This window comes from Treponema pedis (assembly GCF_017161325.1).
GTDB lineage: Bacteria > Spirochaetota > Spirochaetia > Treponematales > Treponemataceae > Treponema_B > Treponema_B pedis.
On sequence record NZ_CP045670.1, the window covers coordinates 2479871 to 2595213 of the forward strand.

Consider the following 115343-nt stretch of genomic DNA (forward strand, 5'->3'; position numbering starts at 1 on the left):
ATAGAAAACAATATCCGCTTTGCAAATCCCGATGCAAGTCGCGAAGAGGTGGTTGAAGCCGCTAAAAAGGCGCGCTGCCATAATTTTATTATGGAACTTCCCGACGGCTATAACACTCCGGTCGGCGAGGGAGGCAGTTCCCTTTCAGGCGGAGAAAAGCAGCGAATTTCCATTGCCAGAGCATTACTTAAAAATGCGCCGATTATTCTTTTGGATGAAGCGACCAGCTCGGTTGACCCTGAAAATGAATACGAGATTTTAGCGGCGATTGAGGAGCTGTCCAAAGGGCATACGGTGATTTCCATAGCTCACAGACTTTCTACCGTAAAAAAAGCCGACCAAATCTTAGTAATTGATGACGGCAAACTGGTTCAAGAAGGCAAGCATAACGATTTGATAAATAAGGAAGGTATTTACTCGGCATTTATCAAGGCGAGAGAGCGGGCCGCTAACTGGAGATTATAAAAATGATACAAAGCAATATCGGGGGTGCTTTGCCGATGTCCTTATAAGGGGGAGAGGCGAACCGTGTTGTAAGGGGAAGGTTCCTCTTAGACCCCTTCGGTTTTGTAGGGGGAAAGAGAGACACTTGTCAGACGCAAGTTTCCCTCTTTCCCCCTACGACCCCCTATCTCCTTTTCAACGCTGCCAAAGGGGTGTCCCCTTTGGAATCCCCGGCGGGTTTTTCAGGCAAATGCGCTTCGCTGTTTGCTTGTGTGCGAGGGGGTGTGTTGCCAATCGGCAAGGCGTTTTGCTTTGCCGATGTCCTCCGGTACGCCCTATTGAAGGGTCTTCACTCGCCGTATTGAAACCTCTTCACTCGCTCTATTGAAGGGTGTCCACTCGCCGTATTGAAGGGTCTTCAAAAAACGCTTCAATTTATGACTTCGCCTTATGTCTTCGCCTCGCACGGGTACCCGTATACGATTTCGCGGACGGTTTTAAGCGGGCTTGTTCCGCCTGACTACTTTGTGCGCACGATGAGCGTTACCGCGCCGGCAGGCACTTCTTTGGGTACGCGGGCGATGATTTGGCTCGGGTTGTTTACCGAGAGGCGGCGCGTCGTTTTGTATTCGGTGCCGCCGGCGGCTTTGAAGAAGACACCTTGCGCGCTGTCGGTTTCGTCGATTTTCAGTTTCTCGCCGTCGATGATGATGTCGTCCCCGATGGTGAGCGTGCCGTCTTTTAAGCCGGTTGCGGTGTCGGTTACGGCGGTTATGCGGGCGCTTTGTTCTTTTGCGCCGAGTACTTTTACGCCGATTGCGTCAAGGGCGGTGCGTAAGTCGGCGGTGGGAATGAGGTCTACGGTGCGCTTGTGTACTTTTTCGTCGTAGGCGGTGTTTTCGGTTTCCCATACGCCTGAGACGCGCGGGCTTATTTGCACTAAGCCGTCCATAAAGCTCAAGCCCTCTTGAATAAGGTCTTTAACCGCCTTGTCGCGCATTGCGAGAATGTTCAAGATGGTTTCCTTGCGGAATTCGGTGCGCTCTTTGGTGATAATGTCGGCGATGTCGCTGTTGTGCTGTGTGTCTGCATGTGCGTGTACGTCGGCGATGCAGTCGCGGTCATTTTCTTTTGTCAATGTGTTGGGTCGTAGGTATACTTCCCACACGTACTTTTTTTTGGACATAGTTATTCTCCTTTAAGGGGGAGAGAGAGAACCCCGTTCCGAGCAGGGTTTTCTCTCTCCCCCTTAGACCCCCTCTCTCTTTCCCGCACGGTGAGTAAGAATTGTACGTCCTGTACAATTCTTACTCCGAGTTTTGTTTGCACAAAACTCGCGCCGGGGCTGTTCCGGCGGACGTCCTGTCCGCTCCCGCTTAGGTTTGCGGCAAAGGCGCTGACGCGCTTTGCTTGTGTACGAGGGGGTGGTTTGCGAATCGGTAGTCGAGTAATCAATTGATTGTACGGCTGCCGATGTCCGTTTTTTCTTAACCGCTTAAGAGCGCAGAGGGCGCTAAGATTTTCGGGGTGCTTGTGTTTTGCACGTCCTCTATTGTCTCTTTGCGTGCTCTGCGAGCTTTGCGGTTTGTTTTGTTAATCGACAAGGCGTTTGCTTTGCCGATGTCCTTATGTTCCACCCGTTACGGGGCGATTGCCGCAAACTTTTCCTTTGCGGTGCCCATATCGCCGGCGCCGGCTTTATATTTGTCAAGCTGGTCTTGCGGTACTTTTATGCTGCCGTCTGCCAGATTGCCGCAGTTTGTAAAGGCACTGTCGAACTTGCCGGCACTGTAATTGCAGTTGAGCGTTACGCCGGTTAGCTTTGTGCAGGCGTAAAAGCAGTATCCCATATCGGTAACGCTTGCGGGGATGTCCGGCACTGTAGTAAGGCTTGTGCAGCCGTAAAAGCAGTATCCCATATTGGTAAGGCCTACGGGAATGTTTTGTACGGTAGTAAGGCCGGTGCAGTCTTGAAAGCAGCGTTCCATATCGGTAACGTCTTTGGGGATAGCCGGTGCTCTAGTAAGGTTTTTGCAGCCTGCAAAGCAGTTTGACATATCGGTAACACTTTCGGGAATAGCAGGTGCTGTTGTAAGGTTTTTGCAGTCTGAAAAGCAGCCGGACATAACGGTAACGCCTGCGGGGATGTCCGGTGCTGTTGTAAGGTTTTTGCAGCCATAAAAACACCAGCCCATATCGGTAACGCCTTCGGGGATAGCCGGTGCCGTTGTAAGACCGGTGCAGTCTGCAAAGCAGTTTTCCATACTGGTAAGACCTGCGGGGTAGGCTGCGATTTTAAGGGCTACTTTTTTATCCGAATGGTCTTTAAGTTTTTGTCCCAACTCTCCCGGATTGTCGTCGCTTCCCTTAAAAGCTTCTTTCGGTATGGGGCCGGTTACTTCGATGTAGTTTAGCTTTTCGATTGAGGCGGTGTCCCTCAAGTAGGTTTCAAGGTCGGCATAGGGGACTTTTACGTAGGGGCCGGGCGTAGGCGGGACGGTGCCGCCTCCTGTGCCTCCTCCGGTACCTGAGTTTCCGCTGTCTGTGGGCTTTACTCCTGAGACGTTGGGGCAGCCTATGGAAAGGACTGTCATTGCCAATAGCACTATCAGTGCTAATCCTGTTGTTTTAAATGTTTTCATAAAAAATCTCCTTTCCGCTTGTGCGGATATATAGTGTTTGATCGTTGATGTGCCGATTGTTAATTGTTCATGGGGAGGAGAGCGGTTGTGGGCGGAAATATGAGTGTTTTTTATCTTTACGTTTTGTCTGAGCAAAATGTGAAAAAGTATGGCGGTGCGGATATCCGTGTCGGATATTGCGGTTTTTTGGGTATGATTTATGCTAGTGTCGAGTGTCGAGTGTCGAGTGTCGAGTGTCGAGTGTCGAGTGTCGAGTGTCGAGTGTCGAGTGTCGAGTGTCGAGTGTCGAGTGTCGAGTGTCGAGTGTCGAGTGTCGAGTGTCGAGTGTCGAGTGTCGAGTGTCGAGTGTCGAGTAAATTATGGGGCGCGTTTTGAGTTTGTCAAGTACCCAGCCGCTTTTTTTCATGCGGAAGCCCGGCGTTTTGTTGAGTATGTTTTAGGCGGTGTGTACTGTCTATATTTTTCACTGTTTTCATCATTGTACATTATAGCACGCTTTTGCGGAAAAAACAAAGGAAAAGAGGGAAAAAAATGGTTTTTTTAAGGGGGAGAGAGAGAACCCCGTTCCGAGCATGGTTTTCTCTCTCCCCCTTAGACCCCCTCTCTCTTTCCCGCACGGCTTAGGGGCTGATTTTGGGGAGGGAAGGCACCCCGGCAGAACGGGTTTTCTTCCCTCCCCAAACCCCTCCTATCTTTTCCGTCTGCTTAGAGGCTCCGCCCCTAAGAACCCCGCTTACGGATAGGTTTGGGATTTACACTTTTACGAGCAGGGTTTTGGAACTGATACGGATGAGGGAACCGAGATATTTTTAACCCCGGCAGCAAGGATACCTTTCAACACAAGCTGCTAAAGGCGGTACACTCCGAACAAACAGAATTAAGAATAATCAGGCTGTTTTGCTTCCGCCTTTTCCGTTCTTTTCCCTCCCTATGCCGACTAAAGATTTGAGGGTAAGCGGAAAATCCGACGGTAGAAAAATCGGCTTAAAAACGGTATAATAAACGGTAAATATTTTTAATTAGAATAAAAGAAAGCCGGGGGATAATGATGAGTATAGAAATTATATATGGATACGACAAGCCCGAAGAAGTAAGAGTTCTATTTTCAGAATACATTCAGATGTTAATTTCAAATGATAAGTCATTCAAAAAATACCTTGATATTCAAAATTATGATGAAGAAATAAGTGATTTGGAAAAAAAGTATGGCATACCTAACGGTAGGCTATATTTACTTTATTATGATGAAGAGTTGGCGGGTTGTATTGGATTAAGAAAGATTGACAATAAAAACTGTGAAATGAAGCGTCTTTATATAAGACAAAAATTCAGAGGTAAAAATTTAGGAAACATTTTAGTTGAAAAGATTATTAAGGAAGCAAGAGATATAGGATATTCTTATATGCTATTAGACACTCTTCCATTTTTAAAAACTGCAATAAGATTGTATGAAAAATATGGTTTTTACAGGATAGAAAGTTATAATAACAGTCCAATGGACAATTCTATTTTTATGAAACTTGATTTGTAATACTCCATAATAATATGAGGCTTGAAGAAACGGTAAATCAAAAGCGGTTTACTGTTTTTTGTTATTTAAAATCAAAAAGAAAGAATAAGAGAGAAGAAAAAATCTTAACGGAAAAGAATAGCCTTTTGTGTTTGTTCTTCCTTTCCGTTCTTTTCCTTCCCTATGCCGACTAAAAACTTGAGGCTAAGCGGAAATTCAACAGTAGAAAAAAATGCCTTAAAAATGGTATAATTCTATAATAAAAATTTGATTGAGAGGTGAATATTATTATTGTAAATGATGATTATGCTTTATGGCGTCTATATGTGCCGATAATTATGGTAATTCTTCTAACGGTAATGATATATTTCCACAGGCATCATGCCCTTAGGTACCTATACGTTATCAATATATTTTGCTATTTTGCAGCTATATTTTCTTATTTTATTTTTATAAATCATCTTGCAGAAAAAGATGTTTCAACACAATTGATAAATGCCGTTCCATTCATTTGGCTAATCGGAATATTTGCGGGTTATTTTCTTTCTATTGTGTCCGTAAGTGCTTTTGTTATTGAATACGCACAAAGACATACATGGGCAAATGTGATACTTGGAATTGCCGTATTTACATTTATAGTTTTGTGCATAATAGGCGTGTATCTTTTTGTCCGTGGGATTTTATCATTGAAAAGCGGTTAATGTTACGAATCGGATAAATTAAAAATTGTAGAAGGATGATATAAGCGGATAAAACAAAAATGAAAAAATTTGAATTTACAGCGGGAACATCAAAAGATGATATGATTATGGGATTATGCTTTCCGGTAAGTATTATATTTCCTGTGTTGACAACGTATTTGCTGCTATTTTATTTGGAAATGTACGCTTCTTTTAAAACCTTACCGTTACTCTTTAAATTTTTTGTATTTATACCGGCACTTTATCTGACGTATTTTTTAATTAAGAAAGTTAGGAAAAATGCAGCAAATAAATTTATTGTAACTTTAGATAATCTCAGTATAAGAATCCGGAAAAATGAAAAAGAGGTTATGTCGGGAAAAATCCTGTCATGTAAAATAAAAGTTGTAAACGATAAGCTGGTATATCTGGATATAAAAACTAAAGAAGATAGTATATCATTTAAAGCAAGACCAAAAGAATATAAAACTATTACAGGGAACACATCGCTCAATCCTTTCGGAACAGGTACGGTATCCGATATGAAAACGGTATTGGCTTTGGGGAGACAAATAAAAAATACTATCAAAAATACTATCATTGAAGAAATGCCTTAAAAACGATATACTATTAGTAATTATTTAACAGAGGTAAATTTGAATTGAGGAGGTAACGATGAACAAGATTACTTGTATTTGTTTAGGTGTTAAAGATATGGAAAGGTCAATCAAGTTTTATAGAGACGGTTTAGGATATAAGACTGATTGCAGAGAAAATAATCCGCCGGTATGCTTTTTTGATACTCCGGGAACAAAGTTCGAACTGTTTCCTTTGGAACAATTAGCAAAAGATATTGATAAAAATAATCCGCCAAAAGGAAACGGATTTTCAGGAATTACATTAGCTTACAATGTTGAACATAAAGAAGATGTAGATACTGTAATTGAATTAGTAAGAAAAGCAGGCGGAAAAATTGTAAAAGAGCCGCAGGAAGTTTTCTGGGGTGGATATCACGCGTATTTTTCGGATTTAGACGGATACTATTGGGAAGTTCCATGGGGACCGAATTTTCAATTTGATGAAAATGGATTGCTGAAATTTTGATGATAAATCAGGAGAGTAATATGGCATCAAGCAAGGAGTATTTAAATTTCATATTAGAGCAATTATCCGAATTGAAAGAAATAACATACAAAGCGATGATGGGCGGATATATCATCTACTATCGTGGCAAAATCGTAGGTGGAATTTATGATGATAGATTTTTAGTTAAACCTGTTAAATCTGCAATAGCATATATGCCGAATGCAGAGTATGAGTTACCATATGATGGAGCAAAGGAAATGCTTTTGGTAGATGAGGTAGATAACAAAGAATTTTTAACCGGATTATTCAATTCAATGTATGATGAGTTACCGGCACCAAAACCGAAGAAAAAGAAATAAATCTCAGTTTTTAAAGATAGGTAAATCAAAAGTTATAAGAGAGGTGAGTTTGATTGAATGACTAATCACGACAAAGGAGATAAAAAATTGCAAAATATATTATGGCTGTTCCCTGTTATTTTTATGTTTCATGAGATGGAAGAAATAATAGGATTTAGGATATGGTTAGACAAAAATACGGATATTATTAAAAAATACAACAAACTTTCAATGCTGTGCGAAAATTTCAGTAATGAAGGTTTTTCGGTAGCCGTTTTAGAGGAATATTTGTTATGCATAACCGTAACCGGTGTAAGTATTTATTTTCGTATATATATTGTGTGGATTGGAGCGTTTATTGCCTTTTCTTTACATTTACTTATTCATATAATTCAAAGCATTATAATTAAAAGGTATATTCCCGCATTAGTAACAAGTATAATGCTTTTACCGATAAACATATTTTTAATAAATAAAGCGGCCCATACGTGTGGATATTCACTTATTGATATAGTAATTTCATCTATACTATGCGTTATTGCAATGTTGCTTAATCTAATGTTTGTACATAAATTGATGAAAAAGGTAACGGAAAGAGTTAAAAATAACAAATAAAAAATATAGAGAGTAAAACTTCAAAAAAATTGTGGAAAATGCTCTTGCAAGTATAGTTGATAAGGCACCGTAGGTAGAAAAAAATGCTTTAACATGGTATAATTATATAAATTGATTTAAGAAATAACATTAGGGTACCTCTAAAAACTCTGTTAGATTTTTAGAGGTACCCGACGAGTTTTTATTTAAGTCTTTACAATATAATGACTTAAATAAAAACATCGCAAATAAGCTTAAGGAAAACCTCTAAAAACTGAGGTTTTTAGAGGTTCCTATTAGTATTTTTTTGAGGTAATACAAATGGGAATGATAGCAAATTATCAGCTAATCAGTGACGAGCAATTAAAATCACTTAAAAATTTCAATGCGGAAGACGATGAGGTCTTCGAAGCAGTGGAAGATTGGAATGAAGAAGCGGAGATATTATGTGATTTAGACAAAATGTGGGACGTACTTCATTTTGTTTTAACCGGACATGCCAGTGATGATTCGATTAAAGGAAATCCGTTAAGTGAAGCTGTTGTAGGTGTGTCTTCGCTTGATGATGTAGAAGAGTTTATCGCTTATACGGAAAAATCAAAGATAGCGGACATCGTGTCAGCTCTTGATGGTTTTGATATAGAAAAAGCTATGGAAAATTTCAGCATGAAAGAATGTAAAAAAGCAAAACTATATCCTGATATTTGGGATTATGAAGAAGAAACCGATGACATAAAAGATGATTTAATGAATTGTTTTCAAAATATGAAGGCATTTTATAAAGAAGTGTTAGAAGCTACTGGAAATGTAATGGTTACGATTTATTAAAAATGGAATATATAGAATTATATTTAAAAAACAAATCTGATGAGATAAAAAATAAAGTGTGAAGGCGGAGGATTTTATATGAAGAAATTTATTAACAATTACGGACACAAGTTGCTCGTTATCATAACCGTAGCATTGATATTTGTCGGTTTTCGTGATTATTTCAGCCAGTTTGCGGAGAAGGACAAGGCCGCAGCATTATTTCCGGCGTTTTTGACTGCTTCAGGTACGGTGCTGTTGTATGCCGTGCCGATTGCATTCTTTATACGTTATTCGGTAAATAGATTAAAAGTATCCGGTAATGTGGTTTTGCTCAGCTTTATACTCGGATTTACATTGCCGTTGTATCTGGGCGGCGAAGGGAACTCGCTTATTTCATACTTTTTATTTTGCATAAAGGTGCCGCAGGAAATACTTGACAGCTGGGGAGCGGCTTTGACGGCACCGTTTACAGAGGAGATTGCAAAGGGAGCGGTCGTACTTTTGGTATACTTGTTATGTAGAGGGATTTCATTAAAAGAAGCTTTTGTGTCCGGAATGATTTCCGGCTTCGGATTTCAGGTTTTGGAGGATTGGGCTTATATTTTTCAGAGTACTTTCGGCGAGACGAACAGCGGATTTTCGATAGCCTTCGAAAGGGTGTCCAATGCTCTCGGCAGTCATACTGCTTTCGGCGTAGTGTTCGCAGTAGGCCTTATCGCTCTCATTAAAAAAAGTACTGCAATTTCCGGACTTAAAGCATTTGGCTTCATTTTAACTCCGGTTATAATACATTTTGTCTGGAATTCTCCGCTTGAAGGAGATTGGGTGTTTCCTCTGTTCGGAAGCATCAACTTAAATCTTGCGTATTATGCGTTTACGATTGTGGACCGTTTAGATGAAAATGACAACATACTAATAGCAAGATAATTTAATGGAGTTGCCGGTTTTACTTAATTTGAAACTTGCAGGATATAATTAAATTGATTTGATTACCGTTTTAGAATATTTAAAAGAATAAGGAAAAATAGACGGCTTTTGTATCTGTTCTTTTCCTTATCTATTTCTATCTAAAGATTTTAGAGTGAGTAAGAAATCCGGCGATAGAAAAATCGGCTTAAAAACGATATAATATTACTAACTATGTAGAGAGATAAATTAGAAGTTGTGTGGGGTGTGAGGAGAGAGAGGAGCGAGATGATAACTAAATTAAGATATGGAAATACAAACACTTTTTTAATTAAGGGAGATACCGGTAATTTACTTTTTGATACTGATTATGCGGGCACAATGCAGGCTTTTTATAAGGAAATAAAGAAGCATAAAATTAATCTTAGTGATATCACATATGTATTGGCATCCCACTATCATCCTGACCATATAGGTTTAGTAAGTGAACTGATGAAGCAAGGTGTAAAACTTCTATTGATGGACACACAATATCCCCATATTCATTTTTCGGATTATATTTTTAATAGAGAAAAAAAATTGAAATATGAACCGATAGATGCGGATAAGGCTATTATTTTCAGCGAGAAAAATAGCAGAGACATTCTTAAAGGTATAGGAATAGAGGGAGAAATTATATCTACAACAAGTCATAGTCCGGATAGTATTTCCTTGATTTTAGATGATGGTTCATGTTTTGTAGGAGACTTAGAACCCATTGAATATCTTGATGCGTATGATGAAAATATTAAGCTGAAAGAAGATTGGGAACTTATAATGAGCTACAATCCGAAAATGATTTATTATGCCCATACAAACGAAAAAGCAAGGAAATAGACAACTTTCGGTTTGTCGAACTCAAACAATTAAATAAAAGCAATAACATAGCGACTTACGAAACAGTAAATTAAATCGGCTTACTGTTTTTTCTTTTCTCGCAATTAAAAAGAAAGAATGAAAACGAATTAAAAAATTATATTGAAAGTTATCAGTACTTAAAAAAAACATCACTTCCTGATCTGAACTGAAAGAAAGTATATCAGCATTAAGAGGTAAGAACTACAATACAACAAGAGCCTTGAAAGATACCGAGAAGAAAATCAATGACAAAGTACAGCTTATCAACCAAGCAGAAAAATATTTGAAGCATAAAGACACCTACAAAGCCTATATCAAGCTGAAGAAAAGTAAACAGGATAATTTCTACAATGAGCATACCGCCGAGATTATTTTATTTGAAAGTGCAAGGAAGTATTTGAAAGAACATTTAGGAGAAAGCAAAACTTTAAATATATCTAAGTGGAAATTGGAAGTAGGCACTTTGAAGAAAGAGAAAAAGAACCTATACAACCAAATCTTAGAAATGCAAAAAGAAGTAGAGCGAGCAGAAAGTGTTAGAAACTGTATAAAGCAGTTACAGGAACATTCAAAGGAACTAACACAGGTAAAACGGAATGAGTTAGACCTATAAAACTGGGCTAAAATATGGTATAATATTATAAATATTGAGTGAAACAAATTAGAATTTGGGGAGGTGATTTAATTGAGCGATAAAGTAAAGGAATTTTGGAATAAATTTTGTGATGAAAAGAAGTTATCCAAAGATGTAAAATATGAAGCTTGGTGGTTTGGAAATACTAAAGAAATGGCTGATGAATTAGCTAAATTAGTTAATAGCAATGTTAAGACAGCTACAACTTCAGCATATGAACTATATGAAAGCGGAGAACATGTACCACAAGTAGGAGAATATAATATTATTTTAGATGGTTCTGGAGATCCAGTATGTATTACGCAAACAAAGGTAGTATATATAATGCCTTATTACTTAATTACACCGAAACATGCATGGCATGAAGGAGAAGGTGATAGAAGTTATGAATATTGGAGAAAGGTTCATGATGATTTCTTTTATCATGAGTATAAGAGCATAGGGAAAAAGTTTTATGAACAAGCACCTATGGTATGTGAAGTGTTTGAAAAAATATTTTAGCTAACTTCCAGTTTATAGAATTTTGGAAAATAGAATTTAAGGAGGTGGTAATTTATGAAAAAAACTGCAGTTCTAATATATGATCAGTTTTGTAATTTTGAAATAAGTGTAGCATTGGAGATTTTAGCATTAGAAAAAAGAATATTGATATTTTTGCAAAAACTAAAGATATAGTAAAAAGTGAAGAAGGATTAGATGTTTTACCAAATAAGATAATTAATGAACTGAATTTATATGAATATGACAGTCTTTTATTACCAGGAGCTCGTGATATTCGTTCAGCTCTAGAAGATAAAGATATCATAAACTTTATAAGTGAATTTAAAAATAAAATAATTGGCGCAATATCAATAGCTCCTATTCTATTTTTAAAAGAGGGTTCACTTATTGGTAAACCGTTTATGATAGGAGCTAATAAAATTGATTTATTAGAAGAAAATTTTACGTTAGAATAAATGAAAGAATGGAATGAATGCATAAATCAACCCGTTGAAGATGGATATATAGTGTCAGAGAACATTGTAACATCAGTTTCTTTTAATTTTGTGAAATTTGGACTAAAATTCTGGGAAATGATAGGTTTAAAAGTATCCCATAAAACTTTTGGTATTGGTTTTTAAAATATAATATATTCTAGACAACTTCCGGTTTATCCAATTCAAACAATTAAATAAAAGCTATAACATAGCAATTCAAAAAACAGTAAATCAAAAGCGCTTTACTGTTTTTTTTGTTACTCGCAATTAAACAAAAAGAATGACCTACGAAAAGAAGTAGAACAAGCTGAAACTGTTAGAGGCTGCATAGAGAAATTACTGCAAGAAAACAGAGAGCTAACACAGGTAAAGAGGAATGAGTTAGACCTGTAAAACTAATTGAAAATATGGTATAATATTAAATAAGCATTTGATTTTGGAGGTGTTTAAAATTATGAATGAAAAAGAGAAAATCATTCGTTTATGGTTTGATATGTGGCTTACACAACAAGACTTAGGAATAGATGATATTTTTTCGGATGATGTAATTTATATTGAGAGTTGGTGTCCTAAGTATGAAAATCGGCAAATCGTAAAGCATTGGTTTAATGAGTGGAATACAAGAGGAAAAGTATTTGAATGGGATATAAAGCAATTTTTTCATAAGGATAATCAAACTATTGTAGAATGGCACTTCAAAAGCAAAATGAATGAGGGGAAAGTTGAAGAGTTTGACGGTATCTCGTTGATTGTTTGGACAGCCGATAATAAGATAAAAGCATTAAAAGAGTTTGGTTGTAATTGCAATAACTACAATCCTTACAAAGAGAGTGAAACGCCTTTATTTAGAGAAGAAAAAGTAAATTGGTTTTGAGGTGATTACCATGGATATAGATAGATTTTTCAAAACGGTTTTATCACAAAATGCGGAAGAACTTAGGAATTTTTTCAAAAAAAATGTCGTTATAAAATGGCATTACACAAATGAGTTTTTTACCTTAGATGAGTATATAAGGGCAAATTGTGAATATCCGGGGAATTGGAACGGAAAAATAGAGAGAGTTGAAGAAAATGAAGATATCATTATTTTAGCTTGTCGAGTTTTTCCGACAGATAATAGCGAGTCTTTTCATGTAGTAAGTTTTATCCATCTTGAGGATAATTTGATTATTGATATGGATGAATATTGGTCTGATGATGGATTGGCACCGGAATGGCGTAAGAAAATGAAAATTGGGAAACGCATTAGGTAAATGATAATTTGTGGAGGTGATAGCATGAAAAGAATTAACAGGACCGGTTTGTTGTCATTATTTATACTGCTTATTTCGTTTATCATTATCAGATATGCATTATTTGAAATACACGGGATGAAGCAAATTCCTCTTATATTGTTTTTGCCCATTTTTTTAGCAATGATTATTTTTTGCTTCACGAAATTGAAAATAATACCATTTGTATTTGCCGTTTCATATCCAATCGGATTTGTATTGGGAAATATGTTTCAAACCTATGGTATTGATGCCGGTGGCGGAGCAACAAGTAATATGTGGATAATATGGACGAGTGTCATCATTGCAATGATAATTATTTCCGTGATAACAGAATTGATAAATAGAAATAAGTCAAAAAATTAGAACACAAATCTAAGTCCGTAGAGATAGGTAAATTGGAATTTATGGAGGAATTTATGAACGGAATAATCCTATATCAATCAAAATATGGAGCTACAAAGAAATATGCAAATTGGATTTCAGAAGAAACAGGTTTTTCTTGTGTTGAAACGAAAAAAGCAGTAATTAACGATATCCTAAACTATGATATAATTATTTTCGGCGGCGGATTATATGCTTCTGGAATTGCCGGTTTGTCATTTCTGAAAAAGAATATAAAGCAGTTATCAAATAAGAAGTTAATTGTATTTTGTTGTGGTGCTTCCCCGTATGAAGAAAATGCATTTCAACAAATCAGATCGCATAACATGAAAGGTACATTATCTGATATTCCTGTCTTTTACTGTCGGGGGGCGTGGGATATGGATACAATGTCATTCAGGGATAGAACATTGTGTAATTTACTTAGGAAGGCTGTTGCAAAGAAAGCTCCTGCTGATTACGAAATATGGGAAAGGGCATTAATGGCAGCCGAAGATAAAAAATGTGACTGGACTGATAAGAAATATATCGAACCAATAATTGAGTGTATTAATCAATAACTCCCAGTTTACAGGTATGTACTATGCAAAAAATAGATAATGACGCTTTCTATGAATTTATAAAACAATATGATTCGGATACCGAATATCATTTAGTCGGTGAGGTTGACTATCATTTATTATGTGATGATAAGCCTTATGAGGAGATGAAATCTCATAGGGAAGCATTGCGTGTTGTCTTTGACCGGCTGGTTGAAAAAAGCATAGAGAATAAAGAAAACGCACGAATAATGTTTGGTGATAACCTTGCTGATAAATTGCACCCTTTGGTTTATGACATTGATAAGGCGCAACCGACGCCGCTGAATCCACATGATTTTTTCTACTGTCCGAATATTGTAAAGATTGATTATTATGGCAACGTTTTTTATGATGCTGAGTGGAAACCAAACGACGAGAACTTTGGAACTACGGTTCCTTACCGGTATGCATTGATGGAACCGGTGCACGGCAGAAGAAACAAGCCGGAAGATTTTAAAAAAGTGAATGAAGCTTTGTTTCCAAACGGTACCGATGCACTTGATATCTATGAATGGACAACAGACTGGTCTGATTTTTTTGATGCCGGGCATGAATGGTATGGAGCATGCTGCTGGAGTGTCTATGATAAGACTCTAAACAGATATGTAGTAATGCTCGTATCGGCAACAGACTGACAAATTACAGCTTGTCTAAATGAATGTAGTAATTTAAGAAACGGTAAATTAAAAGCGGTTTACTGTTTTTTCTTTGCTCGCGATTAAACAGAAAGAATGACCTGCGAAAAGAAGTGGCACAAGCTGAAAGTGTCAGAAGCTGTATAGAAAAATTATTGCAAGAAAACAGGGAACTAACACAGGTAAAGAAGCAAGAGTTAGGGTTGTAAAACTAAGTAAAATATGATATAATACCAAAAGTTTCTAGTGAAACAAATTAGAACTTGTTGAGGAGATATTTATGGATAAGAATAAAACAATAGCAATATGCTTTTTTGTAGGTGCTATATGCTTTTTTATAGGTGCAATAAGCTTTTTTGCGGCTACGGTTATAACAAATAGAAATATTATGGCTACAATTTTTCTATGTTTAGGGTCATCATTTATAGCTATTGGAGGATCTTTTTTAAATAAAGATAAGAATAAAGATGACGATAATTCTTCTAATCAAGAAAAATAAATTGATAAATCTCAGTTTGTCTAATTGAATAGAACAATTTTAGAAACAGTAAATCACAAAGGTTTGCTGTTTTTTCTTATTTATTTTTTCAAAATAAAAGCGTCAATAAATCAAAAAAGGTACTTGACAAAACGCTCTCTGGGGAACGAAGAAGGATATTGAGCCGTATATGGATGAAAAGTTTCAAAACAATATCCTGCTTACGCAAACAGAACGATTAACCATGAATGGCAGACCGGCTAATCCTAAATATGCTCGTAACAAAAATGTATTGGTTATCGGTGGCTCAGGTTCCGGCAAGACGAGATTTTATGTAAAGCCGAACCTAATGCAAATGCACTCGTCATATTGTGTTACAGATCCTAAAGGATTAACCTCTTAGGGACAGAGAAAATAATAAAAACTTGGAAAGGAGGTAATTCTCATGTCAAATACGAAAAGAACAGGACAAACAGCCCTTTATGAGCGTTTAAGTCGTGATGATGAAATGCAAGGAGAAAGTAATTCCATCACCAATCAAAAGCAACTACTTGAAAGCTATCCCAAAGCTATATGAAGACCATGTACTTGATAAAATTCCTGTAAAAAACTTTGATAGATTATTTAATACCTATGATACGGAGCAACAAAACTTAGAAAAGCAAATACGGTATTTTGAACAAGAAATGGAAAACTCATCAGAGAAAAGTTGACACCGATAAATTCCTAAAAATGATAGAAAAATATACCGATATTGAAGAACTGACAGTACCGATGATAAATGAATATATAGAAAAAGTTGTAGTTCATGAAGCAACAGGAGGAAGAAAAGGCAAAGACCGAAAACAACAAGTTGATGTTTACTTTAACTTTATAGGAAACTGTCAAGTACCACAGAAAGTTGATATAGAAAAAATGGCTTAAAAATGGTATAATATAACAAATTTGTAACTGAAATTTTTTGTATTTTACGAAGGGAGAATATTGATTTATGTTTTCAATATTAGGTGCAGTATTATTTGGAGTTATAGCAACTATGACAGTTCTTGTTGCTTGCGGTTTGCCTTTGGGCGAATTTACAATGGGCGGGCAACATAAAATCTTACCTAAGAAATTTAGAGTTGTGGCAGTCATTTCGGTGGCTATCCAAATTTTTGCAATGATAATTATTTTGCAAGCCGGAGGTTTTATTTCCTTGTGGTTGTCTTTTAAGGTTACTAAATATATTTGTTTTTTCTTTGCCGCTTACCTATCTTTGAATACTATTATGAACATGATTTCAAAAAGTAGGAAAGAAAAATATGTTATGACTCCGCTTTCACTTATAGCCGGAATATGTTTTTGGATAACGGCATTTCAAATGTAGTATGTAAAATGAGAATAATCTACAGTGCGTTAAATTAGAATTTTTGGAGATAGATTATATGGAATTTAGAGATGCAAAACCACAAGATTATGAGGGGATTGTTCATTGTATTTATCATGGGTTCGAACATCATTTTAAGCATTTTAATACAAGCGAAACCTCAATAAAAAAGTTGCTGTTGAATATACTAAGGTTGAATCAGTTTAAAGTTGTTTTAGACAATGGACAAGTGATAGCGTGTTGTGGTATTGGAGAAGGCGGAATTCGACTTTATAAGAAAGACAAAAGTATTTTTCGTCAAGAATTTGGATTTATCAAGGGGACAATTATGGGGATAACACTTTATCAAATTTTAGGAAAACCATATAAAGTGGATCCTAATTGTGGATACTTTGAGTTTGTAACGATATTGAATAGTTATCGTGGTCGAGGTATTATGAAACAGTTTTTAAACTGGATTATGGAAAAAAAAGAACACCCTTGTTTTATGCTTGATGTAGCAAATAACAATATTGTAGCAATTGAACTTTACAAAAGTTTAGGATTTGTAGAAACTCATCGAGTAAAAGAGAAATTTTCTAAACAAGCAGGATTTGAATATACGATATTTATGAAATCAAAGGGATATATTTCGAGTAACTCGATAACTCCCAGTTTGTCGAAATGAAATAATTAAATAAAAACTATACCATATCAACTTCCGAAATAGTAAATTAAAAAGGAGATGTATTAAAGATGAAAAAATATGTAGTTATATTAAGTGGAAAAAAGAAAAACACTCTTACGGATAAATTGTTGAACGACCATGTGGCACATCTAAAGGAAATAAATAGAAGGGGACAATTGTTATTATGCGGACCTTTAGTAGATAGTGATAAAGCTATTAAAATAATAAATGCAAATTCAATGGAAGAAGCATTAAAAATTGCAAATAGCGACCCGTTCATTATTCATTCTTATTATCCAAACATTGAGGTCTTAGAACTTGAAGAAGCTAATGAAGAAAACGAATACTTGCTTAAAATTTAATAATTACATTTTCGCATAAGGTATCACAAAACTTATGAAACAGTAAATCAAAGCAGTTTACTGTTTTTTTTGCTCAAAATTAAAAAGAAAGTGCAAGTACAATGAAAAATATGGAAGGAAAAAATCTTAACGGCAAAGAATATCCTTTTTTGTGCGCACTCTTCTTTTCCGTTCTTTCCCTCACCTATTTCTATTTAAAGATTTAAGAGTGAGTAAGAAATCAAACGGTAGAAAAAATGCCTTAAAAACGGTATAATATTATCAAGTGCTTATAGAAATAAATTTGAAGATTATGGGAGAGAAAATAATGAACGGTTTAGTTAGATTTTTAAAAGATAAAACAAGTGATAAAATACTTCCGTAAAATATTATTAATGTATTTAAGCCGATGTGCAGCGCGCCGCTTGAAAAAAATATGATTTTATTTAAAACATAAATATTTAAAAGTAAAAATATATTATGACAAAACATAAATTGATAAATTATAATTTGTATTAGAAAGAAGGAAAACAAATGCTCATAAATCAACCGCTTGAGATTAACCGTAAAATACTAAGAAATAGAATTGTTATGCCGCCTATGGCAACCGGAAAAGCCGTTTATGGAATGCCGTCTGAAACGCAAATTGATTATTACAAAGAACGGGCAAAGGCTACCGCGATGATTATAGTTGAGCATGAGTATGTTTCACCGGAAGGAATGGCATCAAAAGGACAGCTTTCCATGGCTGACGATTCGGTTATCAAAGGATATAAAAAACTTACGGAGACCGTTCATGAGGAGGGAGCCATGATTTTAGCACAAATAAGTCACGCAGGCGGTATCGCAAGAGATACGGAAGATATACCTATCGCACCGAGTCAAATAGTGGTAAGAGCTAATATGCCGACACCGAAAGAAATGACAAAGGAGGATATAAACAGACTAATTTATGCTTTTACAGATGCTGCTGTAAGAGCACAAAAAGCAGGTTTCGACGGCGTTGAAATTCATGCGGCACACGGCTATCTATTGAACCAGTTTTATTCTCCTCTTACCAATCACAGAACAGATGAATATACGGGAAGCACTATGGAAGGGCGAACCAGATTTCATATAGAAATTATCAAGTCTATGCGAAAAGCAGTCGGTAACAACTTTATTGTGGCACTTCGCTTTGGTGCATGTGATTATATGAAAGGCGGAAGTGAGATAAAAGATATTCCTGCGGCAGCACATATTTTTGAACGGAATGGCATTGATTTTCTTGATATTTCAGGCGGTCATTGCGTTTATACCGTCAAAGGAAAGACGGAACCGGGATGGTTTGCTGAGTTAAGTAAGCCTGCAAAACAAGCAGTCAAGATACCGGTTATGCTCACAGGCGGTATCAAGACAGGCGAAGATGCTGAAAATTTATTGAAAGAGCATGCAGCGGATTTAATAGGAGTCGGAAGAAGTATGATGCAAGATGCAAAATGGACACAGAAAGCGCTTGCCGAACTTCACTGGATATCGGATATTTTAACTTGAGGAGAGATGTTATTGGATATTAAAATAATATTGATAGAGATTATTATTTGGTCGGGGCTTTGGATGATTATGGTATCTATATCGGTTAGAGTATTTCCTTTTACGATTGAACACGATTATCCGAAAGATGTAAGAGAAGTTGCAAATATTCCCAAACCGTCAAAAAAGCACAAAATGCAAGGATTGATATTTGCGAGTGTCAGCTTTATAATACTTTTTAGTTTATTGGTTGCATTTGCAATCTTAGCATATAAAGGACAAGAGTTATCATTTCGGAAAATATTTGTTCACTTGTGGATAATCTGCATGACCTGGAATATAGTTGATTTATTAATTATTGATTGGCTATTTATTTGTCTTTTATCACTGAAATACTTTGTGTTGCCCAAAACAGAGAATTACAAGGGAAATAAAAATTATAAATTTCATTTCATCGGATTTATAAAAGGGTTTGTTGCAATAATTTTTACGACTATTTCATTTTTCGTTTTGAAACTGCTGAAGTAAAGCAAGTGTTAAAAATCATATTGAAAAATTAGTATAAAATAGCATAACTGAATTTATGGAAGTAATAATGAGAAGCGGTCATATCATATACAAAGTAAATAATTTACAATCGGCAGTTGAAGAATGGCGAAGCAAAGGATTTGAGGTCGAATATGGAAGAAAAGAAAATCCTATCAATGCGTTAATATATTTTAGCGAGGGAGCTTATATTGAGTTATTGCAAAACACGGGAATGCCAAAAATAGTAAAGCTATTAAGCAAATTATTCGGCAAAAATAAAAAAATGGAAAGATTTAATTATTGGGACACTTGCGATGAAGGCTTATGCGGATTTTGTATAGAAAAAGATTTCGGCAGCTTAGATGAAGAGGTTGCATTTCTAAAAAGTAACGGAATTAAAGGAGTTTTATTTAATAATCTCAAAAGAATTGACACAAAGAACAGAGTTTTACAGTACAAGTGTTTTTTCCCGGAGGGGATAGATTTTCCGTTTTTAATGAGTTATTTCAGTATTGACCCAAAACCTGTAAATTTTGTACATCCAAATGGCGTAAAAAAAATAAAGAAAATTATTTTTAAAATTGATGAAAGAAATGCAAATATCCTAAAACAACTAATTCAAGATGATGTACTGGAAATTATAGCCGATGACAAGGAAAAAGGCATAGTTCATATTGAGTATGACGGTTCGGATTCCATATAATGAAAATTGACATCAACAATAAGCACGTATTATTTATCAATTATCAAAACTCGGTATTTTTTAAGACTATAGTATTTTTGTCTTCCTTAAATACAGGTACTTGCTTGATTTTTTTAAGTGGAGGTGATTAAAATGGGATTTTTTATGGGAGCTCTGATTTTTTTTATTGCAATGATTCTTACCTTAGCTTTTACAATATTTTTATATATTCATCTTGTAATTGCGGTGAAAAATAACAGAGATGTACCTAAGTGGATGTATAAAATAGGACATGCTCTAAAGGGAAGAGGAACGGACATATATAAAGATTTCACGGATAAATCCGCATTAAATGAAGTAAATTCTTACATAATAGGAGTAGTAATAGCCAGTATAGCAGCATATTTTATTTTTTACGGTAAATACTTTGTAAATAACAAGATAGCATTTTGGCTGTGGACAGAATTTTTAATCGTTATTGTTATGAGCATCGTCATCAGTTTTGGGAAATGTCTCTTAAGTTTTATATTCCCTGCAATAAAAAAAACAAACTATAACTGTGATTTTTCAGCCGCCGCAAATGCCGTCATGGGTATGATTCTAATGTCAATATTTGCCTGTGCATTAACACTTACCGTGACAGGGCTGCCTGTAAAAGCACCTGTTGTGCAAGTTGGAAAATATAAGATTATTGTCGGACATACCAAAGCGAATGATTTACTTTCAAACGGATTCAGTTTTTCGGGAAAGGCTCCAAACGACATTATTGAAAATAAAAGAGAAAGCCATTTTGTCTTTGGCGAAACGGTAGAGCTTGTCAAAGACGGAAAAGGATATGGATATGTGAACTTGACACCAAGATATCAAGACAAGGCAAGAATTAAAGATTGTATTATTACATACTTCGGCATAACCTCAAAGAGCAGGATGATTGATGATGTCAAAATATGCGATAAAAGTATTTCCGAATTATCCCTTGATTATTTTGAAAAAGAGAATGTGCGAGATGTTTTTTCACTTTCTCCGATTAGTTATCAGGAAAACAAAGTAAAAGGACATTATTCTCTTGTAATGCAGACCTATCCGTACATGCTTTGGAAAAGCTATACGATAGAAGTTATTTTTTTCGGTGATGATAGACCAAATCAATTTGAAGTATATGCACGACATACACTTTGGGAATAGGTTAATTCGGAATTTCAGAGTTGGCAATCAAAAATGGAATGAATGAATGAATGAATGAATGAAGAAGTATTTAAAAGAAAAATAAACGAATTGTCCGAAATTTAAGAAAAGTTTTATTGAAATTTGATTTTTAACAGTTAAGCAAATTTGAACTTACGGAAGAGGTAAAGAGATGACATATACACAGGAAGATTTTCAGGAATGGATATTTTGTATATCAGATAAAATGGAGCGATTTACAAATGAATTTGCCGGGAAAAATCGTTTGATTCTTGATTATACACTGGCTTCATTGAATGATTTGGAAAGATGGATTCTTAATCGGTATTCCGATGCCCGCGACTTGATTGCAGACAGCAGTACATTGGATTGCATTACTATTTATATCGGGGAAACTTTCAGACAATACATCGGCGGCAAGTGGTTTATAGATTTAAAGAACAAAAAAAATGCGTATTACTCCATGCCGATTCTGACAGACCCTTCTTACCGAGGCGTTACATCCGTTGCCCCGATGACTTATGCGACTGCCTGTATCGGCAGAAATAAAGGGAATTATATCGGCGGAATCTTAATGAATCGTATTGCACCTCAAATAAAAACGATTGATAAGCTGGTAGAGTTTATGGAAAGAGAGTGCTATTACTCCTTTTCCATTGGGAAATATAAGGCATTGGAAGGACAGTTTTTAGAGCGGGACGGATATGACTATGTCTATGGATATTCCGAGAGGGGACATAAGGATATAGAAAAGCATTTTGATAACGAAGAAGAAGCCGTTCAGTATGTACTTAAACAAATTTCCGAAGGGAACGTCGATAATTCCCACTTGGCAGCTTTTACATGGGATAGCAAAGAGATTTTGAACGCCGAAAAGGAGTTGAATGAAATGTTTATACCTTTCATGCGAAATGATGTTCCCTGCTTTGGACAAGACGAGCGCACTGCCTACAGAATCTTTGTTTATGGAAAGAACATAAGGTACTTGGATGATTTTAAAAAGAAATATTGGAAGAAAATAAATTAAAAGTTGCGGCGATAACGAATATGTTATATGTTTACAATGATAAGAATAACGCGCTAAAAGTATGTGAACATACCAATATTGATATCCCGATAAAAATCAACTATAATGTATGGGATTTCATTCTTTTTATTTGAGGTTTGGAGAAATATTATGAAATTAAAAGCGGGACAATCCTATCGCATTAAAAAAGATATTTTAACTTTCAAAACTGGAGAAGTATGGTTGTTGGCAAATGAGGGTTATCAGATTTACTACGGCGAACATAACTTTGTTTTCATTAATGCGGAAAAAAACAGCCGATTCATGGTATTACGTGATTCTGAAGATAAGGATATGGAAATATACTGTCATTTGGACGAATATTTTGAAGAAATAAATGAGCGACATATTGATTATGTTACACGAATATGAGGGCTTTAATGAAAATTGATATACGAAAATCCGTTCAATATAAATACATACTATATAGATTTAATAAAAAGTTTTTAAAAAATGAAACTTTGAAAAAGCTGAGTCAAGAGGAGAAAGACAAAATCTGCATTGAAGTTGCAAAAAAGACAAGAAATATAACTCTTATTTTCGGAATTATATATATATTTGTTATGTTATTTTTATTTTACATCTTGGTTATAAATCCGCAATATCAAAATAATACTTTTGTAAAATGGTATCGTAACATATTAGATTCAGTATACCCGCTCATCAATGGAAATTGGGGAAGCGGTATAAACAAAAAAAGAGGAACCGTTTTATTGATTTGTATTAAATTGCTGCCTATTTTTATAATCAATGCCGTTCCGCTACTTATATTTATACCGGTAACGGCAAATATACTCTTAAAACGAAGGTATAACTTCGGCAGCCAAACAGGACTGCCTCGTTAACCGTCGAGTTTGCCTTTCGGCAAACATCGCTTATTAAACATGTGCGCTTTTCGCGCACTAATTGAACACCTTCCAAAGTTCATACTTTGTTCAGTTGTTCAATTTTAAGGAAGATTAAACGATAAATACACAAAAAAAGGATAAACCGATGGGAGCATTTAAAACGACAAATGTTATGATACGCGATTTTAATAATTCGATTACGGAAAAAGATATTTTAGAACTTCTTAAAGAAGATGACATTAAGCTCATTAGACCGTACGGCGGATATACTCCGGGAAAACAGGATTTGTATTTACTCAACGGTTTTTTTAAGTTACGCCCCGAGGTCGAATTTCGTGTTACTGCCGCCGGAATGTTAAAGTTATTGCCCGACGTACAAGCGGTTTCGGAAGTCGTTGAAGGTTGTTTCGGAGAGAACCTTGAGGATTTAAAATACTTAAAATGCGTGCAGTCCCTTAGGTTGGTGGAAAAAGATATAACACCGCTTATCTCATATCGGGATACGCTGAAAAAACTCACTCTTGAAGGCGGACTGAAAAAAGACGCCGATAACGTACTGGCCAACATGTTTTATCTAAATACTCTTAATTTGGAAAGTACGACATTGAAATCTTTTGAGCGTATAACAAAACTTCCGCTTCAAAATCTCTATATATACGGCAATAAACCGAGCGAGCCGATTCCGATTAAAGAGCTGTCCGAACTGAAAAACATTCGTATTAAGAATAATTCCTCTTGGAATGATTTCGGATTTCTTTCAAATCTGAAAAAATTGGAATCTATAAGAATTGAATATTGCTCAAAAATTGAAAAAGTACCGCCGATTTACGGACTTCATAATCTAAAATATGTAGAATTCAGTAATTGCAACAGACTTAAAGACATTACGGCCTTATGGAATTTATCTAATGATTGCGAAGTTTTAGCGACCGGCACTCAGCTTTCTAAAGAAAAAATAACTTATTGCTATGAGCCTGAATTGGGATTACAAGCTTGGTGTAAAGAACATTCGACAAATCTTCCGCCGAAAATATCGGAGAAATAAATTAGGTTTCGTTAGGAGAAAATATAATGAATTTGCTTGAATATATGCGGGAACAAAACAAAATGACGCAGGAAGTATGGGAAAATACTTTTGAAAAACGTGAACATGAAATTTTGGTTCTCAGACATGAAGGCGGCGGAGCACGTAAGAAAAACGGCTTTTGGGATGCCGCAGTTTACTTTTTGGCGTATCTGGATTGCACAACAGGATTATTGCATAAAGAAGAAGGGCGTCTGGTATATCCCGTCAGTGATAATGAACATGAAAAAGGGAGAATTTGGGAACGCTTTGAGGATAATACAATTTACCGTTTAAAGGTGCGCACAAAAATATCGGAGAATGTTTCCGAAAGTATTTTAAAATCTTCCCAAAACCGATTTCTTGTTGTGGAAATTATTGAAAAAAATCCGCCCTGCCCCGAACTGGAAGAAATACTTACAGAATATAAAAAACCCGTCATTTTACAGGATAACACATTGGGAGAATTGACACTTAATAAAAAATTGAACTGTTTTGAAGGCACTGTTTATTGGCAAGGCAAAACGGCGAATATTTCATTGGAAGTAAATAAGGATAATAAAAGCGGTTGGTCAAAGGCAAAAACAGCCATGAAAACTATGTTGACGGAACAGGAAAAATGGGACAGGGAGATGCGCGATTTTGCGGCAAAAAAACTCACCCCGCTTGCAGGTAAATGGCGCGAATCGGCGGAACCGACCGCCCCGGAAATAACGGAACAAAGTTTTGCACGGCGGATTGAACTTAAAACAATCTCAATTACGGCGGGCGGCTCCTTTTCAGCTTATTTTGATGATGACGATATGTTTTTCGGTCATTGTGTTACAGTGCAAGGAAGTTTAAAAAAAGGCGTTATATCGGCAAATATGGAAGGTTAATTGCTCTACGGTAGACCTAAATTTAAACCGGAAGTTATTTAAAGTCCGAAATTAAACCGTAAAAGACAGAAAACAAAGCGTCGGTGCGTATTTTAACTTTATTTTGTCCGAATAAGTAAACGGGAGTTAAAGATCTTGAAGAAACTGCAATTTTAATTAAAAATAATATTGAAGAAAGTGCAATTTTACTCAAAAATAACCTTGAAGAAACTGCAAAAATATAGTATAAGTAAATTCCAACAAGGAGGTTTACTCCGTGTTTTTCAATAGAAAAGTATATGCAAGGTTATTAGAGTGGAAAGAAAAGTTTTCAGATAAATATGCGGCTATGCTTGAAGGAGCACGGCGAGTCGGAAAATCGACAATTGCGGAAAACTTCGCAATGAATGAATATAAATCATATATTTTGCTGGATTTTTCGAAAATAACAAATAACATAAAAGCCTGCTTTGATGATGTCGGAAATTTGGACTTGTTTTTTTTAAGGCTTCAAGCTGAAACCGCATAGAACTGTATGAGAATAATTCCCTCATAATCTTTGATGAAGTCCAGATGTTTCCGCGCGCCCGACAGGCAATAAAGCATTTGGTTTCCGACGGAAGATACAGTTACTTGGAAACGGGCTCATTAATTTCCATCAAAAAAAATGTAAAAAATATTTTAATTCCTTCCGAAGAAATGAAAATACCGGTTCATCCAATGGATTATGAAGAGTTTTGTAAAGCCGCCGGCCATAATTATTCTTTATTAAAACGGATTTTTGAAACGGAGAAAGCGATTGGCCAAAGCACAAATCGCAAACTTATGAGAGATTTAAGAATATATATGGCAGTAGGAGGCATGCCGCAAGCTGTAGAGGCTTATGTGAACGGAAAGAATTTTTCAGATATAGATAAGATAAAGCGTCAAATTATTTCGTTATATGAAGATGACTTTAAGAAAATAGATTCATCGGGAAGAATAACCGCAATGTATAGGTCAATCCCGGCTCAGCTTGCAAAAAAATCGAAAAAGTACAGAATTACTACCGCCATCGGAAAAAGAAACAGCAAAAAAAATGCGGAACTGCTATTTGATTTGCTGGATTCAAAAACAGTACTGCCATGTTTTAATTCGACAAATCCCGGAGCTATCTTGGCGGGATACAAAGGATTTAGAAAGCTATAAATTATATCTTTGCGATACAGGTTTATTTGTCACGCTGATGTTTATTGACAGGCCTGTAACGGAAAACGACATATATGCCAAATTACTTTCAGATAAATTACCTGCAAATCTCGGATATCTTTATGAAAATCTTGTCGCACAGATAATAACTGCATCAGGTAGAGAATTGTATTATCATACATGGGAAAAAAAAGGCAGCTCCCATTATTATGAGGTTGACTTTTTAACTGCGGAAGGTAGTAAAATAAATGCTTTTGAGATAAAGTCTTCGGGAACAGGAAAATATGAATCAATTAGAGAGTTTTCACGGAAGTACTCAAATAATGTGAAGAAAACATATTTGATTTCACAAAAAGACATACTCAAGAAAGAATCATTATTTTTCAAACCATTCTATTTGGTTCCGTTTCTTGTATAAAAACTTTCGGTTGTCTAAAAAAGTAAGCTGGAATTTGTAGAGAGGTACATAAAAAACCTCCGTTACGGGCAACTCATAAAACGATAAATTAAAACTTTATCCGTTTTTTATGAATCAAAATTAAGAGGAAAGGACAAATCCCCGAATTTTTTTAAAAATAAGGAAAAATCTTCCGGCAAGGCAGCCGTTATCGTGTCGGGAACATCGTCAAAAAGACGTTCTTTAAATTTAAGTTTATAAGCATGCAAAAAATAGCTTTTCGCGCCGTAAAAAGATTGTTTTGAACCGTATTTTATGTCATTTAAAAGGGGCGTTCCGAGGCGGCTGCACTGAATACGTATTTGATGCTTTCTTCCCGTAATAAGTTTAAACCTTACTAAAGCAATATTTTCACTTTTTAAAACCGCCAGAGGTTCGGCTAAAGTAAAACAGTCTTTACCGTCTATAATGCTCTTTAATTCTTTTTTTATATTTATTCCTTCTATAATTCCGAGATAATATTTTTCTATTTTATCTTCTTTAAGAGCACGGGAAAATTCTTGCGCACCTTTTAAACTTTGAGAAAATGTTATAATCCCCGAGGTATTTTTATCCAACCTATGAAGAGGACCTGAAGTAAATGCAAGACTGTTTTCCGTTCCGGGAAAGTGCTTTAACACGGCTTGACAAAGGCTTTTTTCTCCATGTACTATCTCTCCGTTTTTTTTATTTATAAAAAGTAAATCGTTTGTACGCAAAATTACAGCCGGTTTTTCTTCCGAATCCGCCACAACAGGAATTTTTTCATAAAACCCGCATTTTTTGCCGTTATCCTCATTAAAAAAAGCGGTACGGATTTCAAGTTTATCGCCTTTTACGGTTATATAATCGGGTTTACACTTTCTCCCGTTTATTTTTATCTTTCCGGTTCTAATTGCGGAATATATCCTTGAAAGAGGTGTTTTTGCCAAGAATTTACGCAATATCCTGTCAATACGTCTTCCCTCATCGTTTTCAGCTATAATAAAAACCCCGTTTTCTCCGTTCATTTTAATATTATACACCATTATATGGGCTTTATTAAGAGGTATTGAAAATACATTTAAAATACCTATAAAAGGCTTCTTTTTTTAATTCAATTTTATATGGCCTTACAGGTATTGACAAAAGAGCCGTTTTGTAGAAAATTAGAAGTATGCTCGGAATAATACAAAAAGAACAGCTGATTATGCTTTTTTCAAGTCCCATTTTTTTGGCGGCTGTAACAAGCTGGCTTTTAAGTCAGTTTATAAAAACTATATTTGCAATGTTTAACTCTTCCATACGAAGCCCTTTGGATTTCTTTGAACTTATTTTATGGAGAACGGGCGGTATGCCTTCAAGTCATTCCGCTTTGGTCGCCTCGTTGACCGTGAGCATAGGTATAAGACACGGATTCGACTCGGATTTATTTATTTTTGCAATTTTTGTTGCTATGATAGTTATACGCGATGCGGTGGGCGTCAGAAGGTCCAGCGGTTTACAGGCAAGAGCATTAAACGATTTGGGAGCAAAATTTTCTGAAATAAATTCTTCTTACTCGTTTAAACCGGTGCGCGAAATTCAGGGACATAAACCCGTGGAAGCCGTTGCTGGAATTATTTTAGGCACAATTACCGCAATTTTATTTGCATATTTCGGATAGTACATAGATGAAAAAAACAAAAAATTATTTTTTTAGTTTGGATATTGCCTCAAGCTGTTTATTTTTGTGCTCTTTGTTTTTTTTAATTTTTATTCCCGTAACCGAAAAAGACACGATTTGGCATTCTTACAGAATTCTTTTTTTACCTATGAGTGCCGATGAAAGTGCAATCCTTAAGGCTGCCGAAGAAAGCGGTATAAAAAATATAATATCCTCATTAACGATAAAACAGCGTTTTGCAAAACTGGACGAAAACAACTATACCGGCTTTCCTTTTACCGATAAAGAAAGATATGCGGCGTGGTTTATAAACGACCAGGAAAATATACGCTATATGTATATTCACATAAGCGAAAATATTCCGCCTCAATTTTTTAAATACTTAAAAAATAATACCGAAGCCTTTTATATAGAAAGAAAAGCGGGTTTTTCACTTTTTCAATTTATATCGGCAGCCGCATTCTTTTTAATTGCATTTTACTTTACAAGCCGTAAAGATTTTTACTTATTCGCCTCGCTGCCATTTATAGTTTATGCAGGCATTCAGTCAGGAATTTTAGCGCTGTCCGCATCTATTTTAATGATGTTCACACTTGCTTTTTGGACGGAAGCGGTAGGCTCGTATTTAAAATTTACAAAGGAGCAAATTATCAGCAGAATTAAAAAAAATCCGCTTTTGGTTTTTTTACCCTTTATTTCATTTGTTGTTGCGAAATTCAACAGCAATATATCGCTGCTGGTTTTTATTTTAGCCGTTATTGCCGCAGCTTCTTTTACTTATATTTCCGAACGTATACGCTTTTTTATTCATAAAAATTCGGAAACTAAAAAACTTCATAAAACAATAACTCCTTATATAATGAATCCCAAATCGATTGCAAAATTTTGGGAATCCAAAAAATTATTTACCGTTTCAGGAGCGGCGGCTTTTTTTATTATATTTTCCAGCCTTATTTTACACATGGGTTTTAATAAAACGCTTCAGGCATACAAAAATATCCTTTACTTGCCGGTTCCGGTTAACGGTGTTGAAATTACAGGATTTTCAAAACAGGCTTTTGATAAACTTAAAGAAATAAGAACCGGTGAAGACTTACCGGATTTAGGCAATCTGATTTCCGATTTATGGAATTCCAACATAAAGCCGTACGTTAAATCGAATGAGAACACGGAAAATTATAATGAAATTAAATACTCGGATTTTTCGGTAGACAGTAACGGAATGATAACGGAAAATGCGGGAACCGCTTTCAGTTTTGACGATGAATTTATAAAAACGGCTTTGGCCTTTAGAGAAAGCCCTTCAATTGAAGATTTACTTTATTCGGAGGGGCGTTTTATAACCGCAGCATATACGGGAAGAAAATTTCCGCTTAACAGCTTTAATACGGCCGCTTTACTGGTAGCCGTACTTTCCTCATTTATGCCGGTTACAATTATTTTATTGAGAGTGTTAAACAAATGACGGATTTTTTAACTTTTAGATGCGGAAAAGAGCTTTTAGAATACCCGCACAGTTCAACTGTTCTTGAAGGAAACGCATTTTTACCGCAAATTGCCTTTATTCCCATTTCATACGGCGGGAAAAAAGTACCGGAACCTCTTGTTTTACGGGGCGAATTTGTAAGAGAAGGACAGATGATTGCACGCGGAAGCGGAATCGGAGCCGTAAATGCCTACTCTTCAATACCGGGCATAGTATACGATTTTGTGGGATTTGATTTACCTGACGGAAGAACCATTCACTCGGTTGCCGTAAAACTTGAAGGCTCTTTCGATATTTTAGGTAAACCGGCGGCAAATTATTCTTGGAAAAACAGCGCATCTTCAGAACTTTTACATGCAATAGATTTTGCGGGTGTTTTAAATACCGCCTCTACAACGGGAGAAGCTCTTGCGTACCAATTACGCTCCGCAATTAAATCGGGCGGAAAATCCGTTTGTATAAACCTTTTTGATAAAGACCCTTCATGCGGTTTGGACGCGATTTTATTCGATACATTTTATAATGAGGTTGCCGAAGGAATAGGAATAGCCGCAAAAATTTTAAATGCGTCTACTGTAGTATGTATTCATAAATTCGGTAAAAACGATAAAGCGAAACTGGAAAAAATCTCCGAAGCGTGCGGTAATTCCGCAGTGGAATTTATAAAAGCAAGTCCATGCTATCCTTTTATAAGAAACTACATTCCTAAAAAAAATACGGACAGTTTATGGCTTGATATTTCTACAGCACTTCAAACATACGAAGCAGTCCGTACAAATAACCCCATTACCGCCTCATACGTACTTATTTCAGGCAAAGCCGTAAACGAACCTAAGGTATTAAAAGCAAGAATAGGCACTCCTATAGGAAATCTGATAGAAGAATGCGGCGGATTTAAATCCAATCCCGAACATATTATTTTAAACGGCCTTATGTGCGGGTTTTCAATCGATAATTTGGATATTCCCGTTACAAAAAATTTAAAGTCCATTCATATTTGCGGAAAAGAAACGGTAAAACATTACTCGCCTTCGGAATGTATTAACTGCGGACTTTGTTTTAATTCTTGCCCGTTATATCTTGAACCTAAAAAAATAGTAAAAGCAATAGAAAGCGGAAACCTCAATGATGAAATCATAAAACAGATAAGTTTATGTAAAAAATGCTCATGCTGCTCATCATGCTGCCCTGCAAGAATTCCGTTATCCGCAATAATTGCCGAAACTCGTGAACAACTGAAAAGAGAGAGGAATATAAAATGAATACCGAATCGGCTAATAGACTGGGCTCATCGCCTTTTATTTATACGCGCTTTACTTCCAAAAAGGCAAATTTTATTATAATCTCGCTTCTTTTAATTCAATTTGGGGTTTTAATTGCAATGGGAGACTTTTTTGCCGGTTTAAATATTCTCTTTGCCGCGGCGGGTTCCTGCGCTGTAGAATATTTTATGCAATATCTTAATTTGCAAAAATTTAAATTTTCCTCCGAAGCCGTTATAACGGGACTTTTAATAGGTTTTTTTATGCCCTCGGAAATAGGATTTATTTTTACATTCTTTTTAAGTGCAATTTCAATTTTTATTTCAAAAACCCTATTCGGGGGTACGGGTTCAAATTGGGTAAATCCGGCAGCCCTTGCCGTTTGCATCGCCTATATTTCGCGCCCCTCGGTATTTCCGCCCGTACTTTCGCAAATTGCACTTTTAAAAGAAAAGGGCGGTATGTTTGCCGTACTGGACTCGGGAACTCTTTCCCGCGTAAAGGCCGATTTTACAATTACATCAACTCTTAATTCCATTTTACTTCACGGAGTCGGAGTAACCCTGCCTGAAGGATATATAAGCTTATTTTTAAATTCATCCTCTCCCATTCCGGCTTTCAGATATAATCTTATAACACTTATATCTTCAATAGTTTTATTTTCACTGCGCATCACCGATTATATTTTACCTTTTATTTTTATTGCGGTTTATGCATTCCTTGTTTGGATTTTTGCACAGGTACCAGTAACGGGCATTTATTTTTCGGGAGATATTTTATCTGCAATTTTAACAAGCGGAGTTTTATTCACGGCTTTTTTGTTTTATCGGAATCCTCTTCCGCACCCAAAACAAAATACGGTAAGGCGTTTTCGGGGTTTTTGACGGGAGTTTCAGCATTCTTTATTTGCGGAGCGGGCTCTTCTCCCTCAGGGATACTTTTTGCCGTACTGATTACAAACATCTTTACGCCGCTTATAGAAAAAATGGAAGTAAAAATTCAAACTTTAAAAAGGAAACGTTATGAATAATGAAACTAAAGAAAAATTAAAAAAAAGCGGAATTTTATCCGGTATTTTTTTAGCCGCCGTTTTGATTTTGTGGGGAACGTCTCATTTAGGTTATATTCTGAAAGAAGAAATTTATATAAAATCCGCAGAAACCGTATTTGCCCATTCTCCCTTATGCACCGAAATTAAAAATGCCAAGCTGTTAAAAACTTCTTCAAAAAAAATTACAGCACCGAATTTTTTCAATGCTATTTTTAATGCGGAACATAACGGCTCTTCCATAAGCGTTATCTTTGTAAATATGACGGGGAAATACGGAACATATCAGGGAATGTTCGTTTGCAAAGAATATAATGCAAAAGATAAGCAGGAAAATTCGGTAAAATTTTGCGGATTGGCGGGAAATATAGATTTAAATAAACAACCCGACTATTACGGAATTACTCCGCTCATAATAAACAGTATGCGGCAAAAGATAGAAAAACAATGGATAACACAAAGAGGTTTTACAAAATGATACAAAATAAAACTATGACGCCTTTTATGCTCGGCTTATGTCCGCTTATTCCCGCATCTTCAAATTTCGCTTACGGGCTTGTTTTCTCAGGCTGCGTTTGGGTTATATTTTTTTCAGGACTTCTTGCGGAAATAATTACGGAAATGTTGGGATTAAAAAAAAGCAAAGAAATATTTATAAAAACCTTTATTGCAGCAGCAGCAGCCTTTTTAAATTTTTTATTACAAGGATTATTTCCTATTATTCAAGGAAGTATTCAACTTTACATCTATATTTTAGGATTTTCATATATAATTTTATTAAGTTTGGAAGATTATCACGACAATGTAGAATCTTTGGAATTTCCGCTTGTATATTCCGTTTTAGCGCTGTCTCTTTCGCTGCTGCGGGAAATATTTGCTTTCGGAACCCTTTCTATCCCCTCCCCTTCCGGCTTTTTAACGCTTAATCTCCCGTATTTCGCCGAAAATCCTCCTATGCGTTTTTTGGGAACAACTGCCGGAGCTTTTATTTTATCGGCACTCGCCGCATGGATTATTCTTTCAATAAAACGCGGCTCGATTTTACCGTTCAGGAGCGTAAAATAATGAATATTTTTTTGACCGTTTTATTTTATACATTTGCTTCTTCCCTTATCTTTGTTTACGGAATAGGACTTGAACGCGTTTTTATTCATTCCGAAAACAAAACCGGACTATATGTTTTTATTTTAAAAACTCTTGCAAAACTGTTTCTTTCGGTAAGCGTATTATGGTTTATAAATATCTATGCACTTTTACCTATAGGAGCGAATTTTATTTTACCGGTAATTTCCGTTTTAATTCTTTCTCTTTCGGAAACGGCGGACAATATTTTATTTTCCAAATTTTCAACTCCCGAAAAAAAAGAAACCGTATTCAGCTGGGCTTTGGTATTTTTTATTTTATATGAGGCAGGCTCATACATGGAAGCCGTAATTATAATCGGTTCCGCCTGCACGGGGCTTTTAATTTTTTCGCAAATACTGAATGCAATAAAACAAAAAACGGAAGAAGGAAATGCTCACGGCGAAATAAAAGCTTATACCCTCGTATTATTGGGAATAGGCTTTTTGACAACCGCTTTTTATGTTACCGATATTTCATGGGTTTTCGGTTTGGTAAAGTGATTGACAAACAATATCGGTATATTTTATAATTTTAAACCCTTAGAAAATTTATATTTTCTATGGCTATTTATTTTTAATTTAAGTAAATTTTAAGGAAAGTTTTGTGGAAAACAACCGTAAAAAAAAGATTGAAATATGCTTTACTCTTCATACGGATTACAGCGTAATAGATGCCATATCCAAATCCGATTACACACAAATTTACAAGGATATTTTTTCGAATTTATACGGAGCACCGTCAATTCCGTTTTCCTTCGCTTTAAGCGGAGGCTTTTTAGAATGGGCGCAAAAAGAAAACTCCCATTTTTTCAATGTACTTTCGGAAATGCTGAAAAGAAAACAAATTGAAATAATAGGAAATGCCTTTTACGAACCGCTCCTTTCAATGATTCCGCCGTCGGATTTAATAGGTCAAATAGAATATATGACCGATATATTGCGAAAACATTTTTATAAACGCCCCCGCGGAATTTATCTTCCCTATTTTGCATGGAATCCCAATATTATTTCCAACTTAAAAAAATGCGATATTGATTATTGTCTTTTAGACACGAGATTTTTCAGTAAAGCTCACTTAAACGCTTTTTCTCCCGTATGTATGGAAGATTCGGGGAAAATAATTTTCGGAATTCCCGCCACAAAAGAATTTGAAAACACGGAAGCCTCTCCCTCGGTGTTTTACGATATAATGTTAACATACGCCTCTTCCGTTACGGAAAACTCGATAGTAATTTTTTTATCGCCTGAAACCGTAGTTAAATTTTTAGATAAATCTCAAACGGGAAAATCATGGTTTGACGAATTTTTAGAACTTACCTCCAATCCCGATTCGGGTATTTCAATGGTAACGGCCGAACAGCTTATAAAACAAAAATCAATTTATCAAAAAGGATTTATAGAATCAAATGCCGTTTTTTCCAATCAGCCTGTAAATAATTCGGTAAAACACTTGGTTGCAAATAAATCTCACCTTTACGCAATGTATGCAAAAATAATGCATGTTCACAGTCTTATAAACCAAATGCGCGGAGATAAGTCGAGAAAACGCAATGCGCTTATGGAGCTGTGGCGTGCCGAAAGCGGTATCTTATTTAATCTGGAAGCAAGACATGAAAGATACAACAGGCAGCTTAGAAACTGCTGTTACCGCAGCTTACTTCTTGCCGAAAAACAATCCAGAATAAACGGTATTTTTACCCCCTCGCTTACAAGCCTTGATTTCGATTTGGACGGAGTAAGAGAATTTATTTCGCAGAGGGATAATATAAATATGTATATTCACAGCTCAGGCGGAAAAATATTCGAGCTGGATATTTTTAACGCATATAGAAACTATGCCGACATTTCCGCAGAAGAAACGGGCTTATTTATAGACCATCTTTTATCCGCAGATGAACTTGAAGCAGTAAAAAAAGGAGAATTTTCTTCCGCAATTGCAAACCCCGTCTTTTCGGAAAACCTATATCAGGACATAAAAACCGACAGATTTAAATTCGAATTACAGCTTAGAACCGAAGGCGGATTCAGGTCTTTTAATTTGCCGGTTTCCTTACGTAAACAATACGGTTTCAGCGATTACGGCGTACAAGTACAATATATCTTAAAAAACGAAAGCAAGATAACCCTTTCGGCTTATTTTATGGTGGAAATCGACTTAGCTACAAGTCCTATAGAAACAAAAAAGCCTCAAGTTTCCGTTTATGCAAACGACCAAAAACAAGAGGCAAACATAAACAACAATAAATTTGAATCGGTTTCATGGATACAAATTTACGACCCGCACGGCAAAAATATTTTCACAATTGAAACAAATGAAACCGCCGATTTGGTAATTTTACCCATTTATGAAAAATCCGGAGACGCAAAAAACCCGATTGCCGGTTTACGCAATTTGTTTTATTGGCGCATAGACTTACAACCGGGACTTGAAACCGAAAAACTTCTTTCTTTTAAATCCGACGGGAAAAAAACGGAAAAGAAAAAATGAAAGAAGCGGATTTTTTCAATCTGCAAACCGAAGAACTTGCAAAGGCTCTGTTGGGCAAACTTCTCCTCATAAAAACCGAAAACGGAATTGCCGGAGGATACATAGTCGAAACGGAAGCCTATTTGGGAGTTACAGACAGAGCTTGCCACAGTTTCGGAGGAAAAAGAACACCTAAGGTGGAGGCTATGTATTCGCAAGCGGGAACAATTTATATTTATACGATACATACCCATAAAATGCTTAATATTGTATCTTGCGGAAAAGACAATCCTCAAGCGGTGTTAATCCGCGCAATTGAACCCGTTTTAGGAATACCGCAAATGGAAAAAAATAGAGGTACAAAAGGAACGGTTCTTACAAACGGCCCCGGCAAACTTACAAAGGCGATGGGTATAACAAGCATTCACAATATGATGAAAATGCAACAAAGTGAATTATATATAGACTTTAAAAACAGTAAAACTCCGAAAAAAATTAAAAGTTCGCCGAGGATAGGAATCCCGGACAAAGGTATTTGGACGCTGAAAAATTTAAGATTTTTCGTTAACGGAAATAAATTCGTTTCCGGTATGAAAAAAAACGATTATGACAATTTTCCTTGGCTATAAAACGCCCGATTCAATATCCGAACCCGTCAATTTATATAAATTTTATAAAAAAAACCTTGCAATTACAAATTACGTATGCTATACTTTAATCGTTAATAACATTTTATTTAAAGGAGTATGTTATATGAAATGTAAAAGAACTGTATATGCCGTAAATCTCTTCCTTTTCGGTATTATTTTATTTTCCGGTTTAATTACCTCGTGCGGAGGAAAAAACGAAAAAGAAAAAAACGTATTAACCGTACAGGCCGAACAGGGCTGGATATCTTATTACGAAGCGGCGGCAAAGCGCGTGCAAGAAGCCAATCCGAATACCGAAATTAAACTTATAGAAGTAGGAGCTTTCGACCATTTGGATAAAATTGACGCTACCGATGCTTCAAACCAAGATGTAGCCGATTTATTCGCAATACCTGCCGACAGGCTCTACGGCCTTGCGGAAAATGAAGTTCTTGCGTCAATAGATTCTAAAAAACTTGCAGCGGAACTGGGCGGCTGGACGGATTTCGATTCGGGTTTAGGCGGTAATTTAAAAATAAATAACGAATACCTTGCCTTTCCCTTAAACATTGAAACCCTTATTACCTTCGTTAACGTTACAAATGCGCAAAAAGACGGAATAGATTATTCCAAGCCCTTTGAAATTTCCAATACTAAAGATGCCGATAAAATTTTACTTCCGCTTTTTGACGCTTGGTACGGTGTTGCCGCAACAAATTCCGCAAATATCGAACTTTTGAGCAAAAAAAGCGACAACGTACTTTTCTCGGATATTACTTCCGAATTTAACAACCTTTCAAACGATAAAAAAGAAGCTATAAAAATAATTTATGAATATTGGAAATTAAATTATAAAAATAAAACACCCTTGTTCGACCCTGAAGCGGGTTGGGGATATATCGATACGGAATTTTCAAACGGCAACAAGGGTGTTATCCGCTTAGGCGGCCCGTGGGATACGGCAAGCATCTCCGAGCAAACAAACGGCAACTTTGCAATATTCCCCATAGACCATATCACTTTAAACGGTAAACCGCTTTTGCACTGGAAAGGCGGCTGGGGTCTTGCAATTAACTCCAGAATAGAAAAAGATGCCGATAAATACGCTCTTGCACTGCAGATGATTAAAGAAATCGTTAATCCGAAATATGCCGCAGAATTTTTCAAAGCAACGGGTAAAATCTTGGAAAATGTCCCTGCCGATGTATATGAAAAACTTGACCTCGAAAAGACGGAAAAAGAAGTTATAAAGGCGGTTATAGCTTCATACACACTCTCCCCTGCCCGCCCCTTATTTAAAGAATGGGGTAAGGTTTGGGATACATGGAGAAATGCAATTCTCTCATGGAACAGCGTTAATCCGCAAACCGTAGAGGAAGCATATAAAGAATTAAAAGCGTCTTTTGATGCAATGATGACAAATTTTAGCATGTAAGATACTTAAAACAGGGGGCTTTTTTAAATACTTTTACAAGCCCCCTAAACTAATATGTGTATCAAACCGTTTAACAAACAGCTTTTAATAATACTCATTACAGCGGCTCTTATTATAAGCACGGCTTCGATTGAAGCCGTTGTAAATATAAAGAGCAAGGATTTTTACGAGGTATATTTAAAAATAAATCGAACCGCAGAATTTAAAGAATTTATAAATTATATGTTAATGATATATATAGCTGAAATATCGCTGCCTGTTGTAATTTCCGTTTACATATTTTTTACGATACAAAAATACGGCATTAACAATATTGCAAAACTTGTTTTCGGCGGAATGATTTTTACAAAACTCGGTAACATTATTATAAAATTACAATTTAATTCATTTTTTTATTATGCTTTTATTATTTTATATACGGTACTTTTTATTTCAATGATAAAAAAATACCGTCAAGATAAAGACGGCATAAAAGATTATGTTAAAGTAACACAATTGTAATTTTTTTATGGAGGGAACATGGTTTATTCAAAAACTCTTACGGACAATACGGGCGGTACTCACCCTCGTAAAAATATGTATCTTTTAAGTCTTGCGGAGGCGGACCCGGAACGGATAAAAACAATAAGGGCATTAAAAAAACAAACAGCTATAATATTAAATTAAAGGAATTTAAAGCCGAACGTAAACTCTTTCAAAAACAATTAAAAGAAAAACTAAAAAATTTTTCCGAATCAAATTCTGAAGACAGGGAAATCCTTCCTTTAAAAAAGAAAGTCTTTTCGGCAGAGCAAAAACAAACCTTTTATAAGGACTTTATTGAGCTTTCCTATGATGCCGTTTTGGAATATAAAATTGCCGAACTGGAAATACAACATATTACCGAACTCATTAAACATATAGAAAATCTTAAAAATGAACTTTCCAAGCAAAAAGAAAAACTTATAAAAATAGATGAGGCGGAGCGTCTTGATATACTGCAAAAAATAAAAACATTAACATTAGAGCGTAAACAACAATTGGATAACGACCTGAAATCCCTTGCCGAAAAAAAGACAAAAAAGCTTATTTCAAAAAAGGCATATAAAACGGAATCAAAGGCAAAAAAACGTTCTTTTAAAGACGATATTACTTCCGTCTCCTTTTTAGATACTAAAATGAGCATTCAAGAAGAAATAAAAAATTTAAAATACCGCATAAAAACCGATATTAAAACAAAGAGCCGTGTTTTAGAAGCCGATATTTCGGCTATCAGACGTAAAACCCCCATAGAGCCGGAACACATTCCCTTAATTTCATATTTTACATTTCTTATTCCGGGTCTCGGACAGCTGTTTAACAAGCAATATGTAAAGGCAGCTCTTTTCTTTTTAGGAACGGTTTTTATTTATGTAATTGCCGTACCCTATATTTTAGGGTTTACCAATTATCAAGGCGGCGGAATTACAGGACTTATAAATCTTGCAGGAGGAGGAGCGAAAATAGATAAATCAATTATTTTTATGATTGAAGGAATTATATCTCTTCTCCTTACAGTATTTTCGGTTCTGCTATACATAATCTCTTTTAAAGACGTACGCAATGTAGAATTAAATGCGGTAAAAGGAATAAGAAGGAACACTTGGTTTGAAAGTAAGCGTTCGATTGAAAGAGAAGGCTTCCCCTACCTTATTTCTTTTCCGGCCCTTATAATAATAGTATTTATAATAGTTGTCCCTATATTAACTACGGTATTTATCTCATTTACCAATATGGACCCGACTCATCAAAATAAATTTTCATGGATAGGCTTACAAAATTATAAACTTCTTGCTGCGGGAAGCGGAATAGCCGGAAAGGCGTTTTATCTTATTTTAGGCTGGACTCTTATTTGGACTGTAGGAGCTTCAACCCTTTCAATCGCAATAGGTTTTATTTTAAGCTTAATTGTAAATCAAGAAAGGATAAGAGGCAAAGCCGTATTTAGAACAATTTATCTTTTACCGTGGGCGGTTCCCGCATTTATAACTATTATGTTTTTTTCAATAATGGTTTCACGCGGGGGCCTTATTACGGAGCTTATCGAAAAAATATCGGGCTTATCCCTTGATATAAAAAATAACGCTCATCTTACCCGTACAAGCCTTATCCTGCTGCAAAGTTGGTTGGGCTCTTCCTATATTTTCTTACTTTCAACCGGAGTTTTACAGGGAATCCCAAAGGACTTATACGAAGCGGCCGACATTGACGGAGCTACTGGATTTCAAAAAGCGATAAAAATTACCGTTCCATTAGTACTCTTTCAAACGGCACCTCTTTTAATAATTCAATATGCTTTTAATTTTAACAATTTTTCAATTATATATCTTTTTAATTTAGGAGGCCCTTTTAATCCCAGTAAATACGGTAATTTGGCGGGGGCATCGGATATATTGATTTCTTATATTTACAAACTTACCATAGAAAATCAATATCAGGCAATAGGAGCGGCGGTTACAATGGTAATTTCGCTTGTTCTTATGTTTATAGCTTTTTTAAATTTTAAAAGAACAAAGTCTTTTAAAGAAAATTAAACCGAAAGGAGGAACTTAAGATGAAAAAACAAAAAACACTTTACCTGTCGGATAGGCAGCCTCTAACCGCAACTGGAAAAATATTTCTTGCACTTTCATATTCGCTTATGATAATCTGGGCTGTCTTAATTATTTGGCCCTTAGCGGTTATAGTTATCTCCGCTTTTAACGGAAATCAGGGAAAAAATATTTCTCTACAGCAAACATTTAAGTTTTCATTTAAACACTTCGATTATTTATTTAATAAAACATATTTTTTCTTTTGGGTACGAAATACTCTTATAATTGCAATTTCTACGGCCTTACTTACACTTATAATCGTATCGTTAACGGGTTACGCTTATTCCCGATACAGATTTACAGGTAAAAAAATAATTCTTATGAGTATCATGCTTATTCAAATAATACCGGTTTTTACGGGGCTTACGGCATTTTATACCCTTCATTCGATTATTTCGGAAGCGATACCGTTTTTTTCAAGAAAGGCCATGCTAATCTTAATTTACACGGGAGGAGGAATTGCAAGCAATACCTTTATTTTAAAAGGCTATATAGATTCAATCTCTACCGAATTGGACGATGCGGCCCGTATTGACGGCTGTTCAAATATGCAAGTATACGGGCTTGTTATAATGCCTATTGCCCGTCCCATGCTTGCCATTATAGCCCTTTGGTCTTTTATAGGCCCGTTTATGGATTATATGCTGCCGAAAATCCTCCTTACAAATTCAAAAGACTACACTCTTACCGTAGGATTATTCACGCTGATAAATGATGCCAGAACAATGAATGCTCCGGCACTCGCGGCGGGAGGCTTGTTAACGGCAATACCGATTATAATTTTATTTATAAGTTTACAAAATCAACTGGTTTCGGGTCTCAGTGCAGGCTCGGTTAAAGGATAGGTTCAGGAGGTTAATTATGAAAGTCAGTTTAAAAGATGTCGGAAAAAAATATGAAGGAAGAGAAAATTTTACCATACGCCATATCAACTTGGAAATAGGCGATAAAGAATTTTGCGTTATTTTAGGGCCGTCAGGCTGCGGTAAATCCACCCTGCTTAGAATGATTGCAGGTTTAAATTCAATTACGGAAGGAGAGCTAATCTTCGGCGACAAGGTGGTAAACAAGGTAGCACCTAAAAACAGGCATATAGCAATGGTCTTTCAATCCTACGCCTTATACCCGCATTTAACGGTTTATGATAATATGGCATTTTCTTTAAAAATGAAAAAAGAAAAAAAAGAAATTATACACAATAGGGTTTTAGAAGCGGCAAAAATTTTACAAATAAGCGATAACCTGTATTCACGGCCGTCAGACCTTTCAGGCGGACAACGCCAGCGCGTAGCTTTAGGGAGGGCAATGGTCAGAAGACCGCGCGTATTTTTAATGGACGAACCTCTTTCAAACCTTGACGCAAAATTACGGGAACATATGCGAGTGGAATTGGTAAGATTGCACAAACAAATGGAAACAACTTCAATTTACGTAACTCATGACCAAACCGAAGCTATGACAATGGCAACAAAAATCGTTTTATTGAATAAGGGAAAAATTCAACAGGTAGGTAAGCCTGAAGAATTTTACAATAAACCGGCCAATCTTTTTACGGCACAATTTATAGGCTCTCCCACAATGAATATTTTTAAAGGCAGCATCGAAAACGGAGTCTTTGTAAACGATTCGGGTTTAATAAAAGTCGCTCCTAAAGAAGAAGACGCTAAACGGCTTAACTCTTATGAAGGGAAAAAAGTATACTTAGGCATAAGGTCGGAAAGATTCCTTGCTCAAAAAAGCGAACGAAATTCTTTTCATACAAAAATAGAGGTTATTGAAATGCTCGGGAAAGAAAAGCTATTATATACACGGCTCGATGACGGAACGGAATGCGTAATGAGCGAACCGGGTTATTTTGAATATGCGGTCGATGAAGTTCATAATTTTACATTCGATACGGAAGCTCTTCATTTTTTTGACGGAGAAACCTCGGAAAGAATAAATTAAACTCGGCAAAAGCACAGGCTGAATATTATTCAAAAATTAAAAGTTTTTAAAATATTTTTTTATTGGAGAAAAAATGAACAGAAAATCGGGAATACTTTTACATCTAACATCTCTTCCCAATGATGAAGGGATAGGAACGCTCGGAAAAGAAGCGTTTGAGTTTATAGATTGGCTAAGCCGAAACAAACTCGGCGTGTGGCAAATGCTTCCTATAGGGCCTACAGGATACGGAGATTCTCCTTATGCCTCCTTTTCCGCCTTTGCGGGAAATCCGTACTTAATAAGTTTTAATGTTTTACGCGAACAAGGCTTTTTGTCCGAAGAAGAATTAAACACATACAAAAATCTGACCGAAAAATCCTGCATACCTTCCGCAGTAAATTACGGCTTTATAAGCTATCATAAAACGGCTATGCTTAAAAAAGCGGCCGAAACCGTTTCGGAAAAAACAAAAGAAGATTTTAATTTAAAAAATAAAATAGAACAATTTTACAACGAAGAAAAATTTTGGCTTGATGATTTTGCCGTATTTACCGCAATAAAAGAATTTTACGACAAGAAAAATAACGAAGAAAACGGGTCTTCCGGAATTTGGAATACCTGCTGGGAAAAAAATCTTTCACTTTGCAATAAAGAAGCCGTAAAAAACTTTTCCGCTCTGCATTCAAAAGAAATAGAAATACATAAAATAATTCAGTTTTTATTTTATGCGCAATGGACCGAATTAAAACATTATGCGGAAAATAAAAATATAAAACTCATAGGCGATATTCCGATTTTTGCAGCTCTGGACTCCTCAGACGTTTGGGTAAACAGAAATCTTTTTATGCTGGACGAAAACGGCCGACCGACGGCTGTTGCGGGGGTACCGCCCGACTTTTTTACTGCAATAGGACAACTTTGGGGAAATCCGCTTTATGATTGGGAAGCTATGAAAGCGGACGGCTATCTTTGGTGGAAAAAACGCATACGTCAAATGCTTAAACTTTTTGACATAATCCGCATTGACCATTTTCGCGGGTTTGAAGCCTTTTGGTCAATTCCGCCTGATGCGCCTAATGCGGTTTCCGGAAAATGGGTTAAGGGACCTGACCATCATTTTTTTGAAGAAATACAAAAAGATTTATATGATTTAAATTCGGAATACAAAAACAGGCTTCCGATAATAGCCGAAGATTTAGGAGTAATTACCGATGAGGTAATACGGCTAAGAGACGATTTTAATTTTCCCGGAATGAAGATTTTACAATTCGCCTTTGATGTAAATGAAAAACAAAGAGGAAAACTTTTAAACCCGTATTTACCGCATAATATGCCGGCAAATTGTATCGCTTACACAGGCACTCACGACAATGACACTCTCATAGGCTGGATTGAAAATTCTTCCGAAGAACAGCTTGCCCTCGTTTATTCTTATATTACGGGAATTCCGGTTGACGGTGAATTATACGGAAAATTAAAAAGCGATGATATTAAAAAAGAGCTGTGCAGCGCTATGGTAAAACTTTGTTTTTCCTCCCCGGCCGAACTTGCAATTGTACAAATGCAGGATATTCTGCTTGCAGGAAAAGAAGCGAGAATGAATTCTCCCAATACATTGGGAATAAATTGGCAATGGCGTATGGAAAGCTATTACTGCACAAACGGAATCACGGATAAACTGATATTTTGGAATATGCTGTACGGAAGAGATTAATCTTCTTAAAAACTCTTATATTTTAAATTTTTTGTAAAGTTATCGGGCACCTTGATTTTTTTAAGGTGCTCTATTTATAAATAAATAATTCGGACTTTACATATCCTAACATATATGTTATAATTAACCTACAAAATGTTTAGGAGGGCTTAATTTATGAAAGAAGAGATTAAAACTCACGGAATTTTAAGCAATATCCTGTTTTATGCAAAAATATGGGTTAAGGTTTTCCCTATAGGTCTTATTATTCTTACAGCTTCCGTCCCGCTGCGTATTCTGCAAATTTACGAAACCATACGAATCCCCCGTATTATTATTGCGGGAATTGAAACCTCCTCCGAGCCTAAAACCGTTCTTATGTCCGTTATATTTGCGGCCCTAATTATTACCGCTTTAAAAATAATTTTACAAGTATTTGAAACTTCGATGATGGCATTAGGCTCAAGACCTCTTTTTTATCTTTATACCGTACCGATAAACGAAAAAATGTTTAATATGCGCTATCAAACCCTAATTTCGGAAGAAGTACAAACAAAGTTAATAAAAGTAAAAAATATTGTAATGAGCGGAAGTAACGGAGGTCCCTTCCATTTTTTAGCATTTAATCTTTCATTTTTTTTAACCGCCGTAACGGGCTTAATTATATTCAGCCCCGGCATTATTAAAATCGACATTATTCTCCTAATCATAATATTAGTATCCGGCTTATTTAACTTACTTTACGGAATATATACGGGAAAATACACACGTAAAAATATGAATGACAGAGCGGCGGATGAAAAAAAAGAAAACTATATTATTCAAACCGCTGAGGACAAACTTTTTTCCAAAGATATCAGAATGTACAATATGAAAAGCTGGCTTATTGAAAATTTTAAAACATACCATGAAAAGCATTCCGCATATTTAAAAAAAGAAACTCTCGTTAAAATAGGAGGAAAGATTTTAAATGCGCTAACCGTATTTACCCGCGATATTTTTGCATACATTTATTTAATTTATAAATTAAGTACCGGAGTAATCGCAATTTCCGAGTTTGTTTTTCTCATTGCACTTGTTATGGAATTTTCAAAATGGATGGACGCAATTGTTTTACAAATAAACAATTTAATTGTTTTCAGCGCTCAAGCCGACCACATAAGAGATTTCCTTGAAACCAAAGATAAATATTCGGAAGGCTCCTTACTTGAAAATGCCGTAAGCGGAAAACCTTCCATCGAATTCAACAACATCTCTTACCGCTATTCCGAAAAAAGCGCTTGGATTTTTAAAAACTTTAATTTAAAAATAAATCCGGGCGAAAAACTTGCTCTTGTAGGAGTCAACGGTGCGGGAAAAACAACTTTAATGCATCTTTTAATGGGTTTACTTGAACCTGTAGAAGGGGAAATTTTAATTGACGGAAAACCGGCATCGTCTTTTAAAAAAACGGAATACTACAGTTTATTTTCACCGGTATTTCAGGATATAAATATTTTCCCCGAAACAATTTCGGCAAATATCGCCGGCAGTGAAACCTTTGACGAACAAAAATTAAACGATGCAATTATAACGAGCGGTTTAGCCGAAACCGTTAAATCTCTTCCCCACGGCAAAGAAACTTTTCTTATTAAAACAAGCCGGGACGAGGCGATAGACTTATCCGGAGGTCAAAACCAAAGAATGCTCCTTGCACGCGCATTGTACAAAAACGCCAAGATAAATATTCTTGATGAACCTACAGCGGCTCTCGACCCGATTGCGGAAAGCCGTATCTATGAAGAATACGACTCTATGAGCAAAGATAAAACCTCCATTTTTATTTCACACCGTTTAGCTTCCACAAGATTTTGTAACCGTATTATATTTTTGGAATACGGGAAAATTATAGAAGAAGGCTCTCATGACGAATTGATGAGCCGGAGCTCAAAATACCGCGAAATGTATGAAATCCAAAGCAAATATTACCAAGAAGAAAAAGAAGAATTAAAAGGAGAAAATAATGATAATTAAGCGTTTTTTTAAAATGATTGTTTATTGCGAAACAACGGAGAAAATGTGTTTATTAAACAGTATCTTTTTTTACCTTATCGAAGCCGTACGCCCTTTTTTTATATTGTATTTATCAAAGATAATTATCGAAGCTGTTATACAAAAAACCGCAATGGAAAAAATTTTACCCGATACCGTATTCCTATTGGCGGCATTTATGCTCTTATCCGTTATTTCAGGAATTTTTGAAAACAGAGCGGAATACAGACTAAAACGTTTTTTAAAAAAACATAATATGAAAAAAGCCTTAAACCTTTTAAATTTAAATTATGAATTTACCGAAAAAAACAAATTACAAAATGAGCTTACTTCAATTAAACAACTTGAAAGATTTTTAGTATTTTATCCCAACGATTTTATTAAAAAAACGGGAATGCTTATAGGAGGAATTACCGGCGCGGGAGTCGCCCTTTATTTTGCAAAAAAACTTTTTAACGGTCAGGGCTTCGGAAATATTTCCGGCTTTGCAATCAATATTATCTTTTTAGTCATACTTATAACTTCTTCTATAATTACTTTTTTTTCGGCAAACTATATTTACAAAAAATTCGGAGAACATATTTCAGAAAAAACAAAAAAAACTTACCGTTATCTAAATACCTTTCTTACTTTAATTTACGATTATAAAACGGGAAAAGATATCAGACTTTACAATAACGACTTAGCTAAAAACTACAGCTTAAAATATCAGGCAATACAAAAAACTTCACACAACTTTATGGCTAAGTTTTTTTCAATAACGATAGGCGCGGAAAAAATTTTGGATGGGGCAATATTTTGTATCGTAGTTTTATTTGTAGGTGTAAAAGCCTTATACGGCTCCATTCCGTTAAGCGAAGTTTTCTTTTACATAGGCGTTTTAAATATTTTTTCATCTCAAATATACGAAGCTTCGGACGCAATAAACACAATTATTCCATCCGATAAATACAGAAAAATGCTTTTTAATTTTTACAATTTAAAAAATACAAAACCGGACGGAACCGTCATTCCCGAAAAAGAAAACGGTCTTTTATTCGAATTTAAAAATGTAAGTTTTAAATATCCCGACACTGAAAAATATGTTATTAAAAATCTCAATTTAACCTTAGATTTTAGAAAAAAACTTGCTCTTGTAGGAAAAAACGGCTCGGGAAAAAGTACCATTGTTAAACTTTTAATACGTTTATATGACCCGACGGAAGGCGAAATACTTTTAAACGGGATAAATATAAAAGAATATAATTATGAAGAATATATTAAAATTTTTTCAGTAGTGTTTCAGGACTTTAAATTACTTGCACTTACTGCCGGACAAAATATTGCAAGTGCGAATGAATATGATAAAGAACGTGCAACCGACGCCTTATTAAAAACGGGAATGAAAAAATTTTATGAAAAACACGGTCTTGACTCTTATTTATACCAAAACTTTGAAACGAACGGTATAGAAATTTCAGGCGGCGAAGCTCAAAAAATTGCAATGGCGCGGGCTATATACCATCAAGGAGATGTGTTTATTTTAGACGAACCGACCGCAGCCTTGGACCCTATTTCGGAAGCGGAAATTTATATGCACTTTGACGGCATAACGCTGAACAATACGGCGGTTTATATTTCCCATAGATTATCCTCGTGCAAATTTTGCGACAGAATTGCCGTTATGGATAACGGAAAACTGATTCAATACGGAAAGCATGATGAGCTTGTCGCCGACACAAGCGGAAAATATTATGAGCTATGGAATGCACAGGCTAAATATTACCGTAAATAAAAAGGCCGCCTTAAATTTTATGTCTTATAATCTTAAAGGTACAACCGTTATACATAATCGGGCAAATCAATACGGAATTCCTTAAATTACAGGTCTTTTCCCACTTGAATATATTTTAAATTTATGGTAATATTTCACGTAGAACATACAGAATATCCTTTAATTGCGGAGTCGTTCACACGGCTCCTTTTTTGTATACAAATCTTTTTTTTGGAGAAAAGAATTGGAATTTATTTTAAAAAAAGACATTCCGTATTTTTCAGATTGCGAACCGCTTGTAGAAAATTCGGGGTTTAAACTTGTAGATTTAAATGTTTTCAAAAGGCAAGACAGTTGGCAGGTAAAAGCGGTTATTAAGGGCGAAAAAGGCGTAAGCGTAAAGGATTGCGCTTCAATACATCGAATTTTACAAGCCCGTCTTGAAGCTATACTTTCATCTCAAGATGTTGTAATGGAAGTAAGCTCACCAGGAATAAACAGAGTTATAAAACGGTCTACCGAACTGTTTGCATTTAAAGGCGAACAGGCCGAGATTTGGGACTCAGCCATTACGGAATGGAGGCGCGGTATTTTAAAAGAAGTAACGGAAAAAAACGTAACTCTAACGGTAAATGACACGGATATTGTAATTCCGTATGAAAATATAAAAAAAGCAAGATGTAATCTTTAGGAAATAGGAGATAGTAAATGTCGATGGGGATAACAGAGGCAATTCAGGTATTTGCACAAGAAAAAGGAATAGATGACGATTTTGTTTTACATATTGTAGAGCAGGCTCTAAAAGCATCTTACAAAAAACAATTCGGAACGGATATTAATGCCGTATTTAACGGAGAAACGGGAAAAATTTATTCAAAAAAAACTATAGCGGAAACCGTTAAAAATCAAATTTTCGAAATAAGTTTGGAAGATGCAAAAAAACTTGCAGCCGACTGCGACATAGGAGATGAGCTTCTTGTAGAAGTGGACCCTAAAAATTTCGGAATCAATGCAGCCCGTGTAGGAATGCAAAGAGCAACCCAATGCTTGCGGGAAATGCAAAAAGATTCGCTTTATGCCGAATACAGTACAAAGGTAGGCGAAATTATAATAGGTTATTATCATCGTGAACGAAACGGTAATATTTATGTGGACTTAGGCAAGGTAGAAGGACTTTTACCGCAAAAATTTCAATCTCCGCGGGACCATTTCGGAAGAAATGCCGCCGCAGGCGAAGAAACCCGTATTAAAGCCCTTGTAAAAGAAGTAAAAAAACACAGACAGTCGAATATAGTGCAGCTGATTCTTTCAAGAACCGACAGTCAGTTCGTAAAAAGAATATTGGAACTTGAAGTACCGGAAATAGAAAGCGGTGTTGTAAAAATTCATCATATTGTCCGCGAAGCGGGATTCAGAACAAAACTTTCCGTTTCTTCCACAAGGGACGATGTAGACCCTGTCGGAGCTTGTGTAGGCGCAAAGGGAGCGAGAATTCAAGCGGTAATTGCCGAAATAGACGATGAAAAAATAGACGTTGTCCCATTTTCGGAAGACCCTAAAGTTTATATAAAAAACGCACTTTCACCGGCGGAAGTTTCAAAGGTAATCATCCTTGATGCGGAAAAAAGACTTGCTTTGGCAATAGTTGCCGAATCCCAATTATCGCTTGCAATAGGAAAACAGGGATTAAATGTAAGACTTGCAAACAGACTTGTAGACTGGAATATCGACGTAAAGACCGAAGAGCAATTTAAAGAAATGGATATTTATACCGATGCGATTAAGGCCGTAGAGGGCTTATTTGCGGAAGAAACCGAAGAAGACGACGAATATGAAGAAATTTCCGATGTTTCCGAACTTCCCGGTATTACGGAAGATATAGTTGCGGTTCTTCACAATAACGGAATAGAAGACGTTCAAGACCTGATAAATAAAGAAGATAATGAAATTAAAAATCTTGAGGGTATGACCGAAGATATGGCCGAAACTCTTCTCGATATTATTGCAAATGCGGTTGAAGTGGTAGAAGAAGATGAAGAGCGGGAAGAAAACACGGTAAATGAAAACGAAGAAATAGATATAGAAGAACATCAAGATGAAGAATTTGAGTGTCCCGAATGCGGACATCCGATTACAATAGATATGACAAAATGCCCGAATTGCGGTATAGAGCTTGCTTTTGAATACGAGGACGAAGAATAATTATAGGGGAAAAATAGTTTATGGCAGAAGATATTGAAAAAACAAACAAACCGGACGTAATTCTTAATAAAAAGAACAAACCTGTTTCCGAACAAAAAACGGAGCCTAAGAAAAAGGTTAGGGTTATTAAAAAACCTGTCTCTGAAAAACCGAAAAAACCCGAACAAAATGCGGAAGAAAAACTTTCGGCTTCAATATCTAAAGATATGCCTAAGCAGGTTGTTTCGGTAAAAAAAGCGGATTCTCAAACCGTAAAGCCCAAAGTCGACTCTACGAAAGACGGAGGAAAAGAAATTCAAAAAGCCGCACAGCAAGAAGAAGCCTTGCAGCAAAATCGGCCTCATTCCGAAAAACGGGAAGAACAAAAGCCTCAAACCGCTCAAACAGGAGAAGCTAAAAATAATCTTCCTCCGAAAAAAGAAGAAAAATCCGGAGCTCAGGTAAATACCGGCGCCCCGATAGATTTTTTGACAAAACGTCCTAATGTAAAAGCGGGAAACCTCGCCGATAACCCCCGAAAAAATCATCGGGACAGAGGCGACAGAAATACAGGCAAAAATCAGCACTTGGGCGGCCAGGGAAAAAGACGTGAAAGCAATTTTTCCGGAAGCCAGGCAAGAGCTTATTCGGACAGCAAAAAGCAAAACCGAAGCGGACAGGGTTTACAAAACAGAGGCGGAAAGCAGGACGGAAGAAGTCAGGGAAAACCGATGGGCTTCGCAGGCCAAAGACCCGCTCCGGCTCCCATACCTGTAGAAAAAAACAAGGGACAAAACAATAAAAAAGCATATACCAAGAAAAAGGAAATATACAGTAAAAAAGACAAAGAAGATGAATTTTTTGAAGAAAAGCTTTTAAACCAAAAGAAAAAGCAAAAAGAAAAAATTCATAATGTTCCGAAGCAAATAGAAATGATGGAAACCATTTCCGTCTCGGAATTGGCAAAGAAAATGAATTTAAAAGCCTCCGAGCTTATAGGCAAGTTAATGGGTATGGGAATGATGGTTACAATGAACCAATCCATAGATTACGATACCGCCGCAATTTTAGCTTCGGAATATGAATGCGATGTAAAAATAGTAAGTCTTTATGATGAAACCGTTATAGAAACAAAGGCTGATGAATTGGACGAGCTTCAACCGCGCCCTCCCGTAGTAACTATTATGGGTCACGTAGACCACGGAAAAACCAAAACCTTGGACGCTATCAGAAGTTCAAACGTAGCGGCAGGCGAATTCGGAGGAATTACTCAGCATATAGGCGCTTATACCGTCAATACCAAGGGAGGAAAAATAACCTTCCTTGATACGCCGGGACACGAAGCCTTTACGATGATGCGCGCACGCGGAGCGGAAATTACCGATATTGTAGTTTTGGTAGTAGCCGCCGATGACGGTGTTATGCCTCAAACCATAGAAGCTATAAACCATGCCCGCGCCGCAAAGGTTCCGATTATAGTTGCGGTAAATAAGGTGGATAAACCCGAAGCAAACATAGACAAGGTTAAAACACGCCTTTCGGAATTGGGCCTTATGCCCGAAGAATGGGGCGGAGATACGATGTTTGTAGAAATTTCCGCATTAAAAAAACAGGGAATTGACACCCTTCTTGAAACGATTTTACTGCAAGCGGAAGTGCTTGAGCTTAAAGCCAATTACGGCTGCAACGCCGAAGGAAAGGTTATAGAATCCAGAATCGACCACGGACGCGGGGTCGTAGCAACAATTATAGTTCAGCGCGGAACCCTGCGTACGGGAGACCCCTATGTGGCAGGTATTTATTCGGGAAGAGTAAGGGCTATTTTTAACGACCGCGGAGAAAAAATAGATGAGGCTTCACCCAGTATGCCCGTAGAAATTTTAGGACTTGAGGGAATGCCCAATGCCGGAGACCCCTTCCAAGTGACCGATTCGGAGCGGATTGCCCGACAAATTTCCGATAAAAGACAGGAACTTAAACGCTTTGAAGACTCCCGCAACGTTAAAAAGGTTACTTTGGATAATCTGTACGAAACAATTCACGAAGGCGAAGTTTTGGAGCTTAAAGTAATCATAAAAGGCGATGTGCAAGGTTCGGTTGAAGCCTTAAAACAATCGCTTGAAAAACTGTCCACTCCCGAAATAAGGTTAAACGTTATCCACGCTTCGGCGGGAGCAATTAACGATTCCGACGTTATGCTGGCGGCAGCCGACTCGAATGCAATTATCATAGGTTTTAACGTACGACCTACTCCGCAGGCAAAACTGTTGGCTGAACAGGAAAAAGTCGATATAAGAAAATACACCGTTATTTACACTGCGGTAAATGAAATCAAAGATGCAATGGAAGGAATGCTTTCACCGGACCTTAAAGAACAGGTTATAGGTACTGTGGAAGTTAGAAATACCTTTAAGGTTCCGAAAATCGGAAAAATTGCAGGCTGCTACGTTACGGACGGTACCGTTAAAAGAAACTGCACGGTTCACGTCATACGTGAAGGTATTGTTATTCACACGGGAAAAATTTCATCGCTCAAACGCTTTAAAGACGATGCAAAAGAGGTTGCCGCAGGTTTTGAATGCGGTATCTGTATCGAAGACTTTAATGATATTCAAGTTGACGACCAATTGGAAGTTATCGAAATAATCGAAATTGCCAGAAAACTGAGCGGAAGCGAAACATATAAGGCTCCTGAAATCCCGCAAGAGGAAATACATAATGAGTGAATTCAGATTGTCCCGTTTAGGCGAACAAATCAGAGAGGAAATTTCTTCTCTGATTGTTTCAAATAAAATAAAAGACCCGCGGGTTTTTTCCCTGCTTTCGGTAAACCGCGTAATAGTTTCCAAAGACCTTGCTTATGCAAAGGTTTATGTTTCAAGTTTTTTAGATGAACATAAAACAAAACAGGGCGTACGGGGTCTGGAAAATGCAGGCGGGTTTATACGCACTTATTTGGCAAAAAAATTACATATAAGACAATGCCCGGAGCTCAATTTTATTTTCGATACCAGTATAAAAGAAGGTATTGATATGGTAAACAAGCTGGAAAGCCTTGAAATTTCTCCCGCAGATTCCGATACGGAAAAGAGCTCTTAAAGCATAAATGCAAAAAAGAAACGGCTTTATTATTCCGTTTGCAAAGCAAACGGGACTTACAAGCTTTGCCTCTATGACTGCCGTAAAAAAAGCATTGGGAACAAAAAAAGTGGGCCACACCGGCACCCTCGATTCCTTTGCCGACGGTCTTTTGGTTTTGCTTTCCGATAAAATGACGCATCTTGCCGGCATAATTTCGGCGGGCAAAAAAAGCTATGAGGTTTGGGCGGAATTCGGAATACAAACATCAAGTCTGGATACTGAGGGCGAAATTATACGTACGGCCGAACTTCCGACCCTTTCGGCACTAGAAAAGGCAATACCCGAATTTATAGGAAAGATAGAACAAGTACCGCCCGAATTTTCCGCAATTAAAATAAACGGAAAAAGAGCTTCCGACAGAATAAGGCAGGGAGAACGGGTAGACTTAGCTCCGCGTCCGATTGAAATTTTCAATATCGGTTTAATAAACATAATCCCCTCACTTGACGGCAAGGTAAAATACGCAAGACTTTCGGTTGACTGCTCAAAGGGAACATATATCCGCTCCCTTGTCCGCGATTTAGCCGCCTTTATGAAAACTTGCGGTTATGTTAAAGCTCTTAGGCGAACTGAAGTCGGACCTTTTACCCTTGAAAAAGCCGCCGGCTTTACATTACTTCCCGATTTTTCACAGCTGCCTAAAACTTGGGAAATAAAAAGCGAAAACGGAGATTGCAAAAAAAATTATTCGGAACAAAAAGAACTTTCTGCGGAAGAAATCAAAAATAAAATATTAAACTTTACGCCTGATATTGCGGAAAAATTAAATTTAAAAAGTTTATTCATATCGGAAAAATACTTAAACGACTTTCATTGCGGAAAAAAAATAAAAATCGATTGGTTCACCTCTTTACAAAAAGAGCACGTTCTTCTTTTCCCTTCGGAAAAAGCCGCCGTTTTTTTTAACGGGCTTTACACGGGACTAATTTCAATGACGGAAAACGGCTTTAAATATGAAACCGTTATAAAGATATAAAATGCTTAATTAAGTTATAATTAACAGGACAGAACAAAGCCCCCTTGCACGAACAAAACAACAAATACTTGATTTATAATCAAAAAAAATCTATACTGAAAAATATGAAAAAACACATTTTATTTTTATGCACTTTTATGCTTATCTCATCGGTTATAAGCTGTAAATCAAGAGCAAATACATTCCCTGAAGAATCTTTATTGATAAAAGAGATTCTAAATGAATTAAATAAGGTTCGAAGCAATCCGAAAAAATATGCGGAAGAAGTTTTATCACCGCGAATAAAATATTTTGAAGATAAACTTTATAAAGCACCTGGTACAATCCCCATTATAACGAATGAAGGAGCTGCAGCGGTTAAAGAATGTATAAACGTTCTCAACAAAACATCTCCTATGGGAACACTGTCGCTTGAAAAAGGTTTATCTCTTGCCGCACAAATGCTTGCAGACGACCAGGCAAAAACGGGTCATATCGGGCATATCGGAAGCGACGGCTCAACGCCTGATAAAAGAATCGGCTTATACGGCAAATGGAGCATAACAATAGGTGAAAATTGCGCTTACGGACCTAAAACCGCTGAAGAAATAATTGCACAGCTTTTAATCGATGACGGAGTTCCTGACAGAGGGCATCGTATAAATATTTTAAATGAAAAATTTAAAAAAGTAGGTATAGGTTTTAATGATAAGGAAAAAGCTCCTTACGGGGCCGTTTCGGTAATGGACTTTGCGGGAGATTATATTTCTAAATAAAATTTTAAGCGAAAAAATTATTTTATCACTTACAATAAAATAACCGAACCGCGCAAATTGCCGATTTTAAATATTTAAGGAATAAGTTATGAACAATTATTTTAATCTTACGGACACGGTTTTTGAAGTTACGGAAAAATATCCGCAGCTCATTCCATATTTCGTAAAAAAAGGATTTACGCCGTTAAATAACCCCATTATGCGTAAAATGATGGGAAAAAAGATAAGCATAGAAAAAGCTCTTCTTTCAAAAAAACTTGATACGGAAAAATGTGAAGCTGAAATGTGCGCCGTAATTAAAACGGGAACCATAAATACTCTTACCGGGTTAAAAAAAACAGATATAAATTCAGCTGAAATGAAAGACGGCGGTAAAAGAAACATAAGAATTGAAGGAGTTTTACCTTGTCCCATTAAAATTCCTCTTTTGGAAAAATTTGAAGAATTTTATTCGGAATATAAAACGGAAAATGAAGAAAAACTTAAAACCGCCGATTATAAAATAACATACGATTTACGCTCCGCAAATTTAGGAATCGACTGGATTTGCGAACAGGTAAAAACAGGCAAAAAAGAAAATCTTCCGGATATTTTACTTTCCGCAGGTTTTGAGCTGTTTTTCGATAAAAACCTTATGGGCCGCTTTATTGAAGACGGTACATTTAATTGCAAAATAGAAAAAATGAATAAGGATTTTTGTAACGCCGATTTGGATTTACGCGACGGTAAAAACAACTATGCAATTATCGGAGCAGTTCCTGCAATTATGATTGTAAACACGGAAACCTTAAACGGACGAAAGCCTCCTGAAACTTGGCAGGACTTACTAAAAGACGAATTTGAAAATTCCGTTGCACTCCCCTTCCAAGATTTGGATTTATTTAATGCCGTTATCTTAACCGTTTACAAAATATTCGGAGATGAAGGAGTGCAAAAATTAGCCGGAGCTTGCGGCAAATTCTTACACCCGGCTCAAATGGTAAAAGGGAAAAAAGAAAGCGTACCGGCAATAAACATCGCTCCGTTCTTTTTTTCTAAGATGATAAAGGAAAATTCCGCATTAAAAGCGGTTTGGCCTAAAGACGGTGCAATCATCGCTCCGATTTTTATGCTTGTAAAAACCGAAAATGCCGAAATCACAAAACCCTTTGCCGATTTTTTCTTTCGGAAAAAACGGGAAACATTTTCGCACAAAGCGGATTTTTTCCTTCGACAAATCCCAATGTCAACAACAACCTTTCAGCGGATAAAAAATTTATATGGGTAGGCTGGGATTTTTTACACAACAACGACATCGGATTACTTTTAGAAAAATTACGTAAAGATTTTGAAACGGCTGCATTGCGGAAATAGCGGAGATAAAAATGAATTTAGCTGTAGTTTCGGGACCTCCTTCGTCCGGGAAAACAAGTATAATTTTAAAAACAATTGAAGCCCTCGATAAAACCGGAATTAAAACCGGAGTTGTAAAATTCGACTGCCTTTATACGGAAGACGATGAACTTTACAGACGGGCCGGAATCCCAGTTCAAAAAGGTATTTCCGGCTCGTTATGTCCCGACCATTTTTTCGTTTCCAATATCGAAGAAATCGTACAATGGGGAATTAAAGAAAAATTAAATCTTTTAATTACTGAATCGGCAGGGCTATGTAATAGATGCTCGCCTTACATAGAAAACATTTTGGGAGTATGCGTTATAGATAACCTTTCAGGAATTAATACTCCAAAAAAAATAGGACCGCTTTTAAAAAACGCCGATATAGTGGTAATAACAAAGGGGGATATAGTTTCCCAAGCCGAACGGGAAGTCTTCGCCGCAAGGATAAATACCGTAAACCCGCGGGCCGTAATTATGCATGTAAACGGTCTTACGGGACAAGGAGCGTTTGAACTTAGCACACTTTTGTTTGAAAAAAAACAAAACATAACAACCGTTCAGGGTATGGAATTACGTTTTCCAATGCCTGCAGCTCTTTGCTCGTATTGTCTTGGAGAAACAAGAATCGGAGATAATTTCCAGATGGGAAATGTCCGAAAAATAAAAATTGAAGAAAATCCGATTCCTCATGATACAACCCTAAATACTGATTAAACAAAAAAGGCCGTTGACATAAATAGCAATTTTATGATATAATCTAAATTCACGTATTATATTCCGTAGTGCTGACGGATAATTAAGGAGTTAAGGCTTATGCCTACAATTAATCAATTGATAAAAAAGGGACGCAAAACTGCCGCAAACAGAACAAAAAGTCCTGCATTGCAGTCTTGCCCCCAAAAACGAGGTGTCTGTACCGGCGTTAAAACGGTTACTCCCAAAAAGCCCAATTCGGCTTTAAGAAAGGTCGCCCGTGTACGCTTAAGCAACGGTATAGAAGTAACAGCCTATATTCCGGGTATCGGTCATAACCTTCAGGAACACTCGGTAGTTCTTGTAAGAGGCGGACGCGTTAAAGACCTTCCCGGTGTACGTTATCATATCGTACGAGGAACAAAAGACGCTCTCGGTGTAGAAGACAGAAAACGGGGCCGCTCCAAGTACGGAGCAAAAAGGCCTAAGGCTTAGGGGGTAAAAAATGGGTAGAGGAAAAGTTGCTGTAAGAAGACCCGCCGCTCCCGATACCAAGTACAACAGTGTTGTTGTAACCAAGTTTATCGGAAGAATGATGCTCTCGGGAAAAAAGAGCATTACAACAAGAATCATGTACGATTCTTTCGACAAAATTAAGGAAAAAACCGGCGAAGAACCGTTAGCCGTTTTTTCCAAGGCCTTGGACAATGTAAAGCCCGTAGTTGAAGTTAAATCGCGCCGTGTAGGAGGCGCTACATATCAAGTTCCTATGGATATTCCTGAAACGCGCCGTGAAGCTCTTGCTATGCGCTGGATTATAGGAGCGGCTCGAAAACGCAGCGGACATGAAATGTCCGAACGTTTGGCGGCAGAGCTTATCGATGCCTACAATAACACAGGAACGGCTTTTAAGAAAAAGGAAGAAGTTCACAGAATGGCGGAAGCTAATAAAGCGTTTGCACACTTTAGGTGGTAATAAAGCTTTCGATACAAAAGCAGTTTCGTGTAAAACGGAGCTGCTTTTTTTTAACAGCCTTAAAAAGCAACAATGCTTACATATTTAAAAACTAATTAAAAATTTCTTCTTTAGGAAGAATCCTTCCTGCAAAACGGTAACAATTTTTCCAATACTTTTCTTCTAATGAAGAAATTATAACGCCTATGGCAGGCCCCTGTGAGGCGGAATGAATAAATTCTCCTCCTCCTATATAAAGTCCTGCATGCGATATTTTTTCTCCCGCAGTTCCTGTAGTATTAAAAAACAGCAAATCGCCGGGCTGAATATCGCTATCTTCTATTCTTTCGGCAAAAGAAGCAATACCGGAAGCGCTTCTCGGTAAAGCAATTTTTACAGAATCCAAGGAAGCTCTGTAAATAAGCCCCGAACAGTCCATTCCGCCGCTATCCGCACAGGCATATTTATAAGGAGTTTTTAAATATTTATAAGCGGCATTTATAAAACTAAGACGCGGAGATTCAGGCGGTTGTTCCGAAAACAAATTTAATCCCGCGAACAAAACAATAAGCATATAAAAAATAATTTTTTTCATAATTTTTGCAACCTCTACCATATTATCGGGTCTAATATCGTGATATATTAGCACAATATTCTGAGAGGACTATAATGGCACAACTTAACAAAAAACCTTGGGCTTTTTTAGATGAATTTAGAGGAAAAAATTTTACGGGAGAGTGGCCTACCCTTCCTGAAATGTTTGAAATTACAGCGTCCCGCTACCCGGAACGTAACTGTCTTACCGTTTTTGAACCTGACCGTATCACCCTTTCATATTCTGAAACCTTAGAGGCAATAAAGAGACTTGCTTATTGGATGACGGAAAACGGGGCGGGAAAAGGAAAACATATTGCAGTTACGGGAAAAAACTCGCCTGAATGGGCAGTAGTGTATTTGGCATCTCTTTTTACCGGAGCTACAATCGTTCCTATAGATTACGGGCTCCATAATGAAGAAATCGAAGTTCTCTTAAAAACCGCAAAACCTATTCTCTTTTTCGTAGACGAAGAAAAATTTCCGCACTTCGAAGAAAAAGCAAAAACCGAAAACTATACAGGTAAACTTTTTTCTTTAAGCAGGACATATCAGGATATCTATATTTATAATTTAAAACCGGCTGGAACCCCTCAATTGGAAAAAGCGGAAGAAAACGATACGGCGGCAATTTTGTTTACCTCAGGTACTACAGGTAATCCGAAGGGTGTTGTTTTAACGCATAAGAATTTGGTTTCAGACTGCTACATCGCTCAATCTAATTTAAACATTTTTCATACGGATGTTTTTTATGCTCTTCTACCGCTGCACCATTCATATACAATGCTTGCCGTATTTATTGAAGCTCTTTCCGTAGGAGCGGAATTGGTATTCGGAAAAACTCTTGCGGTTTCAAAAATGCTTTCGGAGCTCAAACAGGGAAAAATTACTATGTTGTTGGGAGTTCCTCTTTTGTTTAATAAATTGCTTGCAGGAATTTTTAAGGGCATTAAAGCAAAAGGCATTATAGTATTCGGCATAATACGGGCAATGATGGGAATTTCGTATTTTATAAAAAAAGTTTTTAACATAAATGCAGGCAACAAGATGTTTCATTCAATATTGGATAAAGCAAGTTTAAGCTCGGTACGTATTGCAATTTGCGGCGGAGGACCTCTTGCACCGAAAGTTTTCAGAGCTTATAACGAATTCGGTATAGATTTTATCCAAGGTTACGGTCTGACGGAAACATCACCTATTATAGCCCTAAATCCTAAAGAACATTTTAAAATTAAAAGTGTAGGGCAATATTTTATCGGCTATATGGAAATGAAAATTCTTGACCCGGATGAAAAAGGTATAGGAGAGGTTGCCGTAAAAGGCCCGATGGTTATGCAAGGGTATTATAATATGCCTGAAGAAACCGCAAAGGTTCTTTCACCTGACGGTTGGTTCAGAACGGGAGACCTGGGCTGGCTTGATGATGAAGGATATCTATACCTCTGCGGCAGGGCTAAAAATTTGATTGTTACTGCAGGCGGAAAAAATGTCTTCCCCGAAGAAATAGAAAATATGTTCCAATTGTACTACAATGAAATTGAACAAATTACAGCCGTAGGTTATATAGGAACTGATGGTGAAGAAGTTGAGGCCTTAGTATATCCGGCTGAAGAACTTTATAAAAAGTTAAATGTAACCCGCGGAAGTAAAGACGGAGACAGTGCCGTCCAAACTGAAATTGACAAAATAATCGACGGTATAAACAAACGGCTTTTACCTTATCAGCGCATTACAAAAACGACTTATCTTACGGAACCGCTTGAGATGACTACAACAAAAAAAGTAAAACGTTTTAAAAAATAACCGAAATTTTGAAAAATAAAAAAGGGGCTTTTGCCCCTTTTTAAAATTCTATGCATTACCTTATGCATAATAAAAATAGCCTATCACCGATAGCCCCAGGATATCAGCGATTGCATGTGCAATAAAAAAGGGTAAAAGATTTTTAGGATTTGTTTTTTCATATAAAAAATAAAAAAGAATACCTAAAATAAGGCCTAACCCTACAGCAGTATATATTCCGTTATATGTATGAAAACTTATTCTTACTATCAGCGAATAAAGAAATGCCCATTTTTTGTATTTAGTCTGTACGGAAGTACAAATTCCCAGAAAAAATATTTCCTCATAAAAGCCGTTTAAAACAGCATAAAGAACCGTAGAAAATTTAATTCCGGAAATAACTTGCATAAATACGCCGGGAAAAACCAAATACGGAATATAGTAAACAAGTAAATTGTATATATCCATACACAACGATATAATTAAAAAAAACAATACGCCCCAAATAAAAGCCTTTATGGAAAATTTAACGGGCCAAGTTTTAAAATCGAATTTTCTAAATTTTAAATAAATAAAACCAAGCAATAAAAATATTAACTGTAGAAGCAAAGTAAAATAATTATCATAATCCGAAAAATCGGAGGCATTTTTAACCGGCATAACGTTTCCCGAAATTTCAGGCTGCACCATAAACGAAATCAAAAACGCCGTAGATGTATAAATTGCATACGCAAATAGAATAAATGTAAGAGCTCCTATATCATACCAACGCAATACGGTTAATTTTTCTTTTTTCATAAAACATATTCCTTTAAAATTTAATTGACACATTATACAATATTTTAAAAATATAAACAATCAATAAAATAAAAAAAACAGCAAGGATATAAAAATATATGGTTGCTGTTTTGAAATAAAAAAAGCCAGGCAACAACCTACTTTCCCGCATAATCTGCAGTATCATCGGCGTAAGAGAGCTTGACTTCCGTGTTCGGGATGGGAACGGGTATTACCTCTCCACTATGGTCACATGGCAAAATAAACTGATTAAAGCTTTAAAATGTATGAAAAGAACATTTTAAAGGTATAAAAAAGAGAACGAAAAGAAAAAAGAAACAATAATATGGTCAAGCCTCACGACTTATTAGTATTGGTCGGCTTAACATATTACTATGCTTAGACCTCCAACCTATCAACCTTGTAGTGTGCAAGGAGTCTTTAGAGGGGTTAAACCCCTAGGGATACGTAGTCTTGAGGCGGGCTTCCCACTTAGATGCCTTCAGCGGTTATCCCTTCCGAACTTAGCTACCCGGCAATTACCCTTGGCAGGATAACCGGTACACCAGAGGTTCGTCCATTTCGGTCCTCTCGTACTAAAAACAGCTCCTCTCACGTATCCTGCGCCCATAGCAGATAGGGACCGAACTGTCTCGCGACGTTCTGAACCCAGCTCACGTACCGCTTTAATTGGCGAACAGCCAAACCCTTGGGACCTGCTTCAGCCCCAGGATGCGATGAGCCGACATCGAGGTGCCAAACATTCCCGTCGATGTGAACTCTTGGGGAATATCAGCCTGTTATCCCCGGAGTACCTTTTATCCGTTAAGTGACGGCACTTCCACTCGCTACCGCCAGATCATTAAGACCTACTTTCGTATCTGCTCGAGCTGTCACTCTCGCAGTTAAGCCTCCTTGTGCCTTTACACTCGCTGCGCCGATTTCCAACCGGCGTGAGGAGACCTTCGCGCACCTCCGTTACATTTTAGGAGGCGACCGCCCCAGTCAAACCGCCTGCCTACCACTGTCCCTATCCCGGTTTCACGGGACAGGTTAGAAACCTGATTTATCAAGGGTGGTATTTCACTTGTCGGCTCCGCCTGACCTAACGGCCAAGTTTCACAGCCTCCCACCTATTCTACACATGATAAACCAAGTCCCAATAATAAGTTGCGGTGAAGGTTCACGGGGTCTTTCCGTCTAACTATGGGTAACCGGCTTCTTTACCGGTATATAAATTTCGCCGAGTCTCGCGTTGAGACAGTGCCCAGAATCGTTACACCATTCGTGCGGGTCGGAACTTACCCGACAAGGAATTTCGCTACCTTAGGACCGTTATAGTTACGGCCGCCGTTTACCGGGGCTTCAATTCAGAGCTTCGCAGTTACCCGCTAACCCCTCCTCTTAACCTTCCGGCACCGGGCAGGTGTCACCACCTATACGTCTCATTGATGATTCGCAGATGGCTGTGTTTTTGATAAACAGTCGCCTGGGCCTGGTTTGTGACGCCCCCATATCTTTTAAAAAAGGAGGCCACACTTCTTCCGAAGTTACGTGTGCATTTTGCCGAATTCCTTAACGCGAGTTCTCTCGAGCGCCTTAGATTTCTCATCTCATCTACCTGTGTCGGTTTACGGTACGGTCTTTTATAACCTAGCCTTAGACAGTATTTCCCGGCACCTTGATTACACCCGCTTCGCTCTGCCGTAGCTTCACTCGCTGTCGCTCCTTACCTAGGATAACGGATTTGCCTATTACCCTTTTTAACGGCTCGGATACTTCGACCGGAACTACCATTCTCCGGCCGGGTTTCACCTCATGCGTCCTGCCCTCGAAATTATAAAAGGTATCGGAATTTGAACCGATTTCCCATCGACTACGGCCTTCGCCCTCGCCTTAGGGGCCGACTTACCCTGGGCAGATTACCTTTACCCAGGAAACCTTAGATTTTCGGCGGAGAGGGATCTCACCTCTCTTTTCGTTACTTATACCTGCATTCTCTCTTCCATCTCCTCCAGCATCTCTCGCGAGTACGCCTTCTTCAGTTAATGGAATGCTCCCCTACCGCCTTACACATTACGCGTAAGACCCGTAGCTTCGGTATACTGCTTAGCCCCGTTACATTATCTGCGCATGAACACTCGACCAGTGAGCTGTTACGCACTCTTTAAAGGAATTGCTGCTTCTAAGCCAACCTCCTGGCTGTCTTTGTATCCACACTTCATTTCACACTCAAGCAGTATTTGGGGACCTTAGCTGACGGTCTGGGCTGTTTCCCTTTTGACTTGCGAACCTTAGCGCACGCAGTCTCACTCCCATACGTTGATTATCGGCATTCAGAGTTTAACTGGGTTTGGTAGGCTTTGACACCCCCTAGTCCAACTAGTGCTTTACCTCCGATAATTTTGTATGAGGCTGTCCCTAAAGGCATTTCGGGGAGAACCAGCTATTTCCGGGTTTGATTAGCCTTTCACTCCTAGTCACAAGTCATCCATACCTTTTTTAACAGATTATAGTTCGGTCCTCCACAAGGTTTTACCCTTGCTTCAACCTGCTCATGACTAGATCACTCCGGCTTCGGGTCTACGACATGCAACTAAACTTCAGCTTTCGCTGAAACACGCCCTATTTAGGCTCGCTTTCACTCCGGCTCCGGAACTCCTATTCCTTAACCTCGCTGCATACCGTAACTCGCAGGCTCATTCTACAAAAGGCACGCTACTACCCTCTATAAGGGCTGTAACATCTTGTCGGTTTACGGTTTCAGGTTCTATTTCACTCCCCTTAGCTGGGGTTCTTTTCACCTTTCCCTCACGGTACTTGTTCACTATCGGTAGCTGTCTAGTATTTAGCCTTGGATCGTGGTCGACCCGGTTTCCGACAGGGTTTCTCGTGTCCCGCCGTACTTAGGTGCCGCATCAACAAGTTCAATTTATTTCGCTTACGGGGGTTTCACCCTCTTCGCCAGGCTTTCCCAAAACCTTTCTGCTATAAATTGATTTTCTCTAAACTTGTCGGTCCTACGCCGATGCAGTCCTTCAACTCCCTTATAAGGGTTTAGGCTCCTCCAATTTCGCTCGCCGCTACTTTCGGAATCTCTTTTGATTTCTTTTCCTTGAGTTACTTAGATGGTTCAGTTCACTCAGTATCGCTTTACTACCCTATTTTATTCAGGTACGTAATGTCAGTATCACTACTGACGGGTTACCCCATTCGGCTATTTCCGGTTCTCAGGATGTGTGCTCCTCCCCGAAACTTTTCGCAGCTTACCACGGCCTTCTTCGCCTTACAGCTCCTTTAGGCATCCACCATAAACCTATTCTTTCGCTTGACCATATTATCGTCCCTTCTTTCTCATTTTCAAAGAATGAACTTATTTCTTAACAGCTTATATCTTTACATAAACTCTCACAGTCAATTTAATTAACCGATTTTACGCTTATACTCCGATATAAACCGCCTTACTTTCATTTTTTCGTTCCCTTCCCTATCTATTTCAAATATCAAATAGTTTAAATTTACACTTAAACTTAAAACCTTTTTCAAGGCTTTGGAGATAAGGGGATTTGAACCCCTGACCTACGGCTTGCAAAGCCGCCGCTCTAGCCAGCTGAGCTATATCCCCTCAGATTTAAATAAAAAAGAGGAAGAGGAAAAGAACAGGCATTGGGGAAAAGAGTAAGGGAGCGTCTTGTGTACTTCAAGACTTACCGTATATTGAAGATTAAAACAATTTATACGGTTTTATTAAAGAAAACATTCGCTTTCTTTAATTATTTACCTTTCTCTTAGAAAGGAGGTGATCCAGCCGCACCTTCCGGTACGGCTACCTTGTTACGACTTCACCCTCCTTACCAAGCGTACCTTCGACACCGTCCTCCCTTGCGGGTTAGACTAGCGGCTTCGGGTACCCTCGACTCGGATGGTGTGACGGGCGGTGTGTACAAGGCCCAGGAACGTATTCACCGCACCGTGCTGATGTGCGATTACTAGCGATTCCAACTTCATGAAGTCGAGTTTCAGACTTCAATCCGGACTACGATTGCTTTTTTGCGTTTTGCTTGGCCTCGCGGCGTCGCTTCGATTTGTAGCAACCATTGTAGCACGTGTGTAGCCCTGGACGTAAGGGCCATGATGACTTGACGTCATCCCCACCTTCCTCCGATTTGTCATCGGCAGTTCCGCCAGAGTCCTCAACCTTTACGTGTTAGTAACTGGCAGTAGGGGTTGCGCTCGTTGCGGGACTTAACCCAACACCTCACGGCACGAGCTGACGACAGCCATGCAGCACCTGTCAAGAGTCGTATTGCTACGCTGATATATCTCTATACCATTACTCTTGATGTCAAACCCAGGTAAGGTTCCTCGCGTATCATCGAATTAAACCACATGCTCCACCGCTTGTGTGGGCCCCCGTCAATTCCTTTGAGTTTCACCCTTGCGGGCATACTTCCCAGGCGGTACACTTAATGCGTTTGCGTCGGCACTGAAGCTCTTGCTCCAACGCCTAGTGTACATTGTTTACTGTGCGGACTACCAGGGTATCTAATCCTGTTTGCTCCCCGCACCTTCGCATCTCAGCGTCAATCATCGGCCAGAAACCCGCCTTCGCCACCGGTGTTCTTCCAAATATCTACAGATTCCACCCCTACACTTGGAATTCCGGTTTCCCCTCCGTGATTCAAGTTACGCAGTACCCAATGCAGTTTACGAGTTAAGCTCGTAGATTTCACATCAGGCTTACATAACCGCCTACATGCCCTTTACGCCCAATAATTCCGAACAACGCTTGGGGCTTACGTGTTACCGCGGCTGCTGGCACGTAATTAGCCGCCCCTTATTCGCATGATTACCGTCATCGAAGATGCATTCCCTCATCTCCTTATTCTTCATCTGCAAAAGAATTTTACAACTTTTCAGCCTTCTTCATTCACGCGGCGTCGCTCCGTCAGACTTTCGTCCATTGCGGAAGATTCTTAGCTGCTGCCTCCCGTAGGAGTTTGGGCCGTATCTCAGTCCCAATGTGTCCGTTCACCCTCTCAGGCCGGATACCCATCGTCGCCTTGGTGGGCCGTTACCTCACCAACAAGCTAATGGGACGCAGGCCCATCCTAAAGCGGAGCCGTAGCTCCTTTCCTTATACGGCTTTATCCGTATAAGCACATTCGGTATTATCTAATATTTCTACTAGCTATCCCCATCTTCAGGGCAGGTCACCTACGCGTTACTCACCAGTCCGCCACTCTAGGGTAAGAGCAAGCTCTTACCTTGCCGTTCGACTTGCATGCTTAAGACGCGCCGCCAGCGTTCGTTCTGAGCCAGGATCAAACTCTCCATTATTTTTATTTCAAGCTCCCTTAAAGAGAGCCCGATTTTAATTAAGTTTGTTCCCTTTCAAATTATTCATTTTAAGGAATTGCTTATTTTTAACTCTTCTTCTTAACATAGAAAAAGAACTCTTTTTAAGCTTATTTTTCCGATACTCATTTTCCCTTAATTCTAAGTTTTCCTTTAAAAGTTGTCTTTTAAAGGTCTACACTTATGTCTTTGCGTTCTTTTCCTTCCCTCTTAATTGTCAAATATCAGGCTAAGAGCTTCTCTCTTAACGTTACCCGCACGGCTTAACGCGTTAGCGAGCAAAAAGGATTATATCATAACTTTTCAGTTTGTGTCAAGTAGTTTTTAAAAGTTTTTTTTAATTTTTTACTTAAAGTAAAGTGTATTCTTTTTTTTTTCATCTTCAAGCAAAAACGCCTCTATTCTTCCTACATTTTCGCTTTACTTCTACTTTTTTCTTCCGTTTTCTAACGGTTTCGCCTAACCCGGCGAACGGTCTTGTTTATACCACTTTCTACAAATCTTGTCAATACCTTTTCTTATATTTTTTTTAGAATTTATATAAATTGCAATTAAACAATTCGTCTTATGGCTTAACCTTTTTTTATTGTCATCGGAAATTTATAAAGAAAAACCGTTCCTTCACAAAAGTGCCGGAACGGAATATATAAAATTTTACTCCTCCTTGGACGCATCGGACTCGGACTCAAAAGGAATAACAGCCTTAGGAATCTTATTTACAAGCGCCGGAATCGAAAGAAGTACGGTATCTTCGAACAATGGAATTTTAAATTCTCCCTTAAAAGGCTCTCTCCCGTCGGTAAAATTGACAATAATTTTATGCTTTTGACCGCGTAAAAGAATTTTATCCCGCTCGCCTTTAAAAAGTTCTTGCGGTTCTTTACCGTCAAAGCTGATTTCGATACTGCCGAGGTGCGTAAAACTTCCGTCATCGGCTTTTTTATTTTCAAATAAAACCGTATGTGTTCTGCCTGAAACAAACATAAGAACCGCAAGCATGACATAACATACACCGAGTGAAATCCTTAAAATCAGTTTCAGTTTTTTCGATTGAATCCTTATCATTTTTTTCCCTCCGATTGCACCCGCAATTCCGAACGTTTTTTTTCGGCATTACGCTGATTTCTTGCAGCATACAAAACTAAAGAAAGAGCGATTGCCGCATAACCTGCAAAATCCCTAAAATATTCGCCTATCATTGCGGAACCCAAAAGCTGCTGTCCTGCCATAGGCGTAACGATATACAAAAAGTGAAGAAGTACAACACCGATAAATACGTTCTTTATTGTTACCCGGCTTACCGAAGCGCCTCCTACCAAAATCGCAGCCGCCGCAAAAAAGCCCGTCTGGTCGTGTGCATTGTAGGTACTCATGTTTCCCATATTTTGCAAAAAGATAATCTGCCCGATACAGGCAAGCACCGTCGAAATTATAATCGAAACAATGCGGGTATGCTCTACGGCGATACCTGCCGAATTCGATACGTGCTGATTTTGCCCGATAGCCCGCATATCCTGCCCGAGTTTCGTTTTTCTGAACCAGACAATAAAAAGACAAAGAGCAATTATAATAAGATACGAAAGCACGGGAATTCGTAAACCTGCAATACTGAAAGAAAAAGTCTTATCCAGCACTTGGCGGACAGGAGCCAATTCAAGCGTATTACGAACCCCGAAACCGCGTGAAAGCCGTATTGCGTTATTATGCATCGGAATAACGGAACCCATGAGGTACAAAACGATAAACTGATATACGCCGTTAAAGAAAAAGCCCAAAATATAGCTGGTAACCATTTCCCTGCCGCGTGCGCGGTTTAAAATGGAACCTGCTACCCAGCCGAGTACTACCGAAAGAGGCATACCTATTAACGCCGCAAAAACAAGCCCGTAAATTCCGCCGATATTCCAATCCATAGCAAAAATTAAACCTATTTGCCCTGCCATAGCACCAAGCACCATACCGAAATTGATACCCATACCTGCCATAATGGGCAAGATAAGCGAGAACACTAAAAACGAATTCCTTCCGATTCGGGTTAAAATTTCTCCTATTATGTGGTGTGCGGAAAGCCCCGAAACGGGAATTGCCGCAAATGAAATTACAAGAAACAAAAGCGAAACGATATTATCCGCTAAGAAATCAAGCGGTGAAAATTTCTTTAATCTATTACTTATTTTAACCATAGTTTACCTCGCCGTTTGTGTTTTACGCGTTAACGCATATAAAATCATTCCGTTTGAAAGCACAATACGGATAACTTCAGACATATCGGTTTGTAAAACACTGTTAATAACCGACGGCGTCATCGAAAGAATACCTTGAAAAAGAATCGTTCCTACAACAACATTTAATATTGAAGCCTTATTTACCGAAGCCCCTCCTATTAAAATTGCCGCAACGGCAGGAAATGCCATATAAAGAGGAGCCTTATACAACTGAATAAAACCGAAACTTTGCTGATACAGCAATATACCGATACCGCCGCAGATTGTAGAAAGAATAATGCTTATTGTTCTTGCTCGATTGATACTGACACCGCTTGCACGGGCAAAGTCGGGGTTTGAACCTACAGCCGTAAGCGCCGTCCCCGTACGGGTGCGCATAAAGGTTTTCATCAAAAACATACAAACGGCAGCAAAAAGAATAACTCCCGTCGGTACCCTAAAAGAGCCGATTTTAAACGCTAAAAAGTTATTCAAAATATTCAGCCAATAACCCTCAAGGGTAATGGTTGTTCGCAATCCCTCTCCGGAATATGCCCAAACCATGCTCGGATTCGAGTACGGTAAAATAATCCATAAAATAGCCATAAATGTAACCGTTGCAAAACCTATATACATTGCAATGGTCATCTCTTCGCCTTTTACCTTATTTAAAATACAGCTGTAACCGAAGCCTATTAACCCTGAAAAGATAACGGTAAGGAATAAAGCCGTCGAAAATCCTAAAAGACCGGTTAATTGCAGCTGCATTGCTAAGGTTGAGCCTAAAAGCCCTCCGATTACTCCCAAAGAAAGCCCGAAATTAAGCCCGCAGCCGGTTTGAATCATCGGCACCATTGCAAGTACCATTAAAACATTCATTCCGAAGCGGTTTGCAATATCCGAAAGCGAAGCCCCGATACTTACCTTTACAAAAGGAGCTGCAATAAAAAGGGACAGCAAAAATAATAAGATAATTATACGCGGAATACCGAAATCGGCAATAAACTGTTTAATTTTTTCCATTACTTTACTCCTGCCATATAGAGGGCAAATTCCGCCGGAGCTTCTTTAGGAGAAAGCACTCCTGCAACTTCACCCCGGAATACGATTGCAACCCGGTCGCAAATCGAGCGCAATTCTTCAAGCTCGCTTGAAATCATAACAATCGTTGTTCCGTTTTCTTTATTTATTTTTCTTAAAGCGTCCAAAACAAGGGCCTTAGCTCCCACATCTATACCGCGGGTCGGTTCCGCAACAAAAAGAAGCTCAGGCTCCAAACAAAACGCTTTTGCCAAGCATATTTTTTGCTGATTTCCGCCCGAAAGTTCTTTTGCCTTTTGCCGGCTTCCCGTACATTTTATTTGAAGCATATCGATATACTTATCGGCAAGGGCGTGCATAGCTTTTTCGTCTCTCAGTTTTATAAAACCGCCTAAATATTTTTTTAAGTATTGTTTTTTAGACTGAATTGCCGTAAAAGCTATATTCCAATCAAGGCTTTCATCAAGTAATAATCCTACCCCGCGTCTATCTTCGGAAACAAAGGCAAGTCCGTCCAAAAGCGCCTGTGTTGTATTGTTTAAAGCAATTTCTTTTCCTTTAAACTTTACGGTTCCGCCTGAAGGGAATATACCCATAATTCCGTTCGGAATACCGATTTTACCTTGTCCGGCAAGCCCTCCTATACCGAAGATTTCACCTTTTTTCACTTCAAAATCGGCATTACGCACGAGTTCTCCGGGCATATCTACCCAAAGATTTTTTACCTCAAGTACGGTTTCTCCGAATTGCCTGTTCTCCGAAGCGGCGGTGTTTTGAGTAATTTCCCTTCCCACCATTGCCTCGGCAATTTTCGGAATATCGGTTTCGGAAGTTTTTACATCTTGAATCGACTTTCCGTCCCGTAAAACCACAACCCTATCACAAATGTCTATAACTTCCTGCAAGCGGTGCGAGATAAAAATAACCGCAATACCCTTTTCGCTTAATCGTTTTACGGCTTTTAAAAGAATTTCCGCTTCGGATTCCGTTAAAACCGCCGTCGGTTCGTCCAAAACCAAGAGTTTTACATTATCTCTATCGATTTCGCGGGCAATTTCGGTAAATTGCTTATGCCCTACCGGCATTTCCGAAATTAAAGTTTTTGCATCTATAGAAACGCCCAATTCGTTTAATACGTTTTGAGCGCGTTCGTTCATTTCTTTACGCCGTAAGGCACTCAGCCTCTCGGTAAATAAATCGGATAGTATCGAAGGAGTTTGCAGCTCTCTGTTAAGCATTATGTTTTCCGCTGCCGAAAAACCCGGAATAAGTGAAAATTCCTGATGTACCATTCCGATTCCGGCATCGAGAGCGTCAAACGGGCTTTTAAAAATAACTTCTTTCCCGTCGATAAGAATCCGCCCGCCGTATCCTCCCGTATCTTTAATAACAGGCATTCCGAACAAGATGCTCATAAGGGTTGTTTTGCCGGCTCCGTTTTCGCCGACCAAGCCTATTATTTCTCCGCTTTTCAGTGAAAAATTGACACCTTGCAGAACCTGCGTACCGGAAAAATCTTTAGTGATATTTTCCAGCGTTAAAAAATTATTTGTGTTCATGCCGTTTTGTCCTACATTAAAAAAGTAAGAAAACACCGATTAGGGTAAACCTAATCAGTGTTTTCCGGTAAAAAGTGTTAGTTGGAAAATTTAATGTTATAGTATTTTTCGTTAATTTCCTGTTGTGTTGACGGCAAATACCCTTGACCGAAAACATAGGTATCCATAAACATTAACGCATGATTCTTTGAGCGGACACCGGTACTTGCATCGATGTATGCGGCACTCAGCCATTTTGCTCCGGGAGTAAATTTTCCGAAAGCTTCCGACAGATGAGCCATATTGTGTAATTTTGCTTCTCCGTCAATAACGCGCCGCGCATATTCGCCCAAACCCGCCGAAACGGTAAAGCCTAAAGAATAAGCCCATGTTCCGAATCTGCCCTTTCCGCCTTTTTCGATAACCGCCGCTTCAACCTTTTTTAAGATTTTTTGGAAATCGCCTTTTTCCGCAGATAAGTCTATACCCAAAGCTCCGGGATAACCCATTAAGGGAGAAGGAAGGTCCGCTTCGATAAACATACCGCCGTATGCAAAAAGCTGTTTTAACAAGGGCTCGGTATGAGCATCGTTTGTACAGAAAAAGCAAGTTTCTTTTCCGTATTTTTCAACCCACTGCGGAACTTTTTCCAAAATAAACTGTTGGGCACCGGCGGTTCCTACATCGCTGGTCGGGTCGGGAGCGGTTTCAAAATGGAATTCCATACCTAAATCCTTACATGCTTCTTCAAGGATTTGGCGGCGGAGTCCTAAAGTTTGATAGGACATGTGGCGCGGGAAGGAAATATGAACAAAGTGTTTCGCTCCGATTTGTTTTGCAGCCCATGCGATAGTATAACCTCGCGAGATAAAATCCTGAGAAGCTACCATATCCGCTGCGGCATCGATTACGAGCGGGTCTTCATGCGCTTCGCCTGCAAAAAGAAGAATATCGGGTCTCTTTTCGCGTACGCGTTTAAAAGCTTCAGCCGTTCCCGGTATTCCCTGATTTACGATAATCGCTTTCATTTTGGGGTCATCGGCTAAGGCTACAATTTGAGAGATTGTAGTTTCCTGCTGTGACATAAAATCATCGGGATAGGTGATATGCTGAATCATTCCGCCATCCTTTACAGAGCCGTAAAGTCTGATAAGTTCTTCCGCACCGCGTAAATCATCTTCGGATTGCGAAACGGTTCCGGTCATAATACCGATGTGATATGCGGCACCCATATCTTTAGAAGACATTTGAGATCCGTCGTCTTTTTTATTGCAGCCGATTATTGAAATAATCAATGCGGACAATAAAATAAACCCAAACAATGCTTTCCTTTTCATTATAAAGCCTCCAAATAAAATTCCTCAGCAAAGGCGTTTACCTTCGCTTACGTAAAAATTCTATCATAGAAATTTTCATATGTCAACTTTTTTTTTAAGATTTAATCGAAAATTATAGAAATTATATTGAAAAATAAGGAGTTTTTAAGGTGTCTTGCTAAGTACCCGCTTTTTATTTTACTTTGCGAAGTTGAGCTTAGGCTAAGCGATTGGCGGGCTTTAAAGGGTTATTTTTAAACCGGAATAGTCGCCCGGCATCGATATTTCCGTTATTTACTCTCTTTTCCGCAAAATTGCAGGTTTTTGTTAATAAGGAAGGGAACGGTTTTTTCAGGATAAAAGTTTTACCTTGGAGCTGCACCGGCTTGCAATCGCCTAAGAACCCCGCTTGGTTTGCAGGGCTTGGGGGCTCACTTTTATGAGTTTGTGCCCCAGTGTTCATGCTAGTTGTAAGGAATAGGGGGCGGTTTTGCGAATCGGTAAGGCGTGTTTGCTTTACCGATATCCTTATAAAATAAGCAAGGCTCAAAAATTGATATTTTTTCGCTTGTTTATTTTCCGCCGTTTCGCAACGTAGTGAGAAACGGCATACAATATTGCGAGTTTGTTTTACAAACTCGACAAGCGTTTTTAGACAATGCTATTTGCATTGTCTAAAATAAGCATCCTTTTTTTTTAACGGGTAATGTCCAATTCCCCATTATGTGTATAGACCGTCTATCGTTACGTGGTTCGTCAGTCTTACCCTATGCGGTAAGACTCCCTTACCTTATACCGTTACACTGTGCGTTTAATAAACCCCTCATTCCTCTTTGCGTACTTTGCGTGCTCTGCGGTTTTATTTTTAACCGCTAAGAGCGCAAAGACCGCTAAGGCTTTTCGTGGTGCCGCTGTTTGCAACCTCCTCTATTCCCTCTTTGCGTACTCTGCGAGCTTTGCGGTTGTATTTTAACCGCTAAGAGCGCAAAGACCGCTAAGGCTTTTCGGGGTACCATGTTTTGCAACCCCTCATTCCTCTTTGCGTACTTTGCGTGCTCTGCGGTTTTATTTTTAACCGCTAAGGGTTAGGGACGAGGAAGTCGCCCCCTTTTACCCTATTCTCTTTACGGCAGCTTTTTTTTCAGTTTCCCATACTCATCAATTGTCCAGTTTTCGGTACCGTTCGGCGTTACGGTGAATCTGGACACATGCGCCCCTACGTCACCGTCTTTGCTCATTCTTATTGCCGTGTAGTCATCACTCATACCATACGCCCCCGGAGTAATGCAGGCGGCTTTTCCACTTGTTAAAGGCTTATCACTATCAATTCGTAAACTGACAAGAGTACTAGCCGGACCATTTCCAAAGCTCAAATACACATCGTTGCCGTCGCTAAGTACGCCGCTTTCCCATTTTCCGACTACGGAAGAGCCGCCCATGATAAAGTTGCCGATACCGCTAGCCCCGCCGGTGGTATCTTGTAAATATACACCCTTGCCTTTTGCAGCCGTATTACCGGAAATAGTGCCGCCCTGCATGTTAAAAGCGGTTTCTGCACCATTGCCCCTTATGCTCACATACACCCCGCCGCCGTTTTTGCTTGCCTTACAGCCTTGTATGCTGCCGCCGGTCATAGTAAAGGTGCCGCCCGTATTCACAAACACCCCGCCGCCGTTTTCCTTTGCCGTACAGCCTTGTATGCTGCCGCCGGTCATAGTTACGGTACCGCTCGAATATATACCGCCGCCGTTTGAATCGTTTGGTGAGCCCTGAGCACTGCAATCTTTAATAGTAACGTTCGTCATCGTCAGTGTTGTCTTGTTATTAACAAGTATACCGCCGCCGCTTCCTCCGGAACCGGTAACATAGCCGTTTTGCAATGTCAAGTTTTCGAGGGTGAGCTCTACGTTGCCCGCTGATGAGTCCATTACATTAAAGATACGCGACTGGCCACCTGCGTCGAGTACGGCATTACCGCCTATGCCCCTTATCGTAAGTTTTTTACTTATCTTTATTTGACCGTTGTTGCCCGAATCATTCGTTGCCGTAATTTTGCCTTTTATGGTTATTGTGGCGCCGGGTGCTGCATCCGCTACCGCGTTTTTTAACTCTTTCCAAGCTCCAGGGCCTTCAGTTATAGTTACTGCATTAGTAAGTTTAATATAATAGGTTCTCACCTCACTGTCGGCAAAGTTATCCGCTGTCGCATAAAGAATAAGTTTATAGATATCATCAGGGCCTTTCCTTTGTAATTTTATATCAAACGGAGAAGAGTGTTCAATATGTGTGTCTTCACCGTCATTGAGTTTTTTAGTACCCTTTATTTTTGCACCGGCAGTATCCGATGTTGCTATAAGTGTTATGGTTTCGCCTGAACTTGTTCCGATTTCAAATGGAGTACTTTCGTTGCCAGGAGAAATTTCAGTATCGCCATACTTTAATTTAACCGGAGCTGCCTTATTTAAAGGAGTGCCGGCAGTAAATTCCGAGGAAGTTAGGCCCTTACTGTCTTTAAGGAGTATCTTATACGATATTTTCCCTCCTCCTACTTGTGCACTTGTTTTATAATAAGGCACCCAGTTCCCTGTAGGAACCTCTTCGCCGCCGTCAAGTTTTACCGTGTCGGAAGCGTTAATAAAAGAGTGGGGGGGGGGGGGTAAAACCGTTTTGCGTATCGTTTACCGAACAATTATAAGAGTTATCACTTATAAGTATTTTTGAAAGGTCCTTGTGTAAAAGAGCATCTCCCACCTTTTCCCCCATACCGGGTACTTCAAGACAAATAACGTAGAACTTACCATCTTTAGTTTTGGCAAGTACCGCCTTGGCGGGAGAAGGAGGCGGGGTGTTTACTCTTAATGTAAAATCGTATGCTTTATTAAATTTTCTTCCGTCCGTACTGTATAAGGTAATCGTAGGGCTTATCTCCTTACCCCATTCGTGTTTTTTTAAAAAATCGCTTTTAAAATTTAATTTTAAAGTGTTGCCGTCTATTTGGCTCAGGCTGTAATCGCTTAAACCGGCTCCTTCAGGTTGGGAAAAAGAAACTATTTGTCTCGGTTCACCTACAGAAGGCATTATAAATTCGAATTTTTTCGGATTTTGAAGAGTCAGGGCAATACTTAAGTCCGCTTCGGAGCTTATGCTTCTAAAGCCCTGTTCGTCTATAAGAACGCTTGAGTCTATGTGCATAGAGCTTATATAGGCTTGGCTTGACCAATAGCTTAAATATTCTTCCAAACTTGCCTTATACTGTTTGCAAGCCGAAAAAAGAAAGACCGATACTACCGATAAAAAAAATAAACACTTACGCATAATAACACACTCCCTTAAAAAATATTAAAGTCTCTTTTAAAAATTTAAAACCCTTAACGATTTTCCTATAGTTATAAATATTTTATCCAACCATTAGTAAATTCCGCTTATTCTATTATATCACAAAATATCACAAAAAACACGAAATAGCAACATAAAACTTACCTTTTATTAAAATATTTTCAATTTTTTCCGCCCGATAAAGGTATAAAAATCATTACACCTCGCCTTGCACATTACTTTAAACTCGGTTATAATCGGCTTAAGGCGGTATAAAATGAACGCATTTGAACTTGACTTATATTTTAAAAATCTTTTAAATATCGAATTCTTTAAAACTGCCGATGTTTCGCAAAACGGCTTACAAGTCGGCAATTCAGGTAAAAAGATAAAAAAGGCGGCCTTTGCGGTAGACGCGTGTAAGGCGGTTATTTCCATTGCAAAGGAGCGAAAAGCCGATATGCTTTTTGTTCACCACGGACTTTTTTGGAGTAAGAGCCTTTTAATAACCGGTATTCATTACGAAAGAATAAAAATGCTTTTGGATTCCGACATTGCCCTATATGCGGTTCACCTTCCTTTGGACGCTCACCCCCTTTACGGGAACAATGCGGGGCTTTCGGCAAGGCTTTCTTTAGAAGATAAAAAAGAATTCGGTTTATATCACGGAATAAATATAGGCTTTTACGGAAACCTTCCTTTAAAAAATAACGAAGGGCTTTCAATAGACGAAACGGTTTCTCTTCTTTTCCCCGACGGAGAAAAGCCTGCCGATATTCTTCCTTTCGGAAAAAAGAAAATAAAAAGCGTAGGAATAATTTCAGGCGGAGCTGCGGAAAATATAAGCGAGGCCGTTGACCTTAATTTGGATTTATATATTACAGGCGAAATCGAACATGTTACGTATCATACCGCTCTTGAAAATAAAATAAATGTAATTGCAGGCGGGCATTACCAAACCGAAACCGTAGGCGTAAGGCTCGTTGCAAAAAAGTTGGAAAGCGATACGGGTATCGAAACCTGTTTTATCGATGTGCCTACAGGATTTTAATTTAAATGCTTTTTAAAAAAGCGAAAAGCGTTAAAGTTTTTTAAGGAGATACAAAATAATGAAAACCGAAAAAAGTATTTTAATTTTAGGCGCATCCGTTATGCAGGGTAAGGCAATTGAAGCTGCAAAAGAATTAAACTGTAAGGTAATTGCCGTAGACGGAAACCCGAATGCGGTTTGCGCAAACCTTGCAGATAAGTTTTTCCCTATAGATTTAAAAGATATACCTAAACTTATCGAACTTGCAAAAAAACTTAAAGCCGAAGAAGGTTTGGACGGGGTGTTTACCGCCGCAACCGATTTTTCGGTTTCGGTAGCCTCCGTTGCGCAAGAGTGTAAATTTTCAGGCCATAGTTTAAAAGCCGCTCAATGCGCAAGCGATAAAATAAAAATGCGCTCCTGTTTTAAAAATGCAAATGTACCATCGCCTGAGTTTGCGGAAATTAAAAAAGAAGAAATACAAAACGCCGCAGAAATTTTAAAAAAGCAAACGTTCAATTCCCCGTTGCGGTAAAACCCGCCGATAATATGGGGGCGCGCGGCTGCCGTCTGGTTTATGCCGAAGACGGCCTTATCCCCGCTGCGGAAGATGCCGTAAAATATTCCCGTAGCGGAAAAGTTATTGCCGAAGAATTTATAGACGGAGAAGAATTTTCGCTTGAAGCCCTTGTTTATAATTCCGAAATTTTTGTTACCGCAATTGCAGACCGCCATATTTTTTTTTCCGCCTTATTTTATTGAAATGGGACACACAATTCCTTCCGCTCACTCCGAAGAAGAAACGGAAGAACTTATCCGCGTTTTTAAACTCGGTATAAAAGCCTTAAACCTTACGCACGGTGCCGCAAAGGGCGATATTTTTTTGCGTAAAAAAGATAAAAAAACCGGCAAACGTTATGCCTGTGTAGGCGAAATTGCGGCAAGGCTTTCAGGCGGTTATATGTCGGGGTGGACGGTACCCTACTCTTCCACTTTTAATGTTACCCGAGCGGCAATACGGCTTGCCCTAGGCGAATTTCCTGAAGAACTTAAAAAAGGCTCTCCCTTTTTAATTGTTCCCGTAAAAGAAAATATCCAAGCTATAAACGAGGCTAAAATCCTTTATAAAGCTGCACTTGAAAATACAAGTGCAAAGCCCGTAAATTCGGGCAAAGAAAAATCGGAAAACCTTTCTTTAAGCGAAAAAGATTTTACGGATAAAAAGCAAGTTAAAGCGGGATTCAGCGCGGAGCGCGCATGGATTTCTTACCCCGGAAAAATTAAAAAAATTTACGGTTTAAACGATGACCTTAAAAACCGAAGGTGTAAGGGACGTACTGCCCCGTTTATTTGAAGGAGATGAAACGGTTTTTCCCCGCAACAATGTGGAAAAATGCGGAAATGTTTTAAGCTCCGCTTTTTCATATGATGAAGCGGTTAAGGCAAGTATGAGCGCAATTCAAAAAATAGTTTTACGGCTTGAACCTAAAAACGAAAAAACCGACCTTTTTTTATCAAGTATAAATACTTCGGTAAAAACTCAAAATATATACGCTCCCAATTTTTTTATTTTTCCCGACGGCTTTGCAAAAGAATATAAAGGCAATTTTGAAAAGGCCTTATCGGCTGCTTTCTTAAAAGAAGAAAACGGTATTTTTTTTCCTTCCTGTTTTGAGCAATATACGGATTTAAGTTTTGATATACACGGTTTATCGATACGCAAAGCCTTGGAACTCGGTTTTAAGATAGAACCTGCCTTATCTTCGTATATAAAAGGTTTACAAAACGGTAAAAAAACACTTTCCGCACAATCGGTAAAATTATGGCTTGCCTTTATAAGAGCAAGCGTTCAGGGCTTACTGTATATGTATGACTGTTTATAAAACCTTATTTTTCGTATGCTTTAAAATGACCGCATATACCTACTTCCAAAAAATTGCCGTTTATGCTATGATTACTTCTTTCTAAAATTCAAACACATTTTAGATAACCCTTTTTCGGAGGCAAAAATGATTAAGGCGGGGAATCTTGAATACGAAATTATTATCGGCTGTGAAATACATTGTCAACTTTTAACCAAAACAAAGGCTTTTTGCTCCTGCGAAAACCGCTACGGCGGAATTCCGAATACACGCGTGTGTCCGTGCTGTCTGGGCTTACCCGGAGCCCTTCCGGTTGTAAGCAAAGAATATGTAGAGGCCGGAATTAAGGCAGGTTACGCCTTAGGCTGTAAAATAAACGCTTTTTCCAAATTCGACCGTAAGCATTATTTTTATCCCGACCTTGTAAAAGGTTACCAAATAACCCAGTTTTATACGCCGCTTTGCGAAGACGGCAGTATCGAAATAAACCTTGCAGGGCAAAACGAAGAACCCGAGTTTAAAAAAGTGCGTATCGAAAGAATTCACCTTGAAGAAGACGTAGGCAAGAGTTTACACATTGAAGGAAGCCACAGCTACATAGATTATAACCGCTCGGGAGTTCCTCTAATCGAAATTGTTTCAAAGCCGGATATGTCAAGCCCGGAAGAAGCGGCGCGTTATATGCAAACAATTCGTGAAATTTTAAAATTTGTCGGAGTAACGGACGGTAATATGGAAGAGGGGGCTATGCGCTGCGATGCAAACGTCAACTTAAGAATTTTAGACGGGGGCAAAGAATTCCGCACTCAAATTTCCGAAATTAAAAATATGAATTCGTTTAAAACAATAAAGGACGCCTGTACATATGAAGCCGCCCGCCAGCTTGCCGAATACAACAGCGGAGAAAGGATTGAATTTAAGCCGGGATTTAAACGAACTATGGGCTGGGACGAGCCTGCGGGAAAAACCGTAATTCAGCGTACAAAAACCATTGCCGAAGATTACAGGTTTATACCGGAGCCTGATTTAAGAGCACTGAATTTAACATGCGAGTTTATAAACAAGGTTTGCTCTTCCGTCGGTGAATTGCCCGAAGCAAAACGCCTTCGCTTTAAAAAACAATACGGACTTTCCGAATTCGATGTACAAACCCTAACTTCCGATAAAAGCCTTGCACAATGGTTTGAAAAAGCGGCCTTAAAATCAAAGGACCCGAAAAAGGCGGCCAACTGGGTACTCGCCGAAGTGCTTGCCGTTTTAAACGAAAGCAATATTGGCTTAAACGAATTAAAATTCGGAGCTGAAGACCTTGCAGATTTGGTAAACTGTTTGGAAGACGGAAAAATTACGAGTAAGCAGGCAAAAGAAGTTTTTGCCGAAATGGTATTAAGCGGCAAAAAGCCTTCTACAATAATTACGGAAAAAGGAATGGAACAGGTAAGCGATTCTTCGGTTATAGAAAAAATAGTAGAAGAAGTCCTTGCCGAAAACGCCGCCGCCGTAGAGGACTGGAAAAACGGAAAAACAAATGTTGCGGGCTGGCTTATGGGACAGGTTATGCAAAAATCCGAAGGTAAGGCAAACCCCAAACAGGCGGCAAGTTTCGTAAATAAAAGATTAAACGAGCTGAAGTTGTAAAACCCGTTACATCTGCCGTTGACTAACTGCAAAAAGAAAAAATAAAGTCTTCGGCAGTAAATAAGCCGGCCTTATACAGAATAAATAGGCCTGCAAGATAAAGCTGGCGGTCTGTTGATTTTACCCGTTATTATTCCGCATAAATTATTTTAATTAAAAAAAGAGCAAAACTGCGGGGCAGAATTCGGTAAAGCCATAATAAAAACGCATATTTTCCGTTATACGGATAACAAAATTTCAGCTTCTTTTTTTCAGCCAAAAACGCAATAAATGCGCCCAACTTTTCCGCGCTCATACCGTCTTTTTCATCTTTTTCCATTTTAGAAATACTCCGGCTTATTCTTCCGCCGTAAATATCATTACCTTCTTCCGATTTATTTCTAATTTCGGTAAATGGAGTGGCAACATCTCCGGGCATAATTAAGGAGCAGCAAATACCGAAAGGAGAGGCTTCGGCATTAAAAGCTTCAACAAGTTTTCCCAAAGCGGCTTTTGAAGCGGAATAAAAGGCTTGAAAAGGAATTGCTATTTCACCTGCAATTGAACCGACGGTTAAAATTTTTCCGAAACCCTGCATACGCATATAGGGAAAGGCCGTACGTAAAGACAAAAAAGCTCCGAAAAAATTTACATCAAACTGTTTTTTTGCCCGTTCAATATCCGTAAATTCCACGGCACCCGAAATTCCGAAGCCTGCCGCACATACGAGTAAATCCAATCTCTTCTCCCTTTCCCATATTTTTGCAAAAACGGTTTTAACGGCAGTTTCGTCCGTAATATCCGAAGAAAAATGAAAACTTTTTTCCTCGGGGAAAAAATTAAAGTTTCTACGGCTTACGGTATATACAAACCAATCTTTTTTAATAAGAGCTTTTGCAGTTTCCAATCCTATGCCGCTTGTACCTCCGGTTATCACCGCAATTTTTTTTACAACCATAAAACACGTCCGATTATTTCCGATAGCCGCTTATCGCTTCTCTAAGAATTAAGCCGGCTAAATCTCTTTTGGTCAACTTTCCCGTTTCCAACTTAATACCGTCCTTTTTGTATATGACGGCAGTATTATTATCCGAGGCAAAACCGCTTTCCGGAAGTAAAACATTATTGGCTACAATTAAATCCAAATTCTTTTTTTTCATTTTTTCCAAAGCATAAGTTTCTATGTTTTCGGTTTCTGCGGCAAAGCCTACTAAAATCCGATTTTTCTTTCTTTTTCCCAATTCCGCTAAAATATCTTTTGTGGGAACCAACTCCAAATTAAAAGCGTTTCCGCTTTTTTTTATTTTATTCATTTCAATTTTTTTAGGCGTAAAATCCGCAACGGCGGCGGCCTTTATTACAATATCGGCGGTTTCATACTCCGATAATACTGCATTGTACATATCCTCTGCATTTCTTACTTTAATTGTTTTTTCCACTCCATAAGGAATTGTTAAATCCGTCTTATATGTAACAAGAACAACATTTGCCCCCATTAAGGCGGCTTGTGAAGCAAGGGCATAACCCATTTTTCCGGAAGAACGGTTGGTAATAAAACGCACCGGGTCTATATCTTCAATAGAAGCTCCCGCCGTTACTATAACCTTTTTACCTGCAAGAGTATCGGTTTTATTTAAATAAAATAAAACGGCCTCTACTATTTTTTCAGGACTTTCCATTTTTCCTTTTCCGATATCGCGGCAGGCAAGGTTTCCCGATATAGGCTCAATAATAAATACGCCTCTTTTTTTCAGTATTTCCAAATTATGTTGTGTAGCGGGATTTTCATACATATCGGTATTCATCGCCGGTGCTATAATAATTTTAGCCTTTGTTGCCAATGCGGTTGTAGAAAGCATATCATCGGCTATTCCGTTTGCAATCTTTGCAATAATATTGGCGGTAGCCGGAGCAATTAAAAAAAGATTCGCTTTTTTTGCAAGTGCGATATGTTCAATTTCCCAATAGTTTATTTTTTCAAACATATCCGTTATTACACGGTTTTTACTTATAGCTTGGAAAGTAAGAGGATTTATAAAATTTTCCGCATTCTTCGTCATTATAACATCAACATTTACATTATGCTTTATTAAAGTCGAAGCTATCTCACAAGCCTTGTACGCCGCAATTCCGCCCGTAACACCAAGTACAATATTTTTCATAATAGCAAAACTATAACATAAAAACCGTATACTGTCATCAGGAGAAGAAAGAGGTTTTGCAGTTTTAAAGCTACAGCTATTTAATCTCTATGAGTTAAGGTAATTGACAAATTCATTTTTTAATTTTATAATCGCGTTTAAAATATACGGAGAAAACTTATGAATAAATTTAAAGCAATACATCAAAAAATAAGACGGCAAAAAACGGTTATACTGCTTATATGCCTTATTATTTCAGCCGCGCTCATACCTGTTTTTCCATTGTACTCGGATGAAGATAAAAACGACATTTACCGTTTCGATAAATCTTACATAGAAGAATTAAAAAGCGGCAAACACAGTGCCGCTATTATTACCGGTGAAATACCCGCGTCCGTTACACATATTAAAATAGATGCTTTTTTTGCAGCCGTAACTGTAAAAAGCGAATCGGGCAAACCTTCCGTTACATATACAATAAAGGGCTTACCCGACAAGGCCGTAAAAATCGAACAGTATTTTTCTTCATTTAAATTGACGGAAAGAAGACCTGAACGCAATGAAAAAAGACTGTACGATGCGGAAACGTTTATCAAGCCTATTTACATTGAAGTTATCGTACCTGAAAACTTACATGGAACCGATATGGATATTTCCTCATCTTATGCCCATACGGACATTTCAAATATTTTATGTAAAAGTATTGAACTTGATTCGGGTGCCGGCGGACTTACCGTAAATAATATACAGTGCAAAGACTTTTCCGCAGATACCGGTTCGGGTAAAAACGTTTTTTCAAATCTCAAATGTAAAACGGGAGAATTCGATACCGGAAGCGGAAGCTGCACACTGACGAATTGTATAATAACCGAAAGAGCCGACTTTGATATGGGAAGCGGCTCCGTAACTTGTTCGGGAAACGGATACATAAAAAATCCGGATTTCGATATGGAAAGCGGTTCCGTTTATTTTGAAACAGGGGCGGAAGGAAATATAAAAATAGAAAACGAAAGAGGAAGTGTTTATTTGGATTTAAAAAACAGCCGTATCGATTATCTTGACATAGATACGGATACAGGCGATGTACAAATAAAAAACATAAATGTAAATAAAAGTACGGAGATTTCAGGCGGCAGCGGACTTATCGAATTTAAAAACTGTATTTTTAATAATACGAAAGCAAATTTGGGAAGCGGCGATTTTTCACTGGACGGAATTTTAAGGGGTACTTCCGGCTTTATTACAGGAAGCGGTTCGGTATTGCTTAATATAAAAGAAAGCTCCGAAAATTACGGAGTATATATAGAAGGAAACTATAGACACAATGCAGTCCGTATAAACGGAAAAAATTTCGGCAATGACTTTGTTATCGGAAATAAAAATTCGGAACATAAAATATACATAGACAAGGGAACAGGCGAATTTAATATCGATTTTATAAAATAATTTTTAAACCGCCGCAAGTCGGATACATTAAGGGAGTTTAAAACTGCAACAGCTATTTTAAAATATCCCGATTTGCGGCTTATAAAATACATTAAAAATAAAATTTAATAAAACGGTAAAATTTTATTTCCGACAAAAATACTTTTACCAACCGCCTGAGGCTCCGCCGCCGCCGAAACGGCCTCCTCCTCCTGAAAATCCGCCGCCGGAACTTCCGTCTCTGCCCGAACGTAAAAGAAGTATTAAAATCCAAAACGGATTACGGGTAATAAGAAGCCCGAGAATATATACAATTACAAAAAAAACTAAATAAAAATAATCCGTTATTGTAAAAAAATCCCCTTTCTCGTCTTGTGAAGAAAGAGATTTTAAAAGCGTTTCATCTTGTAATGCCGCACCTGAAATAAATTTTACGCCCTCTAAAATTCCCTTTCCGTAATCGTCTTGTTTAAAATGAGGAGCAATTGCATTCCGTATAATTTTTGAACATACCGCATCGGTTAATGTTCCTTCCAACCCGTATCCCGTTTCAATCCTGATTTTTTTTTCATTTATTGAAACCAAAAGCAATGCTCCGGAATCTTTTTCCTTTGAACCTAACTTCCAAGATTCGGCAACACGCATGGAATAATCTTCCAAACCCTCATTTTCCAAAGACTTAATAATTAAAACCGCAACTTGCAGTTCCGAAGTTTTATTAACTTTATATAAAAAATTTTCGATTTCACTTTTTTCACTTCCCGATAAAATGCCTGCCATATCAATTACGGGAGACGTTAGAGCGGGGACATTTAAAGCAAACGATGAAATCCGAATTACAAAAAGAAAAATACTTACAATAAAAAAAGGTTTAAAAATTATTTTACATAACTTTTTCATAAATTAACTCTCTAAAAGCACCAAGCCGTCCGCAAGCTCGTTCGGATTGGTTTGTTTATTCGGAAAACTTGCTGATAGAATTTTTCCGCACTCTTTTACGGCGGCAATAACGGAATTTGCAGTTTGCTTTGCTCTTAAGCCGTCCGTTATAATTTTACATATCCGCTGCCATTCGCTTTGCGGAATTTTTTCTTTAACGGCGGAATCGGTAATAATAAAAACACGTTTTTCAAGTACCGAAATAAAAATTAACACTCCGGTTCTATCCGCCGTTTTATAAACTCCGCTTTCTACAAAATGCTGTAAGGCTCTTGCATATATGCGCCGATTTTTTAATTTATTAGGAATAACCAATCTGTCTACCGCAGGTATATTTAAAAGAGCATAAACTGCAGCAGTTACAATTAACATACCGAGTCCTATAAACGCCGTTAAGCGGGCAGGATGAGGAAGCCAAAATTTTGTTTCCAAAAAATTCCAAATTTTATTTGAAAACGCAAGCATAACGAAAAATGAAACAATGGCGGTGCAAAAAGCTATCAGCAATTCTACAAACATATAAGAATCGCTTTGATATATTGCAGCAACCGCTATTTCTCCCGTCGTTTTCTTTTCAGCTTCGGCAACGGCTGTTTTAATTCCGTTTAACTCAGCGGGTTTTATATGCAGCAGCTTAAGCAGTTTATCTCTTTTCATAAATTAAAATTTAACCTCCGGAGCCTTGGAAGCCTGTTCATCGGCTTTAAAATATTGTTTTTCTTTAAATCCGTACATATTCGCCAAAATATTTTTCGGGAAACGCTTAATAAGAACATTATAAGATTGAACCGTTTCATTGTATCGTTTACGTTCCACCGCAATACGGTTTTCGGTTCCTTCAAGCTGACTTTGCAAATCCAAAAAATTTTCATTCGATTTAAGCTCAGGGTAATTTTCGGTTATCGCAAGAAGGCGTTGCAGGGCACCTCCCAATTCGGATTGAGCTTTTTGAAATTTTTCAAACGATTCGGCATTATTTAAAACCTCATCGGAAACCTGCATAACTCCGCCTGCCTTCGACCTTGCTTCCGCCAAATCGGTAAAAACCTTTGCTTCATGGCTTGCAAAACCTTTTACAGTGTTTACCAAATTCGGAATAAGGTCCAACCGCCTTTGATAAACGTTTTCCACTTGACTCCAAGCGGATTTTACACTTTCTTCGGCAGTAACCATCGAGTTATACGAACCTCCAAAAAAACTGTAAGCAAAAAATATTAAAGCCGCTATTACACCTACAACAATTAAACCGACCTTTAAAGTCTTTCCCATTTTAAACTCCTATGTTTTATAATTGAACCGTTTCATATAATATTATCCGTAAGTTCAAATTTCAAGATAATACCGATATTTTCAGGAATAAAATTACTATAATTCCGTTTATTCAATATATTGTATTCAGCGATAAAAAACAAGAGATACCTAAATATTTTATCCTGAAACCTGATAATAAAGCTTCAACTGCAATCATCAAGTGCAAGACATTATCAAGTTACGGCCGCACCTCTTACTTGAAAATTACTTAAAGTTATTATATACTGAATAAAAGACAGGTTTAAATTATAAACCTTGTAAACGATTTTGTGGAGGGAAAAATGATTTTAAGAAATCTCGCATTTAAAGAATCGAATTTACCTCTTCCTGCACGGCAAGCGGGAAAGGTTCGCGACTGGTATTCTCCTGAACCCGGAAAAAGACTTATAGTAACTACGGACAGAATTTCCGCCTTTGATAAAATGCTTACAGCTCTTCCGTACAAGGGACAGGTTTTAAATCAGCTTTCTCTCAACTGGTTTGAAAATACAAAAGATATAATAAAAAATCATATAATTTCTTCACCGGATCCCAACTGCATAATCGTAAACGAGGTAACACCTCTTCCTATCGAAGTAATTGTACGGGGATATATTACCGGTGTTACATCTACCGCTCTTTGGTACAGATATTCTTTGGGAGAAAGAAACATTTACGGTTATGATTTTCCCGAAGACTTGAAAAAAAATGAAGCGCTTCCTTCACCGATTATTACGCCCACTACCAAAGGAGGACCTACCGGACACGATGAGCGGCTAACTTGCAGCGAAGTAGTTTCAAACGGATATATGACAAAACCGCAGTGGGAATATGTTCAAAATGCCGCATTAAAATTATTTGAGCGCGGGCAAAAAAGAGCAAAAGAAGCGGGATTGATTTTAGTAGATACAAAATATGAATTCGGGATAGATAACAAAGGTGAAATTCTTTTAATTGACGAAGTGCATACACCGGACTCTTCACGGTATTGGAAGCTGGAATCTTATGAAGAGCGATTACATAAAGGAAAAGAACCTGAAAACTTCGATAAGGAATTTATACGCATGGCCTATGCCGCAAAAGGATACCGCGGCGACGGAGAAATACCCGAACTGGAAGAAGACATTTGGAATGAAGCTGTAGAACTTTATATCACCGCTTACGAAAAACTGACCGGAACGAAGTTTGAGCGGGGTGAATATCCTATTGAAAAACGGATTGAAGAAAATTTAAAAAAGGCGGGTATAATTTGAAACCTCTTGTAATTATCTTAACCGGTTCTTCTTCCGACATACCTCATGCGGAAAAAATTACGGAAGAATTAAAAGAATTCGGCATCGATTATGTAATCAGAATCGGTTCGGCACATAAAACTGCGGAACACCTTATTTCAATTTTAAATGAATACGAAAACTTAAGCCGTCCTAAAATTTATATAACAATTGCAGGGCGAAGCAATGCTCTTTCGGGCTTTGTAGACGGATTTGTTAAATCTCCAACAATTGCCTGCCCGCCCTACTCGGAAAATTTTGCCGGAGCGGATATTTATTCTTCATTAAGAATGCCTTCAGGTATTTCACCTGCGCTTGTACTTGAACCGAAAAATGCCGCCTTACTTGCGGCAAAGATTTTTTCACTTTACGATAAAGAAGTCGCTCAAGCGGTAAGCCTTTACATAAAGGCAAATGCACAAAAAATAATTGAAGATGATAAAAAACTTCAAGTAAAAAATAAAATTTAAAAACGGAAACTTAAAATATGCGCTTCAGTTCTCATTATAAAATGAATAACGATGACATAATAGATTATGTTTTTGAACATACCGATTTCTTTTCTTCAAATGAAAATTTAGTTTGCGAAGAAATAGGCGACGGAAATATAAATTATGTTTATCGTATTTTTGAAAAATCTTCAAATGCCGAAAATATACATAGCGGTTTAAAAACACAAAAGTCCCTTATATTAAAACAAGCCGATGTACAAACGCGGGTAAGACCGGACGGATTTTTAAATCCCGACAGAAGTGCACGCGAAGCGGAAGTTTTAAAAATTCAGTTTTCACTCGCTCCCGAATTTATTCCGAAAGTTTTTTATTCGGATAAAGTTATGGCTATAATAATAATGGAAGATATAGGCTCTTACACCAATTTAAAAAAAGAGTTAATGAAAGCTTCGATTCTTCCCGAGCTTGGAAAAAAACTTTCGGAGTTCATTATAAAAACAACCTTACCTCTTACGGAACTTATTATAGGTTATGAAAAAAAATCGGAAGCGGCAAAAAAATTTTATAATCCTGAGTTATGTAAAATAACGGAAGAGCTTGTATTCACTCACCCCTACAACGACTTACGCGGCAGAAATATTTTATTTAAAGAAAATGAACAATGGCTTAAAAGTAAATTTTATAACAACACACCTTTAGCGGCGGCGGCCGCACATTTAAAAGAAAGATTTTGTAATTATCCGCAAAGTTTAATTCACGGAGATTTACATTCCGCTTCCGTTTTTGTAAACGGCAGCTCTTCTTTAAAAAATATAAATTTAAAAATAATCGACCCTGAATTTGCTTTTTACGGCCCCATAGGTTATGATTTGGGAAATGTACTTGCTCACTTTATATTTGCGGAAACTTATGTAAAATATACGAAAGAAATTTCCGAAGAGAAAAAAAAATATTTTTTTAAATTTTATGTTTAAAACAAAACACGATTTTCTTACAAACTTTTTTACGGAAGGCGCGCAATATTTACAAAGCGGTATAAAAGATTCCGCATATAAAAACAAAACCTTTATCGCAAATTATTTAAAAAATACATTAAAGGACGCAATCGGATTTTGCGGAGCGGAATTAAACAGACGGGTTATAGGTTCCGCAAAAACTGCGGAAATTACAAGCATTACCGAAGAAAATAAAACACTTCGGATTCAATTGGAACAGGATTTGGTAAATACCGGAATAAAAATGATGTTAAATACCGATTCATACATAGAGGAGCTTTTTTGTAAATGAAAGTACTTGTAGGTTTAAGCGGAGGTGTAGATTCATCGGTTGCGGCAAAACTTCTTCTCGATAAGGGATACGAAGTTACAGGCGTTACTATGCAGCTTTTATCTTCTTTAAAAAATGAAAAGGAATCGTCGGAGACGATAAATAAAACCCAAGATGCCGATATTGCAGATGCAAAAGCTGCGGCGGAAAAACTTGGGATAAAACATATAGTTTATGATTTCCGTGAAAAATTTAAAGCTATAATAATCGATTATTTTATAGAAGAATATAAAAAAGGAAGAACTCCAAATCCGTGTTTTATTTGTAACGGAAAAATAAAATTCGGACTTCTTTTGGAAAAGGCCTTGGAAGACGGCTTCGATTTAATATCTACGGGGCATTATGCGGAAGTGGAAAAAAGCGGCGCATTCGGTACGGAAAGATTTTTATTAAAACGTTCTCTCGATTCTACAAAAGACCAAAGTTATTTTTTAGCATCGTTAACTCAAAAACAACTTTCAAAGGTTATATTTCCTCTTGCAGGCTTTAAAAAACCTCAAATAAGAAAAATTGCCGAAGAAGCGGGGCTTTTAAATGCTCACCGTCCGGATAGTCAGGATATTTGTTTTGTCCCGGGTGATGACTACACTAAGGTAATTAACACTCTTGCCGGAAACTCCTTTAAAGAAGGAAACTTTTTAGATACGGAAGGAAATAAAGTAGGCAGCCACAAGGGCTTGCAGTATTATACAATAGGACAGCGGCGCGGACTTGCCATCGCAATGGGCTATCCCGTTTACGTTGTAAAAAAAGATGCGGAAAATAATACGGTTACGGTAGGTAAAAGCTCTTCCCTTTTTGCAAAAAGTTTAATTGCGGAAAACGTAAATTTAATTGCCGTAGACGAAATTAAAACCGAAACCGTCGTTACGGTAAAAACAAGATACCGTCAGAACGGAAAAAAAAGCCGTACTAATCCCTTTAGGTAAAAATGAATTTAAAGCTGTATTCGACGAACCCGAAAAAGCCGTAGCCGAAGGTCAAGCGGCGGTTTTTTATTTAAACGGATATGTTTTAGGCGGCGGAATAATTAAAAGCGTAGAAAGAGTATAAAACATAAAGCCTTTATAAAATTCTCATATCCATAAGCCGGCTATAATTTCTCATACATAAAACGGTTCTTTACAACCGCTTAAAGTATTTAAAAAACCGGCTTATAATAAAACCGTTTACAATATCAATACAGCTCCGCCTGACTTAAGTAGAGGCTCTTATATTCTTCACAACTGCCTAAAAGTTCATTGTGAGTTCCTACTCCGGCAATGGAACCTTCTTTCATAACAATTATTTTATCTACATATTTACACAGCCCTACCCTATGAGAAATTATAATTGCGGTTTTATTTTTTACTAAATTTAAAAAAGTTTTTAATACATGAGTTTCCTCAATAGGGTCAAGAGAGGCGGTAGGCTCATCTAAAACCAGAAAGGAAGCGTCCTTAAAAATACATCTTGCCAAAGAAATACGCTGCCATTGTCCGCCTGAAAGCTCCGCCCCGCCGAAAGAACGACCCAATAACCCGTCAAGACCTTCGGTTTTTTCCAAAATATAATCGGAATCGGTTTCTTTTAAAACCGAAATAATTCTTTTATCGTTTTTAAGTTCTTTTAAATCGGAAATTGCAATATTTTCCCGTAAAGAAAAATTATATTGAACAGGCTGCTGCATAACAATCGAAACATCTTTATATAATTGCTCTTTATTTATTTTTGAAATATTTTTTTTATCCCAAAGCACTTCTCCGTCTTTTACTTCATATAATCCTAAAATCAATTTTAAAAGAGTGGTTTTACCCGAACCGTTTTTTCCGACAAGTATAACTTTTTCCCCTTTGTTTATCGTAAAAGATACGGACTCTACGGCATTTTTTTCGGAATTGGGATATGAAAAAGAAATATTATTTACTTCTATATAATTATTTAATTTAATAATATTTTCTCCTCTTGTCGTTACGGCATAATTTTCAGGTAAATTCATAAATTCAAAAAAATGCTTTGTATATGCAGTAAGAGAAGGAATTGTTCCTACCGCTTCCAAAAAACACATCATACAAAATTGAAGCGCGGTAAAAGCCCCTATTGAAGCGCCTAAGCTGCCTGCGGAAATTTTTTTATTTACGGCAAGACTTATACAAAGAAAAATTGAAACGGCATAACCTATGGAACTGAGCATATCACAAAATAAAACGGAAACCGAATCTTTTTTACGCAACTTAAAAACACCGTCAAAGATTTCTTTATTTTTTGTAAGCCATTTGTCTTTTACATAATTATCGGCACCAGTAAGACGCAATTCTTTTGCGGCACGTTTATCGGTAAATAAACTCCATAAATAATCCAAACGTCGCTCTTCGGGAATTTTAATTGTTTTATATTTATACATCTCTTTACCGCGTATAAGACGAATAATAAAATAAGGAAACACCGAAAAAAGAGCAATAAAACAAAGTCTGTAATCGAAAAAAGCAAGCACCAGCGTTAAAGATGACATTTCAATTAATCTGCAAAAAATATAAACAGCCTTCATGGAAGACACGGAAAGATATTCATTTTTAATGTTTTCTTTTGCATATTTATACATATTTAAAATATTCGAATTTTCAAAATCGATTAAATTTAAACGGGAAGCCTTTTGTGCAAGCAAAAGATTGGCATAGTTATTAGGTTTTTCGTAAATACCTATATTAACCGCTCCGTTATAAACGAGAGCCCACAATTCATTCATTAAATACATACCTGCAAATAAAATTCCGTATTTAATGAATGCAGCCGAATTACTTCCGCTTTGAGTAAAATGTATAACCGTATCTATCAGTTTGCCGATTAAAAGAGCCGCTCCCGAATGAAACAAGGCTTGCCAGATTTCTTCAATAATTACGACAATATGCGCAATAGGACTTATCTTAAAAGTAAATTTAAAACTCTTATATAATAAATTATTTTTCATATATAACTCCATTCCAATAATAGGGATTATAAATACCATGAAGCTTGAGATTTATACATAGAAGCATATAAACCTTCCGCATTCATAAGCGTTAAATGGGTACCTTCTTCAACGATAGAACCCTTATCCAAGACAAAAATCTTATCCGCCATTTTTGCACTTGCAAGCCTATGCGAAATAAAAATACAGCCGCGGTTATTTATTATTTTCTCCAAATTAAAATACATCTCACGCTCGGCGGAAGGGTCTAAAGAAGCCGTAGGTTCATCAAAAATAATAAAAGAACTGTTTGCGGCAAGGGCTCTTGCAATTGCAATTTTTTGCCATTGTCCGCCTGAAAAATCAATTCCGTCTTCTTCAAGTTTACCGAGCTGTAAATTCAAATTACCAAAAACGGAGTCGGATGAGACAAGGGAAACGACTTTTTTTAAATATTCATCATCGTTTAAAAATTCGATTGCCCCAAGAGCAATATTTTCACGTAAGGTCATTTGATAGTTTGCATAATCTTGAAAAACGATACTTACGGCCTTATGAATATCGGCTTGCGAAAGGCAGGTAATATTTTTATCACCGATAAAAATATTACCCGATACCGGTTTATATAATCCTGCAATCAATTTAATCAGAGTACTTTTTCCGCTTCCGTTTTTTCCGACAAGCGCAATATGATGTTCGGCTTCAATCTCAAACGAAATATTATTTAAAATTTGCTTTTCCGTATTAGGGTATGAAAAGCAAACATTTTCAAACCGTATTTTAAGCGGTTTCATCGCTAAATCGGTCTCGATTATATTTTTTTCTCCTCCAACCGTTTTTTCGGCTTGTTTCCTAAAATGAATATCATCGGGAATATTCATAAACTCATATAAAAAATCTATACTTAAATTTTCATCGGTAAGAGCCCAAAAAGTTTCGGACATAAAAATAACAAGGTTTAAAATTTCGGTAAGAGAAGTAATAAGAGCCGCAAACATTCCTATTTGCAAATTACCTTTTAAAATTTGAGAAATTAAAATATAAAGTAAAAACGATGCCCATAAAATTATAAGAGAGTTTCCAAATATATTATACTTATATGCACGCAAGGTTACGGAAATACGTTCATGTAAAAGAATTTTATATTTTTCTTTAAATTTTTTAACTATAAAAGGAATTGCCGAAAATATTTTTAATTCAACAAGAGAAAATTTATTTGAAAGCAAATTGCTTAAGTCTTCAAGTCCGCGCTCATCATAAACTTGTTCTTTATAAATATTTTGAATTTTTTTTACAGCGATAATTTCATTAAAAAAATCCAAAATTAAAAAAAAATAAAAAACCTATTCCGAGAAAAACCGAAATTTTAAAAAATATAAAAACCATTCCGAAAAGTTTAATACAATCGACAAGTAATGCCCGTACGGCCTTAAACAAACCGATTACTTTTTCCGACGGGTTTTTACGCAGCTCGCTTAAAACATCATGTAAGGCGGGCTCTTCAAAGGCTGCAAAATTTATTCTTACGATTTTATTTAAAATTGCCTTAGATAAATTCACGGTAAGCGCTTTTTCAAGATAAATAAAAAATATGCGGCTTATAAAATTTACGTGATTCATAAATAAGATAATTACAGCAAGAATAGCTCCGTTTAAAAAAACGGTGTTTATCACTGCTTTATTTTGTAAAAATAAAATAAGCGATGAAATAAGCCTTTCGGTAAAAAATACACTTAAAGGAAGAGTAAGACCTGTAAATATTGCTATAACAGTTAAAGCCGCTGAAGAAGATGCGGCAAATCTAAAAACGGTACAAAAGCACCTAAAAAAATTGCGTATCATGATAAACTCCTAACCGATTAAAATAAGATACAAAAAATGCAAATTCTTATATATGCAAATTTTAAAGAAGATTTGCCGACAAAACGCCTTTGTGTAAACAAAAGCATTTCTATAAAGGCTTAATAAAAAATGCTTTTTATAAATATCATTTTTATATAAACCTTTTTTCTTAAAAAAATCTTCTTTAAATAAAATAGCGGAATATAAAATTCTTTTAAGCTATTTAACTTTACATATACCGGCTAAATGTTCACCAGATTTTCCTCTCTTCAGGTTGAATAATACCAACCTTTTTATTTATAAAAAACTATCATAAAATCAATATTTTGTCAATAAACCTATTTAAAATTTTTCATCTCAGAGCACGGCGGAATATAATTTAATAAATACTTTTTAAAAAACCTTACGGAAAAATACCGGCTTTAATCCAATCATAAAAAATTTATACCGTTTTAATGAATATTTTATACTTTTTATAAAAGTTAGATTAAGGTAACCCAAGTGCTTATTTTTTTTCAGTCAAACCTTGATTTTTTTTCTTTATTATGGTAAAGTCTAAATTCGGAGGTATAAGAGTGACTAATGCGGAAATATTACAGCCTCTTTTGGAAAAAGGCGATATAAAACGCACTATTGAATTTGCTGAAGCGGCCGATAAAAAACTTTATGATATCGCCTGTGAAGGAATGAATTTGGTTACAGCTTCCATTTTAGCCGATATTCCTTCCGTTCATAAAATGCTGTTAATACAAAAAGTAGGAGCTCTGTTTTCATCGCAGGAATATTGCGAACTGCTTAATCAAAAAATGTTTACTCTGCATCCCACCGAACGAGAACGCTTAAAGGCTCAAGGCGTACCTATGACGCGCGATAATATCCTTCCGTACTGTGAATGGTTCAATATTTTCGAAATAGCCTTTCCGTGGCTTCCGCTTTCAATCTTCGAAGACTTCGCGGCTTATTTGCGCGATGATAAAAAGTTAATTTTAGATAATGAAACAATAGAAACCGTAAAGGAAAATTTTTTGCTGTCCAAACGTTATTCGGAAAGAGAGCTGGAACGGCTTTTTGCTTCCGATTTATTAAAAGACCCTGCAGATATAGATATAGGTTAAAATAAATAAAAACTGCAATTTTTTAATTTAATTGAAAATTTTCCCGAAGCGTTATATAATTTAATTGAAAAAGAGGGACTTATGCAAAGTATTTATCAAACGATGAGCGACGGAGTTTCCATTGCCCTACATCAGTGGCTTCCGAAAAAAACACCTAAGGCGGCTATTCATATAGTGCATGGAATGGCGGAACATTCGCTTAGATACGACGGTTTCGCTGAAGATGCGTGTAAATGCGGATTTACGGTTTTTTCGGCAGACCACCGCGGACACGGAAAAACGGCGGACAAAAGCGGACTTAAAGGCTTTCTTGCCGACAAAAACGGTTTTAACCGTGTAGTTGACGACCAGAGAGAAATCAACGAAGAAATAAAAAAAATTTATCCCAATACTCCGATAATTATGCTGGGGCATTCATTCGGTTCATTTGTTACACAAAGCTATATTGAAAATCACGGAAACACGATAAACGCATGTATTTTAAGCGGTTCGGCAGGCCCCAATCCCATTATAGGAATTGCTTCGATTTTAGCAAACATAAACGCACTTATAAACGGAAAAAAGAGCTGTTCCAAAATGATGGATAAATTGAGTTTCGGCTCATATAATAAGGGAATAAAAGGAGCTAAAACCGAATTTGATTGGCTTTCGAGAGATGAAAACGAAGTAAAAAAATATATAAATGATGAATTTTGCGGCTTTGTGTGTACCTCAGGATTTTATAAAGACTTAATGTACGGTCTTAAAAAAATACATAACCGTAATGAAATGACTAAAATTCCTTTAAACTTGCCTGTCTTACTTATTTCAGGCTCTAAAGACCCCGTTTCATCAAACGGAAAAAGCATAAAAAAGCTTTATTCCATTTATAAACAAAACGGAATAAAAAATCTTGAGCTGAAATTGTATGAAGGAGCAAGACACGAACTTTTAAACGAAACAAACAAAGAAGAAGTAAAAACGGATATTTTGAATTGGATTAAAAAAACGATAAAAATTTAAGCCGGAACTTTAAACTCCGGCTTTTAATAAATAATTTATAAGACAAAATCAGTTATTTGAAGTTTCGGCATCCGTTCGGACGGAATCCGCTTCTTTAGGCTGCTCCTGTACGGCCTTTTCATCGTTATGCTGAGGAACTTGAGGTGCGGTATCGGAGACAGCGTCTTTTATTTTTTCAGTACTGCCTGTATCGGGAGCCTTTTTACGCAGCTTTTTCTTATTTATATACTCTTGAGTCCTCGCATAATCATTTTTTGCCAATACATAGTATTTAGGAGAAAGCGAAGCCCCGCCTGAAGTTTCATATCTGCTTATAATAGTTTTAAGCATATCATCGGCCTCAAGCCATTTTTTTTGTTTAATATAAATATGAGCAATTTCATATTCCGCACCGGTGCGTATGGACATATCCTGTCCGTATCGGCCTATTAAAATTTGATAATAAGCTAAGGCCGCCCGTACACGGCCGTTATCCAGTTCCTCTTGAGCCTTTTGGTTGATTTCCGTAGGAGTCAGATTAGGCGAAACCGTTTCTTCCGTAGGGATACTTGCACATGAAATAACCGAAGACACCGCAAGGCAAATTAAAAAGCAAAAAAAAGCTATCTTTTTTAAATTGTAATTTAAATTCATTATTTATCTCCCAATAAACATATAAACAAATCAGTTATTAAAAAGTATCATTTAAGTATATTCCGAGAATATCATATAGATAAAATTATTCACGGATAACGGTAATAACAACGCGTCTGTTTCTTGCACGATGCTCTTCAGTATCGCTTGGAGCAATCGGTTGAGTACTTCCGTAACCTTCGGTGTAAATACGCTCTCTATTTATACCGCGTTTTGAAATTTCATCGGCAATTTTTTCGGCACGTTTAACCGAAAGAATTTTTTCATCGGCGGGACGGTTTAAATTTGCCGTATGACCTTCAATTAAAAATTTTGCATAAGGGCCTACCTTTAAAAGAGCTTCCGCTATTATATCAATTTTTCCCATTTCTTCAGGAAGGATGTCCGGCATATCGGCAACAAAGCGTATATCGTACATTGTAATTTTAACCTTATTATTGGGATTTGTAACTTCAATTCCGTTTGTTTTTTCCTTTTCCAAAAGAAGCTCTATATCATGATAAACAAAATAATAGTTTTCATCGGGCGGAGTAAAGGGTTCCGTTACCGTAAGCATATTTTCATCGCAAATAATTACTATTTTTCCCTCACGCAACAATTTTAAATTTTCCGGACGGGAAAGGATTTGAGCGCTGTCGGAAAGAGAAATAATAGGGTCTGTTCTGTTTTGTCCGAATACGCCGCGGGCTATAATACGTAAAGGATTTGTTCCGATTCTGTCGCGGTATTCGGCTTCGTCCAAAGTTGAAGAATATACGGCTATTCCCTTTTTTGCGGCGATTTCCGGCTCTACCATATTTTTTTCGTAAATACAGGACATTTCCGTATTCCAAATTTTAGGGAAAATACACGGATTTAATTGCTCTTCAGTATATTCCCCGTGTACAGGCAAGGCTCCGCGTGCGTCAATTAAAATACCCGAATAAGTTTTGCTTACCGCTGTACTCGGAGGAATGGCCGGAGTATACGGAGTTTTATGCTTTATAAAAAGCTTTGCGAGTTCGCTCATAGGTGTTCCGTTTTTTACAAGAGCTTTTTTTAAATCGGTTGAAAAACTCGGAGAGGTAAATTTTCCCTGTTCTATTATTTTATTTAAGTTATTAAGGTTTACTTTTTTTTCCGCAAGATAATTACCCAATCTATGGGAAGAATCAACTATTATGGAAAGATAAATATCTTTTAAAAGAGAAGGCATATATCTTTCTATAAGCTCAAAAGAGGCATTCCTGTCGCCGGGTAACTGAAGACCGCTTTTATCTATATCAAGACTTATAACCGAAAAAATTGTGCCTTCTTTCCAATTTTGGACGGAAGAAGATTCCAGCGCAGGTTCGTAAGAGAAAATTTTTATATTTACCGAAATTAACAATAATATCGGTAACAGTATAAACTTTTTTTTCATTTATTCACCTCTTTTATAATCATAAATAGGCAATCAGCAAATTCCACTAACTGTTTATCGGCACTTTTAACGTTCTACCTAAGGAAAGAACGGAATTTATATCAAGACCGTTTTTTTCCGCAAGGATTTCGACTTGAACCTTATATTTCAGAGCTATAGACCAGAGGGTATCGCCCTTTTTAATAGTATACGAGCCGTTAAAACTCGGATTTTCCGTATTTTTTTTGCCGGAATACGCCGCTACAGTTTTTAGTGCGGGGATTTGCAAGGTTTGCCCTACTTTTAATGAAGAAACCCTTACGCCGGGATTATAATCCAAAATACTTTGTACGCTTACTCCGTAATGCTTGGAAAGAGCATAAAGGGTATCACCCGATTTTATCCTATAACTGTAATATCTAATTAACAAAGAATTTTTAGCTAATAAATCTTCTATTTTTTCTCTGTGTTCGGAAGGAACCCTTAAATTATATTTTACATCCGGCGGAGTTATATTGAATTTTAAAGACGGATTCAATTCCAAAAATACGGTTTTATCCGTTTCAAGTTTTTCCGCAAGTAAAATTAAATCTATGGAACGTTTTACGGTTATAGTTTCAGTAGCATTATGCGGAACGGGGGCTCCCCAATTTATTCCGTATTTTTCGCTTTGCATTAAAATTTCGGCAATAGCCAAAAATTTTGCAACATAAAGAGCCGTTTCATTTTTTAAAAATCCGTGTTCCGCTAAATACCAATAATCTTTGCTTCCGGCTTTTTTTATAGCCTTATCCAAGGCCCCTACTCCGCAATTATACGCCGCCAAGGCCAAATACCAATCGTTATAATAACCGTAATTCCAGCTTAATTTTTTTATTGCCGCTATGCTGGTCTTCCATGGGTCATATCGTTCATCGAGCCATTCGTTTATGTGAATGTCGTAACCGCCTATACTGTTCCTCATAAACTGCCAAATACCGGCAGCCCCGGATTTTGAAACGGCTTTGGAATAGAATCCGGATTCTATTACAGGTAAAAATAAAAGCTCCATCGGAAAATTTTCGCGGCGTAGTTCTTCTATAATAAAAGTCCTATATTGAACCGAACGCTGCATAATCGCTTCCAAATATCTTAATCCGTTTTCGTTTAAATACTGACGTCTGAATTTTTCGATAAGCGGGTAGTTATGCGGAATAAGCATTTTATTATGAAGAGAATTTCTTCTTACATATTGCATGGAAGAAGTTAAACTCTTAAAAATATTTTGAGTTTCTTTATCCGTTATCGCGGCATTTGCATTATCCGAAAAATAAAAAAGAATAAGAACAAAAAGGAGAAGATTAAAAAACGGTTTATAAAAGTTTTTTTTACCTTGTTTTAAGTTTATACAGTTTAAAATATTCACCTAGATTTTTTCTCCGTAATAAATACCCGCCCACTCCCATCGTCCGTGAATTTCAGGGTCGGCAGGAAAATTAACCTTTCTAAAATATAAATACCAAATTGAGGAATATTGATTCCATCCCGAAGTTCTAAGGTATGCTTCATAGGGTGTTGAGGAGGGGTCCAATTTGGATTCTATTCTAATGTGTTTCCCGTACATAAAATTTTTTAAATCGAAATCGGGAGAGCCGTAAATATCTGAAAGTTCCTGTTTCCACGCCATAGAAAAAAAGTTTACCTTGGATCGGTATTTTTCAAGCGTTACGTAATCGCTTTTAGCTATTCCTGCTTGAATGATTTTTACAAGTTCATCAAGGTTTTCCATTGTCCAGCTTTTAGTGGAGGCGCTATAGTCTACGATTTTTCTCGCATATCCGTAATTATCGGGTATACCCGGAATTACTAAATCAAACCTTCCAAGGCTTATAAATTTAGAGTAACTTTGAATTGCCGGATTCCATTCTCCAAGTTTTTCGTAGTTTTGGGCAAGCATAAAATACGAATATGCGGGGTCTATTTTATCGTAAAAATTTGCCAAAAGCATAGAATAATATTCTACAAGCCGTTTAGGTTCTTGGGTAATATTGATTAAATTTTTTAAACTTAAATATTGGACGGATTTACCGGATATTTCCATATCATGTTCAAGTTTTATAATTCTTTCAAAATAATAAGTTGCAGGTTCGTACATATTTTGTTCCAAATATTCGTTTGCAAGCATTAAAAGCCAATAACCTTTATAAGCGTTTTCTTTATCGTTTTCTATAAGTGAAGATAAAAAAATAATAAGAGATTTTTTCTTATCTTTCAGTTTTAAATTACGCGCAATTTTGTCGTTAATTGCAAAACTTGCTTCAGTGTTTTTCGTTTTTGATAAAACGGCTAAAAGAGTTTTTTGTTTTTCTTCAAGCTCTCCCATATTATCGGTAAGGTAGGCGTTAGGTTCTTGTTTGCATGAAAAAATTAAAAAACACAAAAGCAATGTAAAAATAAATTTGTTTTTCATAGCCGTCATAATAACATTTATCGGCAAAAACGGCAATTACCTGTATTTATAAAATTTATGAGGTTAAAGTTTTTATATATTTTACTTTATTTGCGTTACATGCTTTTTTAAGATAAATAAGGGACTTGAAACTTATCTGAAGGCATTTGCTCTCCGCAGCGTATAATATCTTTTATCCATTCGGATTTTATCCGCCAAATATTGGCCTGTACTTCAAAAATATTCCAGTTTTCTATATCGAAAATCCGGCTCCAGCTGTTTATTACCCGCTTTTCTTCTTCGGGATAAAGTTTGGCATATCTGCCATTTATAAATTCAAAAGAATTTTTAAAGCCCTTATTTTTTATGTCCTGTTCATACAGTCTTAAATCTTCCGCCGTTTCGGGGACATAGTGCAGATTTAGTATATAGTCCCACTTTAAACCGTTAAAATATAAAATTTCGCTATCGGGAACTTCCAAAATATATACAATTTCATTTTCCGTAGGATAAAGACAGTTTTTAGGGCTGACGGAACACCAAATTTGATAGCCGACATAATCCGGTTTTTGTACTCTTTTAGAGGATTCGTTTACAAACCAATCATAGCATTTTAATATATAAGGCGCTATGTCTTCCAAACGTTCCTGTATGTATTCCTTTTTATTTATAAATTCTCCGTTTTGTTTAAGTATATCCAACGACCTTTTATCCTGCCGCGTAAATAATAAGGTTCGGCCGTCTTTAGACAAAGGATTTTTTACGGTATTTGTTTTCATAATTACTCCCATAAAAAGTTTATTTTAACCGCTTTTTAAGCAGACGGGTAAACGGACTTCCTAATTAACATCGGCAGGTTTTATTTAAATAAAAAGCCGGAGGGCTAAGTCCCTCCGGAAAAATATTTTAACTTTTCATTGCCTTAATTTCATCCGCACGTCTACAAGCATGAAAATGTCCGTTACCTATATCTTTAAGGACGGGCTCTTCTTCTTTTGAGCATTCTTCAGTTGCATAAGGACAACGCGTATGGAAACGGCAACCTGACGGAACATTTGCAGGAGACGGAATTTCTCCCGAAATCGGAAGCTGCTTAATAACTTCAAGCATTCCGGATTTAGGCTCAGGAACCGCTTCGATTAAGGCCTGCGTATACGGGTGCATAGGATTATCGATAACATCGTCGGCATCTCCCATCTCCATAATTCTTCCCAAATACATAACCGCAATCCTATCGGTAAAGTACCTTGCCGTAGAAAGATCGTGAGTTATGTAAAGATAGGTTAAGCCCAGTTTCCTTTGAACATCGCGCATCATATGTAAGATTTCCGCACGGGTGGAAAGGTCAATCATTGAAACAGGCTCATCGGCTACAATGATTTCAGGGTTTAAGATAAGGGTTCTTGCCGTTGCGACACGCTGTCTTTGTCCTCCCGAAAGCATATGCGGATGCCGCCCCATAAATTCTTCGGGAGGATTAAGTTTTACTTCGCTTAAAGCATTGATAATTTTCGCATCGTTTTCTTTTCTGCCGCCTTTAATTTTATGGATAATTAAGGGCTCTTCCATAACATCGCGTATTTTAAAACGCGGGTTCATAGAAGCGTAAGGGTCCTGGAAAATCATTTGTACTTGGCGGCGGTATTTTTCGGTACTATCCTTATCGCTTACAGTAACGTCTTCACCGTTATAAATAATTTTACCGTCAGTAGGAGAATGAAGTTTCATAGCTATTTTACCGATAGTGGTTTTACCCGAACCGGATTCGCCTATAAGACCGAATATTTCGCCTCGCCGCAGTTTTAGCGTAACGTCATCGACGGCCTTTATTTTTCTTACCTGTGTTCCGGATAAACTTTGCAGTAAGCCCAGATGCGGCTCAAAGTATTTTTTTATGTTGTTAAGCTCAAGAATGTAATCGTCAGGATTTATTTTCTTTTCATTATCGCTCATTTTACGCACCTCCAGCATGCTATTTTGTGTCCGGGTTCAACCTCAACAAGGGGAGGTTCAAGTTCAAAACATTTATCCGTCGTGCAATGGCAGCGAGGATTAAAGCGGCAGCCCTTAGGAGGGGAAATAAGGTCGGGCGGAGCTCCCGGAATATAGGAAAGTTCGTCCACCTTTTTTCTTAAAAGAGGAGTTGCCTGCAAGAGTTTTTGAGTATACGGATGCATGGGTTCTGTGCCGTAGATTTGCTCGTTCGTTCCGAGTTCGGCTATTTTTCCTGCATACATAACGCAAATACGGTCTGAAATTTCCGCTTCAAGGGAAAGATCGTGAGTAATAAAAATAAACGATAATTTAAATTTTTGTTTTAACTCTTTTAAAAGATTGATAATTTGGGCTTGAACGATAACGTCCAAGGCTGTCGTAGGCTCATCTAAAATAACCAGTTTCGGTTTTAAGAATAAGCCGCAGGCTATTACAACGCGCTGCTTCATTCCTCCTGAAAGTTCGTGCGGGTAACGCTTAAGGATTTCAGGCGGTAAGCCCACATAGCCTAAATATTCTTCCATAAGGGCATAGGCTTCATTATCGCTCATTTCTTTGTGCTCGCGTAAGGTTTCAAGCATAAGTTTTCCTATTGTGTAAACCGGAGTTAAACTGTTCATAGCTCCTTGAAAAACCATCGAGATTTCCTGCCAACGCACATTTTTACGTATTTCGCTATCGGATAAGGGAACTATATCCCTTCCGTTAATTATAATTTGCGAGCCTTCTTCGATAAAACCCGGAGGCGACGGCATTTTAAGCAGAGCCATACCTGTAGTTGTTTTTCCGCAGCCGGATTCTCCTACAAGACCTAAGGTCTCACCCGCATGCAAATCAAAACTTACATCATCTAAAGCTTTTACGATTCCGGCAGAGGTGTGATAATATAATCGCAAATTTTTTACTTCAAGAATTTTTTCTTTATGTTCCATAGTTTTCCCCTCTTACCTTGTTTTTAATTTAGGATGAAGAATTTTATCCATAGCAAAGCCCAAGAATGCAAATATCATACCCATAAGAGCTATAAATAAACCTGGAGGAATAATCCACCACCATAAGCCGTTTAAGGCAGCTCCTGAAACTTGTGCATCATGTAAAATTTGCCCCCAAGTTACAATCGTCGGATCCCCCAAACCTAATAAGGACAATGAAGATTCCGTAAGAATTGCACCCGGAACGGAACTTGCCATAAGAGCAAAAGAATACGGCAATAAAAGCGGCGTTATATGTTTAAAAATAATACGCCATTTAGTAGCCCCGAGAGCCTTGGCTGCTTCTATATATGTTTCTTCTTTTATTTGTAAAGCCATTGAACGTACGGTTTTTACCGAACCTACCCAGCTAAATATAATAAGAGATAAAATAATAATCCATATACTAGGTTTAAATATAGAAGATGTAACAATTAAAACCGGGATTAAAGGAACCGATACAAATATTTCAAATATAAACATCATAGAAACATCAACATAACCACCCAAATATGCGCTTATAATACCGTAAATTACGCCTACAAAAACGGAAACTATACTTGCAATAAGCCCTATAAACAAGGCCCATTTCAATCCTGCAATAATCCCTGAAAAAACATCACGCTTATTAATATCCGTACCCAAAAAACCAGAAACGGAACCGGGAATAATAACACGCGGATTTTCAATCTTATTTTTAGGGTTATTTAGCGCATCCTTAGGTACAATTAACTTAAAAATATATTCACCACGTAACGGCTTTTTATCCCTATACATTGTTCTGTTTGCTTCCGAAAAAAGCAAAACAACAGGGCTTGCAGAGCCGGAAGAAGGTGATGCCCCATAACTTTGAGCAAATTGTTGCATTGTAGAACGTGCATCAGTCAAAACCGTATTTCGGAAATGAAAATTATCCATACCACCTTTTTGGAAGGCTTCAAAGTCTATTACACTTCCATCCGGACGTATAACTTCAATGCCTATAATCATATTACCGTTCAATTCCGCTCTAAAAACCACATTATTAGGCGGTCTGTCATATTTATAATTATATGTAAACGAATAAACTTTTGCTTGTCCGAACTGAGGGGTATTCTCCTCAGTTATAGTAGGATCAAGAATATATTCCGTCCGTGCTGACTTTTTACTACTAAACAACTCCGACCAAACAGGAGGAGCGGAAGCGGGATTATCTTCCCAATAAGAAATATTATGCCAATTACCGTTAACCTCTCTAAAAGGTAAAATCAGAGGCTCAAAAATAATCAATATAATAAGAGTAGCAAAAAGACATAACGCTACTAAACCTATTTTTTCCTTTTTAAACTCAGACCAAAATTCAAGGAATCTATCAAACGAGTCTCTTTTTATCATGCTTTGCCTCCAACTTTTATTCGGGGATCGAGGAATCCATAAACCAAATCAAGTAATATCAATCCCGATTGATATAGTCCCGTTGTGATTGCTAAGTCTCCCATTAATACCGGAACATCATTTTGTTGAACGGCAACCCAATATAAATTTCCCAACCCGGGCCAAGAAAAAATACCTTCAAATATAATACCGCCTGAAAAAGAACTTAAAAAAGACAACAAAACCATTGTAACCAACGGAGGCGCCGAAGTTCTCAGTGTATGACCATATAAAACTTTTTTTTCAGGTATACCTCTAGCTCTTGATGACATAATAAAGTCTTCTTGTAATGTACCTAATACAATATTACGCACAAAATATCCCGTACCCCAAAAACCCAACAGAATAAGAGTGAGCATAGGTAAACCCATATGCCATAGGCGGTCAATAAAAAAGTTAATACCTTCAGGAACAGGTATTGTACTTAATCCTCCTGAGGGAAAAATCGGTATCAAATATGCAAAAAAGAAAATTAAAAGCATGGCAAGCCACCATGTAGGTAAGCCGGATATGATAAGGGTAATAAGACTTGAAACCTTATCCAGTTTTCGACCGGGATTTTGAGCCTTCCGTAAACCTAAAGCAGTCCCCAGAATGATATTAATCACTAAAGATGTTGTAAAAATCAATAAGGTCCTAGGCAAAGCCTCCCCAATAATTTTTATAACTTCTTGAGACCCTGTTAAAGACTTAATTACCGTTGATTTTCCAAATTTAAATGTTAAAACCCGCATTGCATTATTTAAAACACGTTCAAAAAGAGGCCTATCGAGTTTATATTGACGAATTAAAATTAATTCTTGATCTTTTTTCCATTTCATAATTTGCTCAGCCGTCATATTTTTAAGAGCTCTAGCTTCAGAGCGAACAATCTCTATTATTTGGCTTCGCTGTACTTTTTCATTTATTTGATTAAACAAAAAAGAAAACAAAAAGATAAGTATAGCGTATATTATTATACCACGTAAAATACGCTTTAACGCATACCACTTGTACATAAAAGTATCCTCATTGATGTAAAACGTCAACAGACGCATAGGCGCAGATAAAGTTTTTATAAAGTTTTTAAATTAAAAACGCCTTGAAATTCAAATGAATCCAAGGCGCTTTTGTTATAAAATTAATCAACGCCTTAATTTTTATTTAAGCACGGTAAAACTTACAGACTGAGCTTGAGGCGGTTCATCGGCTATACTGGATAAAACTACCATTATATGCTCTACGCCTTTTTCAAAGCCGGCAAGATCGGAAGCGGGTACAGTAATAGTAAATTTACCGCCGCCCATAGCTTTCGACTCGTAAATCTTTTCTCCGCCTGAAGGAAGCTGAAGATAACCTTTTACCGTTCCCTTATCCAAAGGAGTTGTTTCCACTTCTGGGAAAGCATATTTTGAAACGGTTATTTCAAATACCGCATCTTTATCGGAAGAAGGATTAACGGGAGCCTTAATATGATCTATTACTGTAAGATCTGTTCTGAAAATCATAGGCCAATAATCGCTCTTATAAGGATAATTATCCACTGCGCTCAAAATAACGGAATTTGTAAGCGTATCGATTTTTTCGAACATAAGGGGCCCTGAGCTGATTACCGCATGATCATACTTATCGATGAAATCGATAGAGGCCTGGTAACGCTTTATTACATAATCTTCGGTAACAAAATCTTTTAAAGAAGCGGGTATATGTTTTTCAGCTATAAAATCCTGCAATTTTGCTTTAATATCGGCTACACAGTCGGGATTTTTGATATTCGCTTCAACGCCGCCTTCACCGCCGTCTTTGGCAAAGTTATAAACGGTACCGCTCTTCGATCCGTGAGCCACTATTTCGGATAATGCTTCATAAATATCCCACGGTACACAGGTAGACCGTCCCGGGTTAAGAGCTTTAGGCTCTATACCACCTACAACTATTGCAGTATAGCGCAGTATAGGGGCATGAAAATAATTTTTATACGTAGTTATTGAACCGTCTTCATTAAACACCATACCTTTGGTTGTATTAAGATGGGTAGATAAAGAATCGCTTAAAGGCTTATCATAATAAGGATCGTTATCACCGTCTTTTGTACACCAATCCACATTTAAAGCACTTACAAAACGAATATCATGAATATCTACAGGCTGTCCGTTATGCCAATAATAACCGTCTACCAGTTTGCCAGTAGCCGCAGAGGAAACGGTTTGACTTGTATCGGCAGGCACCCACTTTTTGGAAGCCGAATTATAAACAACAGCCTCCTTAGGAACGGGAATATCGCCTCCCATTACCATATCTCCGTTTTTGTCTTTTACAAGTTTAGGAGCAAATTTTGCATTATCCACATCGGTAACGGAAATCCAATTTTCATATCTTCCCGTAGCAAGATGGTCAAACGCCGCCACATCGTTGGTTGCCAAATAAAATGCGGAAGAAAACGTATCGCTAAAGCCTTGACCTCCAACCGGATCCCATTCAGTCATGAATAAAGAACCTTGAGCTGAGTGTAATAAAACACGCAATACGCGCAAATCTTTATATGGTCCATCTGTGTCTTTATCTACATCAGCATAACGGATTGTCCAACCATTAAAACCGTTAGCAACGCCATATAAAAGCCTTGATTTTATCCTAGCCTTATTTGCTACAAAAAGCTGGTTATCTGAAACTACATAAACACGTATAGCTTCTTGGATACCTAAAGCACACATTTTTTGAGTTTCATCAAAAAAATCGTCTGCTTTTAAATATTGACCGTAAGCGGCTTTTTTACCGTATACATCAAGCTGAGCATTTTCATAATTCCAAAAATCAGCTTCCTGTCCGCCAGGCATATATCCGTAGAACGGTGCATACATTTGGCACAAGGGAGTTTCCCATGTTACATAGAAACCACCTGAACCCCATCCTTCAAGATACATAGTCCAATCTATATTAGCAGGATTTCCTCCGTAAACAAGAGCTCCTGCGGTTTTTCTATCCCGTTCTAATCCTTCAACGGTAATACCGGCTTTTTCAATTTGGGCATGAATATAACGTGCTGCCGGAAGTCTTCCCTGCGGATCGTCAACACGCATTACGGATTTAATGGTAACGGGTTTCCCCTTATAAAGCCACTTACCGCCTTCTTTTACCAGCTTTCCCTTATTTTCAGGCAAAGAAGCTGCTTTATTCATAGCATTTTCTATCATATCCAATGCCTTTTGTTCATCGCCCGCTTCATTAATACCGAATTTTGTGGCTAAAATATTATAGCGATATGCACCCGGTAAACCTACCTGACAAGGTGTATACATAGGTTTTCCTTCACCTAAAAGAAGTTCATCTACAAGTTTTTTACGATTGATAATCCAGTTAAAAGCATAGCGGACTTCTTGAATCGCAAGCGGATTAAAAAACTCTTCTCCGCTTTGCTCTTTCCAAGTATAAGGGGCTTTATTTGGAATCGGATTAAAAAGAAGCGTCCAGTAGCCTGAAGGCACACCATAGATGTCAATTTTTTCCCTATCTGCATCGCTTAAACCGTGAATCAATGAAGGAGGCATAGGCGAAAACAAAACATCGGCTTTCCCTTCAATAACATCTTTTAAGGCAATAGTTTGATCTGTAGCTACGGAGTAAATAACTTTATCAACAGTTGCACCCTGTTTTACGGCAGCTTTATCTGATGAGCCGCTCTTTCCCCCGCCGTTACATGCAGCAAATACCAAAGCCGCTGCAAGCATACATGAAAAGAATTTAATAAATTTTTTCATTCTATTCCCTCCTATTTTTGGAACAAATAAAAAGCATTCATGCTATATAATATTAAAACACACAAATTCCGATTTGTCAAATGTTTTTTTTATTTTTTTTGATTTTTTTAAATTAAGAAGAATAATCGCCGCTATCGGTTTTAATCCGAAAATAAAAATCCCCGCTTTTATAAGCGGGGATAAAAAGGTTTTAAAGAGTTTCACCCATTTGATAAAAAATAAATGAATAAATATCCGCCGTTTCTTCAATTATTTTTGCAGTCGGCTTGCCTGCACCGTGTCCCGCATTTTCCGTAATGCGTATTAAAATAGGTTTCTTGCTTGTACAAATATCATGCAAAGCTTGAGCATATTTAAAAGAATGAGCGGGAACAACCCTATCATCATGGTCTCCGGTTGCTATAAGTATCGCCGGATACTCTACATTCGGTTTTATATTGTGAAGCGGAGAATATGCATAAAGATATTCAAACATTTCTTTACTTTCCTCGCTTGAGCCGTATTCGTCAATCCATGCCCAGCCTATAGTAAAATGCTGATACCTGAGCATATCCAATACGCCTACATGAGGAATTGCAACTGCAAAAAGGTCAGGTCTCTGATTAGTTACGGCACCTATTAAAAGACCTCCGTTGGAACCGCCTTCTATTGCCAACTTTTCAGGTGATGTATATTTATTCTCGACTAAATATTCTCCTGCAGCTATAAAATCGTCGAAAACATTTTGTTTATTCATTTTTTTCCCGGCCTCATGCCATTCTTTTCCGTATTCCAACCCTCCGCGTAAATTTACGCATACGTAAATTCCGCCCGCATCTAAAAATACCGCTATTGAAGGTGAAAATACCGGAGAAAGAGCGACTCCGAATCCGCCGTATCCGTACATCAAAGTAGGATTATTTCCGTCAAGTTTAATCCCTTTTTTTGAAACAATGTGCATAGGAACCTTAGTTCCGTCTTTGCTTGTAAAAAACACTTGCTTTGCTTCATAATCATTCGGATTAAAATCTATAGAAGGAACAAAAAAATCGGTTAAAATATTCTTTTTTATATCATACTTGACAATCTTTCCCGGCGTCGTGTAAGAAGTAAAACTGAGATAAACCGTGTTGTCTTCCTCATCCGCACCGAGATAGCTTATACTTCCGTTTTTAGGTAATTTTACTTCTACAGAGTTTTTGCCGTTGAGATCATATACAACCGCAAAATTCTGCACATCTTTAAAATACAAAGCAAGAATCTTGTCTTCCGTTACTATACATGAAGACAAAAGATAATCCTGACCGCTTAAAACATCTTCCGAACTTTCCGCGGAAGGGTTATCTATCGAAGTTCTTACCAGTTTATAAAAAGGAGTGCCTTCATTCGTTAAAAGATATAAATATTTTCCGCTTATTCCGGCAGGCGAAACCGCCTCTCCGGCTCCCCGATTATATTGTTTAAAAGAAAGTTCCGCTTCCGGAAAACCCCGTTTCAGGTCAGCAATATACAACGAATTACCTTCATTTCCGAGAGCTTGTGCAATAACAAAAAGAATGCCGTCGGGTTCAAAGGCAATACCGGAAAAAATCTTATACGGATTTTTATCATCGGAAAATATTAACTTGTCGTCTTTTGTCGAAGTTCCGAGTTTATGATATTTTACTTTTTGAAATTCGTTTTTTTCGGTAAGAGCATTTTTTCCTTCGGGAGCATCATAGCAGTTATAAAAAAAGCCGTCTTTATACCACGATAAATCCGAAAATTTTACCCATTCTATACGGTCTTCCAAGCGTTCCTTTTTTTCCGTATCCATAACAAAAATTTCTTCCCAATCGGAACCGCTTTTTGAAACTGAATAAGCCATATATTTTCCGTCTTCCGAAAAAGACATGCTTTTCAAAGCCGCAGTACCGTCCTCACTTAATGTATTAGGGTCGAAAAAAACTTCGGCTTCTTCCTCCGCATTTCCGGCATTTTTTTGACGGTATATAATACCCTGATTTTGTAAACCGTCCGTTTTGGAAAAATAATAATACTCTCCGGCCTTAAAAAATCCCGAACGTCTTTCATAATTCAATATCTTTTCCAAACGCTTTTTAAATTCATCACGGAAAGGAATCTTTGACAGAAATTCATCGGTTTTTGCATTTTCATTTTTTACCCACGCAATAACCTCATGAGCATTATCGTCTTCCAGCCAGCGGTAAGGGTCTACAACCTCAGTTCCGAAATAGTTATCTTTTACCGCTTCTTTTTTCTTTCCGGCCGTATTTTCAGTACCGCACGAAAAAATCAAAACCGTCATACATATAAGAAAAATAATTTTTTTCATTTTGTACCTCATACGGAAAGATTATAATAAATAAAAAAATAGCGTCAATGGATATGCGCTTTATTATATACGATGAATTCTATTTAATTAGAATAGCATACTTTAAAAACTGTATATTATTTAATTTATACATATCATGAAAGGTAATTAAAATACTTGCTTTAAATTCACAATTGATTTGCAGTAAAAAAGAATTTATGTTATCTTTTAAAACAATGTCAACCTTTACTTCAGGTTCATCTAAAAGTAAAATATCGGGATTATGCAAAAAGCGGCATATTGAATCGGTTTTATATTTCCTCTCTATTCATTTTCAACTCTATCCGACTTACAGGAAAGCCTTACGGTAAAACAGCTTAAAACCGCAGTTTTAAGCTGTCCGTGTTCAGCCTACAGTTCCCGTATTACTATTTTTTAAGATAGTTTTTTACGATACCCGGGATAGGCTGAGGTGATGAAAATTTAATAAATTTAAACGGGTGAATATCGATTGCATTTGAAAACCAGCCTCCTATAGAAAAGGTATCGATAATATTGACACTTGTATTGTGCGAAATAGGAATCACCACGCCTTCGTCCAAAAGAAGCTGCTCGGCTTTTGCAAGATAGCCGTAACGTTTCGTTACTTGAGTCTCCGACCCTGCCCTTCTAAGCATTTGTTCAAATTCCGTATTACTCCAGCCTGAATCATTAAGAGTCGATTTGGGTCTGAACATCTCTAAAAAAGCCAAGGGGTCGGCAAAATCCCCTATCCATGAAATTATGCCTAAATTATAATCCTCCGTTTTAAGCTCATCATAATATTTTGCAAAAGAAGAAAAAACGGCTTCCGTTTTTATACCTATCTTTCCCCAAGCATTTTTTAAAATTTTAAAAAGCTCTTTATAATAAGCGGTATCGGGCAGTTTTATTATCAATGATTTCTCATCTTCCGTTAATTTTAATTCGTTTATGAGCTGCTCAGCCTTATATACATTATATTCCGTAATACCTTCAACTTCAGGATAACCTACAAGCGGAAAAATAAGCGAAGAAGCCTGAATCAAGTACCCGTTTCTTAATTCTTCATAAGGGATTGCCAATAAAAGGGCTTTTCTGAATTCCTTGTTTTTAGTTTTTTGAGAAGATGTTTTAAAGAAAAAATATTCCGTTGCAAATAACGGGTCTATATGAATATAACGGCTGTCTCCTATTTTAGAAAGTACATCGGCGCGGGAAAGCCAATCTATTTCGCCCTTATTGAATTTTTCGGCTGCCGATTCTTCCTGTAAATTCAAAACCAAAGATATTTCAGGTATTTGAACTGAAGCTGTGTCCCAATAGTTTTCGTTTTTTTCTAAAAATATTTCGCCGTCGGTAAACCGACTTATTTTATATGCGCCGCTTGAAACAGGCTTAAATGCCTTTTTTAGCCGAATCGAATCCGCTTTGTTTTACAAGCTGTCCCGCCTCCTTCAGCTGATTTCCGTACACGGCCGAAAACGCATGGTGGCATAAAATATTCGGTAAATGCTCGGAAGGGCTGTTCGTATATACCAAAAGGACGTATTCAGATTCCGCCTTTATACCGACCTGTTCTTTATTTTTTAATTTTCCGGTTCTATAATCCGCAGCTCCGTCAATGCAGTCCAAAAGAGAAGCATATTGATACCCGGCTCCCGGAGTTAAAAGATTAAGCCATGCATCAACGAATGTTTTTGCCGTAATAGGGTCTCCGTTTTCAAACTTGGCATTTTTCCGCAAAGTAAAGCGCCAAGTCCTTCCGCCGGTAACCGACCATTTTTCCGCAATTGCGGGAACGGGTTGTAAGGTATAAGGGTCATAGACGACAAGCCCTTCGTATAATGCCGTAAGCATTTGAGCTTCGTCCGCATTAAACGAAATATGCGGGTGAAGCATAGGGATACCAGTAGAAATTGAAACGGTTAAGCGTTTTTTTTCTCCGTTTTTTTTCTCAACATTTTCTTCCGAAAAACAGCATATGGAAACAAGCATTAAAATAATTGCAGCCAGCGTCTTTTTCATCAATTACTCCCATAAAGTTAAATTATACCGAGTTTTTTCATTTGTTCGGCTTCTTCGGCAAAGGCCGTATATTCAGCCCTGCATTGATTTGCTTTTATAATCGAATTTGTAATTGTAGTTACTTCAATTTTTATTCCGCGAATTTTTCCTCTAAGTTCAGGTTTGACTGTTTTATAAAATTCGTCAAGGCCTGTCATTTCTTTTAATAACTCATTACTTTCACTTATATATTTTGTAAGCAAATTCAAAAGGACTTCATCGTTCATTGCACCGATTTTTCGCTGAACCGCAGGACTTGCAGCCGAAATGCTTTGAAATAAGGTTATTTTTCCCGTCATTTCTTTTTCAAAAGAATTGTAATTTATAACCTGTTTTTTTCTGGTCTGAGTAATCGGATCCGATATTGTAACGGTAATTTCTCTGTCTCTTCCTGAAATATTAAAAGCCTGTTTTATCGCTTTTATGATACTTTTAAAAAAGCTCCGGCCGGATTTATGAATAAGCTCTTCATTTGATTTTATTTTTTCCAATGCAATTTTAAAATGCGGCGCCGTATTGCCTAAAAATTTTAAACCGGCCAATAAACTGCGCCGGTGATTTTCTTCATATTTTTCTTCAACCTTTTCACTTTTTTTCGGATACAGTTTATTCAATATTTCCTGTCTGAGTCTTACGGAATCGTTTCCGCAGTCTTCTTTAATTATTTCGATAATCAAATCCGTGTAAAACGGTTGCTTTTTTAAAGTTACGGAAAAAACTTTTTTTATTTCTTTTAAAGCATTTGAAGGGTTTAAACAATCGTTGGGCGAAATGTTAATCTTAGGCATAATTTCACGTCTGATTAAAAGCTTATATTCTTCACGGTGAAACACGGTAAGTTCTTTTAAAAGGCCGTTTATAACAGCTTCGCTTTTCGCCAAATGAGAAACGGAATCTTTCAGTAAACTTGAAGTGAGAGTATCCGGACTTGTAAAAATTCCGCGCATAATATCGACAAGGCCCTTGGTATTGGGGTGATTTGATGTGTTGGAAAAATTACCCCATAAAAATGTATTGTTTAACTCAAATAAAATCGATATTCTTTTGGGCCCCAAAAAATCGGTATTAAATTGATAATAATTATTTAAAAAATCGAGCATCATTTCGTAATGCGACAGGCGCGAACCTATCACGCTCGTTTTTTCGGAATCCATAAAAGGCTCGGTTCTGGGTATTTCTATTTCGGTCATACGGCTGTCGTATTTATACGGGTCATCGTGTATGGCCCGCTTTTTTAATAAAATACTTCTTATCGCTTGAACTGCCGTACTTTGAATATTATAATTTTCCTGCATTTGAGGAAGAAGAGTCGTGTTAAATTCCCGTTTTTTAGATTCAAGAGTCGCAGATAAATGCTCTACAAATTCTTTTGCAGTTTCCATACGTTCAATATCGGTAAACTGAAGGCTTTCCTTTACAAAAGTTCATTACCTCTCCGTCAATTGCAAATCTATCTTATCTTTTAAAGCCTTTTCGACAAGGGGCGGCACCATTCCGGATAAATCACCGCCGAAAAACGCCAGTTCTTTTATGGAGCTGGACCTTAAAACAAAGTATTTCGGGTCCGGAAGTAAAAATATCGTTTCAATTTTTTGATTTAAACCTTTATTCATTAACGCTAAATCGAATTCGTACGAAAAGTCCGAAACATTACGAACACCTCGAATTAACACTTGAGCACCTATTTTAACGGCATAGTCTACAATTAAAGTACTCCATGTACTTACTATAACATTATTCCATTTTTCAACAAGTGCGGTCATCATATCCCGGCGTTCTTCTCCCGAAAACAGACAACGCTTATTATTGTTCACTGCAATTACCACATGCACTTCGGTAAATATTTTTTGAGCACGTTCAATTACATTAAGATGTCCGTAAGTAGGCGGGTCGAAAGACCCCGCAAAAACAGCTTTTACCATAATTTCTTAATACCCCACAACCACCGAAACATTAACTTCTCTTCCTACGGCTTTAAAGCTGCCCGTAAAAGACGGAGAAACTGCGGCGGCGGCAACCTCAAATCTAAAAATACGGCTATCGAAAAAAAAGCCTAATTTATTTTTCCAAATTTTATCTTCTCTTGAAAACACATAATATAAACCCAATACTTTTAAAAAACGGCTTTCCAAACGCAGCCCAATATCGATATAAAACGGGCGGAGAAAATGACAGCCGATGCCGGGTGTAATTATAAGATACTTATTTTTAAACGGATAAATATCCGAGCTTATATTAAATTTTATAGGTCTTAAAATCCTTTTCGGCGGTAAATCGTAAACGGGTCCTGACGAAAAAAAGTCTACCAATGGTGTTTTTACGTTTATGTTTTCATTTTGCATAGGGGAAAGAAGTCCGTATAAATATTTTATAATGGAATCGATTTCGATTTTACCTTCAGAAATATGGGAAAACCCCTTATTAAGGCGGGCAGGAACAACAGG

111 protein-coding genes, 1 tRNA gene, 3 rRNA genes and 4 pseudogenes (2 of these 119 running past the window's edge) are annotated in these 115343 nt (G+C 37.4%); 80 read left to right on the forward strand and 39 right to left on the reverse strand.

From position 1 onward, the window contains the following. Positions 1–465, forward strand: partial view of an ABC transporter ATP-binding protein gene (locus tag DYQ05_RS11415; protein WP_252723563.1) — the 3' portion only. 177 nt of this gene lie to the left of the window's left edge; only the last 465 of its 642 coding nucleotides appear in the window; its start codon lies beyond the left edge, outside the window; it ends in the stop codon at positions 463–465. A 427-nt stretch (positions 466–892) separates the two neighbouring features. On the opposite strand, the pseudogene DYQ05_RS11420 reads toward DYQ05_RS11415, so the two are convergent. Then, positions 893–1630, reverse strand: a pseudogene (locus DYQ05_RS11420) (DUF4469 domain-containing protein). 454 nt (positions 1631–2084) lie between these two features. Then, on the reverse strand, positions 2085–3086 hold the full coding sequence (locus DYQ05_RS11425) for a leucine-rich repeat domain-containing protein (protein ID WP_206183457.1): 1002 nt from the start codon (positions 3084–3086) through the stop codon (positions 2085–2087). 1048 nt (positions 3087–4134) lie between these two features. On the opposite strand from DYQ05_RS11425, the gene DYQ05_RS11430 reads away from it, so the two are divergent. The 35 genes from DYQ05_RS11430 (at position 4135) to DYQ05_RS14170 (ending at position 26588) form a co-directional block, all read left to right on the forward strand. Then, entirely contained in the window at positions 4135–4617 is a 483-nt protein-coding gene (locus DYQ05_RS11430; protein ID WP_024465443.1) for a GNAT family N-acetyltransferase, read from the forward strand. Between the two features lie 257 nt (positions 4618–4874). Further along, positions 4875–5297: a hypothetical protein gene (locus tag DYQ05_RS11435; RefSeq protein WP_206183458.1), complete on the forward strand. Its 423-nt coding sequence runs from the start codon at positions 4875–4877 to the stop codon at positions 5295–5297. Between the two features lie 59 nt (positions 5298–5356). Then, positions 5357–5893 (forward strand): hypothetical protein, encoded by a 537-nt coding sequence (locus DYQ05_RS11440; RefSeq protein ID WP_206183459.1) that lies wholly within the window; start codon positions 5357–5359, stop codon positions 5891–5893. A 58-nt stretch (positions 5894–5951) separates the two neighbouring features. After that, positions 5952–6380, forward strand: a complete 429-nt coding sequence (locus tag DYQ05_RS11445) for a VOC family protein (RefSeq protein ID WP_206183460.1) — start codon at positions 5952–5954, stop codon at positions 6378–6380. A gap of 20 nt (positions 6381–6400) precedes the next feature. Next, positions 6401–6721 (forward strand): TfoX/Sxy family protein, encoded by a 321-nt coding sequence (locus DYQ05_RS11450; RefSeq protein ID WP_206183461.1) that lies wholly within the window; start codon positions 6401–6403, stop codon positions 6719–6721. 87 nt (positions 6722–6808) lie between these two features. Beyond that, the gene (locus DYQ05_RS11455) at positions 6809–7315 is read left to right on the forward strand and encodes an HXXEE domain-containing protein (RefSeq protein ID WP_206183462.1); all 507 of its coding nucleotides are present in this window, start codon (positions 6809–6811) and stop codon (positions 7313–7315) included. 306 nt (positions 7316–7621) lie between these two features. After that, positions 7622–8122 (forward strand): YfbM family protein, encoded by a 501-nt coding sequence (locus DYQ05_RS11460; protein ID WP_252723564.1) that lies wholly within the window; start codon positions 7622–7624, stop codon positions 8120–8122. Positions 8123–8200: 78 nt separating this feature from the next. Continuing rightward, positions 8201–9031: a PrsW family intramembrane metalloprotease gene (locus DYQ05_RS11465; protein WP_206183464.1), complete on the forward strand. Its 831-nt coding sequence runs from the start codon at positions 8201–8203 to the stop codon at positions 9029–9031. Positions 9032–9298: 267 nt separating this feature from the next. Beyond that, a complete protein-coding gene (locus DYQ05_RS11470) occupies positions 9299–9886 on the forward strand; it encodes an MBL fold metallo-hydrolase (RefSeq protein ID WP_024466415.1) in 588 nt (195 codons plus the stop codon). Positions 9887–10127: 241 nt separating this feature from the next. Next, a complete protein-coding gene (locus DYQ05_RS11475) occupies positions 10128–10520 on the forward strand; it encodes a hypothetical protein (RefSeq protein WP_225969219.1) in 393 nt (130 codons plus the stop codon). A gap of 72 nt (positions 10521–10592) precedes the next feature. Further along, complete coding sequence (locus DYQ05_RS11480; RefSeq protein ID WP_020966189.1) at positions 10593–11042, forward strand: ASCH domain-containing protein; 450 nt, start codon at positions 10593–10595, stop codon at positions 11040–11042. Between the two features lie 170 nt (positions 11043–11212). After that, a complete protein-coding gene (locus DYQ05_RS14520; protein WP_353934603.1) occupies positions 11213–11497 on the forward strand; it encodes a DJ-1/PfpI family protein in 285 nt (94 codons plus the stop codon). Positions 11498–11972: 475 nt separating this feature from the next. Then, positions 11973–12392: a nuclear transport factor 2 family protein gene (locus DYQ05_RS11490; protein ID WP_206183465.1), complete on the forward strand. Its 420-nt coding sequence runs from the start codon at positions 11973–11975 to the stop codon at positions 12390–12392. Between the two features lie 10 nt (positions 12393–12402). Beyond that, positions 12403–12771 carry a nuclear transport factor 2-like protein gene (locus DYQ05_RS11495; protein ID WP_252723376.1) on the forward strand — a complete coding sequence of 123 codons (369 nt, stop codon included), beginning with the start codon at positions 12403–12405 and terminating at the stop codon, positions 12769–12771. A gap of 24 nt (positions 12772–12795) precedes the next feature. Beyond that, positions 12796–13155: a hypothetical protein gene (locus DYQ05_RS11500; RefSeq protein WP_024465436.1), complete on the forward strand. Its 360-nt coding sequence runs from the start codon at positions 12796–12798 to the stop codon at positions 13153–13155. A gap of 53 nt (positions 13156–13208) precedes the next feature. After that, positions 13209–13733, forward strand: coding sequence for a flavodoxin domain-containing protein (locus DYQ05_RS11505; RefSeq protein ID WP_024465435.1), 525 nt, complete (start codon positions 13209–13211; stop codon positions 13731–13733). A gap of 23 nt (positions 13734–13756) precedes the next feature. After that, positions 13757–14389: a hypothetical protein gene (locus DYQ05_RS11510; RefSeq protein WP_020966193.1), complete on the forward strand. Its 633-nt coding sequence runs from the start codon at positions 13757–13759 to the stop codon at positions 14387–14389. 280 nt (positions 14390–14669) lie between these two features. Continuing rightward, positions 14670–14888: a hypothetical protein gene (locus tag DYQ05_RS11515; RefSeq protein WP_020966194.1), complete on the forward strand. Its 219-nt coding sequence runs from the start codon at positions 14670–14672 to the stop codon at positions 14886–14888. 169 nt (positions 14889–15057) lie between these two features. After that, positions 15058–15270: a type IV secretory system conjugative DNA transfer family protein gene (locus DYQ05_RS11520; protein WP_022524448.1), complete on the forward strand. Its 213-nt coding sequence runs from the start codon at positions 15058–15060 to the stop codon at positions 15268–15270. A 42-nt stretch (positions 15271–15312) separates the two neighbouring features. Continuing rightward, positions 15313–15444 carry a recombinase family protein gene (locus DYQ05_RS14395; protein ID WP_290121744.1) on the forward strand — a complete coding sequence of 44 codons (132 nt, stop codon included), beginning with the start codon at positions 15313–15315 and terminating at the stop codon, positions 15442–15444. A 98-nt stretch (positions 15445–15542) separates the two neighbouring features. After that, a complete protein-coding gene (locus tag DYQ05_RS11525; protein ID WP_206183466.1) occupies positions 15543–15791 on the forward strand; it encodes a DUF4368 domain-containing protein in 249 nt (82 codons plus the stop codon). A 67-nt stretch (positions 15792–15858) separates the two neighbouring features. Then, the gene (locus DYQ05_RS11530; protein WP_024466427.1) at positions 15859–16233 is read left to right on the forward strand and encodes a hypothetical protein; all 375 of its coding nucleotides are present in this window, start codon (positions 15859–15861) and stop codon (positions 16231–16233) included. Positions 16234–16291: 58 nt separating this feature from the next. After that, complete coding sequence (locus tag DYQ05_RS11535) at positions 16292–16900, forward strand: GNAT family N-acetyltransferase (RefSeq protein ID WP_020966197.1); 609 nt, start codon at positions 16292–16294, stop codon at positions 16898–16900. A 68-nt stretch (positions 16901–16968) separates the two neighbouring features. Beyond that, positions 16969–17262: a YciI family protein gene (locus DYQ05_RS11540; protein ID WP_024466429.1), complete on the forward strand. Its 294-nt coding sequence runs from the start codon at positions 16969–16971 to the stop codon at positions 17260–17262. Positions 17263–17775: 513 nt separating this feature from the next. After that, on the forward strand, positions 17776–18774 hold the full coding sequence (locus DYQ05_RS11545) for an NADH:flavin oxidoreductase (protein ID WP_206183467.1): 999 nt from the start codon (positions 17776–17778) through the stop codon (positions 18772–18774). A 12-nt stretch (positions 18775–18786) separates the two neighbouring features. Further along, positions 18787–19281, forward strand: coding sequence for a hypothetical protein (locus DYQ05_RS11550; RefSeq protein WP_435372821.1), 495 nt, complete (start codon positions 18787–18789; stop codon positions 19279–19281). 55 nt (positions 19282–19336) lie between these two features. Next, positions 19337–19984 carry a VOC family protein gene (locus DYQ05_RS11555; RefSeq protein WP_020966202.1) on the forward strand — a complete coding sequence of 216 codons (648 nt, stop codon included), beginning with the start codon at positions 19337–19339 and terminating at the stop codon, positions 19982–19984. Positions 19985–20116: 132 nt separating this feature from the next. Beyond that, entirely contained in the window at positions 20117–21148 is a 1032-nt protein-coding gene (locus DYQ05_RS11560) for a hypothetical protein (RefSeq protein WP_206183469.1), read from the forward strand. A gap of 172 nt (positions 21149–21320) precedes the next feature. Beyond that, entirely contained in the window at positions 21321–22175 is an 855-nt protein-coding gene (locus DYQ05_RS11565) for a hypothetical protein (RefSeq protein WP_206183470.1), read from the forward strand. A gap of 150 nt (positions 22176–22325) precedes the next feature. Continuing rightward, positions 22326–22586, forward strand: a complete 261-nt coding sequence (locus DYQ05_RS11570) for a DUF3601 domain-containing protein (protein ID WP_206183471.1) — start codon at positions 22326–22328, stop codon at positions 22584–22586. A gap of 621 nt (positions 22587–23207) precedes the next feature. Beyond that, a complete protein-coding gene (locus DYQ05_RS11575) occupies positions 23208–24107 on the forward strand; it encodes a leucine-rich repeat domain-containing protein (protein ID WP_206183472.1) in 900 nt (299 codons plus the stop codon). Between the two features lie 26 nt (positions 24108–24133). Continuing rightward, on the forward strand, positions 24134–25003 hold the full coding sequence (locus DYQ05_RS11580) for a DUF2262 domain-containing protein (RefSeq protein ID WP_206183473.1): 870 nt from the start codon (positions 24134–24136) through the stop codon (positions 25001–25003). 256 nt (positions 25004–25259) lie between these two features. After that, positions 25260–25511 carry an AAA family ATPase gene (locus DYQ05_RS14160; protein ID WP_252723377.1) on the forward strand — a complete coding sequence of 84 codons (252 nt, stop codon included), beginning with the start codon at positions 25260–25262 and terminating at the stop codon, positions 25509–25511. A 44-nt stretch (positions 25512–25555) separates the two neighbouring features. Next, a complete protein-coding gene (locus DYQ05_RS14165) occupies positions 25556–26170 on the forward strand; it encodes a DUF8612 domain-containing protein (protein WP_252723378.1) in 615 nt (204 codons plus the stop codon). A 37-nt stretch (positions 26171–26207) separates the two neighbouring features. Continuing rightward, positions 26208–26588, forward strand: coding sequence for a DUF4143 domain-containing protein (locus tag DYQ05_RS14170; protein WP_488169072.1), 381 nt, complete (start codon positions 26208–26210; stop codon positions 26586–26588). A gap of 107 nt (positions 26589–26695) precedes the next feature. Here the strand turns inward: DYQ05_RS14170 and DYQ05_RS11590 are convergent, their stop codons facing one another. Beyond that, the gene (locus tag DYQ05_RS11590; RefSeq protein ID WP_225969567.1) at positions 26696–27634 is read right to left on the reverse strand and encodes an RluA family pseudouridine synthase; all 939 of its coding nucleotides are present in this window, start codon (positions 27632–27634) and stop codon (positions 26696–26698) included. A gap of 128 nt (positions 27635–27762) precedes the next feature. On the opposite strand from DYQ05_RS11590, the gene DYQ05_RS11595 reads away from it, so the two are divergent. The 28 genes and pseudogenes from DYQ05_RS11595 (at position 27763) to rpsG (ending at position 57821) form a co-directional block, all read left to right on the forward strand. Next, positions 27763–28251: a divergent PAP2 family protein gene (locus DYQ05_RS11595; RefSeq protein ID WP_020966212.1), complete on the forward strand. Its 489-nt coding sequence runs from the start codon at positions 27763–27765 to the stop codon at positions 28249–28251. 7 nt (positions 28252–28258) lie between these two features. Continuing rightward, the gene (locus DYQ05_RS11600) at positions 28259–29716 is read left to right on the forward strand and encodes a hypothetical protein (protein WP_020966213.1); all 1458 of its coding nucleotides are present in this window, start codon (positions 28259–28261) and stop codon (positions 29714–29716) included. After that, complete coding sequence (locus tag DYQ05_RS11605; RefSeq protein ID WP_206183474.1) at positions 29713–30999, forward strand: SLBB domain-containing protein; 1287 nt, start codon at positions 29713–29715, stop codon at positions 30997–30999. The genes DYQ05_RS11600 and DYQ05_RS11605 overlap by 4 nt, the downstream gene beginning before the upstream one ends. Continuing rightward, positions 30996–32029 (forward strand): annotated as a pseudogene (locus DYQ05_RS11610) (RnfABCDGE type electron transport complex subunit D). Before DYQ05_RS11605 ends, DYQ05_RS11610 begins: the two are co-directional and overlap by 4 nt. Continuing rightward, positions 32022–32525, forward strand: coding sequence for a hypothetical protein (locus tag DYQ05_RS11615; RefSeq protein WP_024468631.1), 504 nt, complete (start codon positions 32022–32024; stop codon positions 32523–32525). Before DYQ05_RS11610 ends, DYQ05_RS11615 begins: the two are co-directional and overlap by 8 nt. Continuing rightward, the gene (locus tag DYQ05_RS11620; RefSeq protein WP_029409848.1) at positions 32522–33112 is read left to right on the forward strand and encodes an Rnf-Nqr domain containing protein; all 591 of its coding nucleotides are present in this window, start codon (positions 32522–32524) and stop codon (positions 33110–33112) included. Before DYQ05_RS11615 ends, DYQ05_RS11620 begins: the two co-directional genes overlap by 4 nt. Continuing rightward, positions 33112–33672, forward strand: a complete 561-nt coding sequence (locus DYQ05_RS11625; RefSeq protein ID WP_029408895.1) for a hypothetical protein — start codon at positions 33112–33114, stop codon at positions 33670–33672. Before DYQ05_RS11620 ends, DYQ05_RS11625 begins: the two co-directional genes overlap by 1 nt. A 103-nt stretch (positions 33673–33775) precedes the next feature. Then, positions 33776–35659 (forward strand): alpha-amylase/4-alpha-glucanotransferase domain-containing protein, encoded by a 1884-nt coding sequence (locus DYQ05_RS11630; protein WP_020966219.1) that lies wholly within the window; start codon positions 33776–33778, stop codon positions 35657–35659. Next, positions 35656–36267 (forward strand): DNA-3-methyladenine glycosylase, encoded by a 612-nt coding sequence (locus DYQ05_RS11635; protein WP_029409850.1) that lies wholly within the window; start codon positions 35656–35658, stop codon positions 36265–36267. The genes DYQ05_RS11630 and DYQ05_RS11635 overlap by 4 nt, the downstream gene beginning before the upstream one ends. 124 nt (positions 36268–36391) lie before the next feature. Further along, the gene (locus DYQ05_RS11640) at positions 36392–37702 is read left to right on the forward strand and encodes a sugar ABC transporter substrate-binding protein (RefSeq protein WP_029409851.1); all 1311 of its coding nucleotides are present in this window, start codon (positions 36392–36394) and stop codon (positions 37700–37702) included. 54 nt (positions 37703–37756) lie between these two features. After that, positions 37757–38203 (forward strand): hypothetical protein, encoded by a 447-nt coding sequence (locus tag DYQ05_RS11645; protein ID WP_206183475.1) that lies wholly within the window; start codon positions 37757–37759, stop codon positions 38201–38203. A gap of 18 nt (positions 38204–38221) precedes the next feature. Then, positions 38222–38368 (forward strand): hypothetical protein, encoded by a 147-nt coding sequence (locus DYQ05_RS14175; RefSeq protein ID WP_252723379.1) that lies wholly within the window; start codon positions 38222–38224, stop codon positions 38366–38368. A gap of 176 nt (positions 38369–38544) precedes the next feature. Continuing rightward, positions 38545–40254 (forward strand): carbohydrate ABC transporter permease, encoded by a 1710-nt coding sequence (locus tag DYQ05_RS11650; protein WP_252723380.1) that lies wholly within the window; start codon positions 38545–38547, stop codon positions 40252–40254. A 20-nt stretch (positions 40255–40274) separates the two neighbouring features. Then, a complete protein-coding gene (locus DYQ05_RS11655) occupies positions 40275–41159 on the forward strand; it encodes a sugar ABC transporter permease (protein ID WP_206183476.1) in 885 nt (294 codons plus the stop codon). A 16-nt stretch (positions 41160–41175) separates the two neighbouring features. Beyond that, positions 41176–42261, forward strand: coding sequence for an ABC transporter ATP-binding protein (locus DYQ05_RS11660; RefSeq protein WP_024468624.1), 1086 nt, complete (start codon positions 41176–41178; stop codon positions 42259–42261). Positions 42262–42334: 73 nt separating this feature from the next. After that, positions 42335–43957, forward strand: a complete 1623-nt coding sequence (gene malQ, locus DYQ05_RS11665; RefSeq protein WP_206183477.1) for a 4-alpha-glucanotransferase — start codon at positions 42335–42337, stop codon at positions 43955–43957. 156 nt (positions 43958–44113) lie between these two features. Then, positions 44114–45949 (forward strand): ABC transporter ATP-binding protein, encoded by a 1836-nt coding sequence (locus tag DYQ05_RS11670; protein WP_206183478.1) that lies wholly within the window; start codon positions 44114–44116, stop codon positions 45947–45949. Then, positions 45939–47741 carry an ABC transporter ATP-binding protein gene (locus DYQ05_RS11675; RefSeq protein WP_252723381.1) on the forward strand — a complete coding sequence of 601 codons (1803 nt, stop codon included), beginning with the start codon at positions 45939–45941 and terminating at the stop codon, positions 47739–47741. Before DYQ05_RS11670 ends, DYQ05_RS11675 begins: the two co-directional genes overlap by 11 nt. Before the next feature lie 223 nt (positions 47742–47964). Next, positions 47965–48411 carry a ribosome maturation factor RimP gene (rimP, locus tag DYQ05_RS11680; protein WP_020966230.1) on the forward strand — a complete coding sequence of 149 codons (447 nt, stop codon included), beginning with the start codon at positions 47965–47967 and terminating at the stop codon, positions 48409–48411. A gap of 17 nt (positions 48412–48428) precedes the next feature. Beyond that, positions 48429–49922 (forward strand): transcription termination factor NusA, encoded by a 1494-nt coding sequence (gene nusA, locus DYQ05_RS11685; protein ID WP_024467021.1) that lies wholly within the window; start codon positions 48429–48431, stop codon positions 49920–49922. A gap of 20 nt (positions 49923–49942) precedes the next feature. Then, entirely contained in the window at positions 49943–52627 is a 2685-nt protein-coding gene (gene infB / locus DYQ05_RS11690; protein ID WP_206183479.1) for a translation initiation factor IF-2, read from the forward strand. Further along, the gene (gene rbfA, locus DYQ05_RS11695; RefSeq protein ID WP_020966233.1) at positions 52620–53000 is read left to right on the forward strand and encodes a 30S ribosome-binding factor RbfA; all 381 of its coding nucleotides are present in this window, start codon (positions 52620–52622) and stop codon (positions 52998–53000) included. The genes infB and rbfA overlap by 8 nt, the downstream gene beginning before the upstream one ends. Positions 53001–53007: 7 nt before the next feature. Further along, positions 53008–54018, forward strand: coding sequence for a tRNA pseudouridine(55) synthase TruB (gene truB / locus DYQ05_RS11700; RefSeq protein WP_024468620.1), 1011 nt, complete (start codon positions 53008–53010; stop codon positions 54016–54018). Positions 54019–54122: 104 nt separating this feature from the next. Then, positions 54123–54773 carry a CAP domain-containing protein gene (locus DYQ05_RS11705; RefSeq protein WP_206183480.1) on the forward strand — a complete coding sequence of 217 codons (651 nt, stop codon included), beginning with the start codon at positions 54123–54125 and terminating at the stop codon, positions 54771–54773. 88 nt (positions 54774–54861) lie between these two features. Beyond that, a pseudogene (locus DYQ05_RS11710) lies at positions 54862–56126 on the forward strand (ABC transporter substrate-binding protein). Between the two features lie 11 nt (positions 56127–56137). Further along, on the forward strand, positions 56138–56866 hold the full coding sequence (locus DYQ05_RS11715; RefSeq protein WP_206183481.1) for a GTP-binding protein: 729 nt from the start codon (positions 56138–56140) through the stop codon (positions 56864–56866). 99 nt (positions 56867–56965) lie between these two features. Then, positions 56966–57340, forward strand: a complete 375-nt coding sequence (gene rpsL, locus DYQ05_RS11720; RefSeq protein ID WP_020966238.1) for a 30S ribosomal protein S12 — start codon at positions 56966–56968, stop codon at positions 57338–57340. A 10-nt stretch (positions 57341–57350) separates the two neighbouring features. Further along, entirely contained in the window at positions 57351–57821 is a 471-nt protein-coding gene (gene rpsG / locus DYQ05_RS11725; protein WP_020966239.1) for a 30S ribosomal protein S7, read from the forward strand. A 91-nt stretch (positions 57822–57912) separates the two neighbouring features. Here rpsG and DYQ05_RS11730 read toward each other — a convergent pair whose 3' ends face one another. Continuing rightward, positions 57913–58395 carry a C40 family peptidase gene (locus DYQ05_RS11730; protein ID WP_024465324.1) on the reverse strand — a complete coding sequence of 161 codons (483 nt, stop codon included), beginning with the start codon at positions 58393–58395 and terminating at the stop codon, positions 57913–57915. Between the two features lie 74 nt (positions 58396–58469). Between DYQ05_RS11730 and DYQ05_RS11735 the strand changes: the two genes are divergently transcribed. Continuing rightward, complete coding sequence (locus DYQ05_RS11735) at positions 58470–60197, forward strand: AMP-binding protein (RefSeq protein ID WP_206183482.1); 1728 nt, start codon at positions 58470–58472, stop codon at positions 60195–60197. A gap of 60 nt (positions 60198–60257) precedes the next feature. Here DYQ05_RS11735 and DYQ05_RS11740 read toward each other — a convergent pair whose 3' ends face one another. The 12 genes from DYQ05_RS11740 to DYQ05_RS11795 all read right to left on the reverse strand — a co-directional run bounded on the left by DYQ05_RS11740 (position 60258) and on the right by DYQ05_RS11795 (position 75725). Further along, positions 60258–60974, reverse strand: a complete 717-nt coding sequence (locus DYQ05_RS11740; RefSeq protein ID WP_206183483.1) for a CPBP family intramembrane glutamic endopeptidase — start codon at positions 60972–60974, stop codon at positions 60258–60260. Positions 60975–61098: 124 nt separating this feature from the next. Continuing rightward, a 5S ribosomal RNA gene (gene rrf, locus DYQ05_RS11745) occupies positions 61099–61210 on the reverse strand. 89 nt (positions 61211–61299) lie between these two features. Next, positions 61300–64287 (reverse strand): 23S ribosomal RNA (locus tag DYQ05_RS11750). Positions 64288–64504: 217 nt separating this feature from the next. Further along, a tRNA-Ala gene (locus DYQ05_RS11755) sits at positions 64505–64578 on the reverse strand. 167 nt (positions 64579–64745) lie between these two features. Continuing rightward, a 16S ribosomal RNA gene (locus DYQ05_RS11760) occupies positions 64746–66293 on the reverse strand. The 16S, 23S and 5S rRNA genes sit together here with 1 tRNA gene alongside, the layout of an rRNA operon. 672 nt (positions 66294–66965) lie before the next feature. Beyond that, positions 66966–67376 carry a DUF6672 family protein gene (locus DYQ05_RS11765; protein WP_038106855.1) on the reverse strand — a complete coding sequence of 137 codons (411 nt, stop codon included), beginning with the start codon at positions 67374–67376 and terminating at the stop codon, positions 66966–66968. Next, entirely contained in the window at positions 67373–68494 is a 1122-nt protein-coding gene (locus tag DYQ05_RS11770; RefSeq protein WP_020966246.1) for an ABC transporter permease subunit, read from the reverse strand. The genes DYQ05_RS11765 and DYQ05_RS11770 overlap by 4 nt, the downstream gene beginning before the upstream one ends. Positions 68495–68497: 3 nt before the next feature. After that, positions 68498–69538, reverse strand: a complete 1041-nt coding sequence (locus DYQ05_RS11775; RefSeq protein WP_020966247.1) for an ABC transporter permease subunit — start codon at positions 69536–69538, stop codon at positions 68498–68500. Continuing rightward, positions 69538–71115, reverse strand: a complete 1578-nt coding sequence (locus DYQ05_RS11780; RefSeq protein ID WP_024469139.1) for a sugar ABC transporter ATP-binding protein — start codon at positions 71113–71115, stop codon at positions 69538–69540. The genes DYQ05_RS11775 and DYQ05_RS11780 overlap by 1 nt, the downstream gene beginning before the upstream one ends. Positions 71116–71192: 77 nt before the next feature. Next, on the reverse strand, positions 71193–72431 hold the full coding sequence (locus tag DYQ05_RS11785) for a DUF3798 domain-containing protein (RefSeq protein WP_024466989.1): 1239 nt from the start codon (positions 72429–72431) through the stop codon (positions 71193–71195). Between the two features lie 1103 nt (positions 72432–73534). Next, the gene (locus DYQ05_RS11790; protein ID WP_206183484.1) at positions 73535–74986 is read right to left on the reverse strand and encodes a right-handed parallel beta-helix repeat-containing protein; all 1452 of its coding nucleotides are present in this window, start codon (positions 74984–74986) and stop codon (positions 73535–73537) included. Positions 74987–75041: 55 nt separating this feature from the next. Then, on the reverse strand, positions 75042–75725 hold the full coding sequence (locus tag DYQ05_RS11795; RefSeq protein ID WP_206183485.1) for a hypothetical protein: 684 nt from the start codon (positions 75723–75725) through the stop codon (positions 75042–75044). A 277-nt stretch (positions 75726–76002) separates the two neighbouring features. Here DYQ05_RS11795 and DYQ05_RS11800 point away from each other — a divergent pair, with 277 nt between their 5' ends. From DYQ05_RS11800 to gatB, 6 genes are all read left to right on the forward strand, one after another. Then, entirely contained in the window at positions 76003–76776 is a 774-nt protein-coding gene (locus tag DYQ05_RS11800) for a Nif3-like dinuclear metal center hexameric protein (RefSeq protein ID WP_024469524.1), read from the forward strand. A gap of 58 nt (positions 76777–76834) precedes the next feature. Next, positions 76835–77290, forward strand: a complete 456-nt coding sequence (locus tag DYQ05_RS14695; RefSeq protein WP_435372822.1) for an ATP-grasp domain-containing protein — start codon at positions 76835–76837, stop codon at positions 77288–77290. A 14-nt stretch (positions 77291–77304) separates the two neighbouring features. Beyond that, positions 77305–77517, forward strand: a complete 213-nt coding sequence (locus DYQ05_RS14700; protein ID WP_435372823.1) for an ATP-grasp domain-containing protein — start codon at positions 77305–77307, stop codon at positions 77515–77517. A gap of 1 nt (position 77518) precedes the next feature. After that, the gene (locus tag DYQ05_RS14705) at positions 77519–78109 is read left to right on the forward strand and encodes an ATP-grasp domain-containing protein (RefSeq protein WP_435372824.1); all 591 of its coding nucleotides are present in this window, start codon (positions 77519–77521) and stop codon (positions 78107–78109) included. Next, complete coding sequence (locus DYQ05_RS11810) at positions 78060–78638, forward strand: hypothetical protein (RefSeq protein WP_206183486.1); 579 nt, start codon at positions 78060–78062, stop codon at positions 78636–78638. The genes DYQ05_RS14705 and DYQ05_RS11810 overlap by 50 nt, the downstream gene beginning before the upstream one ends. Before the next feature lie 126 nt (positions 78639–78764). Next, positions 78765–80255: an Asp-tRNA(Asn)/Glu-tRNA(Gln) amidotransferase subunit GatB gene (gatB, locus tag DYQ05_RS11815; RefSeq protein ID WP_206183487.1), complete on the forward strand. Its 1491-nt coding sequence runs from the start codon at positions 78765–78767 to the stop codon at positions 80253–80255. Positions 80256–80385: 130 nt separating this feature from the next. Here gatB and DYQ05_RS11820 read toward each other — a convergent pair whose 3' ends face one another. Then, complete coding sequence (locus DYQ05_RS11820) at positions 80386–81192, reverse strand: SDR family NAD(P)-dependent oxidoreductase (RefSeq protein ID WP_024466996.1); 807 nt, start codon at positions 81190–81192, stop codon at positions 80386–80388. Positions 81193–81205: 13 nt separating this feature from the next. Beyond that, positions 81206–82396 (reverse strand): bifunctional phosphopantothenoylcysteine decarboxylase/phosphopantothenate--cysteine ligase CoaBC, encoded by a 1191-nt coding sequence (gene coaBC, locus DYQ05_RS11825; protein ID WP_206183488.1) that lies wholly within the window; start codon positions 82394–82396, stop codon positions 81206–81208. A 159-nt stretch (positions 82397–82555) separates the two neighbouring features. Here coaBC and DYQ05_RS11830 point away from each other — a divergent pair, with 159 nt between their 5' ends. Then, a complete protein-coding gene (locus tag DYQ05_RS11830; protein WP_029410265.1) occupies positions 82556–83821 on the forward strand; it encodes a DUF4097 family beta strand repeat-containing protein in 1266 nt (421 codons plus the stop codon). 144 nt (positions 83822–83965) lie between these two features. Here the strand turns inward: DYQ05_RS11830 and DYQ05_RS11835 are convergent, their stop codons facing one another. From DYQ05_RS11835 to DYQ05_RS11845, 3 genes are read right to left on the reverse strand one after another with little or no spacing between them, the layout of a single operon-like run. Then, the gene (locus tag DYQ05_RS11835) at positions 83966–84700 is read right to left on the reverse strand and encodes a TPM domain-containing protein (RefSeq protein WP_206183489.1); all 735 of its coding nucleotides are present in this window, start codon (positions 84698–84700) and stop codon (positions 83966–83968) included. A gap of 3 nt (positions 84701–84703) precedes the next feature. After that, entirely contained in the window at positions 84704–85396 is a 693-nt protein-coding gene (locus tag DYQ05_RS11840) for a TPM domain-containing protein (protein WP_206183490.1), read from the reverse strand. Positions 85397–85399: 3 nt separating this feature from the next. Continuing rightward, positions 85400–86008, reverse strand: a complete 609-nt coding sequence (locus DYQ05_RS11845) for a LemA family protein (RefSeq protein ID WP_020966263.1) — start codon at positions 86006–86008, stop codon at positions 85400–85402. A gap of 323 nt (positions 86009–86331) precedes the next feature. Here DYQ05_RS11845 and DYQ05_RS11850 point away from each other — a divergent pair, with 323 nt between their 5' ends. The 6 genes from DYQ05_RS11850 to DYQ05_RS14185 are packed head-to-tail and all read left to right on the forward strand — an operon-like array spanning position 86332 to position 90131. Then, entirely contained in the window at positions 86332–87282 is a 951-nt protein-coding gene (locus tag DYQ05_RS11850; RefSeq protein WP_206183491.1) for a phosphoribosylaminoimidazolesuccinocarboxamide synthase, read from the forward strand. Then, the gene (locus DYQ05_RS11855) at positions 87279–87770 is read left to right on the forward strand and encodes an AIR carboxylase family protein (protein ID WP_206183492.1); all 492 of its coding nucleotides are present in this window, start codon (positions 87279–87281) and stop codon (positions 87768–87770) included. Before DYQ05_RS11850 ends, DYQ05_RS11855 begins: the two co-directional genes overlap by 4 nt. A gap of 17 nt (positions 87771–87787) precedes the next feature. Further along, positions 87788–88726: a phosphotransferase gene (locus DYQ05_RS11860; protein WP_252723383.1), complete on the forward strand. Its 939-nt coding sequence runs from the start codon at positions 87788–87790 to the stop codon at positions 88724–88726. Further along, complete coding sequence (locus tag DYQ05_RS14180) at positions 88719–89039, forward strand: hypothetical protein (protein WP_252723384.1); 321 nt, start codon at positions 88719–88721, stop codon at positions 89037–89039. The genes DYQ05_RS11860 and DYQ05_RS14180 overlap by 8 nt, the downstream gene beginning before the upstream one ends. Then, the gene (gene mnmA / locus DYQ05_RS11865; RefSeq protein WP_252723385.1) at positions 89036–90007 is read left to right on the forward strand and encodes a tRNA 2-thiouridine(34) synthase MnmA; all 972 of its coding nucleotides are present in this window, start codon (positions 89036–89038) and stop codon (positions 90005–90007) included. The genes DYQ05_RS14180 and mnmA overlap by 4 nt, the downstream gene beginning before the upstream one ends. Then, positions 89994–90131 carry an aminomethyltransferase beta-barrel domain-containing protein gene (locus DYQ05_RS14185; protein WP_252723565.1) on the forward strand — a complete coding sequence of 46 codons (138 nt, stop codon included), beginning with the start codon at positions 89994–89996 and terminating at the stop codon, positions 90129–90131. Before mnmA ends, DYQ05_RS14185 begins: the two co-directional genes overlap by 14 nt. Positions 90132–90255: 124 nt before the next feature. On the opposite strand, the gene DYQ05_RS11870 is transcribed toward DYQ05_RS14185, so the two are convergent. From DYQ05_RS11870 to DYQ05_RS11880, 3 genes are read right to left on the reverse strand one after another with little or no spacing between them, the layout of a single operon-like run. Next, complete coding sequence (locus DYQ05_RS11870) at positions 90256–92025, reverse strand: ABC transporter ATP-binding protein (RefSeq protein WP_206183493.1); 1770 nt, start codon at positions 92023–92025, stop codon at positions 90256–90258. A gap of 26 nt (positions 92026–92051) precedes the next feature. After that, positions 92052–93326: an ABC transporter ATP-binding protein gene (locus DYQ05_RS11875; RefSeq protein WP_206183494.1), complete on the reverse strand. Its 1275-nt coding sequence runs from the start codon at positions 93324–93326 to the stop codon at positions 92052–92054. Further along, entirely contained in the window at positions 93313–93846 is a 534-nt protein-coding gene (locus DYQ05_RS11880) for a hypothetical protein (RefSeq protein WP_206183495.1), read from the reverse strand. The genes DYQ05_RS11875 and DYQ05_RS11880 overlap by 14 nt, the downstream gene beginning before the upstream one ends. Positions 93847–94421: 575 nt before the next feature. Between DYQ05_RS11880 and DYQ05_RS11885 the strand changes: the two genes are divergently transcribed. Continuing rightward, the gene (locus DYQ05_RS11885; protein WP_020966271.1) at positions 94422–94961 is read left to right on the forward strand and encodes a hypothetical protein; all 540 of its coding nucleotides are present in this window, start codon (positions 94422–94424) and stop codon (positions 94959–94961) included. Between the two features lie 81 nt (positions 94962–95042). After that, complete coding sequence (locus DYQ05_RS11890) at positions 95043–95963, forward strand: alpha/beta hydrolase (protein ID WP_020966272.1); 921 nt, start codon at positions 95043–95045, stop codon at positions 95961–95963. Positions 95964–96011: 48 nt separating this feature from the next. Here DYQ05_RS11890 and DYQ05_RS11895 read toward each other — a convergent pair whose 3' ends face one another. The 15 genes and pseudogenes from DYQ05_RS11895 to DYQ05_RS11965 form a co-directional block, all read right to left on the reverse strand. Continuing rightward, positions 96012–96596 (reverse strand): outer membrane protein assembly factor BamD, encoded by a 585-nt coding sequence (locus DYQ05_RS11895; protein WP_020966273.1) that lies wholly within the window; start codon positions 96594–96596, stop codon positions 96012–96014. 85 nt (positions 96597–96681) lie between these two features. Next, positions 96682–97998, reverse strand: coding sequence for an OmpA family protein (locus DYQ05_RS11900; RefSeq protein WP_024469532.1), 1317 nt, complete (start codon positions 97996–97998; stop codon positions 96682–96684). 46 nt (positions 97999–98044) lie between these two features. After that, a complete protein-coding gene (locus DYQ05_RS11905; protein WP_225969548.1) occupies positions 98045–99382 on the reverse strand; it encodes a LysM peptidoglycan-binding domain-containing protein in 1338 nt (445 codons plus the stop codon). Further along, positions 99383–100426, reverse strand: a complete 1044-nt coding sequence (locus DYQ05_RS11910) for a tetratricopeptide repeat protein (RefSeq protein WP_206183496.1) — start codon at positions 100424–100426, stop codon at positions 99383–99385. Positions 100427–100533: 107 nt separating this feature from the next. Beyond that, positions 100534–101184: a DUF3841 domain-containing protein gene (locus DYQ05_RS11915; protein ID WP_024469833.1), complete on the reverse strand. Its 651-nt coding sequence runs from the start codon at positions 101182–101184 to the stop codon at positions 100534–100536. A 127-nt stretch (positions 101185–101311) separates the two neighbouring features. After that, positions 101312–102358 (reverse strand): ABC transporter ATP-binding protein, encoded by a 1047-nt coding sequence (locus DYQ05_RS11920; RefSeq protein WP_206183497.1) that lies wholly within the window; start codon positions 102356–102358, stop codon positions 101312–101314. Then, positions 102355–103332, reverse strand: a complete 978-nt coding sequence (locus tag DYQ05_RS11925) for an ABC transporter ATP-binding protein (RefSeq protein WP_206183498.1) — start codon at positions 103330–103332, stop codon at positions 102355–102357. Before DYQ05_RS11925 ends, DYQ05_RS11920 begins: the two co-directional genes overlap by 4 nt. 12 nt (positions 103333–103344) lie before the next feature. Further along, positions 103345–104745, reverse strand: coding sequence for an ABC transporter permease (locus DYQ05_RS11930; protein WP_206183499.1), 1401 nt, complete (start codon positions 104743–104745; stop codon positions 103345–103347). Beyond that, the gene (locus DYQ05_RS11935; protein ID WP_206183500.1) at positions 104742–105782 is read right to left on the reverse strand and encodes an ABC transporter permease; all 1041 of its coding nucleotides are present in this window, start codon (positions 105780–105782) and stop codon (positions 104742–104744) included. Before DYQ05_RS11935 ends, DYQ05_RS11930 begins: the two co-directional genes overlap by 4 nt. Positions 105783–105923: 141 nt before the next feature. Beyond that, positions 105924–108521, reverse strand: coding sequence for an ABC transporter substrate-binding protein (locus tag DYQ05_RS11940; protein WP_206183501.1), 2598 nt, complete (start codon positions 108519–108521; stop codon positions 105924–105926). Positions 108522–108711: 190 nt separating this feature from the next. After that, a complete protein-coding gene (locus DYQ05_RS11945) occupies positions 108712–110835 on the reverse strand; it encodes a prolyl oligopeptidase family serine peptidase (RefSeq protein WP_252723386.1) in 2124 nt (707 codons plus the stop codon). Positions 110836–111242: 407 nt separating this feature from the next. Then, a pseudogene (locus DYQ05_RS14190) lies at positions 111243–112734 on the reverse strand (peptide ABC transporter substrate-binding protein). 143 nt (positions 112735–112877) lie between these two features. After that, the gene (locus DYQ05_RS11955; protein ID WP_024467176.1) at positions 112878–114281 is read right to left on the reverse strand and encodes a TP0584 family protein; all 1404 of its coding nucleotides are present in this window, start codon (positions 114279–114281) and stop codon (positions 112878–112880) included. 45 nt (positions 114282–114326) lie between these two features. Further along, on the reverse strand, positions 114327–114821 hold the full coding sequence (gene coaD / locus DYQ05_RS11960) for a pantetheine-phosphate adenylyltransferase (RefSeq protein WP_020966287.1): 495 nt from the start codon (positions 114819–114821) through the stop codon (positions 114327–114329). Positions 114822–114827: 6 nt separating this feature from the next. Then, on the reverse strand, positions 114828–115343 hold the 3' portion of the coding sequence (locus DYQ05_RS11965) for a hypothetical protein (RefSeq protein ID WP_206183502.1). The gene runs 918 nt beyond the window's last position; the window shows 516 of its 1434 coding nt (coding positions 919–1434); its start codon lies off the right edge, out of view; its stop codon occupies positions 114828–114830.

Coding starts and splice junctions, on each gene's coding strand:
- DYQ05_RS11425 (WP_206183457.1), bottom strand. CDS start 3,086: ATGAAAACATTTAAAACAACAGGATTAGCACTGATAGTGCTATTGGCA.
- DYQ05_RS11430 (WP_024465443.1), top strand. CDS start 4,135: ATGAGTATAGAAATTATATATGGATACGACAAGCCCGAAGAAGTAAGA.
- DYQ05_RS11440 (WP_206183459.1), top strand. CDS start 5,357: ATGAAAAAATTTGAATTTACAGCGGGAACATCAAAAGATGATATGATT.
- DYQ05_RS11445 (WP_206183460.1), top strand. CDS start 5,952: ATGAACAAGATTACTTGTATTTGTTTAGGTGTTAAAGATATGGAAAGG.
- DYQ05_RS11450 (WP_206183461.1), top strand. CDS start 6,401: ATGGCATCAAGCAAGGAGTATTTAAATTTCATATTAGAGCAATTATCC.
- DYQ05_RS11460 (WP_252723564.1), top strand. CDS start 7,622: ATGATAGCAAATTATCAGCTAATCAGTGACGAGCAATTAAAATCACTT.
- DYQ05_RS11465 (WP_206183464.1), top strand. CDS start 8,201: ATGAAGAAATTTATTAACAATTACGGACACAAGTTGCTCGTTATCATA.
- DYQ05_RS11470 (WP_024466415.1), top strand. CDS start 9,299: ATGATAACTAAATTAAGATATGGAAATACAAACACTTTTTTAATTAAG.
- DYQ05_RS11490 (WP_206183465.1), top strand. CDS start 11,973: ATGAATGAAAAAGAGAAAATCATTCGTTTATGGTTTGATATGTGGCTT.
- DYQ05_RS11495 (WP_252723376.1), top strand. CDS start 12,403: ATGGATATAGATAGATTTTTCAAAACGGTTTTATCACAAAATGCGGAA.
- DYQ05_RS11500 (WP_024465436.1), top strand. CDS start 12,796: ATGAAAAGAATTAACAGGACCGGTTTGTTGTCATTATTTATACTGCTT.
- DYQ05_RS11505 (WP_024465435.1), top strand. CDS start 13,209: ATGAACGGAATAATCCTATATCAATCAAAATATGGAGCTACAAAGAAA.
- DYQ05_RS11510 (WP_020966193.1), top strand. CDS start 13,757: ATGCAAAAAATAGATAATGACGCTTTCTATGAATTTATAAAACAATAT.
- DYQ05_RS11515 (WP_020966194.1), top strand. CDS start 14,670: ATGGATAAGAATAAAACAATAGCAATATGCTTTTTTGTAGGTGCTATA.
- DYQ05_RS11520 (WP_022524448.1), top strand. CDS start 15,058: ATGGATGAAAAGTTTCAAAACAATATCCTGCTTACGCAAACAGAACGA.
- DYQ05_RS14395 (WP_290121744.1), top strand. CDS start 15,313: ATGTCAAATACGAAAAGAACAGGACAAACAGCCCTTTATGAGCGTTTA.
- DYQ05_RS11530 (WP_024466427.1), top strand. CDS start 15,859: ATGTTTTCAATATTAGGTGCAGTATTATTTGGAGTTATAGCAACTATG.
- DYQ05_RS11535 (WP_020966197.1), top strand. CDS start 16,292: ATGGAATTTAGAGATGCAAAACCACAAGATTATGAGGGGATTGTTCAT.
- DYQ05_RS11540 (WP_024466429.1), top strand. CDS start 16,969: ATGAAAAAATATGTAGTTATATTAAGTGGAAAAAAGAAAAACACTCTT.
- DYQ05_RS11545 (WP_206183467.1), top strand. CDS start 17,776: ATGCTCATAAATCAACCGCTTGAGATTAACCGTAAAATACTAAGAAAT.
- DYQ05_RS11555 (WP_020966202.1), top strand. CDS start 19,337: ATGGAAGTAATAATGAGAAGCGGTCATATCATATACAAAGTAAATAAT.
- DYQ05_RS11560 (WP_206183469.1), top strand. CDS start 20,117: ATGGGATTTTTTATGGGAGCTCTGATTTTTTTTATTGCAATGATTCTT.
- DYQ05_RS11565 (WP_206183470.1), top strand. CDS start 21,321: ATGACATATACACAGGAAGATTTTCAGGAATGGATATTTTGTATATCA.
- DYQ05_RS11570 (WP_206183471.1), top strand. CDS start 22,326: ATGAAATTAAAAGCGGGACAATCCTATCGCATTAAAAAAGATATTTTA.
- DYQ05_RS11575 (WP_206183472.1), top strand. CDS start 23,208: ATGGGAGCATTTAAAACGACAAATGTTATGATACGCGATTTTAATAAT.
- DYQ05_RS11580 (WP_206183473.1), top strand. CDS start 24,134: ATGAATTTGCTTGAATATATGCGGGAACAAAACAAAATGACGCAGGAA.
- DYQ05_RS14165 (WP_252723378.1), top strand. CDS start 25,556: ATGTTTCCGCGCGCCCGACAGGCAATAAAGCATTTGGTTTCCGACGGA.
- DYQ05_RS14170 (WP_488169072.1), top strand. CDS start 26,208: ATGTTTATTGACAGGCCTGTAACGGAAAACGACATATATGCCAAATTA.
- DYQ05_RS11590 (WP_225969567.1), bottom strand. CDS start 27,634: ATGGTGTATAATATTAAAATGAACGGAGAAAACGGGGTTTTTATTATA.
- DYQ05_RS11595 (WP_020966212.1), top strand. CDS start 27,763: ATGCTCGGAATAATACAAAAAGAACAGCTGATTATGCTTTTTTCAAGT.
- DYQ05_RS11600 (WP_020966213.1), top strand. CDS start 28,259: ATGAAAAAAACAAAAAATTATTTTTTTAGTTTGGATATTGCCTCAAGC.
- DYQ05_RS11605 (WP_206183474.1), top strand. CDS start 29,713: ATGACGGATTTTTTAACTTTTAGATGCGGAAAAGAGCTTTTAGAATAC.
- DYQ05_RS11615 (WP_024468631.1), top strand. CDS start 32,022: ATGAATAATGAAACTAAAGAAAAATTAAAAAAAAGCGGAATTTTATCC.
- DYQ05_RS11620 (WP_029409848.1), top strand. CDS start 32,522: ATGATACAAAATAAAACTATGACGCCTTTTATGCTCGGCTTATGTCCG.
- DYQ05_RS11625 (WP_029408895.1), top strand. CDS start 33,112: ATGAATATTTTTTTGACCGTTTTATTTTATACATTTGCTTCTTCCCTT.
- DYQ05_RS11635 (WP_029409850.1), top strand. CDS start 35,656: ATGAAAGAAGCGGATTTTTTCAATCTGCAAACCGAAGAACTTGCAAAG.
- DYQ05_RS11640 (WP_029409851.1), top strand. CDS start 36,392: ATGAAATGTAAAAGAACTGTATATGCCGTAAATCTCTTCCTTTTCGGT.
- DYQ05_RS11645 (WP_206183475.1), top strand. CDS start 37,757: ATGTGTATCAAACCGTTTAACAAACAGCTTTTAATAATACTCATTACA.
- DYQ05_RS14175 (WP_252723379.1), top strand. CDS start 38,222: ATGGTTTATTCAAAAACTCTTACGGACAATACGGGCGGTACTCACCCT.
- DYQ05_RS11655 (WP_206183476.1), top strand. CDS start 40,275: ATGAAAAAACAAAAAACACTTTACCTGTCGGATAGGCAGCCTCTAACC.
- DYQ05_RS11660 (WP_024468624.1), top strand. CDS start 41,176: ATGAAAGTCAGTTTAAAAGATGTCGGAAAAAAATATGAAGGAAGAGAA.
- malQ (WP_206183477.1), top strand. CDS start 42,335: ATGAACAGAAAATCGGGAATACTTTTACATCTAACATCTCTTCCCAAT.
- DYQ05_RS11670 (WP_206183478.1), top strand. CDS start 44,114: ATGAAAGAAGAGATTAAAACTCACGGAATTTTAAGCAATATCCTGTTT.
- DYQ05_RS11675 (WP_252723381.1), top strand. CDS start 45,939: ATGATAATTAAGCGTTTTTTTAAAATGATTGTTTATTGCGAAACAACG.
- nusA (WP_024467021.1), top strand. CDS start 48,429: ATGTCGATGGGGATAACAGAGGCAATTCAGGTATTTGCACAAGAAAAA.
- infB (WP_206183479.1), top strand. CDS start 49,943: ATGGCAGAAGATATTGAAAAAACAAACAAACCGGACGTAATTCTTAAT.
- rbfA (WP_020966233.1), top strand. CDS start 52,620: ATGAGTGAATTCAGATTGTCCCGTTTAGGCGAACAAATCAGAGAGGAA.
- truB (WP_024468620.1), top strand. CDS start 53,008: ATGCAAAAAAGAAACGGCTTTATTATTCCGTTTGCAAAGCAAACGGGA.
- DYQ05_RS11705 (WP_206183480.1), top strand. CDS start 54,123: ATGAAAAAACACATTTTATTTTTATGCACTTTTATGCTTATCTCATCG.
- DYQ05_RS11715 (WP_206183481.1), top strand. CDS start 56,138: ATGAATTTAGCTGTAGTTTCGGGACCTCCTTCGTCCGGGAAAACAAGT.
- rpsL (WP_020966238.1), top strand. CDS start 56,966: ATGCCTACAATTAATCAATTGATAAAAAAGGGACGCAAAACTGCCGCA.
- rpsG (WP_020966239.1), top strand. CDS start 57,351: ATGGGTAGAGGAAAAGTTGCTGTAAGAAGACCCGCCGCTCCCGATACC.
- DYQ05_RS11730 (WP_024465324.1), bottom strand. CDS start 58,395: ATGAAAAAAATTATTTTTTATATGCTTATTGTTTTGTTCGCGGGATTA.
- DYQ05_RS11735 (WP_206183482.1), top strand. CDS start 58,470: ATGGCACAACTTAACAAAAAACCTTGGGCTTTTTTAGATGAATTTAGA.
- DYQ05_RS11740 (WP_206183483.1), bottom strand. CDS start 60,974: ATGAAAAAAGAAAAATTAACCGTATTGCGTTGGTATGATATAGGAGCT.
- DYQ05_RS11765 (WP_038106855.1), bottom strand. CDS start 67,376: ATGATAAGGATTCAATCGAAAAAACTGAAACTGATTTTAAGGATTTCA.
- DYQ05_RS11770 (WP_020966246.1), bottom strand. CDS start 68,494: ATGGTTAAAATAAGTAATAGATTAAAGAAATTTTCACCGCTTGATTTC.
- DYQ05_RS11775 (WP_020966247.1), bottom strand. CDS start 69,538: ATGGAAAAAATTAAACAGTTTATTGCCGATTTCGGTATTCCGCGTATA.
- DYQ05_RS11780 (WP_024469139.1), bottom strand. CDS start 71,115: ATGAACACAAATAATTTTTTAACGCTGGAAAATATCACTAAAGATTTT.
- DYQ05_RS11785 (WP_024466989.1), bottom strand. CDS start 72,431: ATGAAAAGGAAAGCATTGTTTGGGTTTATTTTATTGTCCGCATTGATT.
- DYQ05_RS11795 (WP_206183485.1), bottom strand. CDS start 75,725: ATGCGTAAGTGTTTATTTTTTTTATCGGTAGTATCGGTCTTTCTTTTT.
- DYQ05_RS11800 (WP_024469524.1), top strand. CDS start 76,003: ATGAACGCATTTGAACTTGACTTATATTTTAAAAATCTTTTAAATATC.
- DYQ05_RS14695 (WP_435372822.1), top strand. CDS start 76,835: ATGAAAACCGAAAAAAGTATTTTAATTTTAGGCGCATCCGTTATGCAG.
- DYQ05_RS14700 (WP_435372823.1), top strand. CDS start 77,305: ATGGGGGCGCGCGGCTGCCGTCTGGTTTATGCCGAAGACGGCCTTATC.
- DYQ05_RS14705 (WP_435372824.1), top strand. CDS start 77,519: ATGGGACACACAATTCCTTCCGCTCACTCCGAAGAAGAAACGGAAGAA.
- DYQ05_RS11810 (WP_206183486.1), top strand. CDS start 78,060: ATGACCTTAAAAACCGAAGGTGTAAGGGACGTACTGCCCCGTTTATTT.
- gatB (WP_206183487.1), top strand. CDS start 78,765: ATGATTAAGGCGGGGAATCTTGAATACGAAATTATTATCGGCTGTGAA.
- DYQ05_RS11820 (WP_024466996.1), bottom strand. CDS start 81,192: ATGGTTGTAAAAAAAATTGCGGTGATAACCGGAGGTACAAGCGGCATA.
- coaBC (WP_206183488.1), bottom strand. CDS start 82,396: ATGAAAAATATTGTACTTGGTGTTACGGGCGGAATTGCGGCGTACAAG.
- DYQ05_RS11830 (WP_029410265.1), top strand. CDS start 82,556: ATGAATAAATTTAAAGCAATACATCAAAAAATAAGACGGCAAAAAACG.
- DYQ05_RS11835 (WP_206183489.1), bottom strand. CDS start 84,700: ATGAAAAAGTTATGTAAAATAATTTTTAAACCTTTTTTTATTGTAAGT.
- DYQ05_RS11840 (WP_206183490.1), bottom strand. CDS start 85,396: ATGAAAAGAGATAAACTGCTTAAGCTGCTGCATATAAAACCCGCTGAG.
- DYQ05_RS11845 (WP_020966263.1), bottom strand. CDS start 86,008: ATGGGAAAGACTTTAAAGGTCGGTTTAATTGTTGTAGGTGTAATAGCG.
- DYQ05_RS11850 (WP_206183491.1), top strand. CDS start 86,332: ATGATTTTAAGAAATCTCGCATTTAAAGAATCGAATTTACCTCTTCCT.
- DYQ05_RS11860 (WP_252723383.1), top strand. CDS start 87,788: ATGCGCTTCAGTTCTCATTATAAAATGAATAACGATGACATAATAGAT.
- DYQ05_RS14180 (WP_252723384.1), top strand. CDS start 88,719: ATGTTTAAAACAAAACACGATTTTCTTACAAACTTTTTTACGGAAGGC.
- mnmA (WP_252723385.1), top strand. CDS start 89,036: ATGAAAGTACTTGTAGGTTTAAGCGGAGGTGTAGATTCATCGGTTGCG.
- DYQ05_RS11870 (WP_206183493.1), bottom strand. CDS start 92,025: ATGAAAAATAATTTATTATATAAGAGTTTTAAATTTACTTTTAAGATA.
- DYQ05_RS11880 (WP_206183495.1), bottom strand. CDS start 93,846: ATGATACGCAATTTTTTTAGGTGCTTTTGTACCGTTTTTAGATTTGCC.
- DYQ05_RS11890 (WP_020966272.1), top strand. CDS start 95,043: ATGCAAAGTATTTATCAAACGATGAGCGACGGAGTTTCCATTGCCCTA.
- DYQ05_RS11895 (WP_020966273.1), bottom strand. CDS start 96,596: ATGAATTTAAATTACAATTTAAAAAAGATAGCTTTTTTTTGCTTTTTA.
- DYQ05_RS11900 (WP_024469532.1), bottom strand. CDS start 97,998: ATGAAAAAAAAGTTTATACTGTTACCGATATTATTGTTAATTTCGGTA.
- DYQ05_RS11910 (WP_206183496.1), bottom strand. CDS start 100,426: ATGAAAAACAAATTTATTTTTACATTGCTTTTGTGTTTTTTAATTTTT.
- DYQ05_RS11915 (WP_024469833.1), bottom strand. CDS start 101,184: ATGAAAACAAATACCGTAAAAAATCCTTTGTCTAAAGACGGCCGAACC.
- DYQ05_RS11920 (WP_206183497.1), bottom strand. CDS start 102,358: ATGAGCGATAATGAAAAGAAAATAAATCCTGACGATTACATTCTTGAG.
- DYQ05_RS11925 (WP_206183498.1), bottom strand. CDS start 103,332: ATGGAACATAAAGAAAAAATTCTTGAAGTAAAAAATTTGCGATTATAT.
- DYQ05_RS11930 (WP_206183499.1), bottom strand. CDS start 104,745: ATGATAAAAAGAGACTCGTTTGATAGATTCCTTGAATTTTGGTCTGAG.
- DYQ05_RS11935 (WP_206183500.1), bottom strand. CDS start 105,782: ATGTACAAGTGGTATGCGTTAAAGCGTATTTTACGTGGTATAATAATA.
- DYQ05_RS11940 (WP_206183501.1), bottom strand. CDS start 108,521: ATGAAAAAATTTATTAAATTCTTTTCATGTATGCTTGCAGCGGCTTTG.
- DYQ05_RS11945 (WP_252723386.1), bottom strand. CDS start 110,835: ATGAAAAAAATTATTTTTCTTATATGTATGACGGTTTTGATTTTTTCG.
- DYQ05_RS11955 (WP_024467176.1), bottom strand. CDS start 114,281: ATGGAAACTGCAAAAGAATTTGTAGAGCATTTATCTGCGACTCTTGAA.
- coaD (WP_020966287.1), bottom strand. CDS start 114,821: ATGGTAAAAGCTGTTTTTGCGGGGTCTTTCGACCCGCCTACTTACGGA.